Raw genomic sequence first — 114,980 nt, 5'->3', positions numbered from 1 at the left:
GAAAGAGCTGGAAGATGTCCTCTACTCCAGCCTCGAAGAGTACAACCGGATGACCCGCATGGTCAGCGACATGCTGTTCCTGGCGCAGGCGGATAATAATCAGCTCATCCCGGATCGGGTGATGTTTGATTTAAGCGCTGAGGTGATGAAAGTCTTCGATTTCTTCGAAGCCTGGGCGGAAGAACGCCACGTCTCGCTGAAATTTAACGGGATGCCCTGCCTGATAGAAGGCGATCCGCAGATGTTCAGAAGAGCAATCAATAATCTGCTCTCCAACGCCCTGCGCTATACGCCGGAAGGGAAAACGGTAACGGTCTCCATCAGAAAACGGGATAACGACGTTGAGCTGGTGACAGAAAACCCCGGCACGCCGATCCCGCAGGCGCATCTGCCAAAGCTGTTTGACCGTTTTTATCGCGTCGATCCGTCCAGGCAGCGTAAGGGCGAAGGCAGCGGGATTGGGCTTGCCATCGTGAAGTCCATCGTCACCGCGCACCACGGAAAAGTCCGCGTGGAATCGGATGCGGTGTCGACGCGCTTCATCCTCACGGTGCCGGGGAAAGTGCTCTGAGCGTCAGCAAACTGCGCGGCACACCTCAAGGACCTTTTCCCTGAGCCAGCGATGCGCCGGGTCCCGCTCCATGCGCGGATGCCACATCTGTGACACCGTAATGGTCCGGGTCTTAAAGGGCAGTTCAAAGACGTGCACGCGCTCGGTCATCGCCTGATTGAGCAGGTACAACGCCGGCACAATAGCGATCAGATCGGACGCCAGCGCTACGGATAACGCCGTCGGGAATCCAGGCACCACGCTGGCGATCTTTCGTTTCATCCCCCGCTCCGCCAGCGCGTCGTCCACAGATCCGTGTAACGCCCCATCAGGCGACGCCACCACATGGCCCCAGGCAACATAATCGTCAAGGCTGACCTCAGGCTGTGAAGACAGCGGATGTCCCTTGCGCACCGCGCCAACAAACCGATCCTGAAAGAGCCTTTGCAGCCGTATTTCAGGCCCCATGTTGCTCTGCACGCCGATCTCCAGGTCGACAAGCCCCTCCCGTAAATAGCGCGACGTTTTTTCAGGTTTGGGAGCGAAGCGGATGCAGACCCCGGGCGCAACGCTCGCCACCGCGGCTATGAGCATAGGTCCAAACGCCACGACAAAACCGTCGTTGGCCCGAATAGTGAACAGCCGCTCAAGGCTTTCCACCTTCAGCGTGTCGGTGGAGGGCTGCAGCACCGCCCTCGCCTCGTGCACGGCGCTTCTGGCGCGATCCCGGGTGGCTTCGGCCCAGGGCGTCAGCACCATATGACGCCCGGCCCGCACCAGAATAGGATCGCCGGTCACCTCCCGCAGCCGGCTCAGGGTGCGGCTCATGGCGGAGGTGCTCAGGTTTAAACGTCGCGCCGCGCCCGCCACGCTGGCTTCGGCCAGCAAAACGTCGAGCGCAACCAGAAGGTTAAAGTCAGGATCGGACACGATGGCTCCTCAGATAAGGCGTTATATGCAACGATTAAGTGCAAATGCTGCGTCTTCCGCCCTGTATAGCGCATGATTATAGTTTCGTCATCACTATTCTTATCCGGAGTAACGACGATGACGCTATTTACCAACCAGCCCGGCGATGAAGGTTTACCCGGGCATGAACGCGCCCGGGTCCTGGCCGCCGTCATGACCACCACGCTGATGGGCGTCTTTGACGGCACCATGATCAACATCGCGCTCCCCTCCATGGCTAGAGCGATGCAGGTCCCCGCGAACGTTGCGGTCTGGTTCGCTAACGGTTATCTGCTGTCAGCGGCGATGACGCTGGCTATTTTCGCCGCGCTGGCGGCCCGCGTGGGCTATCGCCCGGTCTTTCTGAGCGGGCTTGCCACCTTTACGCTCACCTCGCTCGGCTGCGCGCTGGCAACAACGCCGGAAATATTAACCGGGATGCGAATTCTGCAGGGCATCGGCGGGGCGGCGACCCTGAGTATTGCTCCGGCGATCCTGCGGTCCGTTTTTCCGGGCCGACTGCTGGGCCGCATTCTGGGGCTGCACGCCCTGCTTATCGCCTCCAGCACGGCGATCGCCCCGGTACTCGGCGGAACAATACTGGACGCACTGAGCTGGCAATGGCTGTTCGCCATTAACCTCATTCCGGGCAGCATCGCCCTGCTGCTGGCGTGGCGGGCCTTGCCGCGGGAATCGGTTGCTGACAGACCGCCCTTTGATGCGCCGGGCGCCGTGCTCTCGGCCGTCCTGTTAGGTTCCGCGATCATGCTGGCCGACAGCCTTCAGCACGTGGCGCAACACATTAGTCTGCAGGCCGTCTTCTGGGGCGTTCTCGCGCTGGTTAGCGCCCTCGCCTTTACCTGGCGGATTCGGCGCGCGCAACATCCGTTACTGCCGCCGGTGATGTTCAGAAACGGGCGCTTCACCCTCGCCGCGCTGACCTCGCTGGCCTCGTTTGTCAGCCAGGGGATCACGTTTGTCGCGCTGCCGTTCCTGTTTCAGAGCGTATATGGCTACAGCCCTGTAGCGTCCGCGCTGCTGTTCACCCCATGGCCGATTGGCATCGTGCTGATCGCGCCGCACGCGGGTCGCTGGGCGGATACGATCTCCGCGCCGCTCATCTCGACCCTCGGGCTGATGGTTTTTGTCGGCGGGCTGGTCCTGCTGGCCACGTTGCCGGACAATCCTTCCGCCTGGAATATCTGCCTGCGCAGTCTGGTATGCGGGATGGGATTTGGCTGCTTCCAGAGCCCCAATAACCGGGAAATGCTCGCTAACGTCGCGCGGGAACATGCCAGCTATGCCTCCGGCGTGTTGTCGATCGTCAGAACATTCGGCCAGTGTCTCGGCGCCGCCGTGGTGGGGGTTCTGCTGGGAGCGGCGGCAGGATGGGACCATCAACATGCTATCCAGGTTGCACTGTGGTTAGCCGTCATCGCCTCGACGGGTTCGGTGGTATTTAGCCTGAGCAGGCTGCGCCCTGCGGGGTCTACAGGCAAGCGTTGCACAATGTAGGCCGGGTAAGCGCAGCGCCACCCGGCAAGAAAGACGGCGCGTTTGTTTACTCCAGCGCCAGCAGCGCAAAGCTCGCCAGCCAGTGCCCGCCGCTGTAGTGGCTGCCAACCACATGCTCGACGCTGGCGGCCAGATGTTTCGTCACCGCCTCGCGCAATGCCGGTTGCGCCGGGTGGCTGGCTGGAAGCGCTTTCGCAATGTGCTTCATACACCATGCGCGGCTGAGGTTTAACCCGTCCAGATGGGCAATTTTCGGGTCGGTACGATCGCTCACTTCCGCCGGGTTCATCAGTGCCGTAACGGCGCCCACCTCAGGCAGAAACGCGTCAAACCAGGCCGGGAAGCCCTCCGACACCTTGCTCATCAGCAGCGCTTCCGTCAGCGCGCCGGAAATATACTCGTCTCCGCCGGGCTCATAATGAGCCGGATAGCGCGTGTCGGCGAGATAAAACCGCTCAGCCGCCGCCAGAATTGCCTGCTCAAGCGCCTTGTCGCCCACTGCGCGACCATAATCCAGCGCCAGCGCGAGGGCAAACGCAGTGTTGTAGTGCGTCCCGACGCGGATCGGATAGGTGAGCTTGCCGAGGTAATCCACCAGCCGGTTGCGAATGTCCTGGGTGAGCGGCTCCAGCGTCTGGTACCAGCCTGCGGCCTGCGGCAGCGACGACTGTTTCAGCTCCTGGGCCAGCGCCAGCAGCCAGCCGTAGCCATACGGCCGCTCAAACGAGGCGCGGAACGGCGCGGTAAAATAGGCCAGCTCCTTCGCCACGTTCTCTTCGGTCAGGTGCTCGTCAAAAAGCGCGACGATCGCGTCCCGACACGGTAATTCTGGATAGAGGCGCACGCAGCGCAGCAGCAGCCAGTAACCATGAACCGCCGAGTGCCAGTCAAAACAGCCGTAGAAAATGGGATGCAGCTCGCGCGGCGGCAGCACGTCACCATCATCATTCAGCAGGTGCATGATGTGGTTCGGGTATTCCTGGCGCAAATAGGTCAAAGGCATGCGGGCAAACGCGTCGGCCTGATGTTGCGTTAATTCCATGACAGCTCCTTAGCGAAACACGAGGAAATACATGAGGAACACGTTGACCACCAGCAGGGTTAACGCGGTCGGGATCTGGATCTTGATCACCTGATATTTGTCTTTCAGCTCCAGCAGCGCGGCGGGAACGATATTGAAGTTCGCGGCCATCGGCGTCATCAGCGTGCCGCAGTAGCCTGCGTACATGCCAATCGCCAGCAGCGGCGCCGGGTTGCCGTGATGCACGTTGATCAGAAACGGCAAGGCGATACCGGCACTTAACACCGGGAAGGCCGCAAACGCATTCCCCATAATCATGGTAAACAGCGCCATCCCCACGCAGTAAATCACCACCAGCATGAAGCGGTTATCCGGGTTCACAAACAGGCTCACCACCTTCTGCACCGAGTCACCCGTGTTGGCCACCACGAACACGCCGCCGAGCATGGCCAGCATCTGCGGCAGGATCACCGCCCAGCCGATGGTATCGACAAGACGGCGGGACTGACGAACGGCATGGAGCGGCGTGCCTTTGGTCAGCCACCAGCCGGTGAGGATCGCCGCGACGCAGGCCACGCACAGCGCCGCCAGGGTGAGCTGTTTCTGATCGAGCAGAAACACGCCGCCGATCGAAACGCCCTTCAGGAATAACGTGCCCAGCACCGTCACCACCGGGATCATCAGCGCCGGCAGGAACAGCCAGTTTTTAAGCCGATTTGACGACGCGACGCGCCCCTCCTCGGTGGACATTTTATAGTGCCCTTTCCCGACGAGACCAAAACCCGCCAGCAGCGCGATAACGATAACGCCGCCGCCAATGATCCGGTACGCCAGTGATTTCCCCAGTTCCTGCACCATCAGATCGCCAAACAGGAAGATCCCGCCAAACAAGAACCAGAACAGCGCGGTAGTAAAGCGCCTCGGGTTGGCGCGATCGCGCAGGGTCATGACAACCAGCAGCATTACGACAAAGCCAATCAGGTAGTACACGCGGTTAATGGTGATAAGCGTCATCATTGCGCGGCCTCCTGCGTACCCTGCTCTGCACGCCAGGCCATCACGTCGCGACGGATGCTCGCATCGAGGCGCAGCAGGCGCGTCATATGAATAATCAATGCCGCGATGGCAGTTGGAATGGCCCACAGGCCGATATGCAGCGGTTCAATGCCCGGAATACCGTTCTCTTTCAGGAACGCGTCGATCAGCAGTACCGCCCCGAAGGCAATAAAGATATCTTCCCCAAAGAAGACCGCGATGTTGTCGCACGCGGCGGCGTGGGCTTTGATTTTGTCGCGGATGTGCTGCGGCAGTTCGCCGTATTCGTTCAGCGCCGCCCCTTCGGCCATCGGTGCCAGCAGCGGGCGCACCGTCTGGGCATGGCCGCCCAGCGACATCAGTCCCAGCGCGGCGGTGCCTTCACGGGCGACAAAGTAAAGCATCAGAATACGCGCCGAAGTGGCGCTGGCGATTTTCGCCACCCAGGCCTGGGCGCGCTCCTTAAGCCCGTAATACTCCAGCAGACCAATCACCGGCAGGATCAGGATGAAGGTGGCCAGCGATCGGCTATTGACGAACTTCTCGCCAAAGGTCTCCAGCAGCATCCCGAAATCCATGCCGACCAGCAGACCCGTCGCAAGCCCCGCCACCACGACCACCAGCAGCGGGTTGAAGCGCAGTGCAAAACCAATAACCACGATCGGTATCCCGATCAGCGGCAGCAGCGTAGTACCGTCCATAACGTTTACCCTATCGAAAGTGAGCGTTGCGCGCCGACGGCTATTTTTTTAATTTGCGGCGAGCGATGTTGTGTTTTGTTGGCAGGCTTCGCAAAACCTGCGCTAAAAAGCTATATCTGAACCTCAAAAACATGTAAACAAATTATCAATAAAATGTTCTTATTTTATCGATGAGTTTACATTTCTGGCTAAGGAACGTTATGACCTCAGAAAAGAGTGCTTCACCCGATCGCGACGATATCAACGAGGGCCGGATCGTCTCTTCCCGCCATCTGGTATCCGAGCGCTGCGCGGAGTTATCAGAGCTGGAATATGCGCTGATCATGACCGGCAACGCGTTTAACAAATGGATGGTGCGCTGCATGACGGCTGCCGGCGAGCCCGATATGGGCGCCTTTGACGTTTCGCTGCTGCATCACGTGAACCACCGCGACCGCAAGAAAAAGCTGGCCGATATCTGCTTCGTCCTCAACGTGGAAGACACCCACGTGGTGACCTATGCGCTGAAAAAGCTGGTCAAAGCAGGCTACGTGACGAGCGAGAAAGCGGGTAAAGAGCTCTTTTTCTCTACAACGGAGGAAGGGAAAGCGCTGTGCATGAAATACCGGGACGTGCGGGAGGCGTGTCTGATTGCGATCCACGCGGAGAGCGGCATTGCTGGGACGTCGATTGGCGAGACCGCGCAGCTGTTACGCACGATCTCCTCCCTGTATGACACCGCCGCCCGGGCGGCGGCGTCACTGTAACTAAGGACGGCGGAACAGCGTAATGCTCCGTCCGGCCAGCGCGTACTCAACGGTTTCGGTGATCGCTGTCCCGGTGGCGGCATCATCCGCCGTAGACAGCTCCAGCACCCATCCCCCTTCGCCAAACTGCGGGATCTGGAACGGCACGGTGCCTTCAAACGGATTGAACAGCATCAGCACGTCGTGCCAGATGCCGTCCTCCTGCTGAAGATCTGGCCTGCTGATGGAGACCCCGAGCGTTGAGCCTTCCTCCCACTGCTCGGCCTGCTGCGGACCGCCCCCGGCATTGAACCAGCGGATCTCCAGCCCGTCGCGCCAGCTTTCACGGCGCAGCAGCGGCTGTTGCGCGCGAAGGGCAATGAGACGACGGGTAAACTCGCGCAGCGCAGCGTCGTTTTCGGAGAGCCCCTTCCAGTCGATCCACGAGATCTCACTGTCCTGGCAGTAGCCGTTGTTGTTCCCCTTCTGCGTGCGGCCAAACTCGTCCCCCGCCAGCAGCATCGGCGTGCCGTGGGAGAACAGCAGCGTGGTCAGGAAATTACGTTTCTGCCGTTCGCGGGTAGCAATAATATCCGGGTTCTCGGTTGGCCCTTCCTCGCCGTAGTTGTACGAGCGGTTATCGTTATGCCCGTCGTTATTGTCCTCGCCGTTGTCGGCGTTATGCTTTTCGTTGTACGACACCAGGTCATTCAGCGTAAAGCCGTCGTGAGCGGTGATGAAGTTGACGCTGGCCCACGGGCGACGCCCACGCAGATCGTACAGATCGCCGGAGCCGAGAAGCCGCGCGGCAAAGTCCGTGGAGACGTTGTCCCCCTTCCAGTACTCGCGAACGGTGTCGCGGTATTTGTCGTTCCACTCCCCCCAGCCCGGCGGGAATCCGCCCACCTGATAGCCGCCGGGGCCAATATCCCAGGGTTCACCAATCAGCTTCAGTCGGGATAAGACCGGATCCTGGGTCATGGCGTCGAAGAAACCGCCGCGCGGATCAAACCCTTCGGGCTCGCGGCCCAGGATCGTCCCGAGGTCGAAACGAAAACCGTCTATGTGCATTGATTCCGCCCAGTAGCGCAGGGAGTCCATCACCATCTGCAGCACGCGCGGGTGCGAGGTATTGACCGTGTTTCCCGTGCCGGTGTCGTTGATGTAGTACCGGTGCTGGTCGGGCAGCGTGCGGTAATAGCTGTAGTTATCAATCCCCTTAAACGAGAGCGTGGGGCCAAGCTCGTTGCCTTCCGCCGTGTGGTTGTACACAACGTCCAGAATCACCTCAATGCCCGCGTCATGGTACGCGCGCACCATATCGCGAAAGCCCTGGATCCCCGCCGGGCCGTAGTAGCGCGACGCCGGAGCAAAAAAGCCCAGCGTGTTATAGCCCCAGAAGTTCTTCAGGCCGCGATCGAGCAGATGCTGATCGTCCGGGAACCAGTGAACCGGCAGCAGCTCCACCGAGGTAATGCCCAGGCTTTTGATGTAGTCGACCGAGGCTTTGTGCCCCATCCCCTCAAACGTCCCGCGCAGCTCGGGCGGAATGGCCGGGTTCATCTGGGTAAACCCTTTCACGTGGCTCTCATAGACAACGGTATGCGGCCAGGGGACGTTCGGCCGGTTGTTGTCCTGCCAGTCAAAGGCGTTCGGGTCGATAACCCTGCATTTCGGCGTAAACGGCGCGCTGTCGCGGGTATCAAAGCTCAAATCCAGCTCGTCATGCCCCAGCGCATAGCCGAAATGGGCGTCGTTCCAGTCGATGTCACCCACCAGTTCGCGAGCGTAAGGGTCAATGAGCAGCTTATGCGGGTTAAAGCGATGACCATTTTCCGGGTCGTAGGGGCCGTAGACGCGATAGCCGTACAGCGCGCCCGGCTTCAGGTCAGGCACATAGCCGTGCCAGATCTCATGGGTATACTCCGGCAGCTCCAGCCGGGCGATTTCCGTTTTCCCGGACGGGTCAAACAGACAGAGCTCCACTCGTTCAGCGTGCGCGGAGAACAGCGCGAAGTTAACGCCCTTCCCGTCATAATTCGCCCCCAACTGCTGGCCATGACCGGCCCGAATTTCAAACGTTGTATCCTTTGCCATTTTCGTTCTCCACAATTATTCGCAGGTAAGCAGAACCAGTACACATCCCTTTTCTGACGTTAAATCCAGCGTCTTTTGCAGAATGCGGCTCTCACCGCTGAACAGATCCCGATAGCGCTTCCCGGCCAGTTCGTCGGGTATCGCCACCGTGGTATTGACCCACAGCTGATGATTATCCGTGACGCCAAAAACCAGACGCGGCACGGCGACAATCAGCGCCTCCTCGTCCTTAACGCGCGCATAAACAATCAGGTTCTCTTCCCGCTCGCCGGTGACCTTAAGCGGCAGCCAGTCGCCGTAGCGGAAAAGCGCGTCGTAGTGCGGTCGAAGCCGCAGCAGCGTGGCGGTAACAAACTGCTTCACCCTACCGTCACGCCAGCAGGTCGGGTTGTCAAACACCGTGGCATCCGCCGCGCTGAGGTGTTGCACCAGGGCCGGAAAGTCCGGCTCGCGTCGGTTATCCGGGTCGACCAGGCTGAAGTTAAGCGCCTCGCTGCCCTGATAGATATCCGGCACGCCGGGCGCCGTCAGCTTGATCGCCGTCTGGCTGAGGCTGTTCATCAGCCCGGCGCGGATAAAGGGCTGCATCGCCTCGCTGAAATCGTGCAGGAACAGGGTGTTGTCCGGCGAAAGCAGGTGCCGCGCGTAGCTCAACACCACGCTCTCATAGCTCTCGTTGCTGTCGATCCAGTCGGTGCGCTGCTTCGCCTCGCGCAGCGCTTTTTCGAGGAAGCCGAGGAACCGCGTTTCGAGTGCTTTAAGCCCTTCAGCGTCGTCCGGTGACAGCGTGGCGGGCCAGACGCCCGCGAGCGCCTGGTAGATCATCCACGTATCGGCGGCGTTCGGCGCGGTACCGTCATTGAGAAAACGCACCTGGGTCTGGTTCATCTGCCGCCAGCGGGCCAGATTTTCCCCCCAGCGTTCCGGGGCTTCCGTCAGGGTGTAAAGGCGCGCCCGGGCGTCTTCCCCGCGCTTGGTATCGTGCGTGGAGGTGCCCAGCAGCGCGTCGGGCTGACGGGCCAGACGAATGCGCATCTCCTGGTGGAAGCGGGATAAGGAAAACGCGCGCGGCGTCGGGTCGGCCCCCACTTCATTGAGCGCAAGCTCAAGGTTGTGGCGAAAGAACAGTGTGTCTTCAACGGACTTCGCCATCAGCGGCCCGGTGAGCTGCTGGAAGCGGGTCCTGAACAGCGCGGCGCTCTCGCGGCAATCTTCCGGCAGGTCGCCGGTAAGAATGCGCACGATCAGGCTGAGCGCCGCTTCCGACGTCTCCACGCTGGCAACCACGCGGTTGAGCAGCGCCACGTCCGGCGGGGTTAACCCCTCGCGAGTGCCGTAGGTGCGGTAGACCGGAAACGCAATAAGCAGCTCGCGCAGCGCGTGGCGGATATCCTCGCGCGGCAGCGCAACCTCATTGCGGCGGGCCAGATCCTCAGCAAGGTTTAGCAGCGTGGTGAATTCACCCTCAAAATTGCGATCGGTCATCAGGCCTTTGGCATCGCGCAGCTCCGCGTGGCGATCGACCGTCACGCCCAGCGTCTCGTCGTGGATTGTCTCCAGGCGCGAGAGGTTATCGTCGTCGACCAGCACCTCCGCCAGCGAGGCGATAAACTCGTAGCCGGTGGTGCCGGATACCGGCCAGTCAGCGGGGAGCTGTTCCCCTTTGGCGAGAATCTTTTCGACCGTGATGTAGCAGTCGGGCCCGGCGGCCTGCCGCAGGCGCTGCAGATAGCCCAGCGGATCCGCCAGGCCGTCGACATGGTCAATGCGCAGGCCGTCCACCACGCCCGCGTGGACCAGCTCAAGGATCAGCCGGTGCGTATCGTCGAAGACCGCATCATCTTCAACCCGAACGCCGACCAGCCCGGTGATCTCAAAGAAGCGCCGCCACGAGAGCTGCTTCGGCGCCTCCCGCCAGGACATCAGCCGCCAGCTTTGCGCCTCGTGCAGCTCGGCAATGCTCTTCTCCTCGCTGTACGTGCCCGGGTTAAGCGGATACTCGGCGTCGTAGTAAACCAGGGCGGCCTTTTTCGTGACAGGGTCACGTTTTAGCGTGATGGCTCCCTTCTCCAGCTCCGCCTCAAAGGTATCGCCAAGAAACGGCAGCGTCAGCGGCCTCGACCAGTCAATGTCAAAATAGTGCGCGTAGCGGCTTTGCTGGCCGTATTCAATCACGTCCCGCCACCAGAGGTTTTCCAGCGAGGTGGACATATGGTTCGGGACAATGTCCAGAATCAGCCCCATGCCGGCCTGCTTAAGCGCCGCGGCCATGCGGTCAAAGCCTTCTCGTCCGCCAATCGCGGGGTCGATTTCATTCGGGTTGGTCACGTCATAGCCGTGGGTAGACCCCGTCGTGGCAGTGAACACGGGCGACGCGTAAAGGTGGCTGATGCCGAGGTCCTTCATATACGGCACCAGCGCCACAACGCGGTCGAAGGTCATGCCGTTACGGAACTGAATACGGTACGTGGCGGAAGGGATCATAACGATGCTTCTCCATCAGCAAAGCGAACGACAATACCGTTCGGGGGTAAAACGTCGTTGAGTTCCGGCCAGGCGAAGCGCGTCTCCCCCGCGAGCGCGGGCAGGTCGACGGGCTTCGTTCCAATATTCAGCGCCAGAGAAAGCGTGCCTGACGGGAAGCGCCAGCTCACCGCCACCATGCCGGGCGCGGTCTTGAGCACATGGCCCTCAACGGCACCGCCCGGATGCAGAAGCGGAACGATATAGCGATGGCGCAGCGTCAACAGATGGCGCGTATAGCGCAGCCACGTTTTGCCCTCGTCGGTGGCGATTTTGTTCCAGTCGAGCTTTGAGCGGATAAACGTGTTCACGTCGTTCGGGTCCGGGACGGTTTCATCGTGCCCGGCATGGCCGCTAAACTCTTTCGCGCGCCCTTCCCGCACCGCCTTTGCCAGTTCGCCGTGAAAGTCGGTGAAGAACAGGAACGGATGCGTTTCACCAAACTCCTCGCCCATAAACAGCAGCGGGATATGGGGGGAAAGCAGCAGCGCGGCGAGCAGCACCCTCGTTTTATCAGCCCCCGCGAGGGAGATAAGCCGCTCGCCCTGGGCGCGATTGCCGGTCTGATCGTGGTTTTGGATGAAATCGACGAAGAACTGCGGCGGCTGCGTGCGGCACTCCACGCCGCGGGATTCGCCGGTTTGCAGCGAAATCTCGCCCTGGTAGACAAAGCCTTCCGCCAGCGCCCGGGCGAACTTTTTCTCCGGCTCAAAGGCAAAGTCCTGGTAGTAGGCGTGCGTCTCACCGGTGGCAAACACGTGGGCAGCGTTGTGAAAATCATCGTTCCATTCGCCGGTAAACAGCGGCGTGTGGCCCTGTTCATCGCGCGGATGCAGAAAAATCACGTTGCGGCTGTCTTCCGTGGTCAGGTGAACGTGCCGGTGTGGTATCGCCTCGCGAATTTTTGCGGCAATCTCCTCGAGAATGTGCGTCCCGGAGCTGTCTTTAATCTGGTCGATGGCATCAAAGCGCAGGCCGTCCAGACGGTACTCCGTCAGCCAGTAGAGCGGTGCGTCGGTGATGTACTGCCTCACCGGCTCGCGCTCGTAAGCGATGCCGTTGCCCCACGGCGTCATTCGATGCTCATCAAAAAACGCGGGCGACAGCAGAGGCAGATAGTTCCCCTCCGGGCCGAAGTGGTTGAGCACGATATCCAGCACCACGGAAAGCCCCAGCCCGTGCGCGGCGTCGATAAACGCGTGGAAATCCTCCGGCGTGCCGTACGCAGAGTGCGGGGCATACAGCAGCACCCCGTCGTACCCCCAGCCGCGGGAACCGCCAAACTGGGAGACGGGCATGACTTCAAGCTGGGTAATCCCCAGCTCCGCCAGATACGGCAGCTTGTCGATCGCCGCCCGGAAGGTGCCCTCCGGGGTAAACGTGCCGATGTGCAGTTCGTAAATGATCGTCTCTTCCCACGGCCGCCCTGCCCAGTCGCGGTTGACCGGCTGGTAACGTCGGGGATCGATCACGACCGAGGGGCCGTTAACGTCGCCCTTTTGCGCCCGCGAGGCAGGATCGGGCACCGCCGTGCCGTCCTGAAGAACAAACTGATATTCTGCACCGTGCCTGACGCCGGGGACGTCCGCCTGAAACCAGCCGTCGCCGGTTGCCGTCATCGGCACGTCGGTGGCGGCAAGACGTAGCGTAAGTTCTTTCTGTCCTTCTGCCCAGACGCGAAAACGTACAACGTCATCGGAAATAAACTCAGCACCCCACTGCTTTTGAAATGTCCTGAATTCCATTCATTGTCCTCGAATGACCCACATTTTACGCGGAACGAAGTACAAGCTTAGTTCAGGATTAAAAGTGCGTGAGCTCAGCGGATTTAACCGCTTCGTCTATTCTTTATGAAATAACTCACTAACGGGAATACTATGCAGATTCGAAAAGGACTCAATACCGACTTCGCACGCCTTGAATGCTGTGACTTTTCTTTCACCATTAGCCACATTGCCCGGGAGCCGTTTATCCACTGTGATTTGCATATTAAAGCCGTGGCAGAGCCGTGGATAAAAACCTACGAACTCGACATTCAAACGCTTGAAAATCACTGCGTTAATCCGGACGCCATATTTCTTGTCGCGGAAACGGACGACGGTGAAATAGCCGGATTTATTACCGCGTCAGTCGGCTGGAATAAATTTATTTCAGTGGATTATATTGCCGTTGAGCGCTCCAAACGCAGAACCGGCGCTGCGCATAAATTAATGGCCGCCGCGCACGTGTGGGCCCGCAGCGTAAACGCGCCGGGATTACGGCTTGAAACACAAAATGTGAACGTCTCTGCCTGCCTGTTTTACCGTCACTACGGATTTACCCTGGGCGGATACGATCGTTATCTCTACAACGCCCTACCGGAAAAAGACGAGGTCGCTCTGTTCTGGTATTACATGCTGGTCTAGCGGAAACACATTGCCACATCACGGTCATATTTCTGTCACTGAATTTCATTACGCTTTCGGGATTTTAACCACGGTGTTGAGGAAAGAAGTGTGAATTCAATGGCTAAGGCATTACTGCTGGCATTACCGGTTTTGAGTGCAGCGGCAGCGGCGACGGCCGCGGAGCACGACCTGTGTGAACCGAAAGCGTACGAAATGGCGCTGCGCTATCAGCAGAAATCGGCAGAGATTATGGCCCTTCAGCTGCAAACCTATCGGTTTGCCACCGAGCGTTTCAACGAAAAGTTAAAGGATCTGAAAACGCCCGAAAATTACGCCGTGGTAATGGACCTGGATGAAACGGTACTGGATAACACCCCTCTGCTGGTGCGCGACATGGAGCAGTGTCACGACTATACGAAATGGGACACCTGGAGCGACTGGGAGAAACAGGGAAAACCCGGCTTAATTCCGGGGGCGAAAGCGTTTCTTGACCACGTGAATCAAAGCAAGGTCCGCATCTACTATGTCTCGGATCGTATGCAGGAAAACAAAGCCGACACGCTGAAGACGTTAAACGCTCTCGGCCTGCCGCAGGTATCTGACGAAAGCGTGCTGCTGGATACGGTCAGCAAGGAAGAGCGCCGTCAGAGCATCCTCAAAAAGCAGCAGATCGTGATGCTGTTCGGCGACAGCCTGCCGGATTTCGCCGTGCAGTTTAAAAACAAAAAGCCGAGTGAGCAGCAGCGTGAACTGGTTGAGGCCAGCGCGGAACACTTCGGCAACGACTGGATTGTGCTGCCTAATGCCGCTTATGGTTCATGGTCCAAAGCCACGCCGGACAGCTGGAACGCACCGCTGAAAAAATAATGTCTTACGGGCCGGGAAAGCTATCGCGCGCCTTCCCGGCCCTTCGGTTTCCTATCCATCCCGTTTATAGGTCCTATCATTTCTGGGCAGGTTCTTATAATTTTACGGAGCAGTAAGATGAGCACTTTCAAAGGAGACTCGTATGCTTACCGTGAAAAAACTTGCTCTTTCCACGCTGATTTCCAGCTCACTGCTTTTCTACCCTGCGCTCCAGGCCTCCGCAGAAACGCCGCAGCACGTCGTTAAACAACCGGCGGGCGGTTACAGCGTGCAGGTCGGCGACGTGCTTGTCACCTCGTTTACCGACGGGACCGTCGCGCAGGATCTGCACAAGCTGCTGCGCCGGACAACGCCGCAAAACATTGATGCGCTGCTCGCAAAAAATTTTCAGACCAACCCGGCTGAGGTCTCCATCAACGCGTTTCTGATTGCGATACCCGGACATAAAATTCTGGTGGATACCGGCTCGGGCCAGCTCTTTGGTCCTGATACCGGCGGACGTCTGGTTGAGAGCCTCGCTACGCAGGGTATAAAACCCGAGGACATCACTGAAGTCCTGCTGACCCACGCCCACTCCGATCATGCGGGCGGCCTGGTGAAAGACGGCAAGGTAGTGTTCAGCAACGCGCGCGTTTTCGTTGGCAAACCGGACATCGACTTTTTCTTTAACGACGACAATCAGAAGAAAACCGGCTACGGCAAGAACTACTTCGACGTCGCGCAGAAGACCTTAAAACCCTATCTTGACGCGGGTAAAGTGGTGCCGTTTAGCGGCACATCGGAGATTCTTCCGGGGCTTACCGGCACGGTTCATCCCGGACACACGCCGGGTTCAGCCTTCTACACCCTGACAAGCAAAGGCGAGAAGATCACCTTTGTCGGCGACATCATTCACGCCGCGGCGGTCCAGTTCCCGCAGCCTGCGGTGACCATCACCTACGATGAAGATGAGAACAAAGCGGCAAGCGTACGCGAGCATGCGTTCGCTGACTTTGTGAAAAATAAGGACCTCATTGCCGCGCCCCATCTGCCTTTCCCGGGCATCGGCTATGTGACGAAAGGCGAGAAAGGCGGCTATGCCTGGGTCCCTGTGACCTATACCAACCGGGACGCCAGCAGAGCGAAATAAGATGACGCGGATATCTGACATGGACATAGACCTGCTCCTGACGCTGGACGCCCTGCTTCAGGACAGGAACATCACCCATGCGGCCGCGCGGCTGGGCATCAGCCAGCCCGCGCTGTCTGCCCGTCTCGCGCGTCTGCGCACGCTGTTTGGCGAACCGCTGTTCATTCCCTCCCCGCATGGACGCGGGGTGTTACCCACGCCGCGCGCGGAAGCGCTCAGGCCGCAGGTGGCAAGCGTGCTGCGCGGCATCAGCGCGATGTTTGCGCCCACCGCGTTTGATGCGCAAACCAGCAGCCGGACATTTGTCATCGCGCTGCATGAAAACCCGGCGCTGATGCTCGGCACCGCGCTGCTTAACCAGGTGGGTGCCGATGCTCCCGGTATTCGCCTGCGCTTCGCCCTGCCCGAGATGGCCGAACTGCCGCAGCAGCTGGAGAACGGCGATGTGGATCTCTACATCGGCGTGAGCGCGGGCGCCCATGACGGGTGGGTAAGGCGCAAACTCCTCGACGACGCGTTTGCCACCGCCCAGCGAAAAGGCCATCCGCGCGGAACGGGTGCGTTAGATCTGGAGATCTACTGCGCGCTTTCCCATCTGGTGGTGTCGTCGGCGGGCGATCCGTTTACCGGATTTGTCGACCAAACCCTCGCCGGGCTGGGCTATCAGCGACACGTTGCCATGTCCACCCAGAGCTACGCTATGGCGCCTGCGCTGGTTGCCGCTACCGACCTGGTGTGTACCCTGCCGGAACGGATGCTGAAGCAGTTCGCCAGCACGTTGGATCTCTTTGCACCACCGCTGCCGCTCCAGCCCATTACCATCAACATGTACTGGCACCCGAAAAACAGCCAGGATCCGGCGAACGCCTGGCTGCGCGAGCAGCTCCTGCGGGCAGCAGGACGTCAGGTGTGATCGAGCGTAACCAGAAACTTTTTAAGCACCTCTGAGCGAATAATCCGGTGGCAAACCAGGGTGAGTTCGCTCTCCCGCAGCCGGTCAAGGATGTCCACGTAGACGACATTCTCGACGCTCACCGCCTTTGCCGACGCGGGCAGCAGCGCCAGACCAAACCCTGCCGAAACCAGGCTGATGACCGTGGGCACGTCGGTCGCGTTTTGCACCACGTCCGGCTGAAAGCCCGCCCCGCTGCAGGCGTCATAGAAGTACTGCTCCAGCCCCATTCCCTCCGGATCGCGCAGGGAGATCCATTTTTCGTCTTTCACCGACGAAAGCGTCAACGCGGCGGACCCGGCCAGCGGATGCTGACGATACAGCGCCAGCACCGTTTTCTCCGAGGCGAACGGGCGGCTTTGCAGATCGTCCGGCAGCGACGGCAGCGGCGCGCGGATGATGGCCACATCCAGCTGGTTGCTCTGCACGGCGGCGTAGAGCGTCTGCACGTTTCCCGTCATCAGCGACATGGTAATGTCGGGCCAGCGGCTGTGCATCTGGCGCAGCGCGGCGGGCAGCCTGCCGTCAAACATCGCGCTCGACACGCACCCGAGGTTTAACACACCCTGCTCGCCCCGTGCCGTTTGTCTGGCGTCCAGCACCGCCTGTTCGGTCAGCGAGATGGCAAGCCGGGCTTTCACGAGAAATGCTTCGCCCGCGGGCGTCAGGGTCAAGCGGCGGTTCGCCCGGCTGAAAAGCGTGACGCCTAAGCGTCCTTCCAGGGCCTTTATCTGCTGGCTCAGCGCCGGCTGCGCCATGTTCAGACGCTCGGCGGCCCGGTGCATATGGAGCTCTTCGGCCACGACGATGAAGTGGCGCATCTGGCGAAACTGCACGAGACGACCTCCTGAATTGATATGAATTTACTTATCAATTTAACAGTAATGATGCAGTTGATGCTATTGGTCATTGCCATAAAAATGGAGGTATTCAACCGAGGGAGGAAAGTATGGAAAACCAGATTAACGATCTCCGCAGCGCCATCGCCTTACTGCAGCGCCACGAAGGGCAGTACATTGAAACCGATCGTCCGGTCGATCCCAATGCGGAGCTGGCGGGCGTCTACCGCCATATTGGCGCAGGCGGCACGGTCAAACGTCCGACCCGCACGGGCCCGGCGATGATGTTCAACAGCGTGAAGGGCTATCCGCACTCCCGCATCCTGGTGGGCATGCACGCCAGCCGCGAGCGCGCGGCGCTGCTGTTGGGCTGTGAGCCTTCGGAACTGGCAAAGCACGTCGGCCAGGCGGTGAAAAAGCCGGTTGCGCCGGTTGTCGTTCCGGCCTCGCAGGCCCCCTGCCAGGAGCAGGTCTTCTACGCTGACGATCCTGACTTCGACCTTCGCAAGTTGCTTCCGGCCCCGACCAACACGCCGATTGATGCGGGTCCGTTCTTCTGTCTGGGGCTGGTGCTGGCAAGCGATCCGGAAGACAGCTCGCTGACGGATGTCACCATCCACCGCCTCTGCGTTCAGGAGCGCGACGAGCTTTCCATGTTCCTTGCCGCCGGGCGCCATATCGAAGTCTTCCGCAAAAAAGCGGAGGAGGCAGGAAAACCGCTGCCGGTGACGATCAACATGGGTCTCGACCCCGCCATCTACATCGGCGCGTGCTTTGAGGCCCCTACCACGCCGTTTGGCTACAACGAGCTGGGCGTCGCCGGGGCGCTGCGCCAGCAGCCGGTTGAGCTGGTACAGGGCGTGGCGGTCAAAGAGAAAGCCATCGCGCGGGCGGAGATCATCATCGAAGGTGAACTGCTGCCGGGCGTGCGCGTGAGAGAGGATCAGCACACCAATACCGGCCACGCGATGCCGGAGTTCCCGGGCTACTGCGGCGAGGCGAACCCCTCCCTGCCTGTGATCAAAGTGAAAGCCGTGACCATGCGAAACCACGCGATCCTGCAGACGCTGGTGGGACCAGGGGAAGAACATACCACGCTGGCCGGACTGCCGACCGAGGCCAGCATCCGCAATGCCGTAGAGGAGGCTATTCCGGGCTTCCTGCAAAACGTCTATGCCCATAGCGCGGGCGGCGGCAAGTTCCTCGGGATATTGCAGGTGAAAAAACGCCAGCCGTCAGACGAAGGACGTCAGGGCCAGGCGGCACTCATCGCCTTAGCCACCTATTCGGAGCTGAAGAACATTATTCTGGTCGACGAAGACGTGGATATTTTCGACAGCGACGACATCCTGTGGGCGATGACCACCCGCATGCAGGGCGATGTCAGCATCACCAATATTCCTGGGATCCGCGGCCACCAGCTGGATCCGTCCCAGTCGCCGGATTACAGCACCTCGATTCGCGGCAACGGCATTTCCTGCAAGACGATCTTCGACTGCACGGTGCCGTGGGCGCTGAAGGATCGTTTCGAGCGCGCGCCGTTTATGGAGGTGGATCCGCGTCCGTGGGCGCCGGAGCTGTTTGCTGGCAACGCGAAATAAAAACACCACGCGTATGGCCCGCGGGTCATACGCTGATTTTCTTTTCAAGCGTGGCGATGTTTTCACCCGTCACGCGTTCCACAGTGAAACGATCGACGCTCAGCAAAATGAGCATCAGCCCCCTGCCGCTCTCCAGCAGCGGCGAGATTTCACAAAAACGGTCTCGCCTGGCGGCCTCAAGCCGCGCCAGCGGGAACGCGTCACCCGCGTCGGTAAAAACAATGCAGACGTCGCTGTCGCGGATATCGAAGCGTACGCTGAATGTGCGCGAGGCATCCTCATGCAGCGCGTGCCGGATGATATTCGTCGCCACCTCACAGACGGCGAGATCGAGCGCGAAACGCCACTCATCATCTACGGGAAGCGCGCTCAGCCGCGCTTCCAGCCAGCCGGCCAGCGGCGTCAGGGAACCGAGCACCGCCGGAAATTCTGCCTGCACCGGCGTCTGCATCTACTGCCCCAGCTGCGCAAGCGCGCTGCTTTTGTCCGGATAGATACGGAATATGCGATCCATGCGGGTCAGGGTGAACATATTCATTATCCCAGGGTTCAGGGAGCACAGCGCCATGTCGCCTTTCCCGTTCATCAGCTTAAACAACGACACCAGCATTCCCAGCCCGCTGCTGTCGATAAAATCCACTTTGCTGAAGTCGACAATCAAAGCCTTGCGATCGTCGCCAATTTCTTCCGTCACGGACGCTTTAAACGTCGCGGCAACGGAGGCATCCAGCCGCCGGACTGCGGGCGTGAGAATGTTGGCATGCGGTAGTCGTTCAGTGTTAATAATCATTCTGTTCTCCCTGACGCTCGATCACGAGCAGTGAAACGTCATCGGTTAAGGCGGTCGGTTCATCACGATTTGCGTTGCGCCAGCCGGTCAGGTGGTCACCGAACCGCGCCAGGAGCTGGTCAACCGGAAGTCGGGCATGGTCATGAAGCCAGCGTTCGAGACGCTGCGGGCCAAACTGCTCGCCGCTGACGTTCTCACACTCCGTAATACCGTCACTGAATAAGCATAAACGATCCCCCGGATTGAGGGTAAACGCGACGTCCTCCCAGCTGAGGTCAGGCATCAGCCCGACCGGCGGGCCGCCGTTGCCCACGGACGTGACGGCGCTGTCTGCGTTGACAATGACGGGAGTGAGATGCCCGGCCTGACACAACACCCCTCGTCCGCTCTCGGGGTCGATCACCCCGTAGATAATGGTGAAATAGCTGGTAATGTCGCTCTCTTCACTGCAAAAGCGGCTGTTCAGGATCCTGATCACCTCCGCAGGCGACTGAATGCCGCCCTGATCGGTAAACAAAAAACGGTCTACCACCCGGCCATGTAAGAACTGACGCGCCACCGCGAGGGACATCATCGCGGCCCCCACGCCGTGACCGGACACATCCACGCAATAGAACCCAATGTGAGAATCGAGTGGAAAAATATTGAACACATCGCCTGAGACCCACGCAGACGGCATGAAAAGCCAGTCGGAAAAGTAGTTCCCAAAGCGTAAGCGGTGCGAAGGCAGCACGGAGTGCTGAACGCGCGCCGCGAGTTCAAGATCCTGTTCAATCTGATGCAACGCTTCACTCAGGCGCTTGTTGTGCGCCGCGAGGGTCGCTTCCAGCGTTAAAATACGGACCCCGGCGTGCAGACGTGCCCGCAGTTCATCCTGCTCGACCGGCTTGCTTAAAAAATCATCGGCTCCGGCATCAAAGCCCTGCGTTAAATCCCCGGCATTTTCGCGTGCCGTGAGCAGAATGACATAGACGTAGTGGCCAAACTGACGGTTGCGGATGGTCTGACAGAGCGTGAGTCCGTCCATTTCCGGCATGTCCCAGTCGCTTATCACCATGCTGATCGGCTGGCTGGACAGTATTTCCAGCGCGGCGACGCCATTTTCCGCCTCGCTCACGATATACCCCCACTGGGTGAGCATTCGGGACAGTAACCGACGATAAATCAGCGAATCTTCTACGATTAACACGTGCAGCGCCGACATACATCCCTCCTAAAGCGGTAAGAACCAGATGAGGCTCACGGTCCCTTCCCTGAATTTTGCATTCCCGTTGCCGTGCCCCGGATAGCGCGTTCCCGCATAGTTCGCGTACTGGATGGAGAACGAACCCGGCGTATAGCCGGCATAACCGAAGCTGTAGCTGTAATCGCCGTTCCAGGGCTGCTGCTGGCTGCTGTCCGGGAACCAGAATGCCGTCGCGCGAACGAAGAAATGTTGTTTGAAGGTGTAGCCGCAGCCGCCGAGCATGACGTTTTTATTTTTGCGGATGTCATCGCTGCTGAGGTCGTAGTAGCGCGGCACCCAGCTGTACCCGACCTGGCAAATGATGGAATCCCCTTTATTAATCAGGAGCGTGTTTTCGACCGGTTTCGGTAGCGAAAACTTGTAGGCCAGCGTGAAGGCGCCCTGTTCGAAATAGGTGTGTCGTCGGCTGCCCGATGTCCAGAAATGGTTATCGCCGTAGTTGCTGTAAACCAGACTGACGGTGTTGGCGTGCCAGTCATCGTAGCCGAAGCTGTAGCGAAAATCGGCGGTGTAGCGGCTGGTGTCTCTGACCGGCAGTCGGGACGTAATGTTGGCAAACCAGAAGCTGTAGGGGGAATACTGAAGGCTGAGATTCAGCGTCTGGTTAATCTTTTTCTTTTCCGTGGCGGTGTCTGAACTGTTAGGAATGCTCATCCACTGCTCTTTCAGTCCCGAGCTAAAGCTCAGCGCACCTGAGAATTTCTTGTCGTTACCCGAGAACAGGCGCCCCCAGCGGCTGGTAAAGACGCCAGCCTGAACAGGTTCACCGTTCTTGTCGCGCAGGGATTCATTTTCACTGCTTTTCGCCGCCTCTGCGGCGGGGATCGCGGCGAGCAGCACGCCCGCCAGAAGCCATTTTTCGCGCATAACCGCCATCCTTAGTTAGGTATCCAGCGTGCGCCGACGTCGTATTTTGCCATCAGCCACAAAATACCCAGTGCCGCCGCATGCACTAACGTGTTCTCTATCCAGGCATGACGCCATAAGTCGAAGGTGATGAACTGGCTCACCAGCAGCACCACGTACACATGCAAAATAAAGGTATAAAGCGAGTGCTGGCCGAGCGGGATCAGGAACCATCCCAGCAGGCGATTGAGCGGCGTCCAGCAATACGTCAGCACCAGGTAGACGGTGACCATCAGGGCAATATCGTTTAACACCCTCACCGGGCCCAGCCCGTTCTTCGCCGCCCAGGTGTGATAAAACGAATTGAAGCTGTCAGGCGGGATGACGTGCATCAGCAGCGCGGGCGGCATAAACGGGTTGGTATGGTTCTGAGCGACAAATCCCAGCATCAGCGACACCATGACCAGCGCCACTACCACCCCTTTCCCCGGAGGCGTCCGGGCGAAAGAGAGCAGTTCGGCTTTATACCAGCCGCTGGTCATGCCCAGCACAAAGATGAACTGCCAGGCGAGCAGCGGGAAGGCAAATTCGAATTCCGACGGCGTCAGCCGAAGCGGCCAGCGCTGCCACAGGCTGTACACCAGCAGCGACAGCCCCAGCAGCCACCAGACTTTTCCTTTCTGCAGCATCCCCAAAAATAGCGGGCTGAGTAGCAGTAAAAAGATATACAGCCCCAGAATTTGCGTCTGATGAGGACCAATCTGCAAATAGAGGATAATGTTGAACCAGGTCTCTTTTATTTGCGGCGTAACCGGATAAAGCGACCAGCTTTCACCCGAAAAACGGTCGGTAAAATGGGTGACCTCGAAAACGTTAATATATGGGATATAGGCCAGAAGAATAAACGACACTATGATAATGATATTTACACGATATATTTTCCATGCCCTGAGATAAAGCCCCCAGGAAACCGTGAGCAAAACCACTTTTTGCAGACGCGCGCGGTTCAGCATGCCAAGCATAAACCCCGAGAGAATAACAAAACCTTCTGCACCGGTTGTTAACCCAAAACGCTCCCAGGAGAATATATTAAATACCGACATCACCTCCGTATGCGCCACGACCATCATGACGAGGGCAATGCCGCGCATAAAGTCGATTCTCAGGTCCCTGGCACCTGCAACGGCATACCGCCATGCTGTTGATTTAGCGTCATCTTCTTGCGCTACCGACGGCGCAACATGGCTCATAGGGTGTCCTTTGCCTGAAAACGAAAATTAAGGTCTAAATAAAGTAGATAGCCTAAAGGAATAGTAACCGCAATTTATCGACGGCCGATGAAACATCATTAAGCAGAATTCAAGCTGAATTAACCACCGCTAAATATTAATAAAAACGTGGCTGGACACTTTTATTCGGCGTTCTACACTTATCTTAAATCTTGTTTAATCGCTATTTTCTTTCGCTTTTGGGCAACTGTCTGCGCAGCAGAATGGGTCTGCATTTTCACGGAATCAGGAACGCCGGAACTATGGATTTTTATTTTTCCCGTTTTGAACATCGTCGTCCTCCGGAACCGTTAACAACACCGCGCTGGGTCATGTTCACCTGGCAGGTGTTAGCGGTCGCGGCGCTTATTCTGGGTGCCAATTATATTTACTGGCGCTGGACCGCCTCCCTGAATACTGACGCATTATGGTATGCCATTCCGCTGGCCCTCGCCGAAACCCTGGCGTGGATTGGCACCGTGCTGTTTACCATCAATTTGTGGAAAGAACAGGATCCTCCTCAGAGTCCGCCGCCCGGCGAAATTAACGAATGCCTGTCGCCTGAGGAGGCCGTAGAGCCCCGTCCCGTCAAGGTGGATCTGTTCATTGCCACCTACTCGGAAGACACCGAGCTGGTCAGGCTGTCCATTCGCGATGCCCTGAAGATGACGTACCCGTTCCCGATTGACTACCGCATCCACGTGCTTGATGACGGCCGCCGCCCGGAGATGAAAGCCGTTTGCGAAGAGGAAGGCGTTAACTATATCACTCGCCAGACCAACATCGGCTTTAAGGCCGGCAACCTGCGCAACGGCCTTGAGCAAACCGACGGCGATTTCATTGTTATCTGCGACGCCGACACCCGGGTATTTCCCACCCTCCTCTGCCATACGCTGGGCTATTTTCGCGATCCGGACGTGGCCTGGGTACAGACGCCGCAGTGGTTCTTCGATCTTCCGGAAGGAGAAAACCTGTCGCGCTGGGGCCAGCGAAAAGCCGGAAAAGTGGGCTACGGTCTGGGCTGGCTGATTCAAAAGTGTGTTGGCCCGATCACCGTAGGCCGCGACCCGTTTTTTAACGATCCGCGCATGTTCTATGACGTGATCCTGCGGCGGCGCAACTGGGCGAACGCGGCTTTCTGCTGCGGCGCAGCGTCCATTCACCGTCGCGAGGCGGTCATGCAGGCCGCGCTAAGAAGCTATGTCTGGTCCGTCGAAGAGGAGATCCATCGTCATACGCGCGACATTCGCGATGAGGAGACCCGGGACGCGCTGCAGAATGCAATGCGTCCGCACGTGGCGTTTGACACCGAGCTTACCCCCTACAAATTCCACGTCTCGGAAGATATTTACACCTCGGTGCTGCTGCACGGTGACGCCGCACGGCGCTGGCGCTCGGTTATGCATCCGCGGGTTGAGTCGAAGATGCTCTCTCCGCAGGATATGCTCACCTGGATGATCCAGCGCTTTAAGTACGCCGCCGGTTCGCTGGATATTTTGTTTCATGACAACATCTTCAGCCGTCGCCGCTTCAGGCTTTCACTCCCCCAGACGCTGATGTATGCCACCACCTTCTGGTCATACATGGCCTGCGTGTGGAACACGGTGTTTTTGATTTCGCCCATTATCTATCTGTTCACCGGCATTCCGCCGGTGTCCGCCTGGTCGACGCCGTTCTATCTCCACTTTCTCCCTTTTTTTATCTTCTCTGAACTGGCGTTTATGTTCGGCACCTGGGGGATCTCGGCCTGGGACGGCAGGGCCTCATACCTTTCCTTCTTTTCCATGAACCTGCGCGCGCTCAATACGGTGCTGCGGGGCGAGCAGATCAAATTTCACGTCACGCCAAAAGAGCGGCAGACGGGCCGTTTTCTCTACCTGGTGAAGCCGCAGATTGCCATCGTGGTGCTGACCCTCGCAGGGCTTATCTGGGGCGGTATTCAGGTGGCGCGTGGGCAGGTGGATGACCCCTCCGGCTACGTCATCAATATTTTCTGGGGAGGAGTGAACATCGCCGCCATGCTGCCGCTGATTTTCGCGGCCATGTGGACGCCCGCTGAAGAGGACGAGGTCACCCAATGAGGATACGTGATGCCCTGCTGCCCGCGCGCAGCTACCTCACCATTTTGCTCGGCTTCCTGATCGGCTTTGCCATTGTGGTCTGGGTGGAGAAACAGATGCCCACGCGCGTGGAAAGCAGCGGCGGCATCGCGCTCAGTAAAGACTTCCCGCCGCTGCCCACAAAACGGGCGCTGACCTATGACGAAGCCATCTGGGCGCGGGTCGCCTGGCAATACTACGTGAATAATACCCAGCCAAACGGGCTGGCGAACGCCAGCGACGGTGAACCCTGGCTGAGCCTCTGGAGCGTGGGAAGCTACCTCTTTGCGACCGCTGCCGCAGAGCAGCTCAATATCATTTCCGCCGATGAGTTTGACGAGAGGGTCAGCACCGCCGTGTTCACGCTGGGGCAACTGCCGCTCAATGACAAAGGTCTCCCCGCCGCCTATTACCATGCGGACACGCTCAAGATCCTGGGCAAACCTGACGGCTCCGCAATCGGTCTGAGCCGGCTGCTGACGGCATTACAGACCCTGCTGTGGCGCTATCCCCAGCACGCGGCGGCCATCCGCGATTTGTTGAGCGTGTGGCGCACCGCGGCGCTGATTGAAAATAACACCCAAAGCCAGGCTGCGGTGCCGCTCCACCACTGGACGCTGGCCGACGATGAACTGCGGGACACTTTTGGCTACCGTCTCTATGCCAGCCATACGCTGCGCCTGATTGACAGCGCGGCAGGACTCGCGGTGACCAACCCGCCTGAAGGGCAAAAGATGATCGATCTGGATGGCGTAATGGTGCCCGATGAAGGGCTTCGCACGCCCTGGGGCAAGCAAACCTCGCTGATCAGTCTCCCCTATCTGTTAACCGGTCTTGAGCTGGGCTTTGATGCGCAGAGCGCTGAAATTGCGTGGCGGATTATGCAGATCCAGCAGCGGCGCCACGGCCTGCGCGCGCCAAAACCCCCCGTCAGCACGGATTATGCCGAACCCGCGCCGGATTACGTTAACGATCTGCCGGACAGGCAGCCGGTACAGGCGCGTAACCTGCGCGACGAGGTGCCGGAGAAAGTGGCGATGACCTCCACCCGCACCGCGTTTGCCTGGTATGCCCTGTTCCGCAACAGCTGGAGCGAAGCGCTGCGCCAGCAGGTTCTGCCGCTTCAGGTGCCGGGTAAAGGCTGGCAGCGTGGGTTAAATCTCAATAACAGCGTCAATGCCGTCGTGGACGCCGATACCAATGCCATTGTGCTGGAAAGTCTGTCTTACATCGCGCATGGCCAGATGCTCTGTCTGGCCTGCCTCTACACATCCCCCTCAGCAGGAGCAACGCCATGAAGCCACGATCCCCGATCCTTTTCCACCTGCTCACGGGAATAACGATCTGCTGGCTGGCGCTATCGACCGTGCGTGCGGACACGAAGCTGCCTGCATCAGGTTACTCCCCGCGCAGCGGCGAGCTGACGGCCCGAGAGATGACCATCGCCAAAAACGCCTGGCAGTATTTCGTCACCAACTATCAGCCCACGACGGGCCTGGTGAATGCGGTCAACAAATATCCCTCCACCACCATGTGGGACAGCGCCTCCTATCTGGCCGCCCTGACGGCGGCGCGCGAGCTGGGGATCATTGATAAAGCGGAATTTGACCGCCGGATGCTGAAGTTTCTCGCCACGTTAAACACCCTGGTGCTGTTCCGCAACGAGCTGCCCAACAAGGCCTATAACACCATCAGCGGCCAGAAGGTGGACTACACCAACAAGCCCGGCGAAATTGGCTTCTCGGCGCTGGATATCGGGCGAATGCTGGTCTGGCTGAAAATCATCAAGGAGCGTTACCCGGAATACGGCAACAGCATTGATAACGTGGTGCTCGGCTGGGATTTCAGCCACGCGATCGACCCCTGCGGCACGCTGTACGGGGCCTATCTGGAGAACGGCCAGCCGAAGTACGTTCAGGAAGGTCGACTGGGCTATGAAGAGTACGGCGCGGCCGGTTTCCAGCTGTGGGGGTTCAATACCTGCAAAGCCAGCCGTCCGCAGCCTTACGAGCTGGCCGAGATCTACTGCGTGCTGGTCCCGTACGATACACGCGACCCGCGCAACACGTCGCAGCATAACTACGTGGTGACGGAATCCTACCTGCTCTACGGGCTGGAGTTCGGCTTTGATAAACCGACTGACCGGGATAACGCCCCGCGCGACTACTCCCTGACGTGGATGAAAAACTTTGCCGACCGCGTTTATCAGGCTCAGGAGAACCGCTATACCATTACCGGCGTCCTGACCGCGCGCTCCGAGCACCAGCTCGATAAGGCCCCTTACTTCGTCTATGACACCGTCTTCAGCGACGGGTACAACTGGAACACCATTACCGATAAAGGCCAGTTCGTCCCTAACGCTGCCGCGATTTCGCTGAAGGCGGCGCTGGGCATGTGGGTGCTGTGGAACTCCCCCTATACCGACCGCCTGCTGAACACCATTGAGAATGCCAACGAAGAGGGAAAAGGCTACTACGAAGGGCTGTATGAAAACGGCGACGGCCCGATCAAAGAGTTCACCGCGAACAATAACGGCATCATGCTGGAGGCCCTGTTGTTCAAAAAAGAGGGAAAACTGCTGGCCTTCAACACCGACAACCCGAAGAGCAAGGATTTTGCCCCGTCGCTGTGGGATCGAAAGCTGCTCGATCAGTTTGAAGAGAACAACGCGCTGCGCAGCCGCCCGTTCCTTGCCAGCACCCCGGCCGTAAAAAGCTGGTGCGACCGGACCGGCGTCACGCAGCGCACCAAACCCGCCTGCCAGGCCTGTCAGTGCGCGTCATGCAGCGTGGACGAGCCCGTTAAACTGCCTCCGGTGACTGCGCAATGCTTAAAACCATAGCCAGAGGGCTTGCGGGATTACTCCTTGCAGGCGCGATTGTCTTTGCGCTGTTTGCCCATCAGGGCGCAGGCTGGCGCTGGCTCATCAGTGGCGGCTGGCACTCCAGCGCGCGCATTGCCGCCCTGACGCCGGAAGAGCAGACGTGGGCGGCGATCGCCTGGCGCTATTTCGTCAATAATACCCAGCCGCAAACCGGGCTGGTCAACGGCAGCGACAAACAGCCCCGCGTCACGCTCTGGCAAATGGGCGATACGCTTATCGCCCTGCTGGCGGCCAAAGAGCTGGGGCTGATTGAGGAGGCCGAGTATGACGCTCGCCTGACGCGGCTGATGGGCACCCTCAACCGCCTGATGCTGACCGAGGCCCGGACGCCCGGGCGACTCTATTCCAGCCAGACGGCGACGCCGATCGACTTTAGCGGCAAGCCCGTTAAAAATGGCTGGTCCGCGCGCGATATGGCGCGTCTGATGCTCGCCCTGCGCCTCACCGCAGAGCGGGAACCGCAGTACAGCGAATACCTCGATAAAATCATCCTGCGCTGGAATTTCTGTCCGGTCATCGATCGTGAAGGCGAACTGTGGTCATCTTCCCTGCAAAACGGCCAGCCGGTGGTGCGCGAGGAGCTGCGCCTGGGCGAGAGCGAATATGCCGCAACGGCGTTTCAGCTGTGGGGGTTTTCCCCGGAGAAAGCGTTTACGCCCCCGGCGCACCACGTCATCATCGCCCAACGGCGTCTGGCCGTCGATGCCCGGGATCCGCGCACCACGTGGCAGCCCTCTCTGATTACCACCCTTCCCTATATGCTGCCGGGCCTGGAGTTTGGCTGGGAGCCCGAAGGCGTTGCGGCCGATCGGCAAAAGCACCTGCGCAAGCAGGCCGAAAACGTCTGGCTGAGCCAGAAGAGCCGCTGGGAGACCGATAAGATCCTGACGGCCAGGGCAGATTTCTCGCTCCCGCAGGCGCCCTGGCATATCCAGGATACGGTCTGGGGAAATGGCTATGCCTGGAACTCTGTCGGCGACGATGGCCGGGACTACACCCGTTTCGCGCAGGTATCGACCAAAGCGGTCTTTGCCCTGTGGGCCCTGTGGGACACCCCGTACACCGACGTGCTGATGGCAGTGACAAAGCATCTTAACGATCCGCAAAAAGGCTGGTACGAAGGCCGCCAGGAAGCCACGGGCGATACTAACGCTGCGCTCACCCTTTCCACCAATGCCACGGTGCTGGAAGCCCTGTTCTTCAAACACAACGCGGGCCCCCTGTTTGACGCCCGCCGGGCTAAAAAAGAGAGCTACTTTACGCGCCGTGTGGCAGATGACTATACGCCCGTCGGGCACTGTCTACCGGGCGAAAACGCAGTAAGGAGGACGCCGTGAAATTTTACCGCGATCTGTTTGAATCCAGTCTGAACCGCGTCTTTCCGGATAATGATAAAACGGCGTTTTTTCAGACGTTCTATGACGCCTTCGTCCATATGTCACCCGAGACGGAGCAGCATTTTTCTCGCCTGCCGGATACCGAGGGTCAGCAGACTCTGTTTAAGAGTTTCTTCGCCATGCTTGCGGTAGACGGCGCGTTAATCGTGCCTGATTTTCTCGAGCGCCTGGCGCGGGAGCAAAGTGACGACGGTCTCCACCTGCCCCCGCGTTTTTTCGCCCTGTGGCGCGAAGCGATGTTGAACACTGTGAGCCTGCGCGATCCGCAGTGCGACGATGAGATCCTGACGGCCTGGGCCATGGCGATCGCGCCCGGGCTGGAATACCTGCGCCGACAGGCAGAACTGCACTACCGCGCGTAGGAGGATCACGATGAGCGCATTCACGTACGATCTTAACGCGCTGCCGGCCGCCGTCATGATTTATGACGCCGAGGAACGCCTGCAGGCCTGGAATCACAACGTGGCCCTTTTTTATCCGGTCATCACCCCGTGGCTGAAGGTGGGCACAACGCTGGCGTCGCTGGCGGAACGCTTTATCGACGCCGTTTACAACGTCGACCCTGGCCTTCGCCAGACGCTGCGCGAGTCGATCGTGCGCAACTGTCGGCAGGATAAACACTGCGAAGTGCGGCAGGCAGGCCAGCGGCGGATCTTCGTCCAGCACCAGCGCCTTGCGGACGGCGGCATTGTCAGCCTGCACAGCGATGTCACGGAGCTGGATGAAGCGCAGCGGGCGCGTCATCAGCTGCATGACGATTTTCTGCTGACGGCAGAATCCATCCATATCGGGATCTGGGACTGGCAGGTGTCTGGCGACACGCTCCAGGTCAACGATACCCTGCTGGCCATGCTGGGCCAGTCGCGCACCCAGTGGCGATATCCGGTGCGTTTTCTGCTCAATCAGGTCCACGAGAACGATCGCGCTGCGCTGCGCAAGGCGCTGCACGCGTCGAAGCAGGATCATCGTCCGGTCTTTGAATGTGAAATTCGCGTGCATCACCCTACCGAAGGTCTGCGCTGGATGCTGCTCTCCGGCCAGGTGGTCACGCTCTCCATTGAGGGAAACGCCGAGCGCGTGATTGGCACGCTGCAGGATATTACGCGCCGCAAGGAGGCTGAAATTCAGGCGTTCGCCTCGGCCATTGAGGCACAAAAAGCCAATGAGGCAAAAAGCGCGTTCCTGGCGAATATGAGCCATGAAATTCGCACCCCCATGAACGGCATTATTGGCATGACCCAGCTGTGCCTCGATACGTCTCTCAGTGCCGATCAGCGCGATTACCTGACGCTGGTGATGAGTTCTGCCCAGTCTCTGCTGCATATCATCAACGACATTCTCGACTTTTCCCGAATCGAAGCCGGCAAAGTGGAGCTGGAGGCGGAGCCCGTCCCGGTCCGCCCCTTCATTCAGTCGCTTATTCGCCCCCACATGCCGGGGGCGAGCGAAAAAGGCATTGAGCTGCTGGTCGATATTGCGCCCGACGTTCCCGACGTGCTGCTGGTCGACGGCGCGCGGCTGCGCCAGATCCTGACCAATCTGCTGGGTAACGCGCTGAAATTTACCCACCAGGGGGAAGTTATCCTGATTGTTGAGCCCGCGGATAGCGCGGATCGATGGCGTTTCCGGGTGTGCGACAGCGGCATTGGCATACCGGCAGATAAGCAGAAAGCCATTTTTGAAGCCTTCAGCCAGGCGGATAACTCAACCACCCGACGCTATGGCGGTACGGGGCTCGGGCTAACCATCTCAGCGCGACTGGTCGCGGCGATGGGCGGCGAATTAACGGTCTCCAGCGAGCCGGGGAAAGGCAGCGAATTTTCCTTCGTGCTACCGCTTGCGACCCAGGCGCCCGGCCCGGAGGAACGCCGGCATAGCCATCGCTTTAACGGGGAACCCGTGCTGGTGGTTGATGATAACGCGACCAACCTGCGGCTATTGGCCGCCATGCTTAGCCAGATGGGGCTGAAACCCACCTGCGTTAATAACGCCAGCGAGGCCATCAACCGGGTTAAAACCGGAACGGCATGGCCCCTGATCCTGCTGGACGCGCAGATGCCGGATATGGACGGCGTGTCGCTGGCTCTCGAACTTTCGGTGCTGCCGCAGGTTGCTGAAAGCCACATCATCATGCTGAGCTCCATGAGCCGACATTTTGATATCAATATGCTGAAGCGGATCGGTATCCAGAACTACCTGCATAAACCTATCGCCCAGAATGAATTGCATCAGGCGATTGCCGCGGCGTTTGAACGTGCACCAAAGACGGTGAGTGAAAGCGCGCCCGCGCCCACCGTCGCGCCGGACACGGCCGGGCTCAGGGTCCTGCTTGCGGAAGATAATCTGGTCAACCAGAAGGTCGCCGCGCGCCTGCTTGAGCGGCTCGGGCACACCTGTCAGATCGTCGATAATGGCGTCGCGCTGCTGGAACGCTGGCGCGCGGGCGTGTGGGACGTTTTGCTGATCGATCTTCAGATGCCAGAGATGGACGGTGAAACCGCCATTCGCCTGCTGCGTGAAGAAGAACGCGCCCGGCCCGGACCGGCGCAGCCCACCGTCGCCATGACGGCACACGCCATGCAGGGGGATAAAGAGCGCTGTCTTCAGATGGGTTTCGACGGCTACATTGCCAAACCCATCAGCCAGGAGCGTCTCGCTGAGGAGATTGCTCGCGTGCTCCCGCGCCACGATGACCCTTCCGCCTTCCCGGATGAAGCACGCCTTCTGAAGCAGTGCGCTGACGACCCTGCTCTGGTCCAGGAGCTGCTGGCCCTGTTTGGCGAAGGGCTGGAGGAGGCCATGAAGGCCATCACCCTGGCTATCGACAGCGACGATCGTGAAGCGCTGCGCCGCGCCGCCCACAAGCTGCGAGGAGAAGCCGTCACGCTGGATTTCGGGCGACTCGCCCGTCAGCTGCAGGCGCTGGAGAGCGAGGCGCACACGCTGGAAGGGCAACAGCTTGCGGCGCTAAACCAGCAGCTTCAAAAGGAATCGCTGCGCCTGATGGCGTGGCTCAACGCGCGCGGGGTAAACGCATGATGACTCGCAACTGCGCGCTGCTCGTTGCCCTGTTGACCACCCATACGGTGGCGAACGCTGCGCCGGTCAGCTGGTCTCTGGCCGGAGAATGGCAGGTTCAGGATGCCAATGACAGCGCACATCCTGCCGCATCAGGCTGGCGCCCGCTTCAGGTCCCCGCCAACTGGTACAGCGCCGGGTACGATCATCAGGGCGCGCTGTGGTACAAGCACGCGTTTTCCCTGCCCGTGCAGCCGCCCGACGTAATGAGCACCCTGGTGTTTGACGGCGTCGATTACCTGGCCGAGGTCACCCTGAACGGCCAGCCGCTGGGCCAGCATGAGGGCTATTTTCAGCGCTTTTCGCTGGATGCCGGTCAAGCGTTACAACGTCACAACCGACTGGTGGTCAGGGTGGACAGCCCTTACGAAGATCCCACTAAGGTCTGGCCGCTGCATAAAACGGTCATGAAGGGGATACTTAACCAGCATGACACGCGTCCCGGCGGGGCCTGGTCGCCGCAAGGACAGGACGCCAACTCGGGCGGCATCTGGGCACCGGTGAGGCTGCATCTTAGCCGGGGCGCTACCCTTGATGAGACCATCCTGCGACCAGACTGGTCACAGGGTCTGATGCACCCCGCGCTGAAAGCAGATATTCGCTATCGCGCGCTCGGTCAGGGCCCGGCGACCGTGCGGCTCACCGCCACGCCCGCCAACTTCAGCGGCAGGCGCTATCAGGCTGACTTTCCGGTTACCCTCGAAAGCGGCGCCCATTCCGTGCAGGTGACGCTGCCCATGCCGAAGGCAAAACTGTGGTGGCCCGTCGGCACGGGGAAACCGCACCTGTATACCATTCGCGTGGCATTGCGGGATGAAAACGGCCTGATGGATACGGCGGTCACCCGAACAGGGCTGCGCAAGATCGTCGAGCAGCCCGACAATAAGGGCTGGCTCATTAACGACAAACGCCTTTTCATTAAGGGCAGTAATTACATCGGATCCCCCTGGCTCAGCACCATGACGCGAGAAAAATACCGTCGCGATCTTCGTCTGGTGGAAGCCATGAACGCCAACGCCATACGCGTGCACGGACACGTTGCCGGACGTGCGTTGTATGACGTGGCCGATGAGATGGGCATGATGATCTGGCAGGATGTTCCGCTGCAGTGGGGCTACAACAACAGTGCGGCTTTCACGGAAAATGCGGTTCGACAGACGCGGGAGATGATCGAACAGTTCGGTAATTCCCCCGCCATCATCGTCTGGGGCGGGCATAACGAACCGCCGTGGAACTCGCCGTGGATGGAAAAACGCTTCCCGGACTGGAATAAAGATCTGAATCGCGCGCTCACGCAAAAGGTGGCGGATACGCTTGCCGAAGATACCTCGCGCATCGTGCACCGCTTCTCCGCCGTTGAGGAGCATTACTGGGCGGGCTGGTACTTTGGTACCGTACGCGACCTGCTTGCTCCGGCCAAAACGGGGATCATCACCGAGTTCGGCGCGCAGGCGCTTCCCCGCTTATCGACGCTAAAAACCATCATCCCGGCGGCGTCGCTCTGGCCCAAAACGACCGCCGCTGACGATCCCGGCTGGACCGTCTGGAAATACCATAATTTTCAGCCCTTCCAGACCTTTAAGTTTGCCGGTATTTCGCGTGGGGACAACATTCAGGCGATGATCCGCAATACTCAGGCGTACCAGTCGCAGCTGGTGGCCACGGCGGCAGAGAGCTACCGTCGACAGCGCTACCAGCCGGTGACGGCCCTGTTCCACTTCATGTTTGTGGAAACCTGGCCCTCCATCAACTGGGGCGTGGTGGACTACCTGCGTAAGCCTAAAGCCGGGTTCTACGCCTTAAAACGCGCCTACCAGCCTGTTTTGCCGTCCATTGAACCCGTCACGGCGCAGTGGCAATCCGGGGCGGCGGCGACCGTGCGTCTGTGGGCCATCAACGATACCTGGAAACCGTGCCGCGAATGCCGTCTGAGCTGGCGCATCACCCAGCGCGATATGGTGCTGGCAAAAGGCACGACGACAACGACGATCGCAGCAGACTCGGGAACGATGGTAAAAGCGGTCACGGCCACGCCCGTGAGCCAGGACGACGTGTCGATTCGGTTTACGATTGAAAACAGCGCGGGAAAAATTGTCGGCGAAAATCAGCGCACGGAGTCCGTCATAAAGTAAGCGAGGGGAAAAGGAAAATTGCCGCTTCCCCTGCTTTCTTGTACCCTTTCAGCGTTTACCCCAATCCCCTGAAAATCGAGACATCCGGACGCCTATGACTGCACATATTTCCAAAGATCCTTTGCATGGCGTAACGCTGGAGATGATGGTCAACGCCCTGGTGGCGAAATATGGCTGGAGCGAGTTGGGTGACCGCATCAAAATTAACTGTTTCAGAAAAGACCCCAGCGTTAAATCGAGCCTGAAATTTCTGCGCCGCACCCCGTGGGCGCGCGCGGAGGTTGAAGCCCTGTATCTGGACTCTCTCAGCGATGAGGGAAATACAGAGCAGGCGGCGCCCGCCTTTAATCCCTGGGCCAACAGCAGGATTATCAAGAGCTAATACGCAAATGACGCGACACGTAAAACGGATTGGTGCGCTGGCTGCCTGCGCGCTTTTACTTGTAAGCTGCTCCTCAAAACCACCCAAATCGCTGGTTACCCCTCTTCCCACCGTCAGTAAACCGACGCCGCAGGCAAACGCCCCGATGCGCGGCATCTGGCTGGCGACCGTCTCGCGTCTCGACTGGCCGCCGGTGGCCTCGGTGAATGGCCGCAGCGCGGACCAGCGCATCGCGATGCAAAAGCAGGCGCTGATCGCAAAGCTCGACAACCTTAAGCAGCTCGGCATCAACACGGTATTTTTCCAGGTGAAGCCGGACAGCACGGCGCTCTGGTCATCCAAAATTTTACCGTGGTCAGATATGCTGACCGGCAACATCGGTGAGTATCCGGGATACGATCCGCTGCAGTTTATGCTCGATGAAGCGCACAAGCGCGGCATGAAGGTCCATGCCTGGTTTAACCCCTATCGCGTATCGACCAACACCAAACCGTCCACCATCGCCGCCCTGAACCGGACGTCATACCAGACGCCGTCCAGCGTTTATGTCCAGCATCCGGAATGGGTCCGCATCTCGGGTGACCGCTTTGTGCTCGACCCGGGCATTCCGGAGGTGCGCGACTGGATAACCAAAGTGGTGACCGAAGTGGTGGCGAACTACCCGGTAGACGGCGTGCAGTTTGATGATTACTTCTATGCCGAATCGCCGGGATCCGCGCTCAATGACGCGCAGAGCTGGCGGCAGTACGGCCAGGGGTTTGCCTCAAAAGCCGACTGGCGAAGACACAATACGCAGCAGCTGATTGTCCAGGTCTCCCGCGCGATCAAGCAGACAAAGCCCAACGTGGAGTTTGGCGTCAGCCCGGCGGGCGTGTGGCGCAACCGCTCCTTTGACCCGGCAGGCTCCGACACCCGCGGCGCCGCGGCCTATGATGAATCCTACGCCGATACGCGTCAGTGGGTGCAGCAGGGCCTGCTGGACTACATCGCGCCGCAGATTTACTGGCCCTTCTCCCGGGATGCCGCGCGCTACGACGTGCTGACCAGATGGTGGGCCGACGTGGTGAAGCCGACCCACACTCGCCTGTATATCGGCATTGCGTTCTACAAGGTGGGCGAGCCGTCGAAAAAAGAGCCGGACTGGACGGTTCAGGGCGGCGTGCCGGAGCTGAAAAAGCAGCTCGATCTCAACGATTCGCTGCCCAACGTCAACGGCACCATCCTGTTCCGGGAAGATTACCTGAACCAGCCGCAGACCCAGCAGGCGGTAAACTATCTCCGTGGACGCTGGGGTAGCTGAGTGACCACCAGGCAGAAACGCCCGTTTCTGCCTGTTTTTTTTTACGGCTTCGGCCCGAACATCGCCTCGAGCTGCTGCGCATCCGGCATCCCCACCACCTGCTGCAGCTCGTTTTCCGCATTCAGATAGTAAATTGCGGGCGTGGCGTTAGCGCCGAGGCTGTCCATCAGCGCCTGATGTTTCTGTAGGATCGCAACCGTTTCGCGGGAAGCCTCGCCTTCAGGCTTGGGCAGTTTTTTGCCGCCGGAAAGCTCGTATTCGCGCCAGGCCGAAACCGGATCTTTCGCATTCAGAATGGCGGCGGCGTTGCGCCCGCTGTTAGGGTTGAGAAACGCCACCAGCAGCGTATTGAGCTGCACCTTACCGGCCTTGACCCAAGGCTGCGCCTCGGACCAGAACTGCTTGCAGTACGGACAGAACGGATCGGCAAAGACAAAGACCTTGCGCGGGGCGTTATCCGCCCCTTCTTTCAGGGGATGCGCCGCATTCAGGTTCTTCCACATTTCACGTCCCATTGGGGCGTAGATCTCTTTCTGGAAATAGCCCTCGCTGAGGTTCTTCCCTTTTTCATCATAAAGATAACCTGAGATCACGTGCTTGCCGTCCGGCGTAAGAAAGAGCGTCACGCCCATATCCTGATACTGCCCCAGCCAGGCTGGCGCCCCGCCCGGCGCATCCAGCTTCTTGATGATTTTAATGTTCTGCTGCTCGCTGAAGTGCTTCACCACATCCGGTATGGCTTCAGCCGCCTGTACCAGCCCTGACGTCGCCAGCGCCGAAAGTAACAGTAATTTTTTCATTTCCCTCTCCGGTTTATCGGGGGCATTACGCCCCCTTCAGGTTAGCGGTTTTTCAGTGCTTCACTGACCATTTCGTCGAATTGTTCGAACGGCACCCAGCCGGGAAGCAGCCCCTCGCCGATAAGCGTGGCGGGCGTGCCCTGGATCCCCATTTTTTCCGCCACAATGAGGCTGCGCCTGATCGTCAGAAAACTCTCCTCGTCCGGCGTCGTCACGCTCACGCCCGCCCGCTTTTGCGCCTCCTGAATGCTGGCGTCATCGTGGTACCCCTTTTTCGCCATCAGGGTGTGGTTCAGCTTCATAAACTGCTCAGGATGCGCACGCCAGACAGTTAGCGCGTCTCGTGCGGCGGTCAGCGAACTTTCCGAGCGGAAAGGTAAAAACTTAAAGACCACCGCCACGTCCGGATGTTTTTCGACAATCTTCTCCAGGTACGGATCGAATTTTTTACAGTACGGGCAGTTGTAGTCGGTAAACACCACCAGGGTGAGCTTTGGGTTTTTCGCGCCGATGCGCGGGGAGTTCGGATCGTTAAACAGGAAATCAGCGATTATCTTCTGCGCGCGCTGCTCCTGGTCCGGCGTCAGCGGCTGCGCGGCGAATACCTGAAGCGGGGCCAGCAGGAGCAGAAGCGTAATAAGGAATTTTTTCATGACACAGTTAGCCTTTTGCGTTGTTCAGGGTGGTGACCAGGGTGCGCTTGTCCAGCAGCGGCGAGAGGATCTCGCCATCAGGCAGGCCGGGGCCATACACCGCGTTAAACGGAATGGCGTAGCGGTTTCGCTTCGCCAGAAAATCCGCGATAAACGCGGACGGCTGGCTCCAGTCCCCGCGCAGGGCCACCACGTCCGGCTGGCGCAGCGCGGCAATCACGTCCGGCTGACTGAGTACGCGGTGCTCGTTAACTTTGCACGTCACGCACCAGTCCGCGGAGATATCCACAAACACCCGTTTCCCCTGCGCCAGCGCGTTCTCGATAGTCTCTTCACTGAGCGGCTGCCACGGGATAGTCTGCGCAACGTTTTGTGCCGGAGCGTCAGGCGGCGCGTTAAGCAGACCGCGCGCCTGATACCCGCCGAACGCCGACAGCGCGATGACCACCAGCCAGAACAGCGGCGAAGATTTTTGCCCCTTTAGCGCAAACAGCACCAGCGCGACGGCAGTCAGCCCCAGCATCACGATCTGGCTCACCGCCTCGCCCAGATGCACGCTCAACAGCGTCGCCAGCCAGAGGCTGGAGGCCAGCATCATCAGGCCAAGGATGACCCTGAGCGTGTTCATCCAGCGGCCGGGTTTGGGCAGCAGCATGGCCGCTTTCGGCACCAGGGCAACGAACAGCCACGGCAGGCTCATGCCCACGCCGAGCATCAGGAAGATCAGCCACAGGGCGTGCAGCGGTGCGCCAAGGGCAAAGGCGACAGCCGTACCGAGGAACGGCGCGGAGCACGGCGTTGCCAGCAGCGTGGCGAACATCCCTTCGCAGAAGCTGCCGCCGATCCCCGATCCCCCTGCCGTCGCCAGCCGTCCGGCGGCAGAAGAAGGCAGCAGCATTTCAAACGTCCCAAACAGATTCAGCGCAAAGAGGAAGGTCACGGCGACCATCAGGCCGATAAACCACGGGTTCTGGAACTGAATGCCCCACCCCAGCGACGCTCCGGCCAGCTTCAGCGCGGTGACCATCCCGGCCAGCAGCATAAAGGAGGAGAGGATCCCGGCGCTGGTGGCGAGGAAGCGCAGCCGGATGGCACGCCTGTCCGAGCCCGCCTGCAGGATGCTGTTAAGCTTCATGCCCATTACCGGCAGCACGCAGGGCATCAGGTTGAGGATCAGCCCGCCTAATAGCGCAAAGAGCACCATTTTTCCCGTCCCGTCCGGCACGGAGGTCTCTTCGGGCGCTGTCCCAACGGTCATGGTGGTTTGCTGCGCCCGATCGCCGTTGGTCAGCACAAATGACAGCCTTTTGCCTGCCAGCGAGGCGGGGTTATCGCCCCATTCGTCGGTCACGGGCACCGTCACCCGAAGCGCAGTGCCGTCGTGTTTAATGACCGGCTCGCCGGGCAGAATATCGCCCTCCAGCGGGTCAAAGTAGATCCCCGGATTGTCCCATTTCCCGTCCGTGGTGCCGGTAATCACCAGCTTGTCGCCAGAGAGCCAGGCGGAAAGATCCGACGACACGCCTGATGAGCCCGGAACGGCGCGCATCGCTTGCCCGAAGGCGCTGCGGAAGCCCTCATCCACCGGCTGGGTAAAATCGAGATGCAGCGGGTAGTCCGTCAGCAGGCAGACGTTGCTGCACGTGGAGAGCGTGAGCGTCCCGTCGAGCATGTCGCCCTTCACCCCGTCGAGAACGATCGGGATAGTGACCTTATCGTGATAGCCCTGCGTCGTCATGCCGGAGATATCGAAACGCGACGGTACTGGCCAGGACCAGCTGTCCGTTACGCCGTCCGGCCAGCTGATTTTCGGGGCCACGCCGCCCTCGCCCGGCGATCGCCAGTAGGTTTTCCAGCCGGGCTTTAGCTCAACGGTGAGCAGACCCTTAATGTGCGTTTGTTCCCTCTCCGCCTGAAAGCGGATGCGGGCGTGATCGTTTTGTGGGGAGACCAGCCAGCCGGTGTCCGCCGCATGGACAATGCCGATGCAGGACAGCCACAGGAAGACGAATCCCCTGAAGAGGTTAACCATGTTGTACTCCGTGAACAGTGAAAAATTATCGTGTGAGGACGATGTTTTTCATTCACGGAAAACGCAGTTTTTCAGGTGTATTCGGGGAGGCGGTGCCTGAACGGGCTGTTCCGCGGGAGCCAGTGCCCGCCCTTGCGTCAACAGCTGCAGCAGCGCGAAGAAGATAATAATGGCCGGTAATGCACCGTCGAAGAACAGCGGCTGGGCGCAAAGCAGCGAGTGCGCGCCGAGCTGACACGGCGACGGGCCGGGTTGTTCAGTGTTGCTGGTTTGAACCGGGGCATCTGCACTCAGCGAAATCTGCGGATCCAGTCCCTGTAAAAAATGGTTGAGCATCACCGCACGCTGCACGAGGCAAAGCGCCATCGCGAGACAGGTGATAATCAAAAGCCATTTTCCGAGGAGCTGACGGTTGCGCATAACATTCCAGAGTGACAAGACGCCCCGATCATAAACGATAGTGATGAATCTACAAGTGCCGGAAGTGTAAGGTTTTGTCTGCCGCCGCTATTCGCCCGTCAGCGCGTCATAGACGTCCCGCAGCCGCGTGCGGAGAAACAGCACTGCCTTGTGCTTGCGGGATAGCAGCGCCTGTTCGCTGGCGCCGGTCTCCTCTGCCAGCATTTTAATGCTGTAGCCGTGGAGCTCGGTCTTTTCAAACGCCTCCCGCTGCGGCGGTGGAAGTTCAGACAGCGCCTGGCCCAGCTCTTCCCACAGCAGCGTTTTGAGGTACTCCTCCTCCGGCGTGTGCGGTACGCCGAACAGGGTTTCGGCCAGCTCGTCTTCCGGATAACCGTCGTCATCTTCGCCCGTAAAATAGCCGGAGAGCGACACCTCGCGCTTTTTACGCGCCCGGTCGGTCATTTCGTTACGCGCCGCGCGGAACAGCCAGGCGGCGACGTTTTCGACCGGCTGCTCCACTTTCATCAGCTGATACGTCACTTCCTGCAAAATGTCGTCGGCATCATCGCGCACGGACGTCCGTCCGCGAATGAAGGCTTTCAGCCGGGCGCGACAGGCGTTTAGCGCCGACATCAGCATGGATCCGCCCGCCTCCCCGGCTTTCATCTCGCTCACTCCGCGTCCGGCGCTTTTGGCGTAGCGTCATCGCGCTTATCGTCACGATGGCCGTGCCAGCCGCAGTGACCGCGTCCGTGGCGACCAAACCCTTCGCGGCGCTGCTGAATAAACGCTTCGCGCTGCTCAGGCGTCATGTTCATCCAGCGCTCGTGCATCCGGCGGTGCGCGCCAAACATCCCCGGGCGGAAACCTAAGCCGCCAAACAGAATGCGGCTCAGCACCAGAATGCCCAGCGCCTGCCAGAAGCCGATGGTCTTCACGCCCAGGATCGCCGGGAGCAAGGCGTTCCACAGGGACATCACCAGCAGGCCGAGCACGATGAAAATCACCGCGCCGATGACTAAGCCCTTGCCCATACGGTGGCGACCAAATCCGCGCCCGTGACCTCTGCCGTGCATTTCAAAATCTCTCATGGTGTTTACCTCGTTTACCGTAACTGATTATGGCGTGTGATGAGGTAGACGGATGAGGATGGGAAATATTGCTGGGGTGAATGAAAATTTTTGTGCTGACGGTTTTGGACTCATAGCGGTAACGGCTGGCGGGTGCTATGAGTCGCTCGAAAGCAAATCATCGCGTACGAAGAATTCGCTTAACCAATGCAATAGCAATGACGGCCAGTATGATTGACAACAGTGCCAGGAAGATGAGCAAGGATAATAGTGGATTTAACAAGCCACCTAAACTAGTGAAGTCGCTGAGACGGCCAAGTTGCTCGGACGTGCATACACGCAGAATGATCTCAGGGATAATAAGCAAAAATATAATTACGGTCAGGACAAAATCAGAGCACTCTTGCGCTTTCCCATTTTCGATGTTGCCCCTATGTTCATGTTGAGAATTAATTCTTCCAATGCGCGGTTTCGATTTCTGATTACGCTGCGGTTTACGTTGTCGATAAAAACGAAGCTTTTTATTTCCTGACGCCAATTATGCTGAATTCAGGCGAATCCTCAAAGTAGCTAAGCCATTGCAGGCGCTTGTCCATCGTTTAAGATCGGTTTAGCGCAATCTTATGCCCTATTTCCAGGATTTTATCTGCACACTCTGCCGCTGATAACGCAGCGGTGTCCAATATGAGATGTTCTCTCTCCCAGGGTTCATACTCACGGTTTTTTACCCTTTCCCAGTCAGGAGGCGTGAGTCCCGGGATATCAGATATTCTGTTCTCTACGCGATAACGATGTTCTTTTTCGTCTGAGCAGACAATTTCAACTTCCAGGAAAGGGACATTCAACGACAGAGCAATATTGCGGAAAGCATCTCGCACAAGGTTAATATCATTAACGGAATCGGTCACAACGGTGGAGCCCAGCTTAAGATTCTCACTTGCTAAACCATAGAGGGCAAAATAGCCCTCCGGACCCGTTTTCTGACCGGGTTCAGAAACTGAGCTAATGGCCTGCTCAACGGTATCAACCCGCAGGTAGACCGCTCCCAGCCTTTGGGCAACTATTTTTGCAACGGTGCTTTTACCGCTGCCGGGTAGCCCACTAAAAATAATTAACATAATTTTCCCTGGTGATCGTTATATTAGATTTGTACTGCCCGTAGAGACCTTCTGAATTATACAGTTACGGTTACGCCAGGTACAAAAAAGGCTCCCTGCGGAGCCCCCTCATACCATCAAGCCTGCACCGGCAACCTAAAACTCGAAATACTCCGCGAAAGCTGCTGCGCCTGCTCTTCCAGCGAGGCCGCTGCCGCAGCGGACTGCTGCACCAGCGCGGCGTTCTGCTGGGTGACGCCATCCATCTCGGTCACCGCCTGCCCGACCTGGCCGATCCCGCGGCTCTGCTCTTCAGAGGCGACGGAGATCTGCTCCATCAGCGTATTCACTTTGTTCACCGACGAAATGATCGCGTCAATCACCTCGCCCGAGCGGCTCACCAGCTCCGCACCGTTTTTCACGCTGGAGACCGACTGCGCGATCAGGCTTTCGATATCTTTCGCCGCCACCGCGCTTTTCTGCGCGAGAGTGCGCACTTCGCTGGCCACCACCGCAAAGCCGCGGCCCTGGGTACCGGCGCGCGCCGCTTCAACCGCCGCGTTCAGCGCCAGGATGTTGGTCTGGAAGGCGATGCTGTTAATCACGCTGGTAATGTCTTCGATGCGCTTCGAGTTCGCCGCGATGGTATTCATCGTGTCGATGACTTCGCGGGTTACCGCTTCACCGGTGTGGGCATTTTTCACCGCGTCCTGCACCAGTTTTCCGGCCTGATACACATTGTCGGTATTGTTCGCCACCGTCGCGCTCAGCTCTTCCATGCTCGCTGCCGTCTGGGTCAACGCGGAAGCCTGCTGCTCGGTGCGTGACGCCAGGTCGATATTCCCGGAGGCAATCTCCTGGGCGGCGTGCGTCACGGTATGACTCGCATCGCGCACCTGGGCGATGGTCGCCAGCAGCGCCTGACGCATCTGCTCCATCGAGCCCATCAGATGGTCGATTTCGTTGCCTGTACTCCCCTTCACCGGCACCGGAATGTCCAGCTTGCCTGCCGCAATCTGGCTGCAGTGCTCGCGCGCCAGGTTGATCGGCGCAAAAACAAAGCGCTTCATCAGCAGGCTAACGGCGATAATCACCACCACAAACAGGCTGGCGATAGCAGCAACGATCGCCAGGCCGGAGACGAAGCTACTGCTCGCATCTTCGTTCAGGCTTTTGGCGTATTTCTGGTGGACGGAAAGCACCTGGTCGAGAACGATCTCGTACTGGCGGTCGAGGCGGGAGACTTCCGGGATGAGCGCGTTAAATTTGGCGACATCGTGCGCCTCGGCGGCATCGATCAGCGGCGCCAGCCCCTGGTTGCGGTAGTTCTGCCAGGCGTCCTGATAGGCAGTGACCAGCGGCGCTTCATCGCTCAGGCGCGGCGACGCCATAAAGGCTGCAAAGGCGTGGTCCGCTTTGGTCAGCGCCTCTTTCACGGCGGTCAGCTTTGCAGCGCCGTCCGCCGCGTTGCCCGCTTCCACCATCTTCACATACTCCATCACCCGCACGCGCAGCGTACGGCTGTGGTTGATGGGGTCAATAATGGACAGCACAACCTGGATCTCTTTGTTGACGTTATCCAGGGAATTATTACTTTTAATGATGATGCCAACGCTGGTGACGGTGCTGATAACAAAGAAGAAAAGCAGCGAGAACAGGACTATCAGGGACGACTTTTTCAACGACATAAACCAATACCTCAAGGAGAATTATTCCTTATGGTTATCGGCCATTCCAAAACTTAAATTAATTAAAGTTATTGATGTATCGGTCCGGGCTATATTGCTCACTTATAGCGCCGCTGCAGGGTGGCCGCCAGCTTGCGTTGCAACGGTTCCGGGGTCTCGCCCTCGATCAGTTTGCTAATCAAATCAAAGCAGTGCCACGCCAGCTGGCGGTTATCCTGGCGAATGGTATCCACCGGGATCGTCAGCGAATCGTAGAGATAGTGATCGTCAAAACTGGCTAACCTGATATCGCTTTGCAGCAGGTTATGCTGGCCCATATAGCGCAGCACCCCTTCCAGCAGCCCGCAGGCGGCGGCGAAGAGCGCTTTCGGCGGACGCCCCAGGCAGGCGCAGAGTTCAGCAAACATCTCGTAACCGGAGCTCGGGTGATAGTTGCCGTGAATGATCCACTCGGGGCGCAGCGCCACGCCGGCCTCACGCAGCCCTTGCTTAAACCCTTCCAGGCGGTCGCGCGTCGGAGAAAGGCGCGGCTGGCCGCCGAGGAAGTAGAATTCATCCGGATGCTGGCGCGCAATGTCCGCCACCAGTTCGGTCGTCGGGGTGATGGAATCGGTGATCACCAGCGGCAGCGCGCTGTCGTTGATGTGGCGGTCAAACAGAACCACCGGCAGCTGCTCGCTCAGCTTATGGTAGTCCGCGTCGTTGAGCATGCTGGAGGCCACAATCAGCCCGTCCACCTGACGTGCCACCATGTTGTTCACCACCACCGTCTCCTGCCCCGGGTTTTCATCGCTGCAGGAAATCAGCAGCTGCACGCCCGCCTCGCGGCACAGCGTTTCCAGCTCGTGCGAAAAGACGGCAAAACCGTAGTTGGTGATCTCCGGGACCACCAGACCAATGGTGTGGCTGCGGTTATCGCGCAGCGACCGGGCGTGAATGCTGGGCTGATAGTGGTGCTCTTTTGCAATTGCCAGCACGCGCTCGCGCGTCTCTTCCGCCACGCGAAGCTCTTTGCTGCGGCCGTTCAGGACCAGGCTGGCGGTGGCTTTTGACACACCCGCCAGCTCCGCGATGTCTTTAATGGTGACGCGTTTTGTTTTTCTCACAACGACTTAGATCCGGCTGCCAAAACCCTCATTCTATCATGCAGGCGCGCAGCGACCAGTAGCGTAATGTGATATCGGACGCACCTTCGAATCGCACCCGGGCCGGATGGTCAGGAAAATAGCGGCTGCTCATTACCCCTTCGCCATGGTTAATGAAGATTTCGACGCTGGAGCGGTCGCACAGGACGCGCAAATGACGGACGTCGCCCTGCCAGTAGCGGGCCAATGTTTCACCGGTTTTCAGGCTCGCGCGCTCCAGGCGCACGCCCTGCTCATCGAGCGACAGGCGCAGCGCGCCGCCAAAATCGACGCTCACGTGCGCGGCGCCCAGCTCAAACTCCAGGCGCGTCGCGTCCAGTTCGGGCGCGTCGCTGGCGCACCCCTGCCAGTGCTGCTCATCTTCACGCAACGCCGCCAGCTCGCGCGCCGGGGTTTGCCAGAGCCGGCCGTCGCGGAAGCGCAATTCTCGCGGGCAGGTCATCTGGTGCATCCAGCCGTGCGCCCGCGTGGGCTGAAGCATCTCTTCCCCGTCCGGTACGCCCATCCAGCCAATCAGGATGCGGCGTCCATCTTCCGCCAGCGTGGTTTGCGGGGCGTAGAATTCAAAGCCCGCGTCCAGCTCGTGCAGCTCGCCGTGATCGAACGTCGCGCGGGCATAGTCAAACGCCCCGCTCATCCAGGTAGCCGGATAGGTATTGAGGTAGCGATGCGGCTCGCGCGCCAGCCCCTGCGGGCAGCAGATCAGGACGTGCGTCCCGTCGAGGGCAAACAGGTCCGGACACTCCCACATATAGCCCGCGTCCGACAGACCGTTAACCCCGTGACCGGCGATCTCCCCGCAGGATGTCCAGGCGTGCAAATCGGCTGATTTAAAGAGCAGCACCTTGCCGCGCTTTTGCACATCCTGCGCGCCGAGCACCATGTACCAGTCCCCGTCGTGCCGCCACACCTTCGGGTCGCGCACGTGGCCGGTGTAGCCTTCCGGCAGCGCCAGCACCGGCCCCAGCTTCCTGAAGGTCCCGTCCGGCTGCTCCACGGCCAGGCACTGCCAGGCGGTGCGGCTGCCGTCATCGAACTTGACGTTGCCGGTGTAGCACAGGGTCAGTACGCCCTGGTTATCGACGGCGCTACCGGAGTAGCAGCCGTTGCGGTCATACGCCTCGTCGGGCATCAGCGCCAGCGGCTCATGCTGCCAGTGCACCAGGTCCGCCGAACTCCAGTGCCCCCAGCACTTAAAGCGGTGCTCGCAGTCCAGCGGGTTCCACTGATAGAACAGGTGATAGCGGCCAGCAAACCAGATAAACCCGTTCGGGTCGTTCATCAGCCCCGTCACCGGCGCGGCGTGCCATTGCGGATAATGGCTGTCCGCCAGCGCCCGCGGCTGACCTGTCATAACGGCCTGCAGGATCGCAGGCCAGCGGGAAGGTAACGTCATTATTCAGAATCCGTTTTATATTTCAGCAGCAGTGAGACGGTAAACGCCACGCCGAAGGCAATCACCATGCCGATAATATAGTTCAGCAGCGAGCTGGCCTGCACGATGGCCATCCCCGGAATCGCGGTCAGCCCGACGGCGGTCATGTACACGTGCACGGAGACCACCCAGGCCCCGCCCACCGCACCGCCAATCAGCGCGGCGATAAACGGCTTAACGAAGCGCAGGTTGATACCAAAAATGGCCGCTTCGGTGATGCCCAGCATTGCAGAGAACGCCGACGGCAGGGTAATGGCTTTGATTTTGGCATCTTTGGTTTTGAACCACACCGCCAGACAGGCGCCACCCTGCGCCACGTTCGCCATGGCCCAGATCGGCAGCAGGAAGTTAACGCCAATCGACGGATTCCCCAGCAGCCCGGCTTCAATCGCGTGGAAGCTGTGATGAATACCGGTGATCACAATCACCGAGTAAAGTCCGCCGAACAGCAGCCCGGCGAGCCAGCCCGCGTGGGCGATCAGCGTGCTCAGAATAAAGGAGATACCGTCCCCCAGAGCGCGCCCCGCCGGGCCGATAATCAGCAAGGCGATAAAGCCGGAGATGACGACGGTGAGGAACGGCGTCAGGATCAGGTCTAACGCATCCGGGATCGCGCGGCGCAGGTTTTTCTCGACGATGCTCATAAACCAGACGGCCAGCAGCACCGGGAATACCGTGCCCTGATAGCCAATCATCGCAATCTCAAGGCCGAAGAAGTTCATGGTGTGGAAGCCCGACGCCACGCCCCAGGCGTTGGTCAGCGCCGGGTGGGTCAGAATCCCACCCAGCGTCGCGCCGAGGTACGGGTTACCGCCAAATTCGCGCGCGGCGGTAAAGCCAATCAGAATAGGCAGAATGATAAACGCCGCCGAGCTGCACATGTCCAGCATGATGTAGAGGGCGTTATCCGCATTGACCCAGCCGTAGGTTTTCACCATGCCGAGCAGGCCCATCAGCAGACCGGACGCCACAATCGCGGGAATGATCGGCACAAAGATGTTGGAGAGTAAGCGGGCAATGCGCTGGAACGGGTTCAGCTTGCGCGCCGCCAGATCCGCGGCTTCCGATTTGCTGGATTCGCTAATCCCGGCCGCCTGAATAAATGCGGCGTACACCTTGTTGACCACGCCCGTGCCAAAAATCACCTGCATCTGCCCGGCGTTACGGAAGCAGCCTTTCACGCCGTCAACCTTGCCGATGGCCTGCTGATCCGCCAGCGTGTCATCAACCAGCACCAGACGAAGACGCGTTGCGCAGTGCGCCGCGCTGGCGATGTTTTCCTTGCCACCGAGCAGCGGAATAAGCTCGCGGGCGATTTGATTAAAATCCATAGATACCTCTGCCTGACTTCTTTTTATGATGTGCGAAACGCTCCCGCCAGGCGGGAGCGTGATGGGTTAAAACCAGGTTTCCATCTGGACCCCAAAGTTCCATTCCCCGCCGGCGTTGAAGCCGCTGCTGCCAAAGGCATCATCGCTGGCGTAATTATCCAGTTTGCTGCTCCAGTCCATCCAGGTGGCAAACAGGCGCAGTTCCGGACGGCTGAAGAAATCGCCGATTTTGCTCGCTTTTAACGTCGGCGCAAAGGTCAGCTTGTAGAAACTGCCGTTCACGGCGTTGCGGTCCTTATAGCCCTCCGGGTTTAAATCCATGTACTGGTAGCTTCCCTCAAACGCCAGCGCGAAATTCTGGGTGACCTCTTTGATCAGGCGGGTATTGAGCGTTACCCACTCATAGCTATCGCCCTTGACGTAGCGATCTTTACTGCTCTGTGCCAGAACGGCGGGCGCAACGCTCCAGCCACCGCCGATTGGCGTGACACCGTAACTTGCGAAGCGCCAGGTATCCGCCTCAGACAGCAGCGCGCCGTCGGAGCCGATGCTTTTCACCTCCGCACCCAGCCCGTGACCATACAGCAGCGCCGTTTTGGCGGTCCCTTCACGCAGGCCGTAGAAGCTCTCATTATGCAAGCCTACCAGGGCATGAACGCCGTGATTGGCGGCATCCGTTTTAATCAGATCGCCGTTAGTGTCTTTACGGTCGTCGTTATCTTTCGCCCGCAGGCCGCTCACCATCAGCTGGAACGGGCCGGCGAAGTGGTTCATGCTGAGGATATAGTTCTGAACGTTGTTGTCGGTCTGCTCCACGCTGCCGAAGTTGCGGCCGTAAATGGAGAAGTTGCTGCGCAGCGAATCGTTCCACTTCACGTCGTAAACGCCGCCGCCGGTACCGGCCAGGAACACCACGTCGGAATCCAGCCAGTGGATGTCAAAGTTGTCGCGGTCGAAGCGTTTACCCGCCCAGAAGGTGCTGCCCTTCAGCGCGCCGGTAAAATCAGGCAGGTTGCCCAGCTCCGCGAAGGCCTGACGAATATTGAGGTCGCTGGTATCGGCTGACCAGTCGTTATAGGTTCTCTGACCGTCGGCCAGCATCGCCTTGAAGCGCGTGGTCGCCCCGTTATCCAGGGTTTGCTTGTGCTCCAGGTTCAGCTCGACGTAGGTGTCGGCTTCGTTACCCAGACGCCCTACCGCACCGCCAGTTTCACCGGCTGGGGTCAGGTAAGGGCCGCTTTTGCTGCTGGAGGCCGCATCGTTCATCAGCAGGCCAGAGCGGGCATAGCCGTGGAACTCAAACCCGCCGGTCTGATCCGCCTTCTTCTCCAGCGCGGCGGTACGCTGCGCCACCGCCTGGGTTGTCGTTTGCGCCTGCTGCTGAGCGGCAACCAGCTGCTGCGTTTTTTGTTCTGCTGCCGCAGCGCGCTTCTCAGCCACCTGCGCGCGCGTTTCCGCGTCCTGAAGGCGCTGCTCCATCGCGGCAAGACGCGCTTCAATACTGGACATATCCGTCTGGGCAAAAACAGAGGTACTTCCGGCCAGCATGCCTATCATCACGGCAAGTCTGCGTTTTTTATACATTTTGTCGCATCCCTAAAAGAAGTCATTAAACGTGCTAAATTGCTAAACCGGTTTAGGTTGCTGATACTAAACCTGTGAATTTTGGATCGGCAATCTTTTTTGCTAAACCGATTTAGTAAGTGTGATCGAGGCGACAATTCAGGCCGCCGGATGGCGGCCAGGAGAGGAGAAATTACAGGTCGTGCTGCCAGGGCAACGCGGTCATCGCCCCTTTGGCGGTGGTGGCCAGCGCGCCGCAGCGCTGGGCGAGCGCAATAACCGGCGTCAGGTCCTGTCCGGCGGCCAGCCCGTAGAGCAGCCCCGCCACAAAGGCATCGCCCGCACCGGTCGTATCGACGCATTGCACAGGCGTTGCCGGGTAGTGTTTTACGCTACCTTCATGCCACGCGGTTACGCCCGCTTTTCCCTGGGTAACCAGCACCAGACGCGCCGGGCAGCGCTGCATTAGCACCTCCAGACCAACGTTGACCTCCGCGCTGCCGGTGAAAAAGGCCAGCTCTTCTACCGAAAGTTTCACCACGTCGGCGCTTTGCAGGGCCTGCTCCAGGCAGCCATGCAGTGCGTTCTCATCCGGCCAGAGGTCCGGGCGAATATTGGGGTCGAAGCTGACGTAACCGCCCGCCTCACGAATGGCGGCCATCGCCTGAAACGTCGCAGTCCGGCTCGGCTCGGCGCTTAAGGCGATGGAGCAGACGTGCAGCCACTCCCCGGCGCTGAACGTCGGCAGGTCGTCGGGTTCGAGAAACAGATCGGCGCTCGGGCGCACCATGAAGGTAAACGAGCGCTCGCCGTGGTCGTCGAGATCGACCACCACCGTTGAGGTGCGGTGCGCCGGGTCAAGGCGCATCCACGTCACGTCAACCCGCTCGTCAGCGAGCGTTTTCGCCATAAAGCGCCCGAAAGGATCGTCGCCAACCCTGCCGATAAAGGCGCTCTGGCCGCCCAGCCGGGCAATACCGACCGCGACGTTCGCCGGCGCGCCGCCGGGACACTGCAATAATCGACCTTCTCCATCGGGCAGCAAATCCACTACCGCATCGCCAAGTACCCAGATTTTCTTCATGTGATCCTCGTAGCTAAACCATGTTAAACCGTTTTAGCTATTTAAGCACAGGCTAGGCAAAGGGGAAATAACGGGAGGGAAAATTGGCTTACCGCACCAGATGCGGCCAGTGGATATCGCCGACGCCATTAAGCTGCGGCCGGGCAAACAGGAATCCCTGAAAGCGGCGGATCCCGGCCGATTCGAGCCAGCACCACTCCTCAATTTTCTCGATGCCTTCGGCCACCAGGGTGATTTCAAGATCGGAGCAGCAGCTGATGATGGAGCGCACAATCGCCTGTTTGGGGCCGCTCAGGTGGATGTTGCTGACAATCTCACGGTCGATTTTAATTTTGTCCGAGTGGAAGCGGGTCAGCAGCGAAAGCCCGGCATAGCCCGAGCCAAAATCATCGATCGCCAGGCCAATCCCCTCGCCGCGAAGCTGCTTGATGGCGCTGTTAAACTGGTTGAGCCCGGAGATCATCTCGTTTTCAGTGACTTCAATGACCACCTGCTCCGGCTGAAGGCCATGTTTTTTAATCTGATCGACCAGAAATTCCACCGCGCCTGGGACATTCACCAGCGACATGGGCAGCAGGTTTACCGCGATTTTATGGCTGCCAATGCCCAGCTTTTCCGCCAGCGCAAAGGCATAGGCTTTCGTCTGGAGATCGACTTCGTAGACGTTGTCCGGATTGACGGTGCTGAAGAAATGCTCCGGGCTGCCGCCGTCGTTGCCGCGGATAAGCGCCTCAAGGGAGCTGATTTTCCCTTCCGAGGGCTCGACAATAGGCTGCAGCGCAAACTGACAGGTTTGCCCGGCAATCAGGCCCAGATGTTCGCCAAAGGGTAGCGCTTCGGTCGAGAGCGTCCATTTGTCCGCCGTGTAGCGTGCCCCCGACGGGGCCGGACGTTTACCGGTTATAAAGGTCTGAATAAATTTGAACACCCGATCGTCGGAGGTCAGATAGCTGTCCAGCTTGCTGTAGCGCAGCACCGACTGCAGCACCTCTTTCGGCGACTGCGTTTGCAGGTCGAACAGCAGCATACCGACGTTTTCGAAGCGTCTGCGCGGACCATAGTCCCGCAGCAGTTCTACTACCCCGCTGTGCCGCTTGTCCTCGCGGATTTTATGGAACAGTTTGACCACACTCTCTTCCGACCCTTCGAGGATCTGCAGAACGTCGTTGCCTTTAGCAAGGAGGACGCCGGTAATGTCCAGTTTTACGTTGCGGCCCCTGGCGCGCTCCACCAGCTCCCGCAGTTCGGTGGACGGGCGGGATAAATTCAAGTGGCTTCGGTAGATCAGCGTCGTCAGCACAAAAAGGGGTTCCAGTGATAAAGAGAGGTGCCTTGAAGCTACTATGTAACATACTTAATCAATGCGACCTAACATATTCACGCCACAAGGGAACATTACTTTTTCTGGTCCCCGATCCGGCTGTTAATCCTCTCCTGCATATAGTCGTAGAACGGGTTCGAGGTGACCCGCATAAGCGCCTCTTTCCCGACGCTCAACACGGACGTCTCTCCCCACAGCGCAATCGTCCCCAGGCTGATGCCATATCGGTTTTTCACGCGTGGTTCACGACCATAGAGATCGTCATCCGGCGGGAACGGCACCGCAACGTGCGACAGGGAATAAACATCCTGCGGCCAGGACTGGGCAAGCGGCACGACCGTCTCCCGCGTGCTGCCTGCCGGCGTGATTTTCGCCACCGTCGAGAAACTGTGCTCGCCGGCATTGGTAATAATCGTGACACCGTAACGCCGCTGCGCGACCGGCAGCAGCGCCGTGGTGGCCGTCCAGGACGACGGTTTAAAGAGCGGACGGAAGCTCGCCGCCTGGTTGATATCAAACACCACCAGCTCGCTGCCGTTTGCCGGAAGCTGGTCAAACAGGCCGCTGACCACCGCGCGGGTACTGACCGTGGAGTCCATCACCGACTGGAACGCCAGCACCGACGGCAAATTCGCCAGCCTGTTTTCCCGCGCCTCACGGCCAATCTGCTCCTGCAGGGTCTTCGTCAGCAGCCACGACTGGCGAGCGGAGTTCACCGGGAACGAGTTGTATTTATACGGATTATATTCCGGGGAGATATTCAGCCAGGCCGCTTTGGCAAACGGCGGCAACAGCGCCGGTAGCCCGGCGAATCCGGCGAACCGCGCAAAGGACGTCACGCCGATCATCGGTGAGAGCAGGATCATCTGCTGAGGCTTACGCAGCGCAGGGTCTTCCAGCGCATCGAGGGCATACTTCATCGCCAGCGCCCCGCCGTTGGAGTAGCCCACCAGATGCAGCGGCACGTTATTCCCCGTCAGACGCGTGGCTTCCCGCACGGCAAGCCGCGTCGCTGCCAGCCACATTTCCCAGTCCACGTCCGTCAGCGCACCGGGCGCGGTGCCGTGTCCGGGAAGACGCGGGACCACGGCCACAAAGCCGTGCTGCTGATAGTTCACGGCAAGGTGCCTGACGCTGTAAGGCGAGTCGGTCAGGCCGTGCAGCAGCACCACCGCGCCGCGGGGCTTCCCGGCTGGCATCAGCACAAAGGAGCGGTTGGCATCGGGGGCAAACTGGCCGGGCCATACCAGGCTCTGGCGGTAGTAGCGGTTTAACGGAGTTTGATCCTCGCCCGCTGTTTTCGCCGTCACCGCGTTATCCAGATCGGTGAAAATCGCCTTTTCACGGGCGAGGTACCCGGCGAAATCGGCGTTATCCAGCTCGCGCACGGACATCTCATCTGCCCGCCAGGTGTGCCACGGGTGCAGTTCCGGCCCCTGCTGCGAGAGATAGACCCGCACCGCCAGCAGGACGACCAGGACGATCCCCACGACCATCCCTGTTTTCTTTGCAAGCGCCACCAGGCGCACGCTGACTCGCCAGGGCCAATTCGCCATGCCGGGATCCCTTTTATGTTCACTGTCTTTCTATCTTATCAAAAATGTGAACGGGCTGACGTATTCACCAAATTCATCCCTGCCAGGTCAGCCAGTGCACCAAAAGTGAACTACGCTGCACAAATGTTGATCATTGGTTAACGAAATATTGCATGAAGTTTATTGCGCAGCGGGTTTTCGCCTTTCTGTGAACATGGCACGCGTCATGCATTGTTAACCCGGTAACACATATTCAGCTTTTGACAGCCTGTTAACAGCGAGGCGGTATGACGACGAAACCCGAGATGTTAAGCCGTATCGAGGCGACCTTCAGCCAGCTCACGCCCAGCGAAAAGCGGGTCGGAAGCTGGCTGCTGGCGCACGCCGCGCAAATCCCGTTTGAAACGGCGGAGAGCGTCGGGCTGGCGAGCGGGACCAGCGGGATCACCGTCGGACGCTTCCTGCGCAAGCTGGGATATCGCAACCTGGAAGATGCCAAAAAGAGCCTGCGCGATCCGTACCAGCCCTGGGGCATGAACGAGCGCCTCGACTCCTGGCAGCAGCAGCGCCCCCTGCCCAACCGCCTTCAGCACGCCCTGTCGCTGGAAGTGGACGCCATCACGCAGGTGTATCAGCTGGCGCAAACGGACGCTTTTCGTCAGGTGGTGCACCATCTGGCCCACGCGGACGCGGTTTTTGTGCTGGGGATCCAGTCCACGCGCGGGATCGCCAACGCCTTCTTCAGCCACCTTGAATACCTCCGCCCGCGGGTGAGCTACTCCGAAGGGGCATCCGGCAGCTGGGTAGAATCCCTTAACTCCGGGTTTGCTCACCCTTATGTCGTGCTGACCGATACGCGCACCTACTCCACGATGGCCCGCCAGTACTGCCGCGTCGCGAGCGAGAAAGGCATTCCGCTGGCCTTAATCACCGACATCTGGTGCCCGTGGGCGCGGGATTACCCGATGGATTTACTGCAGGTGAAAACCGATACCGGTCATTTCTGGGATTCACTTGCCCCCGTGAGCTGTCTGTTCAACCTGCTGCTGTCGGGCGTGGTGGAAGCGCTGGGCGATGCGCTCCCGGCGCGCCTGGCGGTAAACCGACAATTACAACAAGAGTTTGGTCAATTCGAACGCTAAAGGAGCGGAGCTATGCCCGTAGAGAGTGAACTGATTGATGTGGCGAAGACGTTCCCCACGCTGCATATCGATCTGAAGTACGCCACCGCCGACAACATCACAGGCCGCCCGATCTATCAGGAGACGCTGTGCCTGCTGCACACCGATGCCGCTACCGCGCTGGCTAAAGCCATCAGCATTGCCACGCTGGCCGGGCTGAAGCTGGTGGTCTACGACGCCTATCGGCCGCAGCAGGCGCAGGCCCAGCTGTGGGAGGCCTGCCCGAACCCGGAATATGTGGTCGACGTGGCAATTGGCTCTAACCACAGCCGCGGCACGGCCATCGACGTCACGCTGATGGACGAGCATAACGTCGTGCTTGATATGGGCGCCGGTTTTGACGAAATGCATGACCGCTCGCATCCGTATCACCCTTCCGTGCCGCCGCACGCCCAGCGCAACCGTCTGCTGTTGAACGCCATCATGTTCGGCGGCGGTTTTGTCGGGATCGGCAGCGAATGGTGGCACTTCGAACTGCCGAACGCCGCCAGCTACTCGCTGCTTGATGACCGTTTTGCCTGTTTTCCCCTGACGCACACCCCTCTTTAAAACCTGGAGCACTGCCATGAAAACATCGCTTCTCTCGACCGTCATTGCCGCCACGCTGGCCCTGAGTGCACCGCTGGCGCTGGCTGCCGTCCCGAAAGACATGCTGGTCATCGGTAAAGCCGCCGACCCGCAAACGCTCGATCCGGCCATCACTATCGATAACAATGACTGGACCGTCACCTATCCGTCCTACCAGCGTCTGGTCAAGTACAAGCCAGGCTCAACCGAGGTGGAAGGCGATCTGTCGACGGGCTGGAAAGCCTCCGACGACCAGAAAGAGTGGACCTTCACCCTGGCGGATAACGCCAAATTCTCCGACGGCACGCCGGTCACCGCCGAGGCGGTCAAACTCTCCTTCGAACGCCTGCTGAAGCTCAGCCAGGGGCCGTCTGAAGCCTTTCCAAAAGATCTGAAAATTGATGCCGTTGATGAGCACACGGTGAAATTCACCCTCAGCCAGCCGTTCGCGCCTTTCCTCTACACCCTGGCGAACGACGGCGCCTCCATCATTAACCCGGCGGTGCTGAAGGCCAATGCCGCGGACGACGCGCGCGGCTATCTGGCGCAAAACACCGCCGGGTCCGGGCCGTTTATGCTGAAGAGCTGGCAGAAAGGCCAGCAGCTGGTGCTGGTGCCAAACCCGCACTGGTCGGGCGACAAGCCGCACTTCAAGCGCGTCTCGGTGAAAATTATCGGTGAGAGCGCGTCGCGCCGTCTGCAGCTTTCCCGCGGTGACCTGGACATTGCCGACTCCCTGCCGGTCGATCAGCTGTCGGCCCTGAAGCAGGAAGGGAAAGTCGCCGTCGCCGAATACCCGTCTCTGCGCGTCACCTACCTCTACCTCAACAACAGCAAAGCGCCGCTCAATCAGGTGGATTTACGCCGTGCGGTCTCCTGGGCGACGGACTATGAGGGGATGGTGAAAGGCATTCTGAGCGGCAACGGCAAGCAGATGCGCGGCCCGATCCCGGAAGGCATGTGGGGCTTTGACGCCACGGCCATGCAGTACAGCCTCGACGAAGCCAAAGCTAAAGCAGCCCTGGAGAAGGTCAAAGACAAGCCCGCCAGCCTGACCTTCCTCTACTCGGACAACGATCCAAACTGGGAGCCTATCGCCCTTTCGACTCAGGCCAGCCTCGGCAAGATCGGCATTAACGTCAAGCTGGAGAAACTGGCCAACGCCACCATGCGCGACCGCGTCGGCAAAGGCGATTACGACATCGCCATCGGCAACTGGAGCCCGGATTTTGCCGACCCGTACATGTTTATGAACTACTGGTTCGAATCGGACAAGAAAGGTCTGCCGGGCAACCGTTCGTTCTATGAGAACAAAGAGGTCGATTCCCTGCTGCAGGCCGCGCTGAAAACCACGGACCAGGCGGAACGCACCAAAGATTACCAGCAGGCGCAAAAGGTGGTCATCGACGAGGCGGCCTACGTTTATCTGTTCCAGAAGAACTACCAGCTGGCGATGAACAAAGAGGTCAAAGGCTTCACCTTTAATCCGATGCTCGAGCAGGTGTTTAACATCGCCACCATGAGCAAGTAACCGTTTCGCCGGGGGAAAGTGTATGACGTTCTGGAGCATCGTGCGCCAGCGCTGCTGGGGGTTACTCCTGGTGGTGGCCGGTGTCTGTATTATCACTTTTATTATTTCACACCTGATCCCCGGCGATCCGGCCCGTCTGCTGGCCGGCGACCGCGCCAGCGACGACATCGTGCAGAACATTCGCCAGCAGCTGGGGCTGGATCAGCCGCTCTACGTTCAGTTTGGCCGCTACGTGGACGCCCTGGCCCACGGTGATTTAGGCACCTCCATCCGGACCGGACGCCCGGTTGCGGAAGACCTGAAGGCCTTTTTCCCCGCCACGCTGGAGCTGGCCTTTTGTTCCCTCCTGCTGGCGCTGGTCATCGGCGTGCCGCTGGGAATTTTATCGGCGGTGTACCGCAACCGCTGGCTGGATCACCTGGTGCGTTTAATGGCGATGACCGGGATTTCCACCCCGGCCTTCTGGCTTGGGCTGGGCGTCATTGTGCTGTTCTACGGGCACCTGCAAATCCTGCCGGGCGGCGGCAGGCTGGACGACTGGCTCGATCCGCCGACGCACGTCACCGGCTTTTATCTGCTGGACGCGCTGCTGGAAGGCAACGGCGAGGTCTTTTTCAATGCGCTGCAGCACCTGATTTTACCCTCGCTGACGCTGGCATTCGTGCATCTCGGCATCGTGGCGCGTCAGGTCCGTTCCGCGATGCTGGAGCAGCTTAGCGAAGACTACATTCGCACGGCCCGCGCCAGCGGCCTGCCCGGCTGGTATATCGTCCTGCGCTACGCCCTGCCGAATGCGATGATCCCGTCGATTACCGTGCTCGGGCTGGCGCTGGGGGATCTGCTTTACGGGGCCGTGCTGACCGAAACCGTCTTTGCCTGGCCGGGCATGGGCGCCTGGGTGGTGACGTCCATTCAGGCGCTCGATTTCCCCGCGGTGATGGGCTTTGCCGTCGTCGTTTCGCTGGCCTACGTGCTGGTTAATCTGGTGGTCGATCTGCTTTACCTGTGGATTGACCCGCGAATCGGGCGCGGAGGTGCCGAATGATGTTAACGCAGGAAACGCCCGTCCCGGTGAAAACCGCCAGACAACGCATCAACTGGGCAAAGCTGTTCTGGATGCTGCGCCAAAGCCCGCTCACGATCGTTGGCGGCGTCATTATGCTGGTGATGCTTTTCATTATGGTGGCCGCACCGTGGATCGCGCCGCACGACCCGAACGCGCTGGATCTGACCGCGCGCCTGCAGGCGCCGTCCGCGCAGCACTGGTTTGGTACCGACGAGGTGGGCCGCGATCTGTTCAGCCGGGTGCTGGCGGGCAGCCAGCAGTCCATTACCGCCGGGCTGGCGGTGGTGGTAATTGCGGGCGGCATCGGTTCGCTGCTGGGCTGTCTGTCCGGCGTGCTGGGCGGGCGCGGCGACGCCGTCATCATGCGGGTGATGGACATTATGCTCTCGATACCTTCCCTGGTGCTGACCATGGCGCTGGCCGCCGCGCTCGGGCCAAGCCTGTTTAACGCCATGCTGGCGATTGCGATTGTCCGCATTCCGTTTTACGTCCGCCTGGCGCGCGGCCAAACCCTGGTGGTGCGCCAGTTTACCTACGTGCAGGCGGCCCGCACCTTTGGCGCATCCCGCTGGCATGTGATCCGCTGGCACATCCTGCGCAACGCCCTGCCGCCGCTGATCGTGCAGGCGTCGCTGGACATCGGCAGCGCCATCCTGATGGCCGCCACGCTGGGGTTTATTGGCCTGGGCGCGCAGCAGCCGACCGCCGAATGGGGCGCGATGGTGGCCGTCGGCCGTAACTACGTTCTGGACCAGTGGTGGTACTGCGCGTTTCCCGGAGCGGCGATTTTGATTACCGCCGTGGGCTTTAACCTGTTTGGGGATGGCATCCGCGATCTGCTGGATCCGAAGTCAGGAGGTAAACAGTGATGACCGATCCGGTTCTCAAGATTGAAGACCTGCATCTGAGCTTCCCGATTTTCCGCGGCGAGGTCCACGCGCTGAACCACGTCTCGCTGGAGATCGGCAGGGGTGAAATTGTCGGCGTGGTGGGCGAATCCGGTTCGGGTAAATCCGTGACCGCCATGCTCGCCATGCGTCTGCTGCCGGAAGGCAGCTACCGCATTCATCATGGTCAGGTGAAATTACTCGGCGAAAATGTCCTGACGGCGTCCGAGAAACAGCTTCGCCAGTGGCGCGGCGCAAAGGTCGCGATGATTTTTCAGGAGCCCATGACCGCCCTCAACCCGACGCGGCGGATTGGCAAACAGATGGTCGAGGTGATCCGCCAGCATCAACCGCTTTCCCGGCGTGAGGCGCAGCAGAAGGCGATTACCCTGCTGGAAGAGATGCAAATCCCGGACGCGAAAGCGGTCATGGCGCGCTATCCGTTTGAACTCTCCGGCGGCATGCGCCAGCGGGTGATGATTGCCCTTGCCTTCTCCTGCGAGCCGGAGCTGATCGTCGCCGACGAACCAACCACGGCGCTGGACGTCACCGTCCAGCTGCAGGTGCTGCGCCTGCTGAAGCACAAGGCGCGGGCCAGCGGCACCTCGGTGCTGTTTATCAGCCACGATATGGCCGTGGTGTCCCAGCTCTGCGACAGAATGTACGTGATGTATGCGGGCAGCGTGATCGAGAGCGGCACCACGCAAACGCTGATCCACCAGCCCGTGCATCCCTACTCTATTGGCCTGCTGCAGTGCGCGCCGGAAAACGGCCAGCCGCGCGCCCCGCTTCCCGCCATCCCCGGCACGGTGCCCAACCTCAGCCAGCTTCCGCAGGGATGCGCATTCCGCGAGCGCTGCTTTGCCGCCGGGGCGAAATGCAGCGAAACGCCGCGCTTAGCGCCCACTGGCGCAGAGGGCCAACAGGCCGCCTGCTGGTATCCACAACGGGAGAAAGCCCATGTCTGATGTACAGCTGGAACTGGATAGCGTGCACGTGAACTTTGCGGCGCGCAAAAACTGGCTGGGTCGCGTGACGGAACGGGTCCATGCGCTCAACGGGCTCGACCTTGAGATCCGTCGGGGAGAAACGCTTGGCATTGTCGGGGAATCCGGCTGTGGGAAAAGCACGCTCGCCCAGCTGCTGATGGGCATGCTTAAGCCCAGCACCGGCGCCTGCCAGCGGGCGCACCACGCGGGCGGCATGCAGATGGTGTTTCAGGATCCGCTCTCCTCGCTTGACCCACGCCTGCCGGTCTGGCGAATCATCACCGAGCCGGTGTGGGTGCAAAAGCGCAGCAGCGAGCGCGACCGCCGCCAGCTGGCTGAAAACCTGGCGCTGCAGGTGGGCATTCGCCCGGAATATCTCGACCGGCTTCCGCACGCCTTCTCCGGCGGGCAGCGCCAGCGCATCGCCATCGCCCGGGCGCTCTCGTCCGATCCGGATATCATCGTGCTCGATGAACCCACCAGCGCGCTGGATATTTCCGTGCAGGCGCAGATCCTCAACCTGCTGGTGACGCTACAACAGCAGCGTAATCTGACCTACGTGTTGATCTCGCATAACGTCTCGGTGGTCCGGCACATGAGCGACCGCGTGGCGGTGATGTACCTTGGGCAGATTGTGGAGCTGGGCAGCGCCGCGCAGGTGCTTGGCGAGCCGCGCCATCCTTACACCCGCCTGCTGCTCGATTCGGTTCCGCGCACCGGTGAACCGCTGGATGAAACGCTGGTCTTACGCAAAACGGAGCTTCCCGGCAACCGCCGTCTGCCCGAAGGCTGTTTTTTCCGCGACCGATGCCCGATGGCCGCGCAGGGGTGCGAGCGTCCTCAGCCGTTACAGCCCTCTCGCGAGGGCCGTGACGTCCGCTGCTGGCGCAGTCTGGGTTAGATTTGCGCCATCCCGCCGTCCACGAACAGCTCGGTGGCGTTAATAAAGCTGGCCGCATCGGAGGCCAGAAACGCCACCGCTTTACCCACCTCACCCGGCGCGCCTAAACGGCCGAGCGGTACCTGAGCAGCCAGCGCGTCGTACAGCCCCTGGCGGTGTTCTTCCGGCACCAGGTCGCCAAGCCCCGGGGTTTTGATCGGGCCCGGGCTCACCACGTTGACGCGGATCCCACGGCCCTGCAAATCCAGCGCCCAGGAGCGGGCAAAGTTGCGCACGGCGGCCTTGCTGGCGCTGTAGACGCTAAAGTTTGCCGTCCCCTTAATGGACACCGTCGAGCCGGTCAGAATAATCGAGGATCCGGCGGACAGCAGCGGCAGCGCCTTCTGTACCGTAAACAGCACCCCGCGGACGTTAGTGCCGAAAATCCGGTCAAACTGCTCTTCGGTGATCGCGCCCAGCGGCAGCATATCGCCGCCACCCGCATTGGCGAACAGAATATCGAGGCGGCCTTCTTCTTTGGCTATCCGGGCATAGACCTCGTCCAGGTCCGCCAGTTTTGACACGTCAGCGCGAATGCCCACTGCCGTTGAAGCAATTTCAGCCACCGCCGCGTCCAGCTCGGCCTGACGACGTCCGGTGATGTACACCTTCGCGCCCTGTGCCGCCAGCTCCTGCGCCGTGGCAAGACCGATGCCGGTGCTGCCGCCGGTGACCAGTGCGATTTTTCCTGAGAGAGTCGTGTTCATGTCATTTACCTTTTGTTGGGTTTGCGTTGGACAAACTTTAGCCCTTGCGGGATTAGTGAAAAACCAGCAAAAATGAAAATGACTATTCACATACAGGAATAATAAGAGGGAGTCTCATGGATCAGCTCATGGCGATGCGCGCCTTTACCCGGGTGGTGGAAACCGGCAGCTTTACCCGCGCGGCGGACTCGCTGAACATGCCGATCGCCACGCTGAGCAAGCTGGTGAAATCGCTTGAGACGCATCTGGAGATACGCCTCCTGCACCGGACGACTCGCCGGGTAGTCGCGACGCCGGAAGGGATGGAATACTATGAAAAAGCGCTCAGGGTCTTGATAGATATCGAAGATATCGACACCGCGTTTCGCGTTTCCCGCGCGACGCCCAAAGGGCATTTGCGGGTTGACGTGGGCGGCTCCACCGCCCGGGACGTGCTCATCCCCCTGCTGCCGGACTTTATGCGGCGCTACCCGGATATCCGCATCGACCTTGGCGTGGCCGATCGTCCGGTGGATCTGATCAGCGGTAACGTAGACTGCGTGATCCGCGGCGGCCCGCTGGACGATTCGACCCTTATCGCTCGCCATATTGGTAACGCCGAAATGGTGACCTGCGCGACGCCGGGCTACCTGAAAAACCATGGCGTTCCAGCCTATCCACAGGAGCTGTGCAACGGCCACAAGCTCATTAGCTACCTCTCGCCCGTCACCGGGCGGGCTTTTCCGTTTCGCTTCAGAGAGAACGGCGAGACACTGGAAATCAATATCCCCCATTATCTCGGCATAAATGAAAGTAATGCCCACCTGGCGGCGGCCGTGGCAGGATTGGGGATCGTGCAGACGTTTGAGTATTCGGCAAAGCCGTATTTACAGGCGGGATCGCTGGCGTCGATCCTGGGCGACTGGCGCCCTGCCGCCTATCCGTTTCATGTGGTTTACCCTCAGAACCGGCATCTGACGCACCGTCTTAAGGTGTTTATTGCGTGGCTGGCGGAGGTGTTTCCCGCCGCGCTGAAGGGATAGCCGGGCGCAAACCCGGCGGGAAGTTAATTTAGCGTGTAGTCCAGGGTAATCTCGGCTTTCAGAAGCTGCGAAACCGGGCAGCCCGCTTTGGCTTTCTGAATAATACCGTCAAACTGCTGAGGGGCGATGCCGGGAACGGTCACCTTGCTTTTCAGGGCAACCTTCGTAATCGCAAAACCGCCGTCGGTTTTATCCAGAGAGACGTCCGCGGTGGTATCAATAGCGTCGGCGGTATAGCCCGCTTCGCCGAGCATCAGCGACAGCGCCATCGAGAAGCAGGCCGCATGTGCCGCGCCGATCAGCTCTTCGGGGTTGGTCCCCTTTTCACCCTCAAAACGGGTATTAAAGCCATAAGGCTGTTGATTGAGAACGCCGCTCTCGGTGGAAACCGTTCCTTTACCGCGCTTAATGTCACCAGACCAGTGTGCCGAACCGTGCTTATGAATAGTCATTCTTGCTCTCCTTTTGGCTTACAAAGGGTTAAGTATAGACTACGCATCTGACTGCCCCTGGAACACAGACAATTCCGGGACTTACACCTGCTGTACCGACAAAAAGGATAAACCTATGGCGCTAAAAATCAGGATGGCCGTTGCGATCGCTACCCTCGCTCTATCGTTGTCTTTGCAGGCGAAAACGCCCGAGAACTTTATCTATACCAGCTCCGGCGAGCTCGACGCGGCGTTCCCGCTCGTTGTGCGAAGCGATATCGGCGGCGTACAGATCGTCTACAACTGGCGCGCGCTTGAGCCTGAGAAGGATCGCTACGATTTCTCGCGCATTGAACGGGATCTCGCGCGTCTTAAGGCTGCCAGGAAAAAGCTTTTTATCCAGATTCAGGACCGTTTCTTTGAGGCGGACGCGCGCTACGTGCCGGATTATCTGATGCACGATAAGCAATACGGAGGCGGGATTGCGCCGCAGTTCGATAACCCCGGCGAAGGGAAGCCAGTCGGTTCAGGCTGGGTGGCGCGTCAGTGGGACCCCGCCGTGCGCCAGCGCTACCAGGCGCTGCTGGCCGCCCTCGCGAAACGCTTTGATGGCGAGGTATATGGCGTAAACCTGCCTGAAACCGCCATCGATCTTGACGAAAAAAATCCGCCCGCCGGATTTACCTGCGACAGCTATTTTGCGGGAGAAATGGAAAACCTGGCCTTTGCGCGCAAGGCTTTTCAGAAATCACACGTGGTGCAATACGTGAACTTCTGGCCGTGCGAATGGGATAATGACCACAACTACATGGGGCGTCTTTTTGCGTATGCCAGCGCCAACAGTGTTGGCCTCGGTGGGCCGGACATTGTTCCCAACCGCAAGGCGCATATGAAGAATGCCTATCCTTTCTTCCATAAAAATAAACAGACGCTGCCGCTTATCGCCATGGCGGTTCAGGAACCGACCCTGACCTATAAGAACCCTGAGACCGGCAAGCCCTTCACCAAAGCAGAATTTGATCGGTTCGCGGAAAATTATCTCGGGGCGGATATTATTTTCTGGAGCACGGCCTCACTCTGGCTAAAGGCTAAGTAAACGACGGCAAACGCCGCGCTCATGCCAGATAGCGGGCCAGCTCATCAAGGAACGCCCGCAGCGCGGCAGGCTGGTATTCCCGGGACTGATAAATACCATGGATGGCCAGCGGCTTCGGCTCCAGCGCCTCCAGTACCGGCACCAGCCATCCCTTCTCCAGCGCGGTTCGCGCCTCACGCTCCGGCAGCATGGCGATACCGCAGTGCTTAACCGCCGCGTCCATCAGCAGCGAAGAGATGCTGGCGCTCAGGTTGCCGCTGACGGCCACGCTCAGGCTCTCGCCTTCCGGCGTCAGGAAGTGCCAGGACTGCCCGGCAAAAAAGCTGTAGTGCAGGCAGTTATGCCGGGCTAGTTCTTCGGGGCTGCCGGGCGTGCCGTGCTGCGCCAGATAGTCCGGCGAGGCGCAAAGGACCGAGCGACACTCCCCCAGCCGACGGGCAATCATGCCGGGTTCAGGGTTATCGGTAATGCGTACGGCGACGTCAATGCGCTCTCCCACCAGGCTGACCGGATGGTTGTTCACATCCAGTTCGATGCGCAGCTGCGGGTAGCGCGAGAGCAGACCGGGCAGGACCGGCGCAATCAGGTGCATGGCGGTAAAGTGCGCGCAGGCCACCCGCAGGGTGCCAGACGGGAGATCTTTTTCCGACTGGCCTTCAATTTCCTGCGAGATCTGCGAGAGCGTCCGCGTTTTTTGCAGCACCTTTTCGCCTGCCGCGGTCAGCGTCAGCTTGCGCGTGGAGCGGTTTACCAGCCGCGTGCCCGCCCATTTCTCCATCTGTTCAAGATAGCGGCTCACCATTGGGCGGGAAATACCCAGCGCCCGGGCCGCCGCGCTCAAACTTCCCAGCTCGCATATTCGGTTGTAAACCTGAGCGGCAATCACGCGATCCATATCAACTCCATCTGCTCGATTTATGAAACTAAGCATGTCTTGTTTCAGGAATTCTGGCAAATGCGAATTTCCGTACAATAGAGACATTCCTGAACAACAGAGACAACAGCATGAAATTCACTCACCTTGCCCTGCTTTCCACGCTTTTCACGCCGGCTGCTTTTGCCGCGCCGTTAAGCATTGATACCTATAACCCGCAGGAGAAAGGCATTTTCGCGGTCTCCTCCACGCTGGTCTCCGGCCCGAAAGAAGCGGTGCTGTTTGACGCGCAGTTCAGCGTGAAGGATGGCGAAGCGCTGGTAGAGAAAATTCGTCAAAGCGGTAAGACCCTGAACAAGATTGTGATCACCTCCGGCGATCCGGATTTCTATTTTGGCCTGCAGCCGCTGGTCAAAGCCTTCCCGAACGCCAAAGTGGTGGCCACGCAGCACGTGGTTGATCACATCAAGGCCACTAAAGACGCCAAGCTCGCCTTCTGGGGTCCGCAGATGAAAGACGGCGCGCCAACGGAGCTGGTCGTCCCGCAGGTGCTCGCCTCCACCACGTTTATGGTTGACGGGGAGAAGATCGACATCGAACAGCCTGACAGCTATGCGGCCTATGTATGGATCCCGTCCGCAAAGACCATCCTCGGCGGCACTGGCGTAGCCTGGGGGATTCACGTCTGGACGGCGGACACCCAGACAGCGGAAAGCCGTAAGCAGTGGCGGGAAACGCTGGTGAACATGGCGGCGCACAAACCCGAGCGCGTGATCCCGGGTCACTATCTGGGTACCCCGCCAGCCGGGACGGGTGCGATTGATTTTACCCGTGACTATCTCCAGCGCTTTGAAAAGGCCTTGTCCGTTCATAAAGATTCTGCGGGCGTCATCAGCACCCTGAAAAAACAGTATCCGAATCTGGCTGAAGAGAGCTCGCTGGAATTAAGCGCTAAGGTGAATACCGGCGAAATGAAGTGGTAATATAAACGCTGCTCCTGCTATTTTTTCGAGATAGCAGGAGCACCGTCATAATATTCTCTCAGCGCCACGTCGATTTACCCCCGCATTTCAAAAGCACACAAAAGCATACACTTATGTCATTTTTATTTCTAAGATGAATCTGAGCCACAACCGTGAAAATATTTGCCATTCTGTTTGTGAATTAAATTTTTTGCGAGCCGTACCATTAAACAGACAACGACACGGAGGCAGCATGTTTACTTATTACCCGGCAAATACCGCAGCAGCACAACCTGAACTCGTTAACGCGATTGCACAGGGTCTTCACGCCGAGCACGGTGCTGTGACTGAAGATGACATTTTGATGGAACTGACCAGGTGGGTGGAATCCACAGATAATGACATCCTCAGTGACATCTACCAGCAGACCATTAACTACGTCGTCAGCGGGCAAAACGCACCCTTGTAAAAACCTGCTAAGCTGGATCTGCAACCTAAGGGGTTACATTTCGTTTGCGTAAGCAAACTGGTCCTTAAAACTATCAACAGGATTGAGGAGTTAATATGAAATCGAACCGTCAGGCACGCCATATTCTGGGACTGAACTACAAGCTTTCTAATCAGCGCAAAGTGGTGATTGAAGGCGACCATGAAACGCAAGTCACTCACGCCACCGGCAGAAAACGCCACGCCGGCAAGTAAGTTCCAGACTGAGATCCAGAACACCATCGGTAATCCCGATGGTGTTTTTGTTTATGTGTTGCGGTAATTAATATTTAGCTCCTTTATAATACCGCCGGACCGCACCCCATCGCACAGGCCAGAAAGATGACAAACAGCAGTGTCAGGGACGGATCTTCATAAAAAGAGTGAGTGACATGGACAACAAACTGAAAAAACATCGTTCCTTATACATCCCATACGCCGGACCGGTTTTACTCGAATTCCCCCTGCTCAACAAAGGCAGCGCCTTCAGCATGGAAGAGCGCAGCAGCTTTAACCTGCTGGGTCTACTGCCAGAAGTGGTTGAAACCATTGAAGAACAGGCAGAGCGCGCGTGGATCCAGTACCAGGGTTTCAAAACGGAAATCGACAAACACATCTACCTGCGCAACATCCAGGACACCAACGAAACCCTCTTCTATCGCCTGGTGCAAAACCATCTCGAAGAGATGATGCCGGTGATCTACACCCCGACGGTGGGTGCCGCCTGCGAGCGTTTCTCAGAGATCTACCGTCGCTCCCGCGGGGTATTCATCTCTTATCAGAACCGTCACAACATGGACGATATTCTGCAGAACGTGCCGAACCACAATATCAAAGTAATTGTGGTGACCGACGGCGAACGTATTCTTGGCCTCGGCGACCAGGGCATTGGCGGGATGGGGATCCCCATCGGTAAGCTCTCTCTGTATACCGCCTGCGGTGGCATCAGCCCGGCGTATACCCTGCCGGTGGTGCTGGACGTCGGCACCAACAACCAGCAGCTGCTCAACGACCCGCTCTATATGGGCTGGCGCCATCCGCGTATTACCGACGACGAGTACTATCAGTTTGTCGACGACTTCATTCAGGCCGTGAAGCACCGCTGGCCGGACGTGCTGCTGCAGTTTGAAGACTTTGCGCAGAAAAACGCGATGCCGCTGCTGAACCGCTATCGCGATGAGATCTGCTCCTTTAACGACGATATCCAGGGCACCGCGGCCGTGACGGTGGGTACGCTCATCGCCGCCAGCCGTGCAGCGGGAAGCCAGCTGAGCTATCAGAAAATCGTCTTCCTGGGCGCAGGCTCCGCGGGCTGCGGTATTGCCGAGCAGATTATCGCCCAGACCCAGCGCGAAGGCTTAAGCGAAGAGCTGGCCCGCTCCCGCGTCTTTATGGTGGACCGTTTCGGCCTGCTGACCGACGGCATGCCGAACCTGCTGCCGTTCCAGACGAAGCTGGTGCAGAAACGCGAAAACCTGAAAAACTGGGATACCGACAACGAAGTCCTTTCCCTTCTGGACGTGGTGCGCAACGTGAAGCCGGATATTCTGATCGGCGTTTCCGGGCAAACCGGTCTCTTCACCGAAGAGATTATTCGCGAGATGCACAAGCACTGCGAGCGCCCTATCGTGATGCCGCTGTCTAACCCGACGTCCCGCGTGGAGGCGACGCCGCAGGACATCATCGCCTGGACCGAAGGTAATGCGCTGGTGGCCACCGGCAGCCCGTTCGATCCGGTGGTGTGGAAGGATAAAACCTATCCGATTGCCCAGTGCAACAACTCCTATATCTTCCCGGGCATTGGTTTGGGCGTTATCGCCTCCGGCGCGTCCCGCATCACCGACGAAATGCTGATGTCGGCGAGCGAGACCCTGGCGGGCCACTCGCCGCTGGTCAACGACGGCGAAGGTCTGGTTCTGCCCGAGCTGAAGGACATTCACAAGGTGTCGCGCGCTATCGCGTTTGCGGTGGGTAAAATGGCGCAGCAGCAGGGCGTGGCGGTGAAAACCTCTGCCGACGCGCTGCAGCAGGCCATCGACGACAACTTCTGGAAGCCTGAATACCGCAGCTATCGCCGTACGTCGATTTGATCCGCTCCGCCCGTTCCCTCTCCCGGTGGGAGAGGGTCGTATAAGACAAATTTAAAACAAAGGCTTATATTTTTAATCACTTACTCGAATAATAGTCATTGAAAAAAAATTGAATGGCTGCTGTTGTGGGTGTTGTAATGCCTCATTATCGTATGCATTCATCTTGCTGGAAGAAGCAACAAATAATTAGTGTACGTAAATCGGTAAGTCCCCACTGCAACGGTTTACGAAATGAGCATTATGATTGCTTATGATTGCTTATGATTGCTTATGATTGCTTATGATTGCTTATGATGTGGAAGTGTGGAGTTCAAAAGAGCTTTAAGCAATGATGATGTTGAGAAGTTAAAGCTTCTATTAAAAGTTGAAAAAATAAAATCCCGCCAAAAATGGCGGGATTTTTATTAATCTTCGACCTGGCCCGTTAAAACAAATTTCTGATACTCATCTTCACGCCAGCCCAGGAACGTTCCCTGCTGCGTCCTTACGGGGTTAGTGGCTTGCTTCCGGCAGCTACGTATGGCTGGATTGCTGAACCAATATATGGTGCGCTGGAATAAAATAGCAAAGGGACTCAATAGAGCCCCTTTTTATCTTCAAAGTTCTGTCGTTCTAATTATATACTTCAGAATGCCGTTGAATTCAATGAATGATTCTAGAACGCCAGGGGCAATCTTATCTCTAATTTCAAAGGTTTTACATTCCATATTATATAAAAAGTATGACATGCTATCTTCACCAATAACAATGTTATCTTTTAAGTCCGGATCAATGAATATTTCATTATCTCTATTATAAAAGTTCATTGTATAGATATTTGACCACAGCATTTCCCCATCAGCAATCTGACTGAACCCATATATCGTCGCTGCATTAAATTCTAAACCATCAATTTTTGTATAAAAATATTTAACCTCCTCCACTTCGTCAAATAATGTTTTTATGTCTTTGTGTATATTTTTCTTTATTTCATTCCAGTCTGCGGGAGGCACGTCGCTTTGAATAAATTCCTGTATTTCTTGAGGAAGCGGTGTTGCAATATTATAATGATATTTAATCATATTGTTTTTTAAAATTTCAACTGATTTATCAATATCTTGAAAACTTATATTTTCCATTTCCATCACCTATTTACTGAAAAATGTTCCATTTGGCATAGGCCATAATGTATCAATGCTTTGACCTGGCATCAAATCTTTAGTAACGGATTTTTGTGCCCCAGTTAATGCATTATGATATGGCTTTGTTTGTATTAGTATCAAATTTCCAAAACTGTTGTCGCCCCCATCATCAAGAGGTAATTTATGATGAACCTGCCAGGAATCAGGAACACCTCCATGTGCCATTAATTCAATTTGAGAAGTATTAAAGTAATGATCAATACCTGGTTCGACTGATAAGCTTTTCATAAAATTTTTTCTGACTGTATTATCAAATTCTTTTCTAAGTGATAAATATTCATCACGTGGTCTGCGTAAGTAATTTATTTGTTCAACTTTTACATTCTGTAAGAAGACTTTTGTATTTTTTGTTTTCCCTAAAAATCCTGTTAGTTCTTCAGCCATCGCAGGATTTTTTACCAAAAGAATTGATGCAGCAGCTATACCCATTCCAATGTTAGTATCGGTCATAACGCCTTTATAACCTTCTAAAGCTTCTCCACCCAGTTGTTCAGCAGTCTTTCTAAATCCCTCAACGTTACCATTATAAACGCCGCCAGCGGCTAACAGACGCCCTACATTCTTGTTATTTATGGTCTTTGCTGACTGAGCATGTTGCTCAGGTTCAACATATCCAGGTGCGCCATACTGTATTTTCTGTGTAGGACGTGGTTTGATACGTTGATTACGCTCCAGCACTACATGATATCCGCTCAACACTGAATCACGGAATGAACATTCCCAAGAACCAGGCATAAACGGCTCGTAAACTATTTCACCGTTATCATCAAAAGAAAAAGGGTTATTATACCAAGTCCAATGTTTATCTGTATCTACAGCAACTATTCGACCGAGCAACAACTCCCTTTCTAAATCATCATAAATCGGATCATAGTACGTTAAAGGTTGCCTTTTAAATTTCTCACCAAAATGCCTATCGCCATTCCATTTTCTATTAGGTATATCAAAATATAACCTTGACTTATACGCGCTGTAGTCTAACACATAGTAATAACATGCCAATTCCAAGCCCCGCTTTGGACTCACTATATTTTCGAAGTCCAAAAGAGTAGCATCTCGCTCAAAGTCATAGATCTCACATAATCTGAACATAGTATCCCTCTATTTTTTAATCGTTATAAATGACTACAGCAATAGAGGAAATAAATATCAGCTTTATGATGCATATCATACTGGATTAACTTAAATAAAATCCGAATTGTTGAATTTTGCAATCCGGAATTTATATACTTCAAAATGCTATTTTTACTCTTCTTTTTAATCAGCGTGTTACAACAATTCTGCGATTAAATTATAGCCAGCGAGTTTGCATATCTCTCTCCCTGTGGGTCAGGGTGAGGGCAACAAACCGCACCCTCGAATACCCACTAGCCAAACCCCTTTTCCCCCGCTACACTCCTTTCATCCATTAACCCACTGAATATATAAGGAGGCCAATTATGCTGTATCGTGAAATTTTCAATGTTTCACATACATTTGGTGATCGCACCCGCTCAAGCGTTATCGGTATCGTGCTGCGATAACTTCGGCTTGAGCGAAGACACCAACCCCTGAAATCCCTTCTCTCGGGCTTACTGAGTTATCGTCAGCGATGTTTGACGAGGCATAAACATGCCTGTAACTCTTGGGTAAGCAACAATGAGCACTTTACTCACTGCACAATCTTTACGCGTTGATACGGCGTTTGGCACGCTCTTCGACTCACTCTCCTTTACGCTGAAAAAAGGCGACCGCATTGGCCTGCTGGGCGACAACGGCTGCGGTAAAAGTACGCTGCTGAAGGTGCTGGACGGCACGGATTCCCCTGCTGCCGGAACGGTAGCGCTGGCCGGGCATTGCCTGATGGCGCGCGTGGAGCAACATCTCCCGGACGCTATTTTACCGCTCACCATGCTGGATGCCGTCCTGGCCCAGCTGCCCGTAGCGGAACGGGACAGCCTGCGCTGGAAAGCCGAAACGCTGCTGGCAGGCATGGGCTTTACGCCGCAGGATATGATGCTGTACTCCGCCACGCTGAGCGGCGGGCAGCACACCCGCCTGCTGCTGGCCCGGGCGCTGATTCACGAGCCGGACCTGCTCCTGCTGGATGAACCCAGCAACCACCTTGACCTGCCGACCATGCTCTGGCTGGAGCACTTTTTACAGACCTGGTCGGGCAGCTTTGTGCTGGTCTCGCATGACAGACAGCTGCTGGATGCCGTCACCAACGGCAGCTGGATCCTGCGCGATAAAACACTGCACTACTTTGCCCTTCCCTGCACGGCGGCACGTCAGGCGCTGGAAGCCAAAGATGAGACCGACGCGCAGCGCCACAAGGCGGAGCAAAAGGAGATCGACCGCGTGACCGCCAGCGCCAAACGTCTGGCGACCTGGGGTAAGGTTTACGATAACGAAGACCTGGCCCGCAAAGCCAAACAGATGGAAAAACAGGTCGAACGGCTCAAAGAGAGCCAGACCGCGCTCACGGCGGGCAGCCCGTGGACGTTAACCCTGCGCGGCGACGCGCTGCGGGCTGACCGTCTGCTGGAGATGGAAAACCTCGGCGTCCCGCCCGCGCCTGGGCTACCGCCGCTGTTTAACATCGAAACGGCGCGGCTGAAAAGCGGCGATCGCGTGGCGATTGTCGGTCGTAACGGCTGCGGTAAATCGTCGTTGATGAAGCTTATCTGGCGACATTTTTCCGATGAACCGGCGGACAGCGGGCTGAAAATCCATCCGCGCGTCTCGCCGGGCTACTACGACCAGACGTTGCATCAGCTGCCGGACAACGCCACGCTGCTCGACGCGCTGGAGCCTTTTGCACCGGATCCGCAGAACCGCAAAATGGCGCTCATCAGCGCCGGGTTCCCGTGGTCCCGCCATGGGCAGAAAGTCAGCACGCTCAGCGGCGGCGAACGCTCGCGCCTGCTGTTCGTGGGCCTGACGCTTGCCCGCTACAGCCTGCTGATGCTGGATGAGCCCACCAACCACCTGGACATGGAAGGCAAAGAGGCGCTGGCGCACACCCTTCAACAGTTCGAAGGCGGCGTCCTGCTGGTCAGCCATGACCGTCAGTTAATTAGCCAAAGCTGCAACCGTTTCTGGCTGATTGAGGACGGTACGCTGAGCGAATGGCACGATGCAGAAGCGGTGTTTGAGCGGCTGCGTGAACGCGCGGGGCTGGTGACAGCCACTGCGCCCGCTGTCGCCGCGACGGTTCACCCCTCGCCGCATGACGATCTGCTTGAGCGGCTGATCGCGCTGGAAACGCTGCTGGAAGACGATCTGGCGCGCAAGCCAAAGCATCAAAAGCCGCAGCTCCAGGCGCAATGGCGTAAAGAGATTGAGGAGATAGAAGCCCAGCTGTAAGTCTGCGCCCGGCGAGCACCTCGCCGGGCCAGCATTTTCCCCCCTTAATTATTAGAGGATCGCCGTATTCTTAATCTGAAATCGAATCAAATGATGACATTATGTTGCCGCAGCCTTGCATTACCAGGCTAATGTATTAATCCTTAAGGGGTATTACACCTGCTATGCAGATTCTTATCATGAACAAGGAGATACACATGAAGGCTGCTGTTGTCACTCAGGACCACCAGGTCAACGTCACCGAAAAAACCTTACGCCCGCTTAAGCATGGGGAAGCCCTGCTGAAGATGGAGTGCTGTGGCGTATGCCATACCGATCTTCACGTGAAGAACGGTGATTTTGGCGACAAGACCGGGGTTATCCTGGGCCATGAAGGAATTGGTATCGTGAAAAAAGTCGGCCCTGGCGTGAAGTCGCTGAAAGTCGGCGACCGCGCAAGCGTGGCCTGGTTCTTTGAAGGCTGCGGCCACTGCGAATACTGTAATTCCGGCAATGAAACCCTGTGCCGTGACGTGAAAAACGCCGGTTACTCCGTCGACGGCGGCATGGCGGAAGAGTGCATCGTCACCGCGGATTACGCGGTAAAAGTGCCGGACGGTCTGGATTCGGCGGCGGCCAGCAGCATTACCTGCGCTGGCGTGACCACCTACAAAGCGGTGAAGGTGTCGGGTATTAAGCCGGGCCAGTGGATTGCGATTTACGGTCTCGGCGGGCTGGGCAACCTTGCGCTGCAGTACGCCAAAAACGTCTTTAACGCCAAAGTCATCGCCCTTGACGTGAACGACGAACAGCTGAAGCTGGCGGCCAGCATGGGCGCGGACCTCACCATCAACTCCCGCAGCGAAGATGCCGCTAAGATTGTGCAGGAAAAAACCGGCGGCGCGCATGCCGCAGTCGTCACTGCCGTCGCAAAAGCAGCATTCAACTCTGCCGTTGATGCCGTGCGTGCCGGTGGCCGCGTGGTCGCGGTTGGCCTGCCGCCGGAAGCGATGAGCCTCGATATTCCGCGTCTGGTGCTGGACGGCATTCAGGTGGTGGGTTCGCTGGTCGGTACCCGTCAGGATCTGCAGGAGGCGTTCCAGTTCGCCGCTGAAGGTAAAGTGGTGCCGAAAGTAACGATGCGTTCGATCGAGGACATCAACGCCATCTTTAAAGAGATGGAACAGGGCCAGATCCGTGGCCGTATGGTGATTGACCTGCGTTCGTAATCACCCACCGTACATCGCCGCTCCTCTCCGGGGCGGTTTTTTTATAGCCATTTTCCGGCAATCCTTATCTTAATTCCTTTGTTCCCTTGTTTTCCCCCGCGCCCGATGATGAATCCGACGCTAACAAGAAGATAACAAAGGAATTCACCATGCAAACCCCATTTCGTCTGCCGCTGCTGACGGTGCTCATTCTGACGACCACCGCAGCCTGGTCCACTGATGCGCCGGTCAAAGGCGGTACGCTGATTTATCTGGAGCAACAGGCGCACACCAACCTCTACCCGCCCGCCGGCGGCTTCTACCCGAACGGCGGCATCCTGAACCAAATCACCGACAAGCTGACCTGGCAGAACCCAAAGACGCTGCAGGTCGAACCGTGGGTGGCCGAAAGCTGGACCACCAACGCCGATAAAACCGAATACACCTTCAAAATTCGCCCGGGGATCACCTTCTCCGACGGCACGCCGCTGGACGCCAACGCCGTAGCAAAAAACTTTGATACCTACGGCTTAGGTAACAAGGCGCAGCGCCTGCCGGTGTCAGAAGTGATCAATAACTACGATCGCAGCGAAGTGGTCGACCCGCTGACCGTGAAGTTCTACTTCAAAAAACCGTCACCGGGGTTCCTGCAGGGCACTGCCACCATTGGCTCGGGTCTGGTGTCGCTCAGCACCCTGAAACGCAACTTTGAAGAGCTGGGGGATGCGCGCCACATCATTGGCTCCGGCCCGTTTGTGGTGAAAGACGAAAAGCTGGGGCGCGAAGTGACGCTTGAAGCCCGCAAAGATTACCAGTGGGGGCCCAAAAATCTGGCGCAACAGGGGCCAGCCAATCTTGATGGCATCAAGTTTATCGTGACTCAGGAAGACAGCGTGCGCGTCGGCGCCCTGCTGGCCGGTCAGGCCGACTTTATTCGCCAGGTGCAGGCGTATGACGAAAAGCAGGCGACAGACCAGGGCTATAAAATCTACGCTGCCCCAACGCGCGGGGTGAACGACAGCATCAGTTTCCGCCCGGATAACCCGCTGGTCTCCGATATTCGCGTGCGCCAGGCGCTGCTGCATGCCACGAATGCAAAACAGGTGGTTGAGACCCTCTTCTCGGCTAACTATCCGCAGGCGAAGTCGGTGATTGCCGATTCCGCCGCTGGCTTTGTCGATCTCAGCGACAAATTGACCTTTGACCCGGCTAAATCTAACCAGCTGCTGGACGAGGCGGGCTGGAAAGCGGGCAGCGACGGCATCCGCACCAAAGACGGCCAGCGGCTGGCGCTGACGGTATATGAGTCATTGCCGCAGCCGCAAAATAAAGAGGTACTGCAGCTGGTTGCCCAGCAGTGGCGTCAGGTGGGCGTGGCGCTGAGCGTGAAAGCCGGTGACGCAGGCAGCCGTACGCTGGATAACCTTGACCCGCTGAAAACCCCGTTAACCGTCTCCGAAGTAGGCCGCGCCGATCCTGACGTGGTGAAAAGCATGTTCTACCCCGCTAACCGCGACGCGCTGCTGCAAAAAGGCGGCTCCAGCGACAAGGTCAAAAGCTTCCGTGACGACAAGCTGAATGCGCTGCTGGTGGATATCTCCGCCGAAGTCGACCCGCAAAAACGCCTGCAGCTGACCGGCGATGCCCAGCGCTACCTGCTGGATAACGCCTACGTCATTCCGATCTTCGAGGAACCACAGGTCTTTGCCGGTGCGCCATGGCTGAAAGGCGTGAATTTTGAAGCGGTCGGCCGCCCGTCGTTCTACGGCGCGTGGCTTGAGAAACACTGAGGAGCTGACGATGCGCCACGCACTTCTTCAACGCTTTGGGCACGGGCTGCTGGTGCTGTGGGCCGCCTTTACCCTCTCGTTCGTGTTGCTCCAGGTGCTGCCGGGCGACGCGGTGCTGATTAAATTTCAGAACCCGGACCTGGGCTTAAGCCCGGCGCAAATCGAGGAGATGCGCGTGGCCTACGGCGCGGACAGCCCGCTGTGGCAGCAATACGGCCATACGCTGCTGGCGATGCTGCACGGGGATTTCGGCTATTCGTTACAGGCCGGGGTGCCGGTCAGCGAGCTGATTGCCAGCAATCTGCCGGATACCCTGAGCCTCGCCCTGCCCGCCTTTTTACTCGCGGTCCTGCTGGCGTTTGCGCTGGCCTTTGCGTCGCGCCTGCCGGGTCTGCGCTGGCTAAGTAATACCCTCCAGTCGCTGCCGGTCCTGTTTATCTCGTTACCGACGTTCTGGCTGGGCATTGCCCTGATCCAGCTTTTTTCTTTTCAGCTGCGGCTGATCCCGGTAATTAACCCGACGCCGCTGCAGGGGCTGATCCTGCCGATCGTGACCGTCGCCATCCCGATCTCCGCCCCGCTGGCGCAAATCCTGATGCGCAGCCTGGACCAGGTGGCGACGCAGCCGTTTGTTGCCGTTGCCCGCGCCAAAGGGCTGAGTGAAACCGCCGTCCTGTGGCGCCACGTCACCGGCAACGCGCTGCTGCCGGTACTCAATATTGCCGGGCTGCTGCTGGGCGAGCTCATTGCCGGAGCGCTGATCACGGAAACCGTTTTTGGCCGCAGCGGGCTCGGGCAGCTGACCCAGCAGGCGGTAAATAACCAGGACATCGCCGTGCTTCAGGCGGTGGTGATGATTTCCGCCCTCGGCTTTGTCCTGATCAATCTGCTGGTGGACCTGCTGATGCCGCTGCTGGATCCCCGCCTGCAAACCGTTACCGGAGGTGCATCATGAGCCTGGTCGATTACGCTGCCGCGGCGCGAAAACACGTTCCCGGCTGGCAGGGCGTCGCATGGCAGCCGGGACTGTGGCTGGCGTGGGCGGTGATTATTCTCGCGGTTTTTGCCGCCGTGGCGCCCGGCCTGTTAACCCACTACAGCCCGATTGAGGGCATCGCCGGAGCGCAACGTCTGGCGCCGCAGGCGGGCCACTGGCTCGGCACCGATCAGCTTGGCCGCGATGTTTACACCCGTATTGTGTACGGTGCGTCCCACTCCCTGAGCGCGGCGCTCGCTGCCGTCACGATGGGGCTGGTGGTGGGCACCGGTCTCGGGGTGATCGCCGGGGCGTTCGCAGGACGCGTCGAGTCTTTCCTGATGCGTTTTGTCGACGTGCTGTTGTCCATTCCGTCTCTGCTGCTCTCGCTGACGGTCATTATTCTGCTCGGGTTTGGCACCGTTAACGCCGCCATTGCCGTCGGCGTGGCCTCCATTGCCAGCTTCGCCCGCCTCGCGCGCGGTGAAGTGGTGCGCATCCGCCATACGGATTATGTCGAGGCGGCGTTTGGCAGCGGCGGGACGTTCCTGGCGGTGCTATGGCGACACATCCTGCCCAACGCCTTAACCGCCGTCCTTGCCTTTGCCACGCTACAGTTTGGTCAGGCCATTCTGGCCCTGTCCACGCTGAGCTTTCTCGGCTACGGCACCCCGCCGCCCGTACCGGAATGGGGCTTATTGATTGCCGAAGGGCGTAACTATCTCTCTACCGCCTGGTGGTTAACCACCTTCCCCGGCGTGGTCGTCATCGCCGTCGTGCTGGCCACCAACCGTATCAGCCAGCAGTTCAGCGGAGGCCTGAAATGACCGTACTCTCGGTAGAAAACCTGACCATCAGCTACCGTACCGCGCGCCGGTGGCGCGAGGTGGTGCATAACGTCAGCTTCGCCCTTCAGCGGGGGGAAATGCTGGCCTTTGTCGGCGAATCCGGTTCCGGCAAAACGACCACGGCGCAGGCGATCATCGGCCTGCTGGCGGATAACGCCCGTCGGGATGCGGGGAAAATCGTGCTCAACGGCGAGGAGATTAGCCGGTGGTCAGCGAAGCGACTCGATACCCTTCGCGGGGCGCGAATCAGCCTGGTTCCGCAGGATCCGGGTAATTCACTCAATCCGGTGAAGACGATCGGCGCGCAGGTCGGGGAAATTATTCAGCTGCACCAGAAGGTGACTCACGCCCAACGCGACGAGCAGGTGCTCGCCCTGCTGAAAAAGGTCGGCCTGAGCCACCCCGAACAGCGCATGACGCAGTATCCGCATCAGCTCTCCGGCGGGATGAAACAGCGCGTGCTGATTGCCATCGCCATTGCCCTGAGCCCGGACGTCATCATTGCCGATGAGCCCACCAGCGCGCTGGACGTGACGGTGCAAAAACGCATTCTCGACCTGCTGGATATCCTGCGCCGGGAATCGGGCACCGCCGTTCTGTTTGTCACCCACGATCTGGCCCTGGCAGCCCAGCGCGCGGACAGGCTGCTGGTGTTTCGCAACGGTGAGGTTCAGGAGCATGGCGACACCGCCGATATCGTCCGCACGCCGCAGCACGCCTACACCCGTCAGCTGCTGAGCGATCTTCAGGGCCAGCGCCTGACCATCGCCCCGGTAGCCGGTCTCCCGCTCGCGTCACCGGCCATTCGCGCCCGGGCCATCAGCAAACGGTTCTCGCTGGGTAAAGGTCATCAGCTTCAGGCGTTGGATCGGGTGACGTTTGACGTCAGACGCGGCAGCACCCATGCGCTGGTCGGTGAGTCCGGCTCCGGGAAGACCACTCTCGCCCGTATTTTGCTGGGTTTTGAACAGGCGGATAACGGACAGGTCATTATTGATGACATTGATGCCACCGCGCTCAGCCGCGAGGCCCGCCGTCAACTGCGCCAGAAGATCCAGTTTGTCTACCAGAACCCGTTCGCCTCTCTCGACCCGCGTCAGACGCTGTTTGACATCATCGAAGAGCCCCTGAAGAACTTTTCTCGCCTCGCCAAGGCGGAGCGAAAGGCCCGGGTGGAGACCGTGGCGCAGCGGGTTGCCCTGCCCGTCGAACTCCTGACCCGCACCGCCAGAGAGCTTTCAGGCGGGCAGCGACAGCGCGTGGCCATCGCCCGGGCGCTGATCCTGGAGCCGACCATTCTGGTGCTGGACGAAGCCACCTCCGCGCTGGACGTCACCGTCCAGGCGCAGATCCTGGCGCTGCTTCAGCAGCTGCAGCAGCAGCTGGGATTAACCTACCTGTTCATCACGCACGATCTCTCTACCGTTCGCCGGATCGCCCACAGCGTCACGGTGCTGCGCAGCGGTCAGGTGGTCGAACACGGTGACGTCGAGACCTTATTCACGTCACCGCAGAACGACTATACCCGCGAGCTGATTGCCGCCATTCCCCATTTTTCACCCGCTACGGAGGAGTTCGCATGACGCGAAAACGCCTGGGATTTTTCACCCGCCTGCTTGACGACGCCACGCCGAAAGAGCGCTATCGACTGGCTACAGAACAGATCCGCCACGCTGAACGCCACGGTTTTGACAGCGCCTGGATTGCCCAGCACCACTTCCACGAAAGTGAAGGCGGCCTGCCGTCGCCGCTGCTGTTTCTGGCCCACGTTGCGGCGCATACCGAAACCATCCGGCTGGGCACGGCCATCATCACCCTGCCGATGGAAAACCCGCTGCGCGTGGCGGAAGATGCGGCGGTGCTGGATTTACTCGCCGATGGACGTCTCGAAGTCGGTTTTGGTTCGGGCGGCACGCCGACCTCTTTCCTGCCGTTCGGACTGACGTTTGAACAGCGCGGCGCGGCCTTTGCCGACCATTTACATGTGATCCAGAGCGCCTGGCGCGGGGATTCACTGACCCATCCGGATAACCACCTCTACCCGCCAGCGCCACAGCTGGCTGACAGGATCTGGATTGCCACCTTTTCCGTCGACGGCGCCGTTCGCGCCGCGCGGGCCGGACACGGGTTAATGCTCTCCCGCACGCAGCCGCGTCCGGCAGACCAGTTGGATCTCACGCTCGACGCGATCCAGAACCCGATTGTGGATGCCTACCTTGAGGCCCTGCCTGCCGGTATCGCACCGCGTATTCTGGCCTCCCGTACGGCATTCGTCGCCGACAGCGATGACTATGCGCTGAAGGTTGCGACGCCGGGTCTCACCAGACAGGCCCAGCAGCATCGCGCTGCCGGACACGCGGTTAAGGGTGACACCGTCACCGATTTTCGTCGCCAGTTCGACGCCCACATCGGTTCGCCCGAGACGGTGCTGCGTTCGCTGCAGGCCGATTCCGTTCTCCGGCGCGCCACGGACATCTCATTCCAGGTCCATTCGGTCGAGCCCACCCATCGCGACACCCTGCGCTCCATCGAACTGATCGCCGAACATATTGCCCCCCACATCCTTTGAGGAGACACCTATGTCATTAAGTCACGACATTCTCGCCGAGCTGGCGGAAATCAAACCCGGTTCCCCTCTGGCAGAGGCGCGCGCCACGCGGGACGCCGCCACGCGCCACGCCCAAGGCAGCTACGAAATCTTATTTACTCAGCAGGATAGCGATTTTGCGCTGGACGAGCGCTTCGCCGTCGCGGCAAAAGTCGCCAGGTGGCACAACGCGGAGGCGCTGGCCGCGCACTATGCGGGGTTTGGCCTGGCAGACCCGACCTCAGACCGTCTGACCCCGGCGCTGAATTTCGCGCGCCTGCTGACCTTCTCGCCCGTTGAAGCCACGCCGACATCGTTAAGGGCGCTGACCCAGGCGGGTTGGAGCAAGGAAGGCATCGTGACGCTGGCGCAGCTTATCGCCTTTGTCAGCTTCCAGAGCCGACTGATTGCCGGGCTGCGGCTGCTGAACGACAGGCCCGTCGCCAAAAGCGATGCGCCAGTGGCGGCAGGCGTCTGGCACACGACCGCCACCACGGCCACCGGGAAGGCGGCTCCCGTCGCCTTCACCCAGCAGGAGCTGGGCTGGGAGCCGTGGATCGCCGCCAAACCGCTGGCGGATTTTCGTGATGACGAGGTTGCGATCCTGGCGAAGTTTGGCCACACCGATTCCGACTATTTCCGCCTGCTGGGGCGCAACCTGCCGGTGCTTGAACAGCGCACGCTAACGGATAAGGGGATTTTTTATACGCCGGGGGGGTTGCCGCGCGCCGAGCGCGAGCTGGCGGCAACGGTCGCCAGTAAAATCAACGGCTGCATTTACTGCGCATCTGTCCATGCGCGGAAAGCCAGCCAGCTGTCTAAGGATGACGCGGCGGTAGAGGCCCTGCTGGCCGTGCGTCCGGGACAGTCCCTGAGCGAGGGGCAGTCTGCGCGCTGGCAGGCGGAGATTAATTTTGCGGCAGCGCTGTCGGTTACGCCGCCGGCCGCCACGCCGCTGCACCTTGCCGCGCTGGAAAAAGAGGGGCTGGACACCTTAGCCCAGCTTGATCTGGTGCAGTCCGCCGCGTTCTTCGCCTGGGCCAACCGCCTGATGCTGACCCTGGGCGAGCCCTGGCTTGCCTGACTTCCATCAGGCTAGCGCACGCGCGTTAGCCTGAGCCTGCCTGGCACGCAGGTAACCGTAGATCAGTAATGCACTCATGGCCGAGAACGAGAGTAACGCCGCAGGCAGCGTGACGTAGCGCCAGCTAAAGCCGAGGGTAATCATCATCCCACCAAAGTACGCCCCGATCGCGCTGCCGAGATTAAACGCCATCTGCCCGCCCGCGGCCCCCAGCATCTCGCCGCCCTTCGCATTTTGCAGAAGGAGGATCTGCAGCGGCGCAGAGAGCGCAAACAGCCCGGCGCAGCAGATAAAGCCCATCACCAGCGAGGCCGTTTTCAGTTCACCGCAGGCAAAAAGCAGCAGCAGCGAGGCGACAATCACCATGTCGGTAGTCGCCGCAATGCGCAGCGGGCTAAAGCGTCCCGAGAGTTTGCCGCTCAACAGATTGCCCAACACCATGCCAAGGCCCATCAGCATCATGATGATCGTCATCATGCCTTCAGAAAAGCCAGAAAGGTTGACCATAAACGGTTTAACGAAGCTGAACCACGCGAATACACCGGCGTTACCAAACATGGTGGCGGCAAAAATCAGCCAGGGCTCCGGTTTCTTCAGGAACTGGAACTGCTCGGTCAGTTTAATTTCTGATTTGTCATGAATGTCCGGCACCCAGATCAGCACCGAGAGGATCACCAGCGCATCGAACAGGGCGATCAGGAAAAAGGTATAACGCCAGCTGAACTGGTGCCCCAGCCAGGTGCCGAGCGGCACACCCACCAGGTTGGCGACGGTCATTCCGGCGATCATCCCGGCCACCGCGACCGTAACCTTCCCCGGCGGCGCAATTTTAGACAGAATAATCGCCCCTACGCCGAAAATCGCGCCGTGCGGGAAACCGGAAATCAGCCGCCCCAGCGCCAGCCAGAAATATGACGTAGAAAACGTAAACAGGGCATTGCCAACAGCGCACATCGCCACCAGAAACAGCAGCGTGGTTTTTAACGAGAACTTGCCGGAGAAGAGCGCCACAATCGGGGCGCCAATCACCACGCCGAAGGCATAAAACGAGATCATATTCCCGGCGGAGGGAATCGAAATACCGGTGTCATGCGCCAGCTCGGTTAACACGCCCATGATGCCAAATTCAGCCATGCCCAGGCCAAATGTGCCAAGCGCCAACGAAAATATTGTCTTTTTCATACCTCAACCACGGGTTAATCACTCGCAGCGGGCATTATTAAATAATCTTGTATGGTGAGCCAGTTCAAATCAGGTGGCTGACAGGTTAATCCATTAATTCAGGTGGATTACACTTCATAGTGCGGCCTCGCTTTTTTCCGTGCCGAACAACCTGAGGATGACAATCATGGGAAGCAAAAAGAAAACCCCTGTCGCTGTTGATGTTGTATCGAATGCACCGCTTAAGACCAAAGAGTATGAAAAAGAGCTCCGCCGCCTGCACGTCGAACTGGTTAAGCTCCAGCAGTGGGTCGTCGCCAAAGGGTTAAAAGTGTGTATTGTTTTTGAAGGACGCGATGGCGCCGGCAAAGGCGGCACCATTAAAGCGATCACCGAGCGCGTCAGCCCGCGCGTGTTTCGCGTTGTTGCGCTCCCTGCCCCAACGGAAAAAGAAAAAAGCCAGCTCTACTTCCAGCGCTATGTGCCCCACCTGCCTTCGGCGGGTGAAATCGTGATCTTCGATCGCAGCTGGTATAACCGCGCGGGCGTGGAACGAGTGATGGGGTTCTGCACGGAGGAACAGGCGGAGAAATTTTTAGACGGCGCGCCGGTTATGGAAAAAGCGATGGTCGATGCCGGCATTATCCTGCTGAAGTACTGGCTGGAGGTGACGCCGAAAGAGCAGGAGCGCCGCCTGCGCGACCGTATTAACGATGGGCGTAAGATCTGGAAGCTGTCGCCGATGGATATTAAATCCTTTAACCTCTGGGATGAGTATACCCTTGCGCGCGACGCCATGTTTGAAGCCACCGATACCGCCTGGGCGCCGTGGTTTGTGGCGCGTTCAGAGGATAAAAAACGCGTGCGCCTGAATATTATTTCGCATCTGCTTTCGCAGATCCCGTATAAAGAAATTCACGTCGACAAGGTGGATTTACCGAAGCGCAAAATCGGCAAGGTCAAACCCACGAAATATCCGTTCCGGTATGTGGAAGAGCGGTTCTGATTTGAAGAGTAGGCCCGCGCAAGCGCAGCGCCGCCGGGCAAAGCCGACGGCGCAGGTTTTACTTCATCCCTTCCGTACTTTCCTGTTTCGCTTCCAGCCGTTCCACATCACGGTACCAGCGCGGATGGTGTTTCTGCGCCCAGCGGCGGCTCACCTTCCCTTCAATCATGCCTTTAATCGATCCTTTCACCCAGAACGCCATATACATATGGATCAGGATGGCGTGAATCAGAATGATGGCCGACGTCGCGTGGATCAGCAGCGCGTAGCGAATCACCTGTATCGGGAAGTAGTGTGCAAAATACGGACGCCAGATCATCACCCCGGTCACCAGCAGCACAAAAATCATGCTCATGATGGTCCAGAACATCATCTTCTGCCCGGCGTTGTATTTCCCCACCTTCGCGACTTTGTGCTCGTTACCCTTCAGGACTTCAACGATCCCTTTCACCCACGGGATATCCTGCTTGTCCGGGATATTGTGATGGACGAAGCGCACGAACATAAACATCAGCACCACGAAAATCAGCACGCCGAAGAACGGGTGCAGAATGCGCCCCATCTGCGGCGTACCGAAGGTTTCGGTCAGCCACTGCAGCGTCGGGAAGAAGAACGAAATTCCCGATACCGCCACCAGGAAGAAGCAGATCACTACCGTCCAGTGACATGCGCGATCGACAAATTTGGTGCGCACTATCATTTTCGACTTACTCATGATGCTCCTCCTCGTCGTCATCCACCTCTTTGTTTGGCCCGATACCGATGTAGTGATAAATCAGCCCGGCAAAGGTGGCGATAAAGCCCGCCGCGGAGAGCGGCTTGAGCGCCCCTTTCCACAGGTTGATGGCGGTATCGATCGCCGGATCCTTCGGCAGGTTGTGGTACAGCTCCGGCTGGTCGCTATGGTGCAGCACATACATGACGTGCGTGCCGCCCACGCCCTGCGGGTTGTAAACGCCCGCTTTGTCGTAGCCCCGCGCTTTGAGCTTATCGACGCGCTCTTGCGCCACGTCCAGCATCTCTTTTTTGGTGCCGAAATGAATGGCGCCGGTTGGACAGGTCTTCACGCAGGCAGGCTCCTGCCCGACGCTGACGCGGTCCACGCACAGGGTGCATTTGTATACCCGGTTATCCTCTTTATTGAGGCGCGGGATATTAAACGGACAGCCCGCGATGCAGTACCCGCAGCCGATGCAGTTGTCCTGCTGGAAATCGACGATCCCGTTGGCGTACTGGATAATTGCCCCGGCAGACGGGCACGCCTTCAGGCAGCCCGGATCTTCACAGTGCATGCAGCCGTCTTTGCGGATCAGCCACTCCAGCCTGCCGTTCTGGTCGGTTTCGCTAAAGCGCATCACCGTCCAGGATTTGGCACTCAGATCCGCCGGATTGTCGTACACCCCAACGCAGTGCCCTACCTCGTCGCGAATATCGTTCCACTCCGAACAGGCCACCTGACAGGCCTTACAGCCCACGCAGGAGGAGACGTCGATAAGCTTGGCGACCTCTGCCTTGTAGTCCCGCGCGCGGGGCGCGGGCGTTATGGGATTGGTCGCGGAGCGTTTAATAATGTCTTGTGTTTCCATCGCCATTTAATCGCTCCTTACGCTTTCTCGATGTTGACCAGAAACGCTTTATACTCCGGCGTTTGCGAGTTGGAATCGCCGACGTTTGGCGTCAGGGTATTGGCGATGTAGCCTTTCTGCGCCACCCCTTCAAAGCCCCAGTGCAGCGGGATACCGACGGTTTCCACCTGCTGGCCGTGCACGTTCAGCGACTGCAGGCGGCGGGTGACCACCGCCACCGCGCGGATAAAGCCGCGCTTGCTGCTCACCTTCACGCGATCGCCGTTGGCGATGCCCTTCGCTTTCGCCAGCGTTTCGCTTATCTCCACAAACTGTTCCGGCTGCGCGATGGCGTTAAGCCGCCCGTGCTTGGTCCAGGTATGGAAATGCTCGGTCAGGCGGTAGGTCGTCCCTACGTACGGGAACTTGTCCTTTTTGCCCAGGCGCAGCACGTCGTCTTCGTAGATACGCACCACCGGGCTGGAGACCACGTTCGGGTGCAGCGGGTTGGTGCCGAGCGGCGTTTCCATCGGCTCGTAGTGTTCCGGGAACGGCCCTTCCGCCAGCTTGTTGAGGGCGAACAGGCGTCCCAGCCCTTCCGGCTGCATGATAAACGGCCCGGTGTTGCTGCCCGGCGCGGCGGTGCTGTAGTCCGGGATGTCGTTCCCCGTCCACTTCGTCCCGTTCCACTGGATCAGCATGCGCTTCGGATCCCACGGCTTGCCGTTCACGTCGGCGGACGCACGGTTGTACAGCACGCGACGGTTCAGCGGCCATGCCCAAGCCCAGCCCAGCGTGTTACCCAGGCCTGACGGGTCAGCGTTGTCGCGGTTGGCCATCTGGTTACCCTGCTCCGTCCAGCTGCCGGTGTAGATCCAGCAGGATGATGCCGTGGTACCGTCGTCACGCAGCAGCGCGAAGCTGTTCAGCAGCTGGCCTTTCTTCGCCACCAGATTGCCGTTCGCGTCATACAGATCCGCCAGCGCCACGCCGTTGTTCTCTTTCGCGACCTCTTCGGATTCAGGACGATCCGGCTGCTTGTAGTGCCAGCTCATCTTCAGCAGCGGCTCTGCACCTTTGCCGCCTTCGGTGCGGTACATTTCGCGCAGGCGGTGGTAAATCCCGGCCAGGATCTCGCCGTCGTTACGCGCTTCGCCCGGGGCGTCCTGGCCTTTCCAGTGCCACTGCAGCCAGCGGCCGGAGTTGGCAATAGAGCCGTCCTCTTCCGCAAAGCAGGTGGACGGCAGGCGGAACACTTCGGTCTGAATTGACGCCGGATCGACATCGTTTGACTCCCCGTGGTTCTGCCAGAAGGTGGAGGTCTCGGTCACCAGCGGATCGATAACCACCATGTACTTCAGCTTGCTCAGGCTGCGAACGACTTTGTTTTTGTCCGGGAAGGAGGCCACCGGGTTGAAGCCCTGGCAGATATACCCCGTGACGTCGCCCTTATCCATCATGTTGAAATACTTGATGACGTCATAAGCCTGATCCCACTTCGGCAGCCACTCAAAGCCCCAGTCGTTCTCTTTCTGCGCCGCATCGCCGTAGAAGGATTTCATCAGGCTGACGTAGAACTTCGGATAGTTGCTCCAGTAGTTCACCTGATCCGGCAGCGTCGCTTTTGGCGTGTTCGCCGCCAGATAGCTTTGCAAATCCGTCTGTTTTTCAGACGGCAGCGTCAGGTAGCCCGGCAGGCTGGTGGAGAGCAGACCGAGATCGGTCAGGCCCTGAATGTTTGAGTGGCCGCGCAGCGCGTTCACGCCGCCGCCTGCCATCCCCATGTTGCCGAGCAGCAGCTGGATCATCGCCATGGTGCGGATGTTCTGCGCGCCCACGGTGTGCTGCGTCCAGCCCAGCGCGTACAGGAACGTGGTGGTTCTGTCGGCGGCGCTGGTGGAAGCCAGCACTTCACACACCTTCAGGAAGTCCGCTTTCGGCGTGCCGCAGATGTTCTCCACGACGTCCGGCGTATAGCGGGAGACGTGCTGCTTCAGCAGGTTCCACACGCAGCGCGGATGCGTGAGCGTTTCATCGCGCATCGCATAGCCGTTTTCATCGAACTGATAGTTCCAGGACGTTTTATCGTACTGGAGTTTTTCGGCGTCATAGCCGCTAAACAGCCCGTCTTCGAAGGCAAAATCATCCCGCACCAGCAGGTTCGCGTTGGTGTAGTGCTTAACGTATTCCGCGTTGATTTTGTTGTTTTCGATCAGGTACAGCAGCACGCCGGACAGGAACGTAATGTCCGTACCGGAGCGGATCGGCGCATAGATATCGGCCACCGATGCCGTACGCGTAAAGCGCGGATCGACGACGATAAGCGTCGCATCGTTGTTGTTTTTCGCTTCCATCGCCCAGCGGAACCCCACCGGATGGGCTTCAGCGGCGTTACCGCCCATCACCACCACGACGTTCGCGTTTTTGATATCAACCCAGTGGTTGGTCATCGCACCGCGACCAAATGTTGGAGCAAGACTTGCTACCGTTGGTCCGTGTCAGACGCGCGCCTGGTTGTCTACCGCCAGCATGCCGAGCGAGCGCACAAATTTTTGCGTCAGCATGCCGGTTTCATTACTGGCTGCCGAGGCGCATAGCATGCCGGTGGAAAGCCAGCGGTTGACCGTCACGCCCTGCGCATTCTTTTCAATAAAGTTGGCGTCGCGGTCGGCTTTCATCAATTTCGCAATACGGGAGAAGGCCTCATCCCAGGAGATACGCTGCCATTTGTCGGAGCCCGGCGCGCGGTATTCGGGGTAGCGCAGGCGGTTTTCGCTGTGGACGTAGTCCAGCAGCCCCGCCCCTTTCGGGCATAACGCCCCGCGGCTCACCGGATGATCCGGATCCCCTTCAATGTGATAAATCGCTTCTCTGGCGTTCTTCGCGCCATCGCCCAGGCTATACATTAAAAGCCCACAACCCACGGAGCAGTATGTGCAGGTGTTACGGATCTCTTTGGCGCGCAGCAGTTTATAGTTGCGTGCCTGAGCCAGCGCCATTTTGGGAGCAAATCCCAGCATTGCGGCTGTTGTTCCGGCCATACCGCCCGCGCAGATTTTAAAAAATTGTCTGCGGCTGACGTCCATTGCTGTCCTCGTTATCTGAAAAGACTTCGCGCCGCAAACTAACAGCAAAGCCCCTGATTTTTTTGCGTCAAATCAAGGTCATCAGCCTTCCCCCCCTTAATAGTCACCTCCGCAACGTTTCATTACCCCTTTTTGATTAACGGCTTAAGAGAATAATTCACGACAGCGACAGGCGTAATGCGATACATTTTTCCTTTAATTTTTATTGTGATGGCGAATAATGGACAGAAAGAGAGCAACGCTTATTGGGCTGGCGGCAATACTGCTATGGAGCACCATGGTCGGCCTTATTCGCAGCGTGAGTGAAGGATTGGGCCCTGTTGGCGGTGCCGCGATGATTTACACCCTCAGCGGATTACTGTGTCTGGTGACGGTAGGATTTCCTGATATCCGACGGTTTTCTCCCCGCTATCTTATTGCCGGCAGCGTTTTATTTGTCAGCTACGAAATATGTCTGGCGCTGTCGCTGGGCTATGCCGCAACGCGATCGCAGGCGATTGAAGTGGGCATGGTCAATTACCTTTGGCCGAGCCTGACGATCGTATTTGCGATTTTGTTCAACGGGCAAAAGTCTACCCTGTGGGTGATCCCCGGCTTGCTCATTTCTCTGCTGGGCGTGTGCTGGGTATTGGGCGGCGAAGAAGGATTACACCTTGAGGAAATAACCCGGAATGTCGTTTCCAGCCCTCTGAGCTATGCGCTGGCGTTTGCCGGAGCCTTTATCTGGGCCGCCTATTGCACCGTCACCAGCAAATTTGCGAAAGGGCAAAACGGCATCACTCTGTTTGTTTTGCTGACCGCGCTGAGTCTGTGGGTGAAATATGCCCTGAGCGATCAGCCCGACATGGTGTTCACGCTTCCGGTAGTCGTGAAGCTGGTTATGTGCGGTATCGCGCTTGGGTTTGGTTACGCCGCCTGGAATATTGGCATCCTGCACGGTAACGTCACGGTTCTGGCTGCCGTATCCTATTTTACCCCCGTGCTTTCTGCCGCGCTTGCCGCCGCGGTGCTAAGCTCCCCCCTGTCATTCTCGTTCTGGCAAGGCGCGCTGATGGTCAGCGCAGGGTCGTTGCTCTGCTGGTACGCCACACGAAAATAACGCTGCTCGACTGGCCGGGGGAATTTCAACCCGGCAACATAATTAACATAAATTTAAAATGTGATCAGGCATCAGAATATTTATCATGATAATAGAGCGTCTGTTTAAGTTCGGTTTATATTGAACGCCTTCTGTAAAGGCACCTGAAGCGAGCTGACACAAACTGACAACCCAATGAAATTAGTGAATGATGAATATTAACGCTCTGGATAGCATGGCGTGCAATAATTCAGCTCTGACAGTTTTATGATAATATGCGGAATAGACGCTGAAAAATTAAAACAACCCATTGTTTTTAAAGAAAAGTAGCAATACCACCCTCATTAAACCCTCGGAAATTGCGAAATTTAACGCGATAAACAAAAACCATCAGAAATTATAGTAAAAGCAATAATCCCACTAACTAAATAGCTATTAATCGTATAAATTCCGACCATATTGTTTGAATGATCGCCTTCTCACACGATCGAGATCACACTAATTGAAATTATCTCTAATATTTTGAAACTTATTATTGAAATAAGACTACGAGATTTTTAAGAATAGCATGCCATTGACGAACAGCCTCGTTTAGAAATCGTTCAAAGTGGTTCAGGAAATACCGAAAAAAATTATAAGGAACATTTAAGATGAAACTTAAATTAGTTGCAGTGGCAGTCACTTCCATGCTGGCAGCAGGCGTTGTTAACGCTGCCGAAATTTACAACAAAGACGGTAACAAACTGGATCTGTACGGTAAAGTGACAGGTCTGCACTATTTCTCTGATGATGCTGGCGCAGATGGCGATAAAACCTACATGCGTATCGGCTTCAAGGGTGAAACCCAGGTTAACGATCAGCTGTCCGGTTACGGCCAGTGGGAATACCAGATTCAGGGCAACAAAGACGAAGGCGACAACCAGTCCTGGACTCGTGTGGCGTTTGCAGGTCTGAAGTTCGCGGAAGCAGGTTCATTCGATTATGGTCGTAACTACGGCGTGATTTACGACGTGACCTCCTGGACCGACGTTCTGCCAGAATTCGGCGGTGACACCTACGGTGCCGACAACTTCATGCAGTCTCGTGCTAACGGCGTGGCAACCTACCGTAACCAGGACTTCTTCGGTCTGGTTGACGGCCTGAACTTTGCTCTGCAGTATCAGGGTAAAAACGGCAGCGTAAGTGGTGAAAACACCAGCGGTCGCAGCCTGCTGAACCAGAACGGTGACGGCTATGGCGCATCCCTGACTTACGATCTGGGCGAAGGCTTCAGCGTAGGTGGTGCAATGTCCTCCTCCCGTCGTACCGCTGACCAGAATGCGGCTGGCGTATACGGTGAAGGCGACCGCGCAGAAGTATACAGCGGTGGTGTGAAATACGACGCGAACAACATTTACCTCGCGGCGCAATACTCTCAGACCTACAATGCAACCCGTTTCGGTACCTCTAACAACAAGCGTACCGACATTTACGGCTTTGCAAATAAGGCGCAAAACTTCGAAGTTGTGGCCCAGTATCAGTTCGACTTTGGCCTGCGTCCGTCTATCGCTTACCTGCAGTCTAAAGGCAAAGACATCGAAAACTTCGGCGACCAGGATCTGGTGAAATACATCGATGTTGGCACGACCTATTATTTTAACAAAAACATGTCCACCTACGTGGATTACAAAATCAACCTGCTCGATGACAACAAGTTCACTCGCCAGGCAGGCATCGGTACCGACAACATCGTAGCGCTGGGTCTGACCTACCAGTTCTAAATCTTGTCTCTCCAAAAGCCAGCTGAACAGCTGGCTTTTTTATCGCCCTCTTTTACCCGCCAGACGACTCCCCGCCCGCTGCCCGCCGCAGCCAGTTTTGCAGCAGCTTGCCGTCTTCGGTCATCTCTGAATCTGAGCGCACGCAGAGGTAATAGTCGCGTCCGTCATCAATCGGTAGGTCAAAGATCTTCACCAGCTCGCCGCTCTCAAGATACGGCGCAATCAGCGGCTCCCGCATCAGCGCACACCCCAGACCCGCCTGTACGCCCGCCAGCGTCAGCAGACCGTCCTCAAACATTGGACCGCTGCGGCGAACGGGACGCTTCACCCCCTGCTGTACAAACCACTGCGCCCACGTCGTGCGCTCCTCATCGTGCAGCAGCGGCATCTGCAGCAGTTGCTCAGGCGTGTCGATATGGCCGTGAATACGCAAAAACGCGCGGCTGCACACCGGCACCATCTGTCCGGAAATCAGCTTTTCACTCTGATAGCCCGCCCACTGACCGTTGCCAAAACGAATCGACATATCCGACGCGTCGCTCAGATAGTTACGATGGTTGGCATACACCACGTTGATCTCGGTCTGCGGGTTGGCGCGCATGAACGCAGGCAAGCGCGGGATAAACCACCCCATACCAAAAAGCGGGATCAGGCTGATGGTGACCTGACGCGTTTGCGCCTGCTCCGCCAGGTGCTCCGTCGCCTGGCGCAGCACGTTAAACGCCGCACGGATCGAGCGGTAGTATTCACGCCCGTGCTGGCTCAGCACCAGCCTGCGCCCCTGACGCTCCGTCAACGGCATTTGCAGGTACCCTTCGAGCACCCTGAGCTGATGGCTGACGGCCGACGGAGAAATGTCCAGCTCCTGCGCGGCCAGCGTGACGCTGCCCAGCCGGGCGATGGCCTCAAAGGCACGCACAGCCCGAAGCGGCGGATCGTTTGCCAGGCGACTTTCTGCATACGCAGGCAGGCCAACCAATTGTTCTGTTTTATTCATATGTTGATTTCTTTAGGCTTTTCACCCAAAAGCAGGCCTTAATTATATTTATATAAATCATAAATATAGAACAATATCTATTTATCATAAGAAATAATAGATGCGTATTTTACAATTTAATTCATTTATTGGATGGTAGCCGCAGAACGAGCACTTTGCGGGTACAGACGTTGGATACACTCATACAACAACTGATCAACGGTGTGATGCTGGGAAGCATCTACGCGCTGATCGCGCTGGGCTATACCATGGTGTATGGCATTTTGCGCATTATTAACTTTGCTCACGGCGATATTCTGATGGTCGGCGCGCTCACCACGCTCTCCGCCAGTAACGCCCTGAATACCACTTTTCCGCATATGCCGCAGCTGTTGCAGCTCGGCGTTGCCCTGATGATTGCCATGGCCGTTTGCGCCCTGCTGGCGATGGCCGTGGAACGCTTTGCCTACCGTCGACTGCGCAACGCCCCGCGCCTCGCGCCGCTGATCTCGGGTATCGGCGTTTCGGTCCTGCTGCAAACCGTGGCGATGATTATCTGGACGCGCAACCCGCTGATGTTCCCGCAGATCCTGCCGATGGACCCTATCGGCGTCACGTCCGGCAGCGAAGCGCATCCTCCTGCCATCGTCACCGTCACCGGTATCGTCACCGTTGTCCTTGCGCTGGCGGTGATGACCGGGCTGTGGCTACTGGTGGAATACACCCGCCTGGGGCGCGGCATGCGCGCCGTGGCGGAAAACCCGCGCGTGGCCACGCTGATGGGGGTTAACCCAAACGCCATCATCACCCTGACGTTTGCCATTGGCGGGGCGTTTGCCGCGCTGGCAGGCGTGATGATGGCCAGCAATTACGGTAACGCCAGCTTCTCGATGGGCTTTTTGCCCGGGATAAAAGCCTTTACCGCCGCCGTGCTGGGGGGCATTGGCAACATTCGGGGCGCCATGATTGGCGGCATCCTGCTCGGCATTATCGAAGCGCTGGGCGCAGGCTACCTGGGTGAACTGACCCACGGCGTATTTGGCAGCAACTATCAGGATGTCTTTGCCTTTGTGGTGCTGATCCTGGTGCTGGTCTTCCGTCCGGCTGGCCTGCTGGGCGAGCGCGTGGCGCACAGGGCGTAAGGAATACCATGACAACACTTCAACTCCAGACCCCGACGACGACACGCAAATTCTGGTCAGGCATGAGCCTGTTCTGCCTCGCGCTGCTGATTGCTCCCGTAGTGGCCACGCAGCTTGGCGGCAACTACTGGGTGCGCGTTATCGACTTCGCCCTGCTCTACATCATGCTGGCGCTCGGGCTAAACATTGTGGTGGGCTATACCGGCCTGCTGGACATGGGCTTTATCGCCTTTTACGCGGTCGGCGCCTACCTCGCGGCACTGATGGCCTCCCCACACCTGCTGGAGGTGTTTCCGATCCTCGGCGTCTGGTTCCCGGACGGGCTGCACACCTCGTATCTGCTCATTATTCCGCTGGCCGCCCTCGTCGCGGCAGTCTGCGGGATTTTACTCGGTGCTCCTACGCTCAAGCTGCGCGGGGACTACCTGGCGATAGTGACCCTTGGCTTTGGCGAAATTATCCGCATCCTGATGCGTAACCTCGACCGTCCGGTGAACATCACCAACGGCGCAAAGGGCATAACCGGAGTGGATACGCTGAACCTGTTCGGCCTGAAGTTCAGCGGCGTATACCACTGGTTTGGTTTCAAAGTGCCTGCCCTGTGGCTGTGGTACTACCTGCTGATGCTGGTCATTGTGGCGATTATTTTTGTCTGCCTGCGCCTGCAGCATTCCCGAATTGGTCGCGCCTGGCACGCCATCCGCGAGGATGAAGATGTGGCGCGCGCGATGGGCATCAACGTGCGTAACTATAAATTGCTCGCCTTTGCGATGGGCGCCTCCTTTGGCGGCGTGGCGGGTGCGCTTTTCGGCGCGTTTCAGGGCTTTGTCTCCCCGGAGTCCTTCACGTTACAGGAATCGATTGCCGTACTGGCGATGGTGGTGCTGGGCGGCATGGGGCACATTCCGGGCGTGATCCTGGGCGCGGTACTGCTTACCGCCCTGCCGGAACTGCTGCGCAGCCAGGCAGCACCGGTTCAGCAGGCGCTGTTCGGTACGGTGCTGATTGACCCGGAAGTGCTGCGCCAGCTGTTTTACGGTCTGGCACTGGTGCTGGTTATGCTGGTGCGCCCGTCCGGGATCTGGCCGGTACGCCACAAGGAGGCGAAGGCATGAGACTGTTAACCGTACGCAACATGACAAAACGCTTCGGCGGGCTGACTGCTGTAGATGACGTTTCCTTAACCGTGAACAAAGGCGAGATCTACGGACTGATCGGCCCCAACGGCGCGGGAAAAACCACCTGCTTTAACCTCATCACCGGCCTTTATCCGGCGGACAGCGGCGAGTTTTCGATAGCGGATAAGCCCTATTTCCCAAAACACATAGAGAAAGTGACCGCCGCCGGGATTGCGCGCACCTTCCAGAACGTGCGCCTCTTCAACGACATGTCGGTACTGGAAAACGTGATGGTGGGCCGCCACGTGCGCACCCGTAACGGCCTGTGGGCCGCGCTGAGCCGCCATAAACGCGCTCGCGAAGAAGAGAAGCAGACCCGCGAGCTGGCCTGGCACTGGCTGGACTATACCGGCATTGCGCAGTTCGCCCACTATCGCGCCTGCGATCTGGCCTATGGCCATCAGCGTCGCCTTGAAATCGCCCGCGCGCTGGCAACAGATCCGCTGCTGCTGGCGCTGGACGAACCCGCCGCCGGGATGAACGCGGCGGAAAAAGTGGCGCTCGGCGAGCTGCTCATCCGCATCCGCGATCACGGCAAAACCCTGCTGATGATTGAACATGACGTCAAGCTGGTGATGGGCATCTGCGATCGCCTGACGGTGCTTGATTACGGCAAAACGCTCGCCAGCGGCACGCCGGAAAACGTGCGGCGCGACCCGGCAGTGATCGCCGCCTGGCTTGGAGGCAACGCCCATGTCTGAATTACTGAAGGTAGAACGTCTGGACGTGCATTACGGCGGCATTCAGGCCGTACGCGATGTCTCATTTGCCCTGCGCGAGGGCGAACAGGCTACGCTGATCGGCGCTAACGGCGCGGGGAAAAGTTCCACCGTGCGCGCCATTACCGGGCTGGAAAACTTTAGCGGCAGCATTGTCTTCAGCGGTAAAGCGTTATGCAAACAGAGCCCGGAGACCCTGCTTCGCGACGGGCTGGTGATGGTCCCGGAGGGCCGCGGGATCTTCTCCCGCATGACGGTGCTGGAAAACCTGCAGATGGGCGCCTGGCTCAGGCGTGACACTGTCACCGCCAGGCGCGAGATGAACGAGATTTTCGAACGCTTCCCGCGTCTGGGCGAACGCCAGCATCAGCTTGCCGGTCTGCTGTCCGGCGGCGAGCAACAGCTGCTGGCCCTTAACCGTGCCCTGCTCAGCCGCCCGCGCCTGCTGATCCTCGACGAGCCGTCAATGGGCCTTGCCCCGAAGATGGTCGAGAACATATTTGCCGTTATTGCCGGGCTGCGCGAGCGCGGCGTCGCCCTGCTGCTTATCGAACAAAACGCCCGGCTCGCGCTGGAGGTGACCGATAGCGCGTGGGTGATGGACAGCGGCAGCATTGTTCATCATGGCGAATCGACAGCGCTGCTCAACGACGACCAGATTGCACAGATTTATTTGGGCGAAATGCCCGTTTAACCACACCAGCCAACATCAGGGAAATACAATGAAAACAGTAAAAATCAGCGCGCTCAGCGCCGCTATTCTGCTCGGTGGTTTTGCCTCAACGTCCGCGTGGGCCGCTGACGGTGAAACCGTGGTCATCGGACTAGCAGGCCCGCTGACCGGCCCGTCTGCCCGTATCGGGAAAGATCTGGAGAACGGCGCGCAGCTGGCCATTGACGACATCAACAAGCAGCACCCGACCATCGGCGGCAAAGCGGTGACCTTCAAACTGCAGTCCGAAGACGATCAGTCCGACCCGCGCACTGCCGTAGCCGTCGCGCAGCGTCTGGTGGATAGCGGCGTGGCGGGCGTGGTCGGTCACTGGAATACCGGCACCAGCATTCCGGCGGCCCGCATTTATCACGATGCAGACATCGCCCAGGTGGCGCCGGTCGCAACTGGTCATGCCTATACCCAACAGGGTTTTGACACCAGCTTCCGCGTGATGGGCCACGACGATGACGGCGGCCAGCTCGCCGGTCAGTACGCGGTTAACACCCTGAAAGCCAAACGCATTGCGGTGATCGACGACCGCACCGCATTTGGTCAGGGTCTGGCAGACCAGTTTATTAAATCGCTGGAAGCGCAGGGCGTGAAAATTGTCGATCGTCAGTACGTGGATGACAAAACGGTCGATTTCAGCGCCGTACTGACCGCCATCCGCAGTAAAAACGCCGATCTGATCTTCTTCGGCGGCGTCGACAGCCAGGCCGCACCGCTGGCGCGCCGCATCAAACAGCTGGGCATGAATGCCACGCTGATGGGCGCAGGCGGATTCGTCAGCCAGACGTTCCTCAAGCTGGCGCAGAAAGAAGGCGAAGGCGTTGTGGCGCTGGAGCCGGGTCTGCCCGTTGACCAGATGCCGGGTGGTAAAGCGTTCGAGCAGGCGTACCAGTCCCGCTACCACACCCATATCGAACTGCACGCCCCGTTCGCCTATGACGCCACCCGCGTGCTGGTGGCGGCGATGGAAAAAGCAGACTCCGTTGAGCCGTCCGACTATCTGCCCGCCCTGCGCGCCATCAGCTATTCCGGCGTGACCGGACAGATCGCGTTTGATAAAGAGGGCAACCTGAAATCGCCGTCGTTCACGGTCTACAGAGTTGTCGACGGCAAATGGCAGCCGCAGACCGTGCTGGGCGGCGCAAAAGCGAAGTAACGCAGCGAGGCAATGTGATGAGTGATAATAATGAGCTGGGCATTCTCGCCCGCCGCAAAATTGAAGCCGAAATTATTAAGCCAATTTATGAAATCCTGGTGCGCGAGATAGGGAAAGACCGCGCCCAGGCGGTGATTGGTGAGGCCATTGAGCAGGCCGCGATTGACGCTGGCAAAGGGTTTGCCAGCAAAGAACCCAACGGCGCAAACATCAAGAGCTTTATCGCCCTGCAGTATCTGTGGGAGAAAGATAACGCCCTGGAGGTGAAGGTGATTGACGCCGACGACCAGCAGTACAACTACAACGTGACCCGCTGTCGCTACGCGGAGATGTACCACGAGATGGGGCTGGGCGAAATTGGTCACCTGCTCTCCTGCGCGCGCGATGAAAAATTCATCGTGGGCTATGCACCCGACGTAGAGCTAACCCGCAGCACCACCATTATGCAGGGCGGCGCGTGCTGTGATTTCCGTTACCGCAGCAGTAAGGACAAGCCATGATCCGCGTCAACGCCGAACGGCTGTGGTCAACGCTTGAGATGATGGCGCAGATCGGCGGTACGCCCGCCGGTGGCGTCACCCGTCTGGCACTGAGCGAGGAAGATCGTATTGCGCGTGACCTGCTTCGCGACTGGGCGCTGGACGCCGGTTTTACCTGTGACGTCGACAGCATGGGCAATATGTTTATCCGTCGTGCGGGGAAAAATCCGCAGCTTGCCCCGGTCTTGACCGGTTCGCACGTGGATACGCAGCCGCTGGGGGGGAACTACGACGGGGTTTACGGCGTGCTGGCCGGGCTGGAGCTGCTGCGAACGTTCAACGACCATCACATTGAGACGGAACGTGACGTTGTGCTGGTCAACTGGACCAACGAAGAAGGCGCGCGCTTCGCGCCAGCCATGCTCTCTTCAGGGGTCTGGACGGGGCAATTTAACGAAGCGTACGCCCATGCCCGCGCGGATAGCAACGGTATCACCGTGGGTGAAGCCCTGGATAACATCGGCTACCGGGGTGAAGCCCCTGCCCGCGCGTTTCCGGTTCACGCCTGCTACGAGCTGCACATCGAGCAGGGCCCGATTCTGGAGGACGAAGGTCTGGATATCGGGCTCGTCCGCGCGGCAATGGGCCAGCGCTGGTTCACCCTGACGCTGGACGGATTTGCCGCCCATGCAGGAACGACGCCGATGCACAGCCGCCGCGACGCGCTGACCGCCTTCGCGGAGCTGGCGCTGAAGGTGGAGGAGATTGGCTATCGGCATGCGCCGGACGGACGGGCGACGATCGGTATGGCGCAGGTTACGCCAAACTCGCGCAACGTCGTGCCGTCTCGGGTGGTCTGCAGCGTGGAGTTTCGCCATCCGGCGCAGACGGCGCTGGAAGCCATGGAGGCAGCGCTGCATAAGGTGGCTGAAAGCCTGAGCCTGCGCGGGGTGGCGGCTGTCGTTGAGCGCATCTTTGACTACGCGCCCGTCGCGTTTGATGCCGAATGTCTGGCCCGCACGGAGAAGGCCGTGGCGGAACTGGGCTACTCGGCGAAACCGATGGTCTCCGGCGCGGGACACGACGCCTGCTATGTGAGCAAAATTGCCCCTGCCAGCATGATTTTTATCCCCTGCGTGAAGGGCATCAGCCATAACGAAGCGGAAAGGATCCTGCCGGAGTGGTCAGAGAAAGGGGCAAACGTGCTGTTGCACAGCGTGTTGGCCGCGGCCCAGGAAAAATAAACCGGGTGGCGCGGCTCGGACAACCGCGCCCGTAGGCCCGGTAAGCGCAGCGCCACCGGGCGTGTTTTACCCCTTCGTCACCTTCGCCAGGCTGAACCAGATCCCCCCTGCCAGCAACAGCAGCATTCCGCCCGCACTCCCCAGCGCCACGCTGTGGGAAGTAATAAACGCACTTTTCGCCGCCTCAATCACCGCCTCCGCCAGCGTCGGCGTCAATTCCTGCGCCACCTTCATCGCTTCACCAATCGATGACGAGGCTTTATCGACGAGCGAGGAATTCAGCCCCTGCGGCAAGTCAATCGACGCCGAGAAGCTGCGGGTCAACAGCAGGCCAAAAATGGCGATCCCCAGCCCGGCCCCCAGCTCATAGGACATGGTTTCAATGGCTCCGGCGGCAGCCGCCTTCTCTTTCGGCGCGGCCGCCATAATGGCCGAGGTCGAGGCCAGCAGCGCGCTGGCGGCACTGAAGCCGAGCAGCACCATCAGCCCCCACGCCTGCCACTGCTGCGTGCTGAAGTCGAGCGTCGACAGGCCGATAAAGCTGACCGCGCTCAGCCCCATGCCACCCGCAGCGACAATGCGTAGCCCCAGACGGCCCACCAGCACACCGGCAATCGGTCCGCTGAACCCGCTGGCCACCATTACCGGGAGCATAAACATGCCCGCCTCGAACGGCGTAAAGCCATGGACAAACTGCAGTTCCTGCGCCATCAGCAATTCAAAGCCCACCAGGGCGATCATCGCCGTCATCGCCATTACCACGCCGCTTAAAATGATGCGGTGACAGAACAGGCGCATGTCGATCATCGGCACGCGGGCGCGAAGCTGGATGCGCACAAAAATAAACAGCATCACGGCCCCCGTCAGCAGGGTACACGCCACCAGCCACGGCGCCAGAGCGCCCTTAAGCGCGGTTTTGGCGCTGTAGACCAGCAGCAAAATCGCCACAATCAGCATGATGGCATGGCTGATATTCAGCGGCTGCTCTGGTCGGCCCTGCTGACGGGGGACAAAACGCGCGGCCAGCGACACCACCACCAGCACAATCGGTACGTTGATCAAAAACACCGATCCCCAGTAAAAATGCTCCAGCAGCATACCGCCAATCAGCGGGCCAAACGCTGCCCCGCCGGAACCGACCGCCGCCCAGACGCCGAGCGCGATGTTGCGATCTTTCGCGTCGGTAAAGAGCGTGCGGATCCCCGCCAGAGTGGCAGGAATGATCATGGCCGCACCAATCGCCAGCGAGGCGCGCGCCGCGATCAGCCACCCTGCTGAGGGAGCAAACGCTGCCGCCAGCGATGACAGGCCAAACAGCGTGCTGCCGATCATCAACAACCGTTTAAAACCGATGCGGTCACCCAGGGCGCCCATCGGCAGCACCATTCCCGCCATCACCAGCGAGTAAATATCGATAATCCACAATAATTCATTGCCGCTGGCGCCCAGCGTCATGCTCAATGTCGGCGCCGCTACGTGCAGCACCGTCGCGTCAATCGCCACCGGGATATACACCAGCACGATAATCACTAACGCTAACCACTGACGAAACATAAATTTCCTTTTCATCTCAAACCTGGACACATGTCCAGATTGCGATCCTACGTAAAGTTGAACGTATGTCCAGCTTTTTGTTACACTCGTTTCATTCCTATTGAGAGTAGTGAAAAATGCAATATTTGAGCAAGGAAGAGAGACGGGAAGCGATCCTGCAGGCCGCGATGCGCGTGGCGCTGGCCGAGGGGCTGGCAGCCATGACGGTACGGCGAATTGCCGCAGAAGCAGGCGTCGCGACCGGACAGGTCCACCACCACTTCGCCTCCGGCGGCGAGCTAAAATCGCTGGCCTTTGTGCGCGTGATCCGCGAGCTGCTGGATGCCGACGTGGTGGGTGAAAACGCCAGCTGGCGGGAACGGCTGCACAGCATGCTCGGCAGTGACGACGGCGGGCTTGAGCCTTACATTCGCCTCTGGCGGGAAGCTCAAATTCTCGCCAGCCGGGATCCTGAAATCAACGCGGCTTACGCCCTGACCATGGAGATGTGGCATCAGGAGACCGTGGCGATTATCCGCGCCGGGGCGGAGGCCAACGCCTTTACGCTTACCGATCGCGCGGAAAATATTGCCTGGCGATTGATCGGGCTGGTTTGTGGGCTTGATGGGATCACGATTTTAAATATGCCCGAAATGGACGATGCGGCGTTTAATAAGCATCTCGATAAACTTATCTCCCTCGAATTGGGTTAATACTCCCAACGGAGTATTATTTACCGCGAGTTTTACAATTAGTAACACATTAAGCGAACCCATATTTTCTTTCGAATCTCAGGGGTTCGCTTTTTTATCTATCCTTTCAGTTGTATCTAAAAACATCCAATAAACCAACCAGCACACTCACATCTATCTAACTGTTTTCATTTGTTTTCTCTTCATTCTGGCGAGCAAGAGGGTGATATGTCACAACAAAGTGAGAAGAGTAATCCGCATCTGTTAAGTAACTGGAAACCGGAAAATGTGCAATTTTGGGAAAACAAAGGAAAACATATCGCGCGAAGAAACCTGTGGATTTCTGTCGCCTGTTTGCTGTTAGCGTTTTGCGTCTGGATGTTATTTAGCGCCATTGCCGTCAATCTGAATAAAGTCGGATTTAATTTCACCACCGATCAACTTTTTATGCTAACGGCATTACCTTCTCTCTCCGGCGCGATATTGCGCGTCCCCTATTCGTTTATGGTACCCATATTTGGCGGACGATACTGGACGGTATTGAGTACCGTCATCCTGATCATTCCCTGCGTCTGGCTGGGGATGGCCATTCAGAACACCGCGACGCCTTACTGGATCTTTATTGTGATTGCCCTGCTCTGCGGCTTTGCAGGCGCCAACTTTGCCTCCAGCATGGGCAACATCAGCTTCTTCTTCCCCAAGGCAAAACAGGGTAGCGCGCTCGGTATTAACGGCGGGCTCGGCAACCTGGGCGTCAGCGTGATGCAGCTGGTCGCGCCGCTGGTGATCTTCCTGCCGATGTTTACCTTCCTGGGCGTGGAGGGCGTACCGCAGGATGACGGTTCCACCCTGTGGCTGGCCAATGCGGCCTGGATATGGGCGCCGCTGCTGCTGCTGGCCACCCTTGCGGCCTTCTTTGGAATGAACGATATCGCCAGCTCCAAGGCCTCTATCGCCAGCCAGCTCCCGGTGCTGAAGCGCTTTCATCTCTGGCTGCTGAGCCTTCTCTATCTGGCGACCTTCGGCTCGTTTATCGGCTTCTCGGCGGGCTTTGCCATGCTGTCAAAAACCCAGTTTCCGGACGTCAACATTCTGCACCTCGCCTTCTTTGGCCCCCTAATCGGTGCGCTGGCGCGATCAGCGGGCGGGATGATCTCTGACAAACTGGGCGGCGTCCGGGTCACGCTGATTAACTTCGTTTTTATGGCCCTCTTCAGCGCCCTGATCTTCCTGACGCTGCCCGGCTCTGGCTCCGGCAGCTTCGTCGCGTTCTATCTGGTCTTTATGGGGCTGTTCCTCACCGCCGGGCTCGGCAGCGGATCGACCTTCCAGATGATCGCGATTATCTTCCGCCAAATCACGCTCGACCGCGTCAAAAAACAGGGCGGCACGGACGAGCAGGCGCAGCACGAAGCGGTGACAGAGACCGCCGCCGCGCTGGGCTTTATCTCCGCTATCGGCGCCGTTGGCGGGTTCTTCATTCCCAAAGCCTTTGGCACCTCGCTGGCAATGACCGGATCGCCGGTCGGTGCCATGAAGGTGTTCCTCGTGTTTTACATCGTCTGCGTGCTCGTTACCTGGCTGGTGTATGGCCGCAAATCCGCAAAAAAACAATAACTACACGTCCGAAGCAGGAGAAATGTCATGAGCAAACTGTTGGATCGCTTTCGTTATTTCAAAACAAAGGGGGACAGCTTCGCCAACGGGCACGGGCAGGTATATAACACCAACCGCGACTGGGAGGACGGCTACCGTCAGCGCTGGCAGTTCGACAAGATCGTGCGCTCCACCCACGGCGTGAACTGTACCGGCTCCTGCAGCTGGAAGATTTACGTTAAAAACGGCCTCGTGACCTGGGAAACCCAGCAGACCGACTATCCGCGCACCCGCCCTGACCTGCCCAACCACGAACCGCGCGGCTGCCCGCGTGGCGCAAGCTACTCGTGGTATCTCTATAGCGCCAACCGTCTTAAATACCCGCTGGTGCGCCGCAGGCTGATTGAGCTGTGGCGCGAGGCGCTGGCGCAGCATACAGATCCGGTGCTGGCCTGGGACGCCATCCAGAGCGATCCGCAAAAGGCGCAAAGCTACAGGAAGGCGCGGGGTAAAGGCGGGTTTATCCGCTCGAACTGGAAAGAGCTGAACCAGCTGATTGCCGCCGCCAACGTCTGGACCATCAAAAACTATGGTCCGGACCGCGTGGCCGGTTTTTCCCCTATTCCGGCGATGTCGATGGTCTCCTACGCCGCCGGCACGCGCTATCTTTCCCTGCTGGGCGGTACCTGCCTGAGCTTCTACGACTGGTACTGCGACCTGCCTCCGGCGTCGCCGATGACCTGGGGCGAGCAGACCGACGTGCCGGAGTCCGCCGACTGGTACAACTCCAGCTATATCATCGCCTGGGGCTCGAACGTGCCGCAGACCCGAACCCCGGACGCCCATTTCTTCACCGAGGTGCGCTACAAGGGCACCAAAACCGTCGCCATCACGCCGGACTTCTCGGAGGTGGCGAAGCTGAGCGACCAGTGGCTGTCCCCCAAACAGGGCACCGACAGCGCCCTCGCCATGGCGATGGGCCACGTGATCCTCAAAGAATTTCACCTCGATAACCCGAGCGACTACTTCCTTAACTACTGCCGCCGCTATACCGATATGCCGATGCTGGTGCTGCTGGACGAGCAGGAAGACGGTCGCGTGGTGCCGGGACGTATGCTGCGCGCCTCGGACCTTGTCGACGGGCTGGGGGAAGCCAATAACCCGGAATGGAAGACCGTCGCCTTTGACGTAGCCGGAAACCTGGTGGTGCCAAACGGCTCCATCGGCTTTCGCTGGGGAGAAAAAGGCAAATGGAACCTGGAGCCACAGGCTGCGGGCCACGACACCGAACTGACGCTGTCGCTGCTCATTACCCACGACAGCGTGGCCGATGTCGCCTTCCCCTACTTTGGCGGCAACGAGAACCCGCATTTCCGCAGCGTGAAGCAGGAGCCGGTGCTGACGCGCCGCGTGCCGAGCAAAACCCTGACCCTCGCCGACGGCAGCGAGAAACGGGTAGTCAGCGTTTACGATCTGGTGCTGGCGAACTACGGTCTCGACCGCGGTCTGGAGGACAGCAACGCTGCAGAAAGCTATGACCAGGTCAAAGCCTATACCCCCGCCTGGGGCGAGCAGATCACCGGCGTGCCCGCCCGGCTGATTGAAAAAATCGCCCGCGAGTTTGCCGACACGGCGCACAAAACCCACGGCCGGTCGATGATCATTCTCGGTGCAGGGGTGAACCACTGGTACCACATGGACATGAACTACCGCGGGATGATCAACATGCTGGTCTTCTGCGGCTGCGTCGGGCAGAGCGGCGGCGGCTGGTCGCACTATGTCGGCCAGGAGAAGCTGCGCCCGCAAACCGGCTGGCTGCCGCTGGCCTTCGCGCTGGACTGGAACCGTCCGCCGCGCCAGATGAACAGCACCTCCTTCTTCTACAACCACGCCAGCCAGTGGCGCTACGAGAAGCTGACCGCGCAGGAGCTGCTCTCCCCGCTGGCGGACGCCTCGAGGTTCACCGGCCACCTGATTGATTTCAACGTCCGCGCCGAGCGCATGGGCTGGCTGCCGTCGGCGCCGCAGCTCAACCTCAACCCGCTGCACATCAAAGCCCGCGCGGACGCGGCGGGCATCACGCCGCAGGCGTACACCATTCAGGCGTTAAAATCGGGCGAGATCCGCTTCGCCTGCGAGCAGCCGGACAGCGGTAAGAACCACCCGCGCAACCTGTTCGTCTGGCGCTCTAACCTGCTCGGCTCGTCCGGGAAAGGCCATGAGTACATGCTGAAATACCTGCTCGGCACCGAGAGCGGGATTCAGGGCGAGGATTTAGGCTCAACCGACGACGTGAAGCCTGAGGAAGTGGAGTGGCAGACCGCCGCCATTGAGGGCAAGCTCGACCTGCTGGTGACGCTCGACTTCCGCATGTCCAGCACCTGCCTGTTCTCGGATATCGTCCTGCCGACCGCCACCTGGTATGAAAAAGACGATATGAATACCTCGGACATGCATCCGTTTATTCACCCGCTCTCGGCCGCCGTCGACCCGGCGTGGGAGTCCCGCAGCGACTGGGAGATCTACAAGGGCATCGCCAACGTCTTCTCCGAGGTCTGCGTCGGGCATCTCGGCACCGAAACCGATGTAGTGCTACAGCCGCTACAGCATGACTCCCCGGCGGAGCTGTCGCAGCCGTTTGATATTCAGGACTGGCGCAAAGGGGAATGCGATTTGATCCCCGGTAAAACGGCGCCGAACATCGCGGTCGTCGAGCGGAACTACCCGGAAACTTACGAACGCTTCACCGCCCTCGGCCCGCTGATGGATAAGCTCGGCAACGGCGGGAAAGGCATATCGTGGAACACGCAGAGCGAGGTCGATTTCCTCGGCAAGCTCAACTACGTCAAGCTCGACGGCCCGGCGAAAGGCCGCCCGCGCATTGAAACTGCCATTGACGCTTCAGAGGTGATCCTCGCCCTTGCGCCGGAAACCAACGGCCAGGTGGCGGTGAAGGCCTGGGAAGCGCTCGGCGAGCTGACCGGGCGCAATCACACCCATCTGGCGCTGAACAAGGAAGACGAGAAGATCCGCTTCCGCGATATCCAGGCGCAGCCGCGTAAAATCATCTCCAGCCCGACCTGGTCCGGCCTGGAGAGCGAGCACGTCTCCTATAACGCGGGCTATACCAACGTTCACGAGCTGATCCCGTGGCGTACCCTTTCCGGCCGCCAGCAGCTGTATCAGGATCATCCCTGGATGCGCGCGTTCGGAGAGAGCCTGGTGGCCTATCGTCCACCGATTGACACCCGCAGCGTCACCCATATGCGCGAGATCCCGCCGAACGGCTTCCCGGAAAAAGCGCTCAATTTCCTCACGCCGCACCAGAAATGGGGCATTCACTCCACCTACAGCGAAAACCTGCTGATGCAGACCCTGTCGCGTGGCGGCCCCATCGTCTGGATCAGCGAAACCGACGCGCGCGAGCTGGGCATTGAGGACAACGACTGGATCGAGGCCTTCAACGCCAACGGCGCCCTCACCGCCCGCGCGGTGGTCAGCCAGCGCGTGCCGCCGGGCATGACCATGATGTATCACGCTCAGGAGCGCATCCTGAACATTCCGGGTTCCGAGGTGACCGGACGGCGCGGCGGGATCCACAACTCTGTCACCCGCGTCTGCCCGAAACCGACGCATATGATCGGCGGCTACGCCCAGCTGGCGTACAGCTTTAACTATTACGGCACCGTCGGCTCCAACCGCGACGAGTTCATCATGATCCGCAAAATGAAAAACATTAACTGGCTGGACGGCGAAGGTCGGGATCAGGTCCAGGAGGCGAAAAAATGAAAATACGCTCACAGGTTGGCATGGTTCTGAATCTCGATAAATGCATCGGCTGCCACACCTGCTCGGTCACCTGCAAGAACGTCTGGACCGGGCGTGAAGGGATGGAATATGCGTGGTTCAACAACGTGGAGACCAAACCGGGGATCGGCTACCCGAAAAACTGGGAGGATCAGGAGGAGTGGCAAGGCGGCTGGATCCGCGGCATTCACGGCAAGCTGACCCCACGCCTCGGCGGCAAAATGGGCGTGCTGTCGAAGATTTTCGCCAACCCCGTCCTGCCGCAGATTGACGATTATTACGAACCCTTCACCTTTGACTATCAGGATCTGCACCGCGCCCCGGAGGGGGATCACCTCCCTACCGCCCGCCCGCGCTCGCTGATTGACGGCAAGCGGATGGACAAAATCGTCTGGGGCCCCAACTGGGAGGAGCTGCTGGGGGGCGAGTTCGAAAAACGCGCCCGCGACCGTAACTTCCAGAAGATCCAGAAGGAGATGTACGGCCAGTTCGAAAACACCTTCATGATGTACCTGCCGCGCCTGTGCGAGCACTGTCTCAACCCGAGCTGCGTGGCCACCTGTCCGAGCGGCGCCATCTACAAGCGCGAAGAGGACGGCATTGTGCTGATCGACCAGGACAAATGCCGCGGCTGGCGCCTGTGCATCAGCGGCTGTCCCTACAAGAAAATCTACTTCAACTGGAAGAGCGGCAAGTCTGAAAAATGCATCTTCTGCTACCCGCGCATTGAGTCCGGCCAGCCGACCGTCTGCTCGGAAACCTGCGTCGGGCGCATCCGCTACCTCGGCGTGCTGCTGTATGACGCGGACCGTATTGAAGAGGCGGCCAGCACCGAGCATGAAACCGATCTGTACGAGCGCCAGTGCGACGTGTTCCTCAACCCGAACGATCCGGCGGTGATTGAGGAAGCGCTGAAGCAGGGTATTCCGCAGAACGTGATTGACGCCGCCCAGCGTTCCCCGGTCTACAAAATGGCGATGGACTGGAAGCTGGCCCTGCCGCTGCACCCGGAATACCGCACCCTGCCGATGGTCTGGTACGTGCCGCCGCTGTCGCCGATTCAGTCCTACGCGGACGCCGGCGGCCTGCCGCAGAGCGACGGCGTTCTTCCCGCAGTCGAAAGCCTGCGCATTCCGGTGCAGTATCTGGCGAACATGCTCAGCGCGGGCGATACCGGCCCGGTGCTGCGCGCGCTGAAGCGCATGATGGCAATGCGTCACTACAAGCGTTCCCAGACCGTGGAAGGCGTGACCGATACCCGCGCCATTGAAGAGGTCGGCCTGACCGAAGCGCAGGTTGAGGAGATGTACCGCTATCTGGCGATTGCCAACTACGAAGACCGCTTCGTGATCCCGACCAGCCACCGCGAAATGGCGCGCGACGCCTTCCCGGAGAAAAACGGCTGCGGCTTCACCTTCGGCGACGGCTGCCACGGCTCCGATACGAAATTCAACCTCTTCAACAGCAGCCGCATCGACGCGATCAACATCACCGAGGTGCGCGAACACGGGGAGGGAGAGTAATGCAGATCCTCAAAATCATCGCGCTGCTGATCGAGTATCCCGATGAGACCCTGTGGGAAAACCGTGATGAAGCGCTTTCGTTAATTGCGCAGGACGCGCCCATGCTGCTGCCGTTTGCGCAGCAGCACCTGAGCGCCCCGCTGCTGGATAAGCAGGCCGAATGGTGCGAAGTGTTTGAACGCGGGCGCGCAACGTCCCTGCTGCTGTTCGAGCACGTTCACGCCGAGTCCCGCGATCGCGGCCAGGCGATGGTCGACCTGATGAGCCAGTATGAGAAAGCGGGTCTTGAGCTGGACTGCCGCGAGCTGCCGGACTACCTGCCGCTCTACCTGGAATACCTGAGCATCGTATCCGATGACGAAGCGCGTGACGGGCTGCAAAACGTCGCACCGATCCTGGCGCTGATCGGCGGCCGCCTGAAGCAGCGCGGCGTGGCGCACTATCAGCTGTTTGACGCCCTGCTGGCGCTGGCGGGAACGCGGCTTTCCAGCGACAGCGTGGCGAAACAGGTGTCCGGTGAAAAACGGGATGATACCCGTCAGGCGCTGGACGCCGTGTGGGAAGAGGAACAGGTGAAGTTTATCGAAGACAACGCCACATCGTGCGACAGCTCGCCGATGCAGCAATATCAACGACGCTTTAGCCAGGACGTCGCGCCGCAGTACGTGGACGTCAGCGCCGGAGGCCCAAAATGACACACTACCTGAACGTGTTTTTCTATGACATTTATCCGTACATCTGCGCCACCGTCTTTTTCCTCGGTAGCTGGTTGCGCTACGACTACGGACAGTACACCTGGCGCGCCTCGTCAAGCCAGATGCTCAGCAAACGCGGGATGAACTGGGGTTCTAACCTGTTTCATATCGGGATCCTGGGGATTTTTTTCGGGCACCTGTTCGGCATGTTAACCCCGCACTGGATGTACGCCTGGTTTTTACCCGTCGCGGTTAAGCAGCAGCTGGCCATGATTGCGGGAGGTATATGCGGCGTGCTGACGCTGATCGGCGGGTCGATGCTGCTTATTCGCCGCCTGTTCAACCAGCGGGTGCGTGCCACTTCCACCACGCCGGATATCATCATTATGAGTATCCTGCTGATACAGTGCATTCTGGGGCTATCGACCATTCCTTTCTCCGCGCAATATCCTGACGGAAGCGAGATGATGAAGCTGGTGGGCTGGGCGCAGGGGATCGTGACGTTTAAGGGCGGTTCATCAGAAATGCTGAGCGGCGTGGCGCCAATCTTCCGCGTGCATCTGGTGTTGGGGATGACGATCTTCCTCATCTTCCCCTTCACCCGCCTGGTGCACGTGTGGAGCGCGCCGTTTGAGTACTTTACGCGGCGGTATCAGGTGGTGAGATCGCGCCGTTGATTTGTCGGGTGGCGGCTACGCCTTACCCGACCTACGTTCACACGCACGTAGGCCCGGTCAGGTGTAGACGCCACCGGGCCGCAATGTCAGAACAAAGTACTTCCGCTGACGACTGAAATAACCAACAGCAGAAGCAACACTGCGACAATCAGACCAAAAGCCAGTAACGCCGCATGAAAAGCGAGCGTGGCCCCGGAAAAAAACAGTGCACCACTCACCCCCCATCTGTTCTCTTTGCGCATCCCAGCCGTGAAGGCAAGCCCTAATGCCACAACGGATAAAATGATTCCGCTATTGATAAGAATGCTGTCGATATCGAACGCTTTCTTTTTTGCCTCAACGACCGGCTGTTCTCCCTTTATGCCAGCAATGATGCCTTTTTTTACCGCCGAAACCTTTTCAGCCACAACAATTTCAAGGGTCGTCGATTTTGTCGAAAAAGGACCAAAGGTGAACTGCACTAATGAGAGAAGCAGTGCAATAACCCCGAGTAACATTCCCACTGAACTGAATTTATTCCGCAACAAGATTTCCATATCAGCATGCCTTTGACGATGTTTAAACTAATCTGCCGGGTGGCGGCCTGTGTTCGATCACCCGTAGGCCCGGTAAGGCGTAGCCGCCACCGGGCTATTTCCCGGCCTGCGGATGCGTATCAAACCCCGCCATCACCGCCGTCAGCTCGGCCAGGGTAAAGGCGTGCTTCGGGTCATCAACGCCCAGGCCAAACCGCTCCTGCAGCAGCTTATACAGCGCCTCCGCATCCGGCAAATGGATCTGCTCCTCCACATGACCGTTCTGCCACTGGGTAAAGTTGAAGTTGGTCAGCGTCAGCTTGCCGCCGTCCGGCAGATGGCGGCACATCAGCAGATGATGGCGGAAATGCGACTGCGGCCAGTGCGCCGACCAGAAATTCCCCATCACGTAATCGCTGAAATACTGCGTCGTCAGGTCAAAGTGGTACATCGACTGCCAGTGCTCGTGGTGGCGGAACTGCAGCACCCAGTCGTTGCCCTCGCTCAGCAGACGATACAGACCGTGCGGCGTTTCCTGCTCCTCGTTAGCGAGTAAACGAATCGGCGCCGTCAGCGTCTGGCCGCCAAACCCCACGTCCGCAATCCAGCGCTCACCGTTAAGCTCCACCAGCAGCAGGCGGTGCGTGCGCGGCGGCATTTGCGGCGGGCTCGCTAATACCACGCGCCCCAATACGCTGCGCACGGTAAACCCGACGTCACGCAATACCCGCTCAAACAGGCCGTTTTGCTCAAAGCAGTATCCCCCACGGCGGGCGGTCAGCAATTTGTCGACCAGACACTGGTCTTCGAGATGAATTTCGCGCGGCAGGACGACATCGATATTCTCAAACGGGATCGCGCAGTTGTGATGTAAATGCAGTGCGCGCAGGGTGTCTATATCAGCAGAAGCCGGTTGCTTCCAGCCGATGCGGGCGAAATAGGCGGTCAGAAAGGGGGACATATATCAGTTTCCTTTGATAGTGATGCTGTGTTTATAAACTAATTCTACGCGCTCACTTTGATTTACGTGCTTTTTCGTCATACTCATCGTTACAGATGAGGAGATCCTATGAGCCACTTTCGCCCTGTTGAATTACGTCATGCCAGCCGTCTGCTGAACCACGGTCCTACCGTACTGATTACCAGTCGTGATGAAACGCTCGACAGACGTAACGTTATGGCCGCCGCATGGTCCATGCCCGTTGAGTTTGAACCGCCACGCATCGCGATAGTCGTGGATAAAAGTACCTGGTCACGCGAACTGATCGAACGCAGCGGGAAATTTGGCATCGTCATCCCCGGCGTGGCGGCGGCCAACTGGACTTACGCGGTGGGCAGCGTCAGCGGGCGCGACGAGGACAAATTCAACTGCTACGGGATCCCGGTCGTGAATGGCCCGGAGCTCGGCCTGCCGGTCATTGAAGAGAAATGCCTGGCGTGGATGGAATGCCGGTTATTACCCGTGACCTCCGCTGCAGAGAAATATGACACGCTGTTTGGTGAAGTGGTTTCAGCGGCAGCGGATGAGCGGGCGTTTATTGCCGGACGCTGGCAGTTTGACGGGGATAAGCTCAATACCCTGCATCATCTTGGAGCCGGGACGTTTGTGGCGAGCGGGAAGATGGTGAAGGCGCTGGATTGATATTCTTAATCATATCCCACTGAATTATAGTAAATTTCTATGGCATTTTATGTTTACTCTTGCGTTGTAAAACGGAGGATATTTCCGGAGTTGCTGCATTAGCACTCTCCCGTTAAGGAAATATCAATGTCATGGAATAAAGATGGCGCAATCTCCTATGCAAAATCACACGCCCAACCGAAGAGCACCGGTTATTGTGCTCGCTACGTCACCGAAGCGATCAGAACGGGGGGAAAATTAAAAATTTCCAATACGCGTCTGGCAAAAGATATGGGGCGTACATTGGTCAACGCTGGATTCCGCCTGGTATACGATCAACCTCATGCCGGAGACGTAGCCGTTATCCAAAATATAGTGGGTCACGATAGCGGGCACGTTTGCATTTATGATGGTCAGCAGTGGATAAGCGATTTTGTACAACGCACCCTGTATCCGGGACAGGCTTACCGAAACATACAGCCTCATTACGAACTGTTCAGGCACGACTAATGAAAATACTCTGCTTTTTTCTTTTTGCCCTGTCTCCCTTCGCGGTCGCAGATAGCCTATCTTCACCAGACCAGGCTGCGCTTAAATTCAATCAATGGTATATCGCTCAGCTGAATCAGGACAAACCGCCAGTGCTGAATCCAGACATCATGAATGAATACGTTGCGTCAGGGACAATTGCTGCAATTAAGGAGATGTACTCAGGAGACAGTAACGAAAAAGACATGCCCGATGCGGATATGTTCATCAAATCACAGGATTGGGATGAGGACTGGGATCAGATAACCGTTCTGCATTCTGATTTTGATGCCGTTTGCACCAACGTTTATGTCGCATTCGGTCAGAAACAAGATCACGTTGTCGCAGATTGTCTCGTTCAGGAAAAAGGAAAATGGAAAGTTCGTTCGGCCACGCTGATTAAGTAACCACGAGCCAGGGAAAGAAGCGCCCCCTCGTGAGGGTGAAAAAGCACAGGGTAGCCTGGCGGCTACCCTGTACAATTACTTAACTACTTCGCACGCCGTGCAATAATCTCATCCGCAACATTCCGCGGGGCTTCCGCAAAATGGTGGAACTCCATCGTATACGTCGCGCGTCCCTGGGACATCGAGCGCAATGTCGTGGCATAACCAAACATCTCCGCCAGCGGCACGTCAGCGCGAATAATCTGGCTTCCGTACTGCTCTGCCATCCCCTGCACCATGCCGCGGCGGGAAGAGAGATCGCCCATGATGTTACCGGCGTACTCTTCCGGTGTTTCCACCTCCACGTGCATGATCGGCTCAAGGATCACCGGATCCGCCCTGCGGGCGCCCTCTTTAAAACCGAGGATCGCCGCCATGCGGAACGCCATCTCCGAGGAGTCGACGTCGTGATACGAGCCAAACGTCAGCGTCGCTTTGACATCGACGACCGGATAGCCCGCCAGCACGCCGCTGTTCATCGCTTCCCGCAGCCCTTTCTCAACGGACGGGATATACTCGCGCGGCACCACGCCGCCCTTGGTGGCATCTTCAAATTTAAAACCACTTCCTGGCTCCAGCGGCTCCAGACTCAGGACCACATGGCCGTACTGCCCTTTACCGCCGGACTGTCGGACAAATTTGCCTTCGATGTCCTTCACCGTTTTACGCAGGGTTTCACGGTAGGTCACCTGCGGACGACCGATATTTGCCTCGACGCCAAACTCACGCTTCATGCGATCGACGATAATCTCAAGGTGTAGCTCACCCATCCCGGAGATAATGGTCTGACCGGACTCGTCGTCAGTGTGCAGGCGGAAAGACGGATCTTCCGCCGCCAGACGCTGCAGCGCGATGCCCATTTTCTCCTGATCGCCTTTGGTTTTCGGCTCAATCGCCAGCGAGATCACCGGGTCCGGGAACTCCATGCGCTCAAGCGTAATGACGGCGTTCGGATCGGTGAGCGTGTCGCCGGTGGTTACGTCTTTCAGCCCCACGCAGGCCGCGATATCCCCGGCGCGCAGTTCGTCCACCTCGTGGCGATCGTTGGCATGCATCAGTACGATTCGCCCGATGCGCTCTTTCTTCCCTTTTACCGGGTTATACACCGCGTCGCCTTTACGCAGCACGCCAGAGTAGACGCGGATAAAGGTCAGCTGCCCGACGTACGGATCGCTCATCAGCTTGAACGCCAGCGCCGAGAACGGCTCATCATCGCTCGGGTGACGCTCCGCGTGCTGCCCTTTTTCATCCACGCCATCAATGGCCGGCACGTCCAGCGGCGACGGCATCAGCTCGATCACCGCATCGAGCATGCGCTGCACCCCTTTGTTTTTAAACGCGCTGCCGCAGAGCATCGGCTGGATCTCGCCCGAGATAGTGCGAATACGCAGCCCTTTAATAATTTCCGCTTCCGTCAGGTCGCCGGTTTCCAGGTACTTGTCCATCAGTTCATCGCTGGCTTCCGCCGCCGCAGAGACCATTTTTTCCCGCCATTCCTGGGCGGTACTGGCTAAATCGTCCGGCACGGGGGCATAGGTAAACACCATGCCCTGCGTCGCATCGTCCCACAGAATGGTGCGCATTTTGATCAGATCCACCACGCCGGTGAAGTGATCTTCGGCACCCACCGGGATGACAATCGGCACCGGATTGGCCTTCAGGCGTTCCTGCATCATCCGCACGACGCGGAAGAAGTCGGCACCCGGACGGTCCATTTTGTTGACGAAGGCCAGACGCGGTACGTGATATTTATTGGCCTGACGCCAGACGGTTTCCGACTGCGGCTGCACGCCGCCCACGGAGTCATATACCATCACGGCACCGTCGAGGACGCGCATGGAACGTTCCACCTCAATGGTGAAATCCACGTGCCCCGGGGTGTCGATGATGTTAATCCGGTGCGGCTCATACCCTCTGTCCATGCCTGGCCAGAAGCAGCTGACCGCCGCGGACGTAATGGTGATCCCGCGCTCTTGCTCCTGCGCCATCCAGTCAGTGGTTGCCGCGCCATCGTGTACTTCACCCAGCTTGTGGCTCATCCCGGTATAAAACAGGATGCGCTCGGTGGTGGTGGTTTTACCGGCATCGATATGCGCGGAGATACCGATGTTGCGATAACGTTCGAGAGGGATGGGTCGGGGCATGATATTTCCTTAGTCAGTATGACGTGTTTGTGACGACCAGGATGGTCGTGCATTCGTTCGTTTGCTATAATAGTCCTATTGTACGAGTATTATCGAACTATTTTTTAAGGGTTGACCTATTGTTGATATAGCTCAATCTGACGCCATACGCAGGAAAACGATGATCCCTAACCACCCTGAAACAGAACAAATACTGCTGGAAAATGTGCTGTTTGCCCTCGGCAACCCGCTCCGGCTATCGATTATTCGCCGGCTCGCCGACGGCAGCGAACTGAGCTGTAACGCGCTGCGCCCGGAGGACGTGGTGAAGTCCACGATGACCCATCACTGGCGCGTATTGCGCGACAGCGGGGTCATCTGGCAGCGTCCGCAGGGACGCGAAAACATGATTTCATTGCGACGAGACGATCTGGATACCCGTTTTCCAGGGTTGATGGCGATCCTGCTGCAGGTTAAGTAATTTCAGTCCCTTCCAGGCGATAGACCGGGACCTGCCGGGTTGTTTTGGTAAGCGTATCGAACACCTCGGCGTTGGACGTCACTATCCGCATCCCTGTTTTGCGTAACCGTTGTACATCAGCCGCGATGCGCTGAATGCCAAACCAGAAAAGCCCGTCGAGCGCGGTTACAG

The 114,980-nt window shown here is 58.5% G+C and carries 101 protein-coding genes (2 of these 101 cut by a window edge); 58 read left to right on the top strand and 43 right to left on the bottom strand.

The annotated features are described in order from the left end of the window. Window positions 1–571, top strand: the 3' end of a protein-coding gene (locus ACOTXI_RS08125; RefSeq protein ID WP_058654442.1) for a Cu(+)/Ag(+) sensor histidine kinase. It extends 884 nt beyond the left edge of the window; 571 of the gene's 1,455 nt are visible here — the last part of the coding sequence; its start codon lies off the left edge, out of view; the stop codon is at window positions 569–571. A gap of 3 nt (window positions 572–574) precedes the next feature. On the opposite strand, the gene ACOTXI_RS08120 is transcribed toward ACOTXI_RS08125, so the two are convergent. Beyond that, window positions 575–1,480: a LysR family transcriptional regulator gene (locus ACOTXI_RS08120; RefSeq protein ID WP_058654443.1), complete on the bottom strand. Its 906-nt coding sequence runs from the start codon at window positions 1,478–1,480 to the stop codon at window positions 575–577. A gap of 117 nt (window positions 1,481–1,597) precedes the next feature. Between ACOTXI_RS08120 and ACOTXI_RS08115 the strand changes: the two genes are divergently transcribed. Further along, on the top strand, window positions 1,598–3,013 hold the full coding sequence (locus tag ACOTXI_RS08115) for an MFS transporter (protein ID WP_058654444.1): 1,416 nt from the start codon (window positions 1,598–1,600) through the stop codon (window positions 3,011–3,013). Between the two features lie 46 nt (window positions 3,014–3,059). On the opposite strand, the gene ACOTXI_RS08110 is transcribed toward ACOTXI_RS08115, so the two are convergent. From ACOTXI_RS08110 to ACOTXI_RS08100, 3 genes are read right to left on the bottom strand one after another with little or no spacing between them, the layout of a single operon-like run. Continuing rightward, complete coding sequence (locus tag ACOTXI_RS08110; protein ID WP_032651865.1) at window positions 3,060–4,055, bottom strand: DUF2891 domain-containing protein; 996 nt, start codon at window positions 4,053–4,055, stop codon at window positions 3,060–3,062. A gap of 9 nt (window positions 4,056–4,064) precedes the next feature. Next, window positions 4,065–5,051 carry a DUF979 domain-containing protein gene (locus ACOTXI_RS08105; protein ID WP_087855454.1) on the bottom strand — a complete coding sequence of 329 codons (987 nt, stop codon included), beginning with the start codon at window positions 5,049–5,051 and terminating at the stop codon, window positions 4,065–4,067. Then, complete coding sequence (locus ACOTXI_RS08100) at window positions 5,048–5,770, bottom strand: DUF969 domain-containing protein (RefSeq protein ID WP_021240145.1); 723 nt, start codon at window positions 5,768–5,770, stop codon at window positions 5,048–5,050. The genes ACOTXI_RS08105 and ACOTXI_RS08100 overlap by 4 nt, the downstream gene beginning before the upstream one ends. 200 nt (window positions 5,771–5,970) lie before the next feature. On the opposite strand from ACOTXI_RS08100, the gene ACOTXI_RS08095 reads away from it, so the two are divergent. Continuing rightward, complete coding sequence (locus tag ACOTXI_RS08095; RefSeq protein WP_058654446.1) at window positions 5,971–6,516, top strand: winged helix DNA-binding protein; 546 nt, start codon at window positions 5,971–5,973, stop codon at window positions 6,514–6,516. Here ACOTXI_RS08095 and glgX read toward each other — a convergent pair whose 3' ends face one another. The 3 genes from glgX to treZ are packed head-to-tail and all read right to left on the bottom strand — an operon-like array spanning window position 6,517 to window position 12,860. Further along, a complete protein-coding gene (gene glgX / locus ACOTXI_RS08090; protein ID WP_058654447.1) occupies window positions 6,517–8,592 on the bottom strand; it encodes a glycogen debranching protein GlgX in 2,076 nt (691 codons plus the stop codon). Window positions 8,593–8,607: 15 nt separating this feature from the next. Further along, entirely contained in the window at window positions 8,608–11,076 is a 2,469-nt protein-coding gene (gene treY / locus ACOTXI_RS08085) for a malto-oligosyltrehalose synthase (protein WP_058654448.1), read from the bottom strand. After that, the gene (gene treZ / locus ACOTXI_RS08080) at window positions 11,073–12,860 is read right to left on the bottom strand and encodes a malto-oligosyltrehalose trehalohydrolase (RefSeq protein WP_058654449.1); all 1,788 of its coding nucleotides are present in this window, start codon (window positions 12,858–12,860) and stop codon (window positions 11,073–11,075) included. The genes treY and treZ overlap by 4 nt, the downstream gene beginning before the upstream one ends. 132 nt (window positions 12,861–12,992) lie before the next feature. Here treZ and ACOTXI_RS08075 point away from each other — a divergent pair, with 132 nt between their 5' ends. The 4 genes from ACOTXI_RS08075 to ACOTXI_RS08060 all read left to right on the top strand — a co-directional run bounded on the left by ACOTXI_RS08075 (window position 12,993) and on the right by ACOTXI_RS08060 (window position 16,411). Then, complete coding sequence (locus ACOTXI_RS08075) at window positions 12,993–13,520, top strand: GNAT family N-acetyltransferase (RefSeq protein WP_058654450.1); 528 nt, start codon at window positions 12,993–12,995, stop codon at window positions 13,518–13,520. A 99-nt stretch (window positions 13,521–13,619) separates the two neighbouring features. Further along, on the top strand, window positions 13,620–14,369 hold the full coding sequence (locus ACOTXI_RS08070) for a 5'-nucleotidase, lipoprotein e(P4) family (protein WP_198921528.1): 750 nt from the start codon (window positions 13,620–13,622) through the stop codon (window positions 14,367–14,369). 142 nt (window positions 14,370–14,511) lie between these two features. After that, entirely contained in the window at window positions 14,512–15,498 is a 987-nt protein-coding gene (locus tag ACOTXI_RS08065) for an MBL fold metallo-hydrolase (RefSeq protein WP_058654451.1), read from the top strand. A 1-nt stretch (window position 15,499) separates the two neighbouring features. Continuing rightward, a complete protein-coding gene (locus ACOTXI_RS08060; protein ID WP_058654452.1) occupies window positions 15,500–16,411 on the top strand; it encodes a LysR family transcriptional regulator in 912 nt (303 codons plus the stop codon). On the opposite strand, the gene ACOTXI_RS08055 is transcribed toward ACOTXI_RS08060, so the two are convergent. Further along, window positions 16,402–17,286, bottom strand: a complete 885-nt coding sequence (locus ACOTXI_RS08055; RefSeq protein ID WP_058654453.1) for a LysR substrate-binding domain-containing protein — start codon at window positions 17,284–17,286, stop codon at window positions 16,402–16,404. The two genes, ACOTXI_RS08060 and ACOTXI_RS08055, sit on opposite strands and share 10 nt — an antisense overlap. 113 nt (window positions 17,287–17,399) lie before the next feature. On the opposite strand from ACOTXI_RS08055, the gene ACOTXI_RS08050 reads away from it, so the two are divergent. Continuing rightward, a complete protein-coding gene (locus ACOTXI_RS08050) occupies window positions 17,400–18,890 on the top strand; it encodes a UbiD family decarboxylase (protein WP_103786763.1) in 1,491 nt (496 codons plus the stop codon). A gap of 25 nt (window positions 18,891–18,915) precedes the next feature. On the opposite strand, the gene ACOTXI_RS08045 is transcribed toward ACOTXI_RS08050, so the two are convergent. From ACOTXI_RS08045 to opgC, 5 genes are read right to left on the bottom strand one after another with little or no spacing between them, the layout of a single operon-like run. Then, complete coding sequence (locus ACOTXI_RS08045) at window positions 18,916–19,341, bottom strand: ATP-binding protein (RefSeq protein ID WP_058654455.1); 426 nt, start codon at window positions 19,339–19,341, stop codon at window positions 18,916–18,918. Further along, a complete protein-coding gene (locus ACOTXI_RS08040; RefSeq protein ID WP_023292380.1) occupies window positions 19,342–19,680 on the bottom strand; it encodes an STAS domain-containing protein in 339 nt (112 codons plus the stop codon). It lies immediately after the preceding gene. Then, window positions 19,670–20,884 (bottom strand): PP2C family protein-serine/threonine phosphatase, encoded by a 1,215-nt coding sequence (locus tag ACOTXI_RS08035; RefSeq protein ID WP_058654456.1) that lies wholly within the window; start codon window positions 20,882–20,884, stop codon window positions 19,670–19,672. The genes ACOTXI_RS08040 and ACOTXI_RS08035 overlap by 11 nt, the downstream gene beginning before the upstream one ends. A gap of 9 nt (window positions 20,885–20,893) precedes the next feature. Beyond that, window positions 20,894–21,793, bottom strand: coding sequence for a hypothetical protein (locus ACOTXI_RS08030; protein ID WP_008501670.1), 900 nt, complete (start codon window positions 21,791–21,793; stop codon window positions 20,894–20,896). A gap of 11 nt (window positions 21,794–21,804) precedes the next feature. Beyond that, complete coding sequence (gene opgC / locus ACOTXI_RS08025; protein WP_087855450.1) at window positions 21,805–23,022, bottom strand: OpgC domain-containing protein; 1,218 nt, start codon at window positions 23,020–23,022, stop codon at window positions 21,805–21,807. Window positions 23,023–23,303: 281 nt separating this feature from the next. On the opposite strand from opgC, the gene ACOTXI_RS08020 reads away from it, so the two are divergent. The 9 genes from ACOTXI_RS08020 to ACOTXI_RS07980 all read left to right on the top strand — a co-directional run bounded on the left by ACOTXI_RS08020 (window position 23,304) and on the right by ACOTXI_RS07980 (window position 36,312). Next, window positions 23,304–25,121 (top strand): glycosyltransferase family 2 protein, encoded by a 1,818-nt coding sequence (locus ACOTXI_RS08020; protein ID WP_058654458.1) that lies wholly within the window; start codon window positions 23,304–23,306, stop codon window positions 25,119–25,121. Continuing rightward, on the top strand, window positions 25,118–26,437 hold the full coding sequence (locus ACOTXI_RS08015; protein WP_058654459.1) for a DUF3131 domain-containing protein: 1,320 nt from the start codon (window positions 25,118–25,120) through the stop codon (window positions 26,435–26,437). Before ACOTXI_RS08020 ends, ACOTXI_RS08015 begins: the two co-directional genes overlap by 4 nt. Further along, the gene (locus ACOTXI_RS08010) at window positions 26,434–27,981 is read left to right on the top strand and encodes a DUF3131 domain-containing protein (RefSeq protein ID WP_103786762.1); all 1,548 of its coding nucleotides are present in this window, start codon (window positions 26,434–26,436) and stop codon (window positions 27,979–27,981) included. The genes ACOTXI_RS08015 and ACOTXI_RS08010 overlap by 4 nt, the downstream gene beginning before the upstream one ends. After that, window positions 27,966–29,360 carry a DUF3131 domain-containing protein gene (locus ACOTXI_RS08005; protein WP_039025523.1) on the top strand — a complete coding sequence of 465 codons (1,395 nt, stop codon included), beginning with the start codon at window positions 27,966–27,968 and terminating at the stop codon, window positions 29,358–29,360. Before ACOTXI_RS08010 ends, ACOTXI_RS08005 begins: the two co-directional genes overlap by 16 nt. Then, window positions 29,357–29,782, top strand: a complete 426-nt coding sequence (locus ACOTXI_RS08000) for a hypothetical protein (protein WP_058654460.1) — start codon at window positions 29,357–29,359, stop codon at window positions 29,780–29,782. The genes ACOTXI_RS08005 and ACOTXI_RS08000 overlap by 4 nt, the downstream gene beginning before the upstream one ends. A 10-nt stretch (window positions 29,783–29,792) precedes the next feature. Continuing rightward, window positions 29,793–32,459 carry a hybrid sensor histidine kinase/response regulator gene (locus ACOTXI_RS07995; RefSeq protein ID WP_058654461.1) on the top strand — a complete coding sequence of 889 codons (2,667 nt, stop codon included), beginning with the start codon at window positions 29,793–29,795 and terminating at the stop codon, window positions 32,457–32,459. Continuing rightward, window positions 32,456–34,630, top strand: a complete 2,175-nt coding sequence (locus tag ACOTXI_RS07990) for a glycoside hydrolase family 2 protein (protein WP_058654462.1) — start codon at window positions 32,456–32,458, stop codon at window positions 34,628–34,630. The genes ACOTXI_RS07995 and ACOTXI_RS07990 overlap by 4 nt, the downstream gene beginning before the upstream one ends. A 94-nt stretch (window positions 34,631–34,724) precedes the next feature. Beyond that, window positions 34,725–35,012, top strand: a complete 288-nt coding sequence (locus ACOTXI_RS07985) for a VF530 family DNA-binding protein (RefSeq protein ID WP_023292372.1) — start codon at window positions 34,725–34,727, stop codon at window positions 35,010–35,012. A gap of 7 nt (window positions 35,013–35,019) precedes the next feature. Continuing rightward, the gene (locus ACOTXI_RS07980) at window positions 35,020–36,312 is read left to right on the top strand and encodes a glycoside hydrolase family 10 protein (protein ID WP_023344174.1); all 1,293 of its coding nucleotides are present in this window, start codon (window positions 35,020–35,022) and stop codon (window positions 36,310–36,312) included. A 41-nt stretch (window positions 36,313–36,353) separates the two neighbouring features. On the opposite strand, the gene dsbG is transcribed toward ACOTXI_RS07980, so the two are convergent. The 15 genes from dsbG to ACOTXI_RS07905 all read right to left on the bottom strand — a co-directional run bounded on the left by dsbG (window position 36,354) and on the right by ACOTXI_RS07905 (window position 53,489). Further along, the gene (gene dsbG, locus ACOTXI_RS07975; RefSeq protein ID WP_058654463.1) at window positions 36,354–37,112 is read right to left on the bottom strand and encodes a thiol:disulfide interchange protein DsbG; all 759 of its coding nucleotides are present in this window, start codon (window positions 37,110–37,112) and stop codon (window positions 36,354–36,356) included. Between the two features lie 41 nt (window positions 37,113–37,153). After that, a complete protein-coding gene (locus ACOTXI_RS07970; protein WP_039266433.1) occupies window positions 37,154–37,765 on the bottom strand; it encodes a DsbA family protein in 612 nt (203 codons plus the stop codon). Between the two features lie 7 nt (window positions 37,766–37,772). Then, window positions 37,773–39,797 carry a protein-disulfide reductase DsbD family protein gene (locus tag ACOTXI_RS07965; protein ID WP_103786760.1) on the bottom strand — a complete coding sequence of 675 codons (2,025 nt, stop codon included), beginning with the start codon at window positions 39,795–39,797 and terminating at the stop codon, window positions 37,773–37,775. 48 nt (window positions 39,798–39,845) lie between these two features. Continuing rightward, complete coding sequence (locus tag ACOTXI_RS07960; protein ID WP_045354138.1) at window positions 39,846–40,217, bottom strand: hypothetical protein; 372 nt, start codon at window positions 40,215–40,217, stop codon at window positions 39,846–39,848. Window positions 40,218–40,304: 87 nt separating this feature from the next. Beyond that, entirely contained in the window at window positions 40,305–40,865 is a 561-nt protein-coding gene (locus tag ACOTXI_RS07955) for an RNA polymerase sigma factor (protein ID WP_045410249.1), read from the bottom strand. A 5-nt stretch (window positions 40,866–40,870) separates the two neighbouring features. Next, entirely contained in the window at window positions 40,871–41,290 is a 420-nt protein-coding gene (locus ACOTXI_RS07950; RefSeq protein WP_058654465.1) for a hypothetical protein, read from the bottom strand. A gap of 578 nt (window positions 41,291–41,868) precedes the next feature. Continuing rightward, window positions 41,869–42,387 carry an AAA family ATPase gene (locus ACOTXI_RS07945; RefSeq protein ID WP_044596473.1) on the bottom strand — a complete coding sequence of 173 codons (519 nt, stop codon included), beginning with the start codon at window positions 42,385–42,387 and terminating at the stop codon, window positions 41,869–41,871. 116 nt (window positions 42,388–42,503) lie between these two features. Then, window positions 42,504–44,054, bottom strand: a complete 1,551-nt coding sequence (locus ACOTXI_RS07940) for a methyl-accepting chemotaxis protein (protein WP_058654466.1) — start codon at window positions 44,052–44,054, stop codon at window positions 42,504–42,506. A 98-nt stretch (window positions 44,055–44,152) separates the two neighbouring features. Beyond that, window positions 44,153–45,160, bottom strand: a complete 1,008-nt coding sequence (locus tag ACOTXI_RS07935) for a LacI family DNA-binding transcriptional regulator (RefSeq protein WP_058654467.1) — start codon at window positions 45,158–45,160, stop codon at window positions 44,153–44,155. Window positions 45,161–45,188: 28 nt separating this feature from the next. Further along, the gene (locus ACOTXI_RS07930; protein WP_058654468.1) at window positions 45,189–46,595 is read right to left on the bottom strand and encodes a sucrose-6-phosphate hydrolase; all 1,407 of its coding nucleotides are present in this window, start codon (window positions 46,593–46,595) and stop codon (window positions 45,189–45,191) included. Further along, window positions 46,595–47,965 carry a sucrose-specific PTS transporter subunit IIBC gene (locus tag ACOTXI_RS07925; protein ID WP_058654469.1) on the bottom strand — a complete coding sequence of 457 codons (1,371 nt, stop codon included), beginning with the start codon at window positions 47,963–47,965 and terminating at the stop codon, window positions 46,595–46,597. The genes ACOTXI_RS07930 and ACOTXI_RS07925 overlap by 1 nt, the downstream gene beginning before the upstream one ends. Before the next feature lie 66 nt (window positions 47,966–48,031). Then, complete coding sequence (locus ACOTXI_RS07920; protein ID WP_058654470.1) at window positions 48,032–49,549, bottom strand: carbohydrate porin; 1,518 nt, start codon at window positions 49,547–49,549, stop codon at window positions 48,032–48,034. A gap of 172 nt (window positions 49,550–49,721) precedes the next feature. Beyond that, a complete protein-coding gene (locus tag ACOTXI_RS07915) occupies window positions 49,722–50,612 on the bottom strand; it encodes an aminoimidazole riboside kinase (RefSeq protein ID WP_032674834.1) in 891 nt (296 codons plus the stop codon). Between the two features lie 88 nt (window positions 50,613–50,700). Further along, window positions 50,701–51,912 carry a diguanylate phosphodiesterase gene (locus ACOTXI_RS07910; RefSeq protein ID WP_058654471.1) on the bottom strand — a complete coding sequence of 404 codons (1,212 nt, stop codon included), beginning with the start codon at window positions 51,910–51,912 and terminating at the stop codon, window positions 50,701–50,703. Window positions 51,913–52,007: 95 nt separating this feature from the next. Next, window positions 52,008–53,489 carry an alpha/beta hydrolase gene (locus ACOTXI_RS07905; RefSeq protein ID WP_058654472.1) on the bottom strand — a complete coding sequence of 494 codons (1,482 nt, stop codon included), beginning with the start codon at window positions 53,487–53,489 and terminating at the stop codon, window positions 52,008–52,010. 266 nt (window positions 53,490–53,755) lie between these two features. Between ACOTXI_RS07905 and ACOTXI_RS07900 the strand changes: the two genes are divergently transcribed. From ACOTXI_RS07900 to ACOTXI_RS07870, 7 genes are read left to right on the top strand one after another with little or no spacing between them, the layout of a single operon-like run. Then, complete coding sequence (locus ACOTXI_RS07900) at window positions 53,756–54,610, top strand: MurR/RpiR family transcriptional regulator (protein ID WP_008501698.1); 855 nt, start codon at window positions 53,756–53,758, stop codon at window positions 54,608–54,610. Between the two features lie 12 nt (window positions 54,611–54,622). Continuing rightward, window positions 54,623–55,198, top strand: coding sequence for a D-alanyl-D-alanine dipeptidase (ddpX, locus tag ACOTXI_RS07895; protein WP_058654473.1), 576 nt, complete (start codon window positions 54,623–54,625; stop codon window positions 55,196–55,198). 16 nt (window positions 55,199–55,214) lie between these two features. Beyond that, a complete protein-coding gene (locus tag ACOTXI_RS07890; protein ID WP_058654474.1) occupies window positions 55,215–56,747 on the top strand; it encodes an ABC transporter substrate-binding protein in 1,533 nt (510 codons plus the stop codon). Window positions 56,748–56,769: 22 nt separating this feature from the next. After that, window positions 56,770–57,792, top strand: coding sequence for an ABC transporter permease (locus tag ACOTXI_RS07885; protein WP_008501701.1), 1,023 nt, complete (start codon window positions 56,770–56,772; stop codon window positions 57,790–57,792). Further along, window positions 57,789–58,682: a D,D-dipeptide ABC transporter permease gene (ddpC, locus tag ACOTXI_RS07880; RefSeq protein ID WP_058654475.1), complete on the top strand. Its 894-nt coding sequence runs from the start codon at window positions 57,789–57,791 to the stop codon at window positions 58,680–58,682. Before ACOTXI_RS07885 ends, ddpC begins: the two co-directional genes overlap by 4 nt. Further along, window positions 58,682–59,668 (top strand): ABC transporter ATP-binding protein, encoded by a 987-nt coding sequence (locus ACOTXI_RS07875; protein ID WP_045370926.1) that lies wholly within the window; start codon window positions 58,682–58,684, stop codon window positions 59,666–59,668. The genes ddpC and ACOTXI_RS07875 overlap by 1 nt, the downstream gene beginning before the upstream one ends. Further along, window positions 59,661–60,590, top strand: a complete 930-nt coding sequence (locus ACOTXI_RS07870) for an ABC transporter ATP-binding protein (protein WP_058654476.1) — start codon at window positions 59,661–59,663, stop codon at window positions 60,588–60,590. The genes ACOTXI_RS07875 and ACOTXI_RS07870 overlap by 8 nt, the downstream gene beginning before the upstream one ends. Here ACOTXI_RS07870 and ACOTXI_RS07865 read toward each other — a convergent pair. Next, the gene (locus ACOTXI_RS07865) at window positions 60,587–61,336 is read right to left on the bottom strand and encodes an SDR family NAD(P)-dependent oxidoreductase (protein ID WP_008501706.1); all 750 of its coding nucleotides are present in this window, start codon (window positions 61,334–61,336) and stop codon (window positions 60,587–60,589) included. The genes ACOTXI_RS07870 and ACOTXI_RS07865 overlap by 4 nt on opposite strands. 116 nt (window positions 61,337–61,452) lie before the next feature. Between ACOTXI_RS07865 and ACOTXI_RS07860 the strand changes: the two genes are divergently transcribed. Then, window positions 61,453–62,358: a LysR family transcriptional regulator gene (locus tag ACOTXI_RS07860; RefSeq protein WP_058654477.1), complete on the top strand. Its 906-nt coding sequence runs from the start codon at window positions 61,453–61,455 to the stop codon at window positions 62,356–62,358. Window positions 62,359–62,381: 23 nt separating this feature from the next. On the opposite strand, the gene ACOTXI_RS07855 is transcribed toward ACOTXI_RS07860, so the two are convergent. Further along, window positions 62,382–62,810 (bottom strand): OsmC family protein, encoded by a 429-nt coding sequence (locus ACOTXI_RS07855; RefSeq protein WP_008501708.1) that lies wholly within the window; start codon window positions 62,808–62,810, stop codon window positions 62,382–62,384. A 115-nt stretch (window positions 62,811–62,925) separates the two neighbouring features. Between ACOTXI_RS07855 and ACOTXI_RS07850 the strand changes: the two genes are divergently transcribed. Beyond that, complete coding sequence (locus ACOTXI_RS07850; protein WP_058654478.1) at window positions 62,926–63,885, top strand: hypothetical protein; 960 nt, start codon at window positions 62,926–62,928, stop codon at window positions 63,883–63,885. A 19-nt stretch (window positions 63,886–63,904) separates the two neighbouring features. Here ACOTXI_RS07850 and ACOTXI_RS07845 read toward each other — a convergent pair whose 3' ends face one another. Next, window positions 63,905–64,780, bottom strand: coding sequence for a LysR family transcriptional regulator (locus ACOTXI_RS07845; RefSeq protein ID WP_058654479.1), 876 nt, complete (start codon window positions 64,778–64,780; stop codon window positions 63,905–63,907). Window positions 64,781–64,890: 110 nt separating this feature from the next. Here ACOTXI_RS07845 and ACOTXI_RS07840 point away from each other — a divergent pair, with 110 nt between their 5' ends. From ACOTXI_RS07840 to ACOTXI_RS07825, 4 genes are all read left to right on the top strand, one after another. Further along, window positions 64,891–65,742: a Vmh family MBL fold metallo-hydrolase gene (locus ACOTXI_RS07840; protein ID WP_008501712.1), complete on the top strand. Its 852-nt coding sequence runs from the start codon at window positions 64,891–64,893 to the stop codon at window positions 65,740–65,742. 232 nt (window positions 65,743–65,974) lie between these two features. Beyond that, window positions 65,975–66,190 carry a biofilm-dependent modulation protein gene (gene bdm / locus ACOTXI_RS07835; RefSeq protein WP_008501713.1) on the top strand — a complete coding sequence of 72 codons (216 nt, stop codon included), beginning with the start codon at window positions 65,975–65,977 and terminating at the stop codon, window positions 66,188–66,190. A 95-nt stretch (window positions 66,191–66,285) separates the two neighbouring features. After that, entirely contained in the window at window positions 66,286–66,423 is a 138-nt protein-coding gene (gene sra, locus ACOTXI_RS07830) for a stationary-phase-induced ribosome-associated protein (protein ID WP_008501714.1), read from the top strand. A 176-nt stretch (window positions 66,424–66,599) separates the two neighbouring features. Continuing rightward, window positions 66,600–68,297, top strand: coding sequence for an NAD-dependent malic enzyme (locus ACOTXI_RS07825; RefSeq protein ID WP_008501715.1), 1,698 nt, complete (start codon window positions 66,600–66,602; stop codon window positions 68,295–68,297). Between the two features lie 596 nt (window positions 68,298–68,893). Here ACOTXI_RS07825 and ACOTXI_RS07820 read toward each other — a convergent pair. Beyond that, the gene (locus ACOTXI_RS07820; RefSeq protein ID WP_032622941.1) at window positions 68,894–69,421 is read right to left on the bottom strand and encodes a YrhA family protein; all 528 of its coding nucleotides are present in this window, start codon (window positions 69,419–69,421) and stop codon (window positions 68,894–68,896) included. A 3-nt stretch (window positions 69,422–69,424) separates the two neighbouring features. Then, window positions 69,425–70,570, bottom strand: coding sequence for an HNH endonuclease signature motif containing protein (locus ACOTXI_RS07815; protein ID WP_058654480.1), 1,146 nt, complete (start codon window positions 70,568–70,570; stop codon window positions 69,425–69,427). Window positions 70,571–71,116: 546 nt separating this feature from the next. Here ACOTXI_RS07815 and ACOTXI_RS07810 point away from each other — a divergent pair. From ACOTXI_RS07810 to ACOTXI_RS07775, 8 genes are all read left to right on the top strand, one after another. After that, entirely contained in the window at window positions 71,117–72,826 is a 1,710-nt protein-coding gene (locus ACOTXI_RS07810; protein WP_008501718.1) for an ABC-F family ATP-binding cassette domain-containing protein, read from the top strand. Between the two features lie 197 nt (window positions 72,827–73,023). Then, a complete protein-coding gene (gene adhP / locus ACOTXI_RS07805; protein ID WP_058654481.1) occupies window positions 73,024–74,034 on the top strand; it encodes an alcohol dehydrogenase AdhP in 1,011 nt (336 codons plus the stop codon). A 149-nt stretch (window positions 74,035–74,183) separates the two neighbouring features. Then, window positions 74,184–75,803 carry a TIGR04028 family ABC transporter substrate-binding protein gene (locus ACOTXI_RS07800; protein ID WP_058654482.1) on the top strand — a complete coding sequence of 540 codons (1,620 nt, stop codon included), beginning with the start codon at window positions 74,184–74,186 and terminating at the stop codon, window positions 75,801–75,803. Between the two features lie 10 nt (window positions 75,804–75,813). Further along, entirely contained in the window at window positions 75,814–76,758 is a 945-nt protein-coding gene (locus tag ACOTXI_RS07795) for an ABC transporter permease (protein WP_008501721.1), read from the top strand. Next, window positions 76,755–77,606: an ABC transporter permease gene (locus tag ACOTXI_RS07790; protein ID WP_008501722.1), complete on the top strand. Its 852-nt coding sequence runs from the start codon at window positions 76,755–76,757 to the stop codon at window positions 77,604–77,606. The genes ACOTXI_RS07795 and ACOTXI_RS07790 overlap by 4 nt, the downstream gene beginning before the upstream one ends. Beyond that, window positions 77,603–79,210, top strand: a complete 1,608-nt coding sequence (locus tag ACOTXI_RS07785) for a dipeptide ABC transporter ATP-binding protein (protein ID WP_008501723.1) — start codon at window positions 77,603–77,605, stop codon at window positions 79,208–79,210. The genes ACOTXI_RS07790 and ACOTXI_RS07785 overlap by 4 nt, the downstream gene beginning before the upstream one ends. Further along, on the top strand, window positions 79,207–80,196 hold the full coding sequence (locus ACOTXI_RS07780; protein ID WP_008501724.1) for a putative FMN-dependent luciferase-like monooxygenase: 990 nt from the start codon (window positions 79,207–79,209) through the stop codon (window positions 80,194–80,196). The genes ACOTXI_RS07785 and ACOTXI_RS07780 overlap by 4 nt, the downstream gene beginning before the upstream one ends. Before the next feature lie 10 nt (window positions 80,197–80,206). Further along, entirely contained in the window at window positions 80,207–81,298 is a 1,092-nt protein-coding gene (locus ACOTXI_RS07775; RefSeq protein WP_045352504.1) for an alkylhydroperoxidase domain protein, read from the top strand. A gap of 6 nt (window positions 81,299–81,304) precedes the next feature. Here ACOTXI_RS07775 and araJ read toward each other — a convergent pair whose 3' ends face one another. Continuing rightward, window positions 81,305–82,480, bottom strand: a complete 1,176-nt coding sequence (araJ, locus tag ACOTXI_RS07770) for an MFS transporter AraJ (RefSeq protein ID WP_008501726.1) — start codon at window positions 82,478–82,480, stop codon at window positions 81,305–81,307. A 166-nt stretch (window positions 82,481–82,646) separates the two neighbouring features. Here araJ and ppk2 point away from each other — a divergent pair, with 166 nt between their 5' ends. Next, complete coding sequence (gene ppk2, locus ACOTXI_RS07765) at window positions 82,647–83,465, top strand: polyphosphate kinase 2 (RefSeq protein ID WP_008501727.1); 819 nt, start codon at window positions 82,647–82,649, stop codon at window positions 83,463–83,465. Window positions 83,466–83,523: 58 nt separating this feature from the next. On the opposite strand, the gene fdnI is transcribed toward ppk2, so the two are convergent. From fdnI to fdnG, 3 genes are read right to left on the bottom strand one after another with little or no spacing between them, the layout of a single operon-like run. Beyond that, window positions 83,524–84,180 (bottom strand): formate dehydrogenase-N subunit gamma, encoded by a 657-nt coding sequence (gene fdnI, locus ACOTXI_RS07760; protein ID WP_008501728.1) that lies wholly within the window; start codon window positions 84,178–84,180, stop codon window positions 83,524–83,526. Continuing rightward, complete coding sequence (gene fdxH / locus ACOTXI_RS07755; protein ID WP_008501729.1) at window positions 84,173–85,057, bottom strand: formate dehydrogenase subunit beta; 885 nt, start codon at window positions 85,055–85,057, stop codon at window positions 84,173–84,175. Before fdxH ends, fdnI begins: the two co-directional genes overlap by 8 nt. Window positions 85,058–85,068: 11 nt before the next feature. Continuing rightward, window positions 85,069–88,116: a formate dehydrogenase-N subunit alpha gene (gene fdnG, locus ACOTXI_RS07750; protein WP_102000891.1), complete on the bottom strand. Its 3,048-nt coding sequence runs from the start codon at window positions 88,114–88,116 to the stop codon at window positions 85,069–85,071. A gap of 220 nt (window positions 88,117–88,336) precedes the next feature. Here fdnG and yddG point away from each other — a divergent pair, with 220 nt between their 5' ends. Together yddG and ACOTXI_RS07740 are read left to right on the top strand one after the other, a co-directional pair. After that, a complete protein-coding gene (gene yddG, locus ACOTXI_RS07745; protein WP_058654484.1) occupies window positions 88,337–89,215 on the top strand; it encodes an aromatic amino acid DMT transporter YddG in 879 nt (292 codons plus the stop codon). A gap of 629 nt (window positions 89,216–89,844) precedes the next feature. Then, a complete protein-coding gene (locus ACOTXI_RS07740) occupies window positions 89,845–90,954 on the top strand; it encodes a porin OmpC (protein WP_058654485.1) in 1,110 nt (369 codons plus the stop codon). Window positions 90,955–91,006: 52 nt separating this feature from the next. Here ACOTXI_RS07740 and ACOTXI_RS07735 read toward each other — a convergent pair whose 3' ends face one another. Beyond that, complete coding sequence (locus ACOTXI_RS07735) at window positions 91,007–91,951, bottom strand: LysR substrate-binding domain-containing protein (RefSeq protein ID WP_008501734.1); 945 nt, start codon at window positions 91,949–91,951, stop codon at window positions 91,007–91,009. A gap of 170 nt (window positions 91,952–92,121) precedes the next feature. Here ACOTXI_RS07735 and ACOTXI_RS07730 point away from each other — a divergent pair, with 170 nt between their 5' ends. From ACOTXI_RS07730 to ACOTXI_RS07700, 7 genes are read left to right on the top strand one after another with little or no spacing between them, the layout of a single operon-like run. Further along, complete coding sequence (locus tag ACOTXI_RS07730) at window positions 92,122–93,072, top strand: branched-chain amino acid ABC transporter permease (RefSeq protein WP_032622943.1); 951 nt, start codon at window positions 92,122–92,124, stop codon at window positions 93,070–93,072. A gap of 8 nt (window positions 93,073–93,080) precedes the next feature. Next, complete coding sequence (locus ACOTXI_RS07725) at window positions 93,081–94,187, top strand: branched-chain amino acid ABC transporter permease (RefSeq protein WP_058654486.1); 1,107 nt, start codon at window positions 93,081–93,083, stop codon at window positions 94,185–94,187. After that, window positions 94,184–94,951, top strand: a complete 768-nt coding sequence (locus ACOTXI_RS07720; RefSeq protein ID WP_008501738.1) for an ABC transporter ATP-binding protein — start codon at window positions 94,184–94,186, stop codon at window positions 94,949–94,951. The genes ACOTXI_RS07725 and ACOTXI_RS07720 overlap by 4 nt, the downstream gene beginning before the upstream one ends. Then, complete coding sequence (locus ACOTXI_RS07715; RefSeq protein ID WP_058654487.1) at window positions 94,944–95,663, top strand: ABC transporter ATP-binding protein; 720 nt, start codon at window positions 94,944–94,946, stop codon at window positions 95,661–95,663. The genes ACOTXI_RS07720 and ACOTXI_RS07715 overlap by 8 nt, the downstream gene beginning before the upstream one ends. Window positions 95,664–95,691: 28 nt before the next feature. Further along, complete coding sequence (locus ACOTXI_RS07710) at window positions 95,692–96,849, top strand: branched-chain amino acid ABC transporter substrate-binding protein (RefSeq protein WP_058654488.1); 1,158 nt, start codon at window positions 95,692–95,694, stop codon at window positions 96,847–96,849. A 17-nt stretch (window positions 96,850–96,866) separates the two neighbouring features. Then, window positions 96,867–97,349: an L-2-amino-thiazoline-4-carboxylic acid hydrolase gene (locus tag ACOTXI_RS07705; protein WP_058654489.1), complete on the top strand. Its 483-nt coding sequence runs from the start codon at window positions 96,867–96,869 to the stop codon at window positions 97,347–97,349. Continuing rightward, on the top strand, window positions 97,346–98,572 hold the full coding sequence (locus ACOTXI_RS07700) for a Zn-dependent hydrolase (protein WP_008501742.1): 1,227 nt from the start codon (window positions 97,346–97,348) through the stop codon (window positions 98,570–98,572). Before ACOTXI_RS07705 ends, ACOTXI_RS07700 begins: the two co-directional genes overlap by 4 nt. 66 nt (window positions 98,573–98,638) lie before the next feature. Here the strand turns inward: ACOTXI_RS07700 and ACOTXI_RS07695 are convergent, their stop codons facing one another. Next, on the bottom strand, window positions 98,639–100,126 hold the full coding sequence (locus ACOTXI_RS07695) for an MFS transporter (protein ID WP_103786759.1): 1,488 nt from the start codon (window positions 100,124–100,126) through the stop codon (window positions 98,639–98,641). A gap of 116 nt (window positions 100,127–100,242) precedes the next feature. Here ACOTXI_RS07695 and ACOTXI_RS07690 point away from each other — a divergent pair, with 116 nt between their 5' ends. From ACOTXI_RS07690 to narI, 6 genes are all read left to right on the top strand, one after another. Continuing rightward, complete coding sequence (locus ACOTXI_RS07690) at window positions 100,243–100,818, top strand: TetR family transcriptional regulator (protein WP_021240211.1); 576 nt, start codon at window positions 100,243–100,245, stop codon at window positions 100,816–100,818. Window positions 100,819–101,025: 207 nt separating this feature from the next. After that, a complete protein-coding gene (locus tag ACOTXI_RS07685; protein ID WP_087449386.1) occupies window positions 101,026–102,414 on the top strand; it encodes a NarK family nitrate/nitrite MFS transporter in 1,389 nt (462 codons plus the stop codon). Window positions 102,415–102,441: 27 nt separating this feature from the next. Further along, window positions 102,442–106,182, top strand: a complete 3,741-nt coding sequence (locus tag ACOTXI_RS07680; protein WP_058654492.1) for a nitrate reductase subunit alpha — start codon at window positions 102,442–102,444, stop codon at window positions 106,180–106,182. Then, the gene (gene narH, locus ACOTXI_RS07675; protein ID WP_008501747.1) at window positions 106,179–107,723 is read left to right on the top strand and encodes a nitrate reductase subunit beta; all 1,545 of its coding nucleotides are present in this window, start codon (window positions 106,179–106,181) and stop codon (window positions 107,721–107,723) included. Before ACOTXI_RS07680 ends, narH begins: the two co-directional genes overlap by 4 nt. Then, a complete protein-coding gene (gene narW, locus ACOTXI_RS07670) occupies window positions 107,723–108,418 on the top strand; it encodes a nitrate reductase molybdenum cofactor assembly chaperone (protein ID WP_058654493.1) in 696 nt (231 codons plus the stop codon). The genes narH and narW overlap by 1 nt, the downstream gene beginning before the upstream one ends. Beyond that, a complete protein-coding gene (gene narI, locus ACOTXI_RS07665; RefSeq protein WP_023292322.1) occupies window positions 108,415–109,095 on the top strand; it encodes a respiratory nitrate reductase subunit gamma in 681 nt (226 codons plus the stop codon). Before narW ends, narI begins: the two co-directional genes overlap by 4 nt. 86 nt (window positions 109,096–109,181) lie before the next feature. Here the strand turns inward: narI and ACOTXI_RS07660 are convergent, their stop codons facing one another. Both ACOTXI_RS07660 and nhoA read right to left on the bottom strand, forming a co-directional pair. After that, complete coding sequence (locus ACOTXI_RS07660; RefSeq protein WP_058654494.1) at window positions 109,182–109,631, bottom strand: hypothetical protein; 450 nt, start codon at window positions 109,629–109,631, stop codon at window positions 109,182–109,184. A 94-nt stretch (window positions 109,632–109,725) separates the two neighbouring features. Beyond that, window positions 109,726–110,571 carry an N-hydroxyarylamine O-acetyltransferase gene (gene nhoA, locus ACOTXI_RS07655; protein WP_058654495.1) on the bottom strand — a complete coding sequence of 282 codons (846 nt, stop codon included), beginning with the start codon at window positions 110,569–110,571 and terminating at the stop codon, window positions 109,726–109,728. A 108-nt stretch (window positions 110,572–110,679) separates the two neighbouring features. Here nhoA and ACOTXI_RS07650 point away from each other — a divergent pair, with 108 nt between their 5' ends. The 3 genes from ACOTXI_RS07650 to ACOTXI_RS07640 all read left to right on the top strand — a co-directional run bounded on the left by ACOTXI_RS07650 (window position 110,680) and on the right by ACOTXI_RS07640 (window position 112,166). Next, the gene (locus ACOTXI_RS07650; protein WP_008501752.1) at window positions 110,680–111,252 is read left to right on the top strand and encodes a flavin reductase family protein; all 573 of its coding nucleotides are present in this window, start codon (window positions 110,680–110,682) and stop codon (window positions 111,250–111,252) included. 126 nt (window positions 111,253–111,378) lie between these two features. After that, window positions 111,379–111,741: a hypothetical protein gene (locus ACOTXI_RS07645; protein ID WP_039025296.1), complete on the top strand. Its 363-nt coding sequence runs from the start codon at window positions 111,379–111,381 to the stop codon at window positions 111,739–111,741. Next, a complete protein-coding gene (locus ACOTXI_RS07640) occupies window positions 111,741–112,166 on the top strand; it encodes a DUF3828 domain-containing protein (protein ID WP_058654496.1) in 426 nt (141 codons plus the stop codon). The genes ACOTXI_RS07645 and ACOTXI_RS07640 overlap by 1 nt, the downstream gene beginning before the upstream one ends. 83 nt (window positions 112,167–112,249) lie before the next feature. Here the strand turns inward: ACOTXI_RS07640 and fusA are convergent, their stop codons facing one another. After that, window positions 112,250–114,349 (bottom strand): elongation factor G, encoded by a 2,100-nt coding sequence (gene fusA, locus ACOTXI_RS07635; RefSeq protein ID WP_058654497.1) that lies wholly within the window; start codon window positions 114,347–114,349, stop codon window positions 112,250–112,252. A gap of 160 nt (window positions 114,350–114,509) precedes the next feature. On the opposite strand from fusA, the gene ACOTXI_RS07630 reads away from it, so the two are divergent. Next, complete coding sequence (locus ACOTXI_RS07630; RefSeq protein ID WP_008501755.1) at window positions 114,510–114,809, top strand: ArsR/SmtB family transcription factor; 300 nt, start codon at window positions 114,510–114,512, stop codon at window positions 114,807–114,809. Here the strand turns inward: ACOTXI_RS07630 and ACOTXI_RS07625 are convergent. Next, window positions 114,802–114,980, bottom strand: the final stretch of a protein-coding gene (locus ACOTXI_RS07625) for a helix-turn-helix domain-containing protein (RefSeq protein WP_021240222.1). It continues 463 nt past the right edge of the window; the window shows 179 of its 642 coding nt (coding positions 464–642); the start codon falls outside the window, past its right edge; it ends in the stop codon at window positions 114,802–114,804. The genes ACOTXI_RS07630 and ACOTXI_RS07625 overlap by 8 nt on opposite strands.

It is taken from the genome of Enterobacter cloacae complex sp. BZL2005 (assembly GCF_049238885.1).
In the GTDB taxonomy this organism is placed as follows: domain Bacteria; phylum Pseudomonadota; class Gammaproteobacteria; order Enterobacterales; family Enterobacteriaceae; genus Enterobacter; species Enterobacter roggenkampii.
Note: the sequence above shows the minus strand (reverse complement) of the source record. Positions and strands in the feature narration are given on the sequence as shown.

Excerpts from the sequence above, each read along its gene's own strand:
- ACOTXI_RS07820 (WP_032622941.1), bottom strand. The coding sequence starts at position 69,421 with ATGGAAATGGAAAATATAAGTTTTCAAGATATTGATAAATCAGTTGAA.
- ACOTXI_RS07630 (WP_008501755.1), top strand. The coding sequence starts at position 114,510 with ATGATCCCTAACCACCCTGAAACAGAACAAATACTGCTGGAAAATGTG.
- fdxH (WP_008501729.1), bottom strand. The coding sequence starts at position 85,057 with ATGGCGATGGAAACACAAGACATTATTAAACGCTCCGCGACCAATCCC.
- ACOTXI_RS07815 (WP_058654480.1), bottom strand. The coding sequence starts at position 70,570 with ATGTTCAGATTATGTGAGATCTATGACTTTGAGCGAGATGCTACTCTT.
- ACOTXI_RS08100 (WP_021240145.1), bottom strand. The coding sequence starts at position 5,770 with ATGGACGGTACTACGCTGCTGCCGCTGATCGGGATACCGATCGTGGTT.
- sra (WP_008501714.1), top strand. The coding sequence starts at position 66,286 with ATGAAATCGAACCGTCAGGCACGCCATATTCTGGGACTGAACTACAAG.
- ACOTXI_RS07650 (WP_008501752.1), top strand. The coding sequence starts at position 110,680 with ATGAGCCACTTTCGCCCTGTTGAATTACGTCATGCCAGCCGTCTGCTG.
- ppk2 (WP_008501727.1), top strand. The coding sequence starts at position 82,647 with ATGGGAAGCAAAAAGAAAACCCCTGTCGCTGTTGATGTTGTATCGAAT.
- ACOTXI_RS07950 (WP_058654465.1), bottom strand. The coding sequence starts at position 41,290 with ATGAGAGATTTTGAAATGCACGGCAGAGGTCACGGGCGCGGATTTGGT.
- ACOTXI_RS08040 (WP_023292380.1), bottom strand. The coding sequence starts at position 19,680 with ATGATTATTAACACTGAACGACTACCGCATGCCAACATTCTCACGCCC.
- ACOTXI_RS07720 (WP_008501738.1), top strand. The coding sequence starts at position 94,184 with ATGAGACTGTTAACCGTACGCAACATGACAAAACGCTTCGGCGGGCTG.
- ddpX (WP_058654473.1), top strand. The coding sequence starts at position 54,623 with ATGCCCGTAGAGAGTGAACTGATTGATGTGGCGAAGACGTTCCCCACG.
- ACOTXI_RS07920 (WP_058654470.1), bottom strand. The coding sequence starts at position 49,549 with ATGTATAAAAAACGCAGACTTGCCGTGATGATAGGCATGCTGGCCGGA.
- ACOTXI_RS07695 (WP_103786759.1), bottom strand. The coding sequence starts at position 100,126 with ATGTTTCGTCAGTGGTTAGCGTTAGTGATTATCGTGCTGGTGTATATC.
- ACOTXI_RS07885 (WP_008501701.1), top strand. The coding sequence starts at position 56,770 with ATGACGTTCTGGAGCATCGTGCGCCAGCGCTGCTGGGGGTTACTCCTG.
- ACOTXI_RS08005 (WP_039025523.1), top strand. The coding sequence starts at position 27,966 with ATGCTTAAAACCATAGCCAGAGGGCTTGCGGGATTACTCCTTGCAGGC.
- ACOTXI_RS07850 (WP_058654478.1), top strand. The coding sequence starts at position 62,926 with ATGGCGCTAAAAATCAGGATGGCCGTTGCGATCGCTACCCTCGCTCTA.
- ACOTXI_RS07995 (WP_058654461.1), top strand. The coding sequence starts at position 29,793 with ATGAGCGCATTCACGTACGATCTTAACGCGCTGCCGGCCGCCGTCATG.
- ACOTXI_RS07860 (WP_058654477.1), top strand. The coding sequence starts at position 61,453 with ATGGATCAGCTCATGGCGATGCGCGCCTTTACCCGGGTGGTGGAAACC.
- ACOTXI_RS07795 (WP_008501721.1), top strand. The coding sequence starts at position 75,814 with ATGCGCCACGCACTTCTTCAACGCTTTGGGCACGGGCTGCTGGTGCTG.
- ddpC (WP_058654475.1), top strand. The coding sequence starts at position 57,789 with ATGATGTTAACGCAGGAAACGCCCGTCCCGGTGAAAACCGCCAGACAA.
- ACOTXI_RS07955 (WP_045410249.1), bottom strand. The coding sequence starts at position 40,865 with ATGAAAGCCGGGGAGGCGGGCGGATCCATGCTGATGTCGGCGCTAAAC.
- ACOTXI_RS07840 (WP_008501712.1), top strand. The coding sequence starts at position 64,891 with ATGAAATTCACTCACCTTGCCCTGCTTTCCACGCTTTTCACGCCGGCT.
- ACOTXI_RS08020 (WP_058654458.1), top strand. The coding sequence starts at position 23,304 with ATGGATTTTTATTTTTCCCGTTTTGAACATCGTCGTCCTCCGGAACCG.
- ACOTXI_RS07780 (WP_008501724.1), top strand. The coding sequence starts at position 79,207 with ATGACGCGAAAACGCCTGGGATTTTTCACCCGCCTGCTTGACGACGCC.
- ACOTXI_RS07660 (WP_058654494.1), bottom strand. The coding sequence starts at position 109,631 with ATGGAAATCTTGTTGCGGAATAAATTCAGTTCAGTGGGAATGTTACTC.
- ACOTXI_RS08115 (WP_058654444.1), top strand. The coding sequence starts at position 1,598 with ATGACGCTATTTACCAACCAGCCCGGCGATGAAGGTTTACCCGGGCAT.
- ACOTXI_RS07940 (WP_058654466.1), bottom strand. The coding sequence starts at position 44,054 with ATGTCGTTGAAAAAGTCGTCCCTGATAGTCCTGTTCTCGCTGCTTTTC.
- ACOTXI_RS07710 (WP_058654488.1), top strand. The coding sequence starts at position 95,692 with ATGAAAACAGTAAAAATCAGCGCGCTCAGCGCCGCTATTCTGCTCGGT.
- ACOTXI_RS07640 (WP_058654496.1), top strand. The coding sequence starts at position 111,741 with ATGAAAATACTCTGCTTTTTTCTTTTTGCCCTGTCTCCCTTCGCGGTC.
- fdnI (WP_008501728.1), bottom strand. The coding sequence starts at position 84,180 with ATGAGTAAGTCGAAAATGATAGTGCGCACCAAATTTGTCGATCGCGCA.
- ACOTXI_RS08050 (WP_103786763.1), top strand. The coding sequence starts at position 17,400 with ATGGAAAACCAGATTAACGATCTCCGCAGCGCCATCGCCTTACTGCAG.
- ACOTXI_RS07930 (WP_058654468.1), bottom strand. The coding sequence starts at position 46,595 with ATGACGTTACCTTCCCGCTGGCCTGCGATCCTGCAGGCCGTTATGACA.
- treZ (WP_058654449.1), bottom strand. The coding sequence starts at position 12,860 with ATGGAATTCAGGACATTTCAAAAGCAGTGGGGTGCTGAGTTTATTTCC.
- ACOTXI_RS07645 (WP_039025296.1), top strand. The coding sequence starts at position 111,379 with ATGTCATGGAATAAAGATGGCGCAATCTCCTATGCAAAATCACACGCC.
- ACOTXI_RS07790 (WP_008501722.1), top strand. The coding sequence starts at position 76,755 with ATGAGCCTGGTCGATTACGCTGCCGCGGCGCGAAAACACGTTCCCGGC.
- ACOTXI_RS08060 (WP_058654452.1), top strand. The coding sequence starts at position 15,500 with ATGACGCGGATATCTGACATGGACATAGACCTGCTCCTGACGCTGGAC.
- ACOTXI_RS07925 (WP_058654469.1), bottom strand. The coding sequence starts at position 47,965 with ATGGATTTTAATCAAATCGCCCGCGAGCTTATTCCGCTGCTCGGTGGC.
- ACOTXI_RS07990 (WP_058654462.1), top strand. The coding sequence starts at position 32,456 with ATGATGACTCGCAACTGCGCGCTGCTCGTTGCCCTGTTGACCACCCAT.
- ACOTXI_RS08010 (WP_103786762.1), top strand. The coding sequence starts at position 26,434 with ATGAAGCCACGATCCCCGATCCTTTTCCACCTGCTCACGGGAATAACG.
- yddG (WP_058654484.1), top strand. The coding sequence starts at position 88,337 with ATGGACAGAAAGAGAGCAACGCTTATTGGGCTGGCGGCAATACTGCTA.
- ACOTXI_RS08070 (WP_198921528.1), top strand. The coding sequence starts at position 13,620 with ATGGCTAAGGCATTACTGCTGGCATTACCGGTTTTGAGTGCAGCGGCA.
- bdm (WP_008501713.1), top strand. The coding sequence starts at position 65,975 with ATGTTTACTTATTACCCGGCAAATACCGCAGCAGCACAACCTGAACTC.
- ACOTXI_RS07970 (WP_039266433.1), bottom strand. The coding sequence starts at position 37,765 with ATGAAAAAATTCCTTATTACGCTTCTGCTCCTGCTGGCCCCGCTTCAG.
- ACOTXI_RS08015 (WP_058654459.1), top strand. The coding sequence starts at position 25,118 with ATGAGGATACGTGATGCCCTGCTGCCCGCGCGCAGCTACCTCACCATT.
- ACOTXI_RS07905 (WP_058654472.1), bottom strand. The coding sequence starts at position 53,489 with ATGGCGAATTGGCCCTGGCGAGTCAGCGTGCGCCTGGTGGCGCTTGCA.
- araJ (WP_008501726.1), bottom strand. The coding sequence starts at position 82,480 with ATGAAAAAGACAATATTTTCGTTGGCGCTTGGCACATTTGGCCTGGGC.
- ACOTXI_RS07900 (WP_008501698.1), top strand. The coding sequence starts at position 53,756 with ATGACGACGAAACCCGAGATGTTAAGCCGTATCGAGGCGACCTTCAGC.
- ACOTXI_RS08075 (WP_058654450.1), top strand. The coding sequence starts at position 12,993 with ATGCAGATTCGAAAAGGACTCAATACCGACTTCGCACGCCTTGAATGC.
- ACOTXI_RS07960 (WP_045354138.1), bottom strand. The coding sequence starts at position 40,217 with ATGCGCAACCGTCAGCTCCTCGGAAAATGGCTTTTGATTATCACCTGT.
- ACOTXI_RS07680 (WP_058654492.1), top strand. The coding sequence starts at position 102,442 with ATGAGCAAACTGTTGGATCGCTTTCGTTATTTCAAAACAAAGGGGGAC.
- narI (WP_023292322.1), top strand. The coding sequence starts at position 108,415 with ATGACACACTACCTGAACGTGTTTTTCTATGACATTTATCCGTACATC.
- ACOTXI_RS07865 (WP_008501706.1), bottom strand. The coding sequence starts at position 61,336 with ATGAACACGACTCTCTCAGGAAAAATCGCACTGGTCACCGGCGGCAGC.
- ACOTXI_RS07715 (WP_058654487.1), top strand. The coding sequence starts at position 94,944 with ATGTCTGAATTACTGAAGGTAGAACGTCTGGACGTGCATTACGGCGGC.
- ACOTXI_RS08030 (WP_008501670.1), bottom strand. The coding sequence starts at position 21,793 with ATGCGCGAAAAATGGCTTCTGGCGGGCGTGCTGCTCGCCGCGATCCCC.
- ACOTXI_RS08065 (WP_058654451.1), top strand. The coding sequence starts at position 14,512 with ATGCTTACCGTGAAAAAACTTGCTCTTTCCACGCTGATTTCCAGCTCA.
- ACOTXI_RS07800 (WP_058654482.1), top strand. The coding sequence starts at position 74,184 with ATGCAAACCCCATTTCGTCTGCCGCTGCTGACGGTGCTCATTCTGACG.
- fusA (WP_058654497.1), bottom strand. The coding sequence starts at position 114,349 with ATGCCCCGACCCATCCCTCTCGAACGTTATCGCAACATCGGTATCTCC.
- ACOTXI_RS07700 (WP_008501742.1), top strand. The coding sequence starts at position 97,346 with ATGATCCGCGTCAACGCCGAACGGCTGTGGTCAACGCTTGAGATGATG.
- adhP (WP_058654481.1), top strand. The coding sequence starts at position 73,024 with ATGAAGGCTGCTGTTGTCACTCAGGACCACCAGGTCAACGTCACCGAA.
- ACOTXI_RS07735 (WP_008501734.1), bottom strand. The coding sequence starts at position 91,951 with ATGAATAAAACAGAACAATTGGTTGGCCTGCCTGCGTATGCAGAAAGT.
- ACOTXI_RS07775 (WP_045352504.1), top strand. The coding sequence starts at position 80,207 with ATGTCATTAAGTCACGACATTCTCGCCGAGCTGGCGGAAATCAAACCC.
- ACOTXI_RS07685 (WP_087449386.1), top strand. The coding sequence starts at position 101,026 with ATGTCACAACAAAGTGAGAAGAGTAATCCGCATCTGTTAAGTAACTGG.
- glgX (WP_058654447.1), bottom strand. The coding sequence starts at position 8,592 with ATGGCAAAGGATACAACGTTTGAAATTCGGGCCGGTCATGGCCAGCAG.
- narW (WP_058654493.1), top strand. The coding sequence starts at position 107,723 with ATGCAGATCCTCAAAATCATCGCGCTGCTGATCGAGTATCCCGATGAG.
- dsbG (WP_058654463.1), bottom strand. The coding sequence starts at position 37,112 with ATGAAAAAATTACTGTTACTTTCGGCGCTGGCGACGTCAGGGCTGGTA.
- ACOTXI_RS07875 (WP_045370926.1), top strand. The coding sequence starts at position 58,682 with ATGACCGATCCGGTTCTCAAGATTGAAGACCTGCATCTGAGCTTCCCG.
- ACOTXI_RS08105 (WP_087855454.1), bottom strand. The coding sequence starts at position 5,051 with ATGATGACGCTTATCACCATTAACCGCGTGTACTACCTGATTGGCTTT.
- treY (WP_058654448.1), bottom strand. The coding sequence starts at position 11,076 with ATGATCCCTTCCGCCACGTACCGTATTCAGTTCCGTAACGGCATGACC.
- ACOTXI_RS07870 (WP_058654476.1), top strand. The coding sequence starts at position 59,661 with ATGTCTGATGTACAGCTGGAACTGGATAGCGTGCACGTGAACTTTGCG.
- ACOTXI_RS07740 (WP_058654485.1), top strand. The coding sequence starts at position 89,845 with ATGAAACTTAAATTAGTTGCAGTGGCAGTCACTTCCATGCTGGCAGCA.
- ACOTXI_RS07985 (WP_023292372.1), top strand. The coding sequence starts at position 34,725 with ATGACTGCACATATTTCCAAAGATCCTTTGCATGGCGTAACGCTGGAG.
- ACOTXI_RS08045 (WP_058654455.1), bottom strand. The coding sequence starts at position 19,341 with ATGCAGACGCCGGTGCAGGCAGAATTTCCGGCGGTGCTCGGTTCCCTG.
- ACOTXI_RS07915 (WP_032674834.1), bottom strand. The coding sequence starts at position 50,612 with ATGAAGAAAATCTGGGTACTTGGCGATGCGGTAGTGGATTTGCTGCCC.
- ACOTXI_RS08110 (WP_032651865.1), bottom strand. The coding sequence starts at position 4,055 with ATGGAATTAACGCAACATCAGGCCGACGCGTTTGCCCGCATGCCTTTG.
- ACOTXI_RS08035 (WP_058654456.1), bottom strand. The coding sequence starts at position 20,884 with ATGTCGGCGCTGCACGTGTTAATCGTAGAAGATTCGCTGATTTATCGT.
- ACOTXI_RS07890 (WP_058654474.1), top strand. The coding sequence starts at position 55,215 with ATGAAAACATCGCTTCTCTCGACCGTCATTGCCGCCACGCTGGCCCTG.
- ACOTXI_RS07855 (WP_008501708.1), bottom strand. The coding sequence starts at position 62,810 with ATGACTATTCATAAGCACGGTTCGGCACACTGGTCTGGTGACATTAAG.
- ACOTXI_RS07945 (WP_044596473.1), bottom strand. The coding sequence starts at position 42,387 with ATGTTAATTATTTTTAGTGGGCTACCCGGCAGCGGTAAAAGCACCGTT.
- narH (WP_008501747.1), top strand. The coding sequence starts at position 106,179 with ATGAAAATACGCTCACAGGTTGGCATGGTTCTGAATCTCGATAAATGC.
- ACOTXI_RS07845 (WP_058654479.1), bottom strand. The coding sequence starts at position 64,780 with ATGGATCGCGTGATTGCCGCTCAGGTTTACAACCGAATATGCGAGCTG.
- ACOTXI_RS07725 (WP_058654486.1), top strand. The coding sequence starts at position 93,081 with ATGACAACACTTCAACTCCAGACCCCGACGACGACACGCAAATTCTGG.
- ACOTXI_RS07690 (WP_021240211.1), top strand. The coding sequence starts at position 100,243 with ATGCAATATTTGAGCAAGGAAGAGAGACGGGAAGCGATCCTGCAGGCC.
- opgC (WP_087855450.1), bottom strand. The coding sequence starts at position 23,022 with ATGAGCCATGTTGCGCCGTCGGTAGCGCAAGAAGATGACGCTAAATCA.
- ACOTXI_RS08095 (WP_058654446.1), top strand. The coding sequence starts at position 5,971 with ATGACCTCAGAAAAGAGTGCTTCACCCGATCGCGACGATATCAACGAG.
- ACOTXI_RS07965 (WP_103786760.1), bottom strand. The coding sequence starts at position 39,797 with ATGGTTAACCTCTTCAGGGGATTCGTCTTCCTGTGGCTGTCCTGCATC.
- ACOTXI_RS07825 (WP_008501715.1), top strand. The coding sequence starts at position 66,600 with ATGGACAACAAACTGAAAAAACATCGTTCCTTATACATCCCATACGCC.
- ACOTXI_RS07785 (WP_008501723.1), top strand. The coding sequence starts at position 77,603 with ATGACCGTACTCTCGGTAGAAAACCTGACCATCAGCTACCGTACCGCG.
- nhoA (WP_058654495.1), bottom strand. The coding sequence starts at position 110,571 with ATGTCCCCCTTTCTGACCGCCTATTTCGCCCGCATCGGCTGGAAGCAA.
- ACOTXI_RS07705 (WP_058654489.1), top strand. The coding sequence starts at position 96,867 with ATGAGTGATAATAATGAGCTGGGCATTCTCGCCCGCCGCAAAATTGAA.
- ACOTXI_RS07980 (WP_023344174.1), top strand. The coding sequence starts at position 35,020 with ATGACGCGACACGTAAAACGGATTGGTGCGCTGGCTGCCTGCGCGCTT.
- ACOTXI_RS07810 (WP_008501718.1), top strand. The coding sequence starts at position 71,117 with ATGAGCACTTTACTCACTGCACAATCTTTACGCGTTGATACGGCGTTT.